We start from the raw sequence: 115343 nt of genomic DNA, 5'->3' as shown, positions 1-115343 counted from the left end.
TTGATCTGGTCACGCTCGACGCCGGATCGGCAATGAGCGCGGTGAGTACGGGTGTCGAGAATGCCGTCGATGCGACAGCCACAGACTGCAGGAAGGTCCGGCGTTCCATATCTCCACTCCATAGCTCGACCGCAGAGTCGGCGCACTGTTCCCACGTGCTGCCGACCTCTAGACCGAGAGTGTCGTCGCCGCCAAATCCGAGTTGGTGGGCGGGCTTGCCGTACACGCGTTCAAGTAGCTCCTGATAGAACGCGTCAGGCGTGTGGTGCCCGTTTTCCCACCGCGACAACTGAGTCTTGAGCGAGGATGGCTCGGCTATTGAGCGCTGCATACGACGGGCCTCGGCCTCCATCGCAGCGATCAGCCGTGACTGAGACCAGCCGCGCTCGGCGCGTGCTCTCTTCAAGTCGTTCATGGCCAACCTCCTACGACGACTGAAATAAGCATGCACCAGGTCGCTGACAAATGGCAGTGCGTGTTGCCTGGTCGTTAACCGGTGATAACAGGAGTCATCTGTCCGTGGGCGTTCTCGACTGTCAATCCTGATCACACCTGCCGTGCCAGAAGGGCCGGCAAGTGTTCAAGGAGTAGCGATCATGGCGATTGAGTTGCGAGTGACGTCGGTGACGGCGTTGGTGACGGGTGAGCCGCGGGAGCGGCAGGTCTACCAGGGGCAGGGTGATGCTCGGCGGGTGGTGGGCCGGTTCACCGATGCGGATGGTCGGCCGTTGTCGGCGGTGTCGGCTGTGGTGGTCGCGGAACCGCTGGGCATGTTGGGTGATGCGACGGTGCTGTTGCCGGACATGCAGGCGGCCGGTCTGCAGGTGGGCTCGGTAGTCCGGGTCGAGGGCAACACGACGGCCCGGTTGGCTGGTGGGGACTTCGCGGCGATCCGTACGTCGATCACGGGTGAGCGGGTGACTCCGGTCGGGGTGTTTCAGGCGTGGGTGGCGCAGGGTGGTCCGGCGAAGGCCGGCGACGGCAAGGCGGCATGAGCCGTGAACGCCGTCGCATCGGTTGAACCGGCCGTGTCCACGCAGGCCGTGGACTTGTTGGTGACGCGGGCGGGGTCGCAGGCGAACCGGTACAGCATCGAACTCGGCGAGGCGGTGCGGGCGCTGGTCCGGGCCACAGCTTCGGAGCCAGCGATCCCCGCGTCGGAGCTGATGGTGGTGCTAGGGCATCTGTCCACGGCCGGCTACGGGCTGGCCCAGGGCCTGCAGCAACTCGCCGCCTGTCTGGGCCGGTCGACCGAGCAGGGCCTGTACTGGGCTGCTGGTGAGGACGCCGACTGGTCGGAGGTCGCCGTGTCGCATCTGTCGGTCGGCGCGGCGGTCAAGTCACTGACGGCAGCCTCGCGGCGAGCGGAGCAGTGGGGTGAATTGGCCGGACACGCCAAGCGTCAGCTGGTGCGGGAAGCGTGCGCCGTCGAGGTCCGCCTGTCCGCACATCGCAACGAACCTTGCGCCAGTGTGGGTCTGCGTCCAGCCGCTGCGTCTCCTGAGGAGCCCGTAGACGAGTGGTTCGCGGACCGGGAGTGGCTGACGGTGCAGGAGGCCGCCGAGCTGGCGGGGGTCGCCTTCAACACGATGAACAACTCGAAGTGGCGACGCGACTACGGGGCACCGGCCGCCCACCGCGACGATCAGCGTCGGGTGCAGTTCCGCCGTGACGACGTGCTCGCGTTCCGGCATCAGCGACGCGGCGCAGCATGACCAGCCCACAGACGGTTGGTCGAGGCGTGCTTTCCGGACTCCGCTGGACCGGACGGGGCATCCGTCATGGCTTCGCTGAGATGTGGTGGTGGATCGCCGGGGCTTTCCGGTTCTTGATCCGCGCACCCGGTCGTGCGGTGATCTGGACGGCCGGCACCGTCTACAGCTACCTGTCGCAGACCTGGCTACTGCTGGTCGGGCTCACCATCGTCGCGTTGGTGCCTGCGGTGTGGGCTAGGGGCTGGCCTTACTCCTACCAACAGCGCGTGGTGCACCCGGCCTGGCGGCGTCGGATCCGTCGCTCCGTCCGGAAGTCCTGGGCTGGGCTGATGGAGGCCTGCGGCCTCGGACGGCGGGTGATCGCCCCCACCGGCACCGAACTCCGGGTGCCGGGCCTGCACCGGATCGGCTGGCAGGACCCCGACGTCCTCGTCGTTGTCCCGCAGCTGATGGTCGGGCAGACCGTCGAAGACGTCGTCACAGCCTCCGAACGGCTCCGGGTGGCGGTCGGCTCCCGACAGGTCCGGATCATCCCCAACCCGACGCACACCGGCTGCACGGTCAGGTTCCTGTTCGCTGACCCGCTGGCGGCGGTGGTGGACGCCAGGTTCCCCTCCCCGAACCTGGCACCCACCATCCATTCGGCCGAGATGGGTGTCACCGAGGACGGGCAGCCGTGGCGCATCCCGATCCCCGTGTCGACGTTGACGGCCGGGTGCACCGGGTCGGGCAAGGCGTCAGCGATGTGGATGCTGCTGCTGAACCTCGCCCCCGCCATCCGGTCAGGCTTGGTGCAGGTCCACGGGGTCGATCTGAAAGGCGGCATGGAGCTCGGGCTCGGCACCCGCCTGTGCACCCGCTACGCCACCACCCCCGACCAAGCGGTGATCCTGCTCGAGGACGCCGTCCAGGCCATGACCGCGAGAGCCGCGACCCTCGCCGGCCACGCGAGAAGCCACACCCCGTCAACGGCGGCACCGCTCGTCGTGATCTTGATCGACGAACTGGCGATGCTGACCTCGTACCTGTCGAACCAGCGGGACCTCTTCCAACGCGCCGACAAAGCGCTGCGTGCCCTGCTCGGGCTGGGGCGGGCGCCCGGGTTCGTGGTCTGGGGGTTCCTGCAGGACCCCCGCAAGGACACGGTGCCGCAACGGCACATGTTCACCCAGACCATTGCCCTCCGCCTCCGCGAACGCGAGGAAGTCGCGATGGTCCTCAGTGATGGTGCCGTCGCGGCCGGCGCGGCCTGTCACAAGATCCCCCGCACGACACCGGGTGTCGGGTACGCGCTGACCGAGGACGGCGACGTCACCAGGGTCCGGTGCGCTTTCGTGGCCGACGACATGATCCGGGCTCTCGCTGTGCACTTCCGTGCACCCGTCCAGATCCCGATCTGTCTGCCCGAACCCGCACCCGATGCCGCGCCAATGTCGCGGACCCGTACCGCCAGGAGCCGATCATGATCACCACCAATCACACCGCGACAACTGCTGCGGAGACCCCTGACCTCGTCACTCTGTCGGGTCGTGCCGTGGCCGGGCTGGTCGAGCTGCTGGACCACTGCCACGCCTTCCTTGACACCCATCAGGGAGTCACGGTGGAGCTGGACGACTACTGCACTAGCCAGCCAGCAGCGGTGACCTCGTACTGGGTCATTGACCAGCTGTCCTGGCACGCGCTGCTGCTGCGTCTGCAGCTCGCCGAGGCGGGCGACGTTGCCGACCACGGTAGGTCTGGCGAGTAAGCGACAGTCATGTTGACCTTGCAGGACCTGTCACCTACGGCGAGGGTGCAGGCGACCGAACGGCTGACGTCGCCGGACCTCGGCCGCTGGTTGGCGCAGGTGGAGCAGGTCGGCCGGTGCGCGCATCCGATCCGGGTTGCGGGGTCCAGCGAAACCATCGACCCGACCACCGGCGTGGTGCTGCGCAGCTACTCGTCGGCGTCGGAGCCGGACGGCATCACCTATCTCCGGTGTGGGAATCGGCGTCGCGCGGTGTGTGAGTCGTGCTCGCATCAGTACCAGGGCGACGTCTACCACGTGATCATGGCCGGCGCGGCTGGCGGCATGAAGAACATTCCCGCCGAGGTTGGGGAGCATCCGCTGGTGTTCGCCACGCTCACGGCTCCGTCGTTCGGGACGGTGCATGCGGCGAAGAAGCCCGGTCAGCGTGGGACCCAGCGGTGCCGACCCCGCAGCGGCGATGGACGCAAACTGTGCCCGCACGGACGACCGACCTGGTGCATGGCCGTCCACGATCACGACCAGGTTCTCGTCGGTCAGCCGCTGTGCCGGGACTGTTACGACTACCTCGGGCATCTGGTGTGGCAGTGGTACGCACCGGAGCTGTGGCGGCGGTTCACGATTGCTCTAGGCCGGACGCTCGCCCGCCAACTCAGCCTGTCGGAGGCAGCGTGTCGGCGGCTGGTCCGGGTCCAGTTTGCGAAGGTGGCCGAGTTCCAACGTCGCGGGGTCGTGCACTTCCACGCCCTGATCCGGCTCGACGGCCACCCCACCGAGGCGGACCCGTTTCCTGCGCCCGGTCGGTCGGTGACGGCATCCGTCCTGGTGGACCTGGTGTTGCAGGCAGCCGGTGAAGTGTCGTGCGAGGCGTCGCCTGTGGACAGCCACGATGTGGGGCGGGTGCTGAGCTTTGGCCGCCAGGTCGACGCCCGGGTCGTCCATGGTGGCGCTGACCGGGAAGCCGCCACCGGGGTCGAGCTGCACCCCGAAACGGTCGCGGCGTATGTGGCGAAGTACGCGACCAAGGCCGCTGCTGACCTGGCCGACGCCCAGGCCGGTCCGAACCCGCATCTGGCGCGGCTCAAGCAGCTGGTGAGACGGACGGCGTTGCGGGCTGGGTGTGCCGGGCTGACCGGGCCGGATGGACCGTACAAGGGCTGGTCACGGTGGGCCGACATGCTCGGCTTCCGCGGACACTTCGCCTCCAAGTCACGTCGCTACTCGACCACTCTCGGCCGGCTGCGGCAGGCCCGCCGTGACCACGTCCGAGCACGGCTCAACAACCTCCACGCCCGGGAGTCGGTGCGTGTTGGTGACGACGCTGACCAGGCCGAGCTGGAAGCGGAGTCCACGTTGGTGGTCGGGTCGTGGCGGTTCGCTGGGATCGGCTGGCTGAGCGCCGGTGATGCGGCGTTGGCGGCTGCGTCGGCTGCCCGGGCTCGGGATGACTGAGGAGGTGGAGGCGATTTGAGGGGCACCATTCTGTGCCGGCCCTCCCGATGGGCGCCGACTCTGGCGGTCGGGCAGGGCGGGTCAAGGGTCGGCGTGCCCGATCACGTAGTGACGCCGTAGGCGCCCTTGAGGCGGTCTGGTCGACCGTCTGATGATCCTGAGGTGAGGGAGGGCCGGCCCTGTTGGGCAGGGACTCGGCTGGTCGGAAGGAAGTGGTGGCGATGGGCAAGGTGCGAGTGGTGACGCCGATGCTGCACAGCGTGCCGGAGGCGATGGAGATGTTGGGCATGAGTCGGACGGTGATCTATGAGCTGATCCGGTCGGATCGGTTGGTGACGGTGACGCAGGGTCGGCGTCGGCTGGTGCCGGCATCGGCGATTGCTGACTATGTGGCGCTGCTGCTGGTGGAGGCTCGGAGTGATGGTCAAGATCATGCGGCGTAGGAGCGGCGAAGGGACGCTGTTCTGGAATGAGCGTCGGCAGCGGTGGATGGCTGTGGTCGACGTCGGGTTCTCGCCGATGGGCAAGCGGCGTCGGGTGCAGGTGAGCGCTCGGACGAAGACGGAGGCGAAGGCGAAGCTGCTGGCGTTGCGTCGCGATCAGATGGACGGTCTGCCTCCTGAGCAGCGCGGCTACACGGTGGGGGAGGCGGTGGAGTCATGGCTGCGGTACGGGCTGGTGGGTCGTGATCCGTCGACGGTGACGAACCGGCGCATCATGGCTGAGAAGCACATCATTCCGGCGTTGGGGTCGCGGCGGCTGATGGAGTTGACGGCGGAAGAGGTCGACGCCTGGTTGGCGGCGAAGGCGCGGGTGTTGGCGACCGACAGTGTGTCCCGGCTCCTGTCGATCCTGCGGCAGTCAATCCGTCGGGCGCAGGCGCGGGATCTGGTCCGGCGGAATGTCGCGCTGCTGTGTGATGCGCCGCGCGGGAAGGAGGGCCGGCCGTCGAAGGCATTGACGCTCGATCAAGCCCGGACGGTGTTGGAAGCGGCCAATGGCACGTCGATGAACGCCTATGTGGTGGTGTCGCTTTTCACCGGGGCACGGACGGAGGAACTGCGGGCGCTGACCTGGAAGCACCTGGACTTGGACGGTGATCCGCCGTCGATGCAGGTGTGGCGGTCGGTGCGTCGGGGTGGTGACACGAAGACGGCCAGGTCTCGGCGGACGTTGGAGCTGCCGGACCGGTGCGTGAACGCGTTGCGGCAGCATCGCAGGGAGCAGGTCGAAACGCGGGTGAAGGCCGGCTCGTCGTGGGTGGACCAGGATCTGGTGTTCTGCACCGGCCTCGGCACTGAACTTGATGCTGCGAATGTGCGACGGTCGTTCCGGATGGTGGTGAAGCAGGCTGGTCTGGAAGGTCCGGGCTGGACGCCGCGCGAACTGCGGCACAGCTTCGTGTCGCTGCTGTCGAGTTCGGGAATGGCGATTGAGGACATCTCGCACCTGGTCGGTCACGCGAGCACGAACGTGACGGAAAAGGTCTACCGCAAAGAGCTGCGGCCGGTGCTGACCAAGGGTGCGCGAGCCATGGATGCGCTCTTCGATGATGCCGGGGAGGGCTGAATCGTGGCTGTCAGTGTGGCTGGCTGGTCAGGATTTCGGGCCGCGCAGAGGAAGAGTCACACTGATGAAAGTGGGTCGGGCTAGGGTTTTTGCTGGTGGGCGATACTGGGTTCGAACCAGTGACCTCTTCCGTGTCAGGGAAGCGCGCTACCGCTGCGCCAATCGCCCGAGGTGGAGACGGGATTTGAACCCGTGTACACGGATTTGCAGTCCGTTGCCTCGCCTCTCGGCCACTCCACCCTGAGAAGCCTCGGCCCCTCCGAATGGACTGGAGAACACTGCTCCCCACAGGGATGGGCGAGACTCGCTCCGAGCGGACGACGGGATTCGAACCCGCGACCCTCACCTTGGCAAGGTGATGCTCTACCAACTGAGCCACGTCCGCATCGTGCTTGATCCGACCGGAGTCAGGCACGGGTAGGAACCTTAGCCGAGGTCGGCGGTGGAGTCCAAACCGTCTCGATCCGCCTGTCGGTGCTCGGGTCTAGGCTCGCCGACATGACCACTGCCGCTCCCTCCGCCCCCGCGTCGACGCCGGCCGCCCCGTCCCGGACGATCTGGTTCGACGGCCGCCTCTACGGGTCGGAGGAGACCCCGTCGGTCCCCGTCACCGACCACGGCTTCGTGGTGGGGGACGGCGTGTTCGAGGCGCTGAAGATCACCGCCGCCGGGCCGTTCGCCGTCCAGCGGCATCTGGACCGGATGAGTCGGTCGGCGGCCTCCCTGGAGCTGCCGGCGCCCGACCACGCCGTCGTCCGGGCCGCCATCGAGGCCGTCTGCGCCGACCAGGCGTGGGACTTCGGCAAGATCCGGATCACCTACACCGGTGGGGTCGGCCCGCTGGGTTCGGCGGCAGCCTTCGGGCCACCGACCCTGGTCGTCATCGCCGAGCCGACCGACCCGCCACCGCCGACCGTCACGGTCGTCACCGCCCCGTGGCGGCGCAACGAGCACGGTGCGCTGACCGGGGTGAAGTCGACGTCGTACGGGGAGAACGTCCGCGGGCTCTCGTTCGCGCACGCGAAGGAGGCCTCGGAGACGATCTTCCTGAACACCGCCGGCGACGTGTGCGAGGGCACCGGGACCAACATCTTCTGCGTGTTCGGCGACCGCATCGTCACGCCGCCGCTGCTGTCCGGTCCGCTGGCCGGCATCACCCGCGAGGTGCTGCTGGAGTGGTGCGACATCGTCGAGGAGGACTTCACGCTGGCCACGGCCGCCGAGGCCGACGAGGTCTTCATCACCTCCTCGCTGCGCGACGTCCAGGGCGTGACGCGGTGGGACGCCGTGGAGTATCCGGGGGTAGGTCCGCGGACCGCCGAGATCGCCGCCCGGTTCCGGGCCAGAAGCACCGAGCTCGTCGATCCGTGACCGGGATCGTCCGGCGCCGCCTGGTCGCCGACCCGACCTCAGGATGTGAAACGGGCGCCCGCCATGGGATAAGGTGGGCGTCGCCCTCCGGGGCTGGGGCGATTGGCGCAGTGGTAGCGCGCTTCGTTCACACCGAAGAGGTCACTGGTTCGAACCCAGTATCGCCCACCCCTCAGGACCCGCCCATGGGAGCAGACAGCCCAGTGAGCCGACCCGCCGGAACCCCGGTAGGCGACGTTGCTTCGACACCTCGCCACCCGCTTGCGGGTCGGGTGTCCAGCGGAAAGAAGTGATCAACCGTGACCAGCGATCCCGACGCCCTGTTCCGTGGCCACATCTACCGGGTGACCGGCGAGCAGGTCGTCGCGAACACCGAGACCGCCTCCGGCGCGCAGCGTGAGCTGCACCTGTCGACCTGTCGCCGGATCAAGAAGTACGCCGACACCGACGCGCTGACGCCGCTGACCGACGACGAGGTCGAGGCCGCCTGGATCCAGGCGATCGAGGACGACACCACCACCGACGCGTTGGCCACCGACTGGCCGCTGGGCCCCACCACAGCGTGGTGCCCGACCTGCATCGTCAAGGTCGTGCCTCGCGACGACAAGGGCAACTACAAGCACCCGCGGGCCCGCTCGACCAGATGGCGCCCGGGCGTCCCGCTGTCCTGCCGCTTCCCCAACGTGCACGACGAGCGCGGCCTCTGCGGTTGCAAGGTCGACGCGACGGCGTGACCACGGGTCGCTAGGCTGACCCGGACAGCCTCCCCTCGGTGGGCGGCTGAGCAACGCAAGGAGGGTCGGATGGCTGTCGTCACCCGTGGGTTCCCGTCTCGGCGCCGCGATCCCGATGAGCGCGTGCCCCCCGGTCAGTACGTGACCGAGGACTTCCCGGTCCTGTCGGCCGGCCCGACGCCCCGGATCGACACCGACCGCTGGTCCTTCGAGCTCGTCTCCGAGCACGGGGAGCGGGCCACCTGGACCTGGTCGGAGCTGCTCGCCCTGCCGATCGACAAGATCGAGACCGACATCCACTGCGTGACCCGCTGGTCCAAGCTGGCCACCCGCTGGCGTGGCGTGTCCCTGGATCACCTGCTGGCGGGCGTCGAGACGAGCGCGCTCTACGCGACGGTGGACTGCTACGGCGGTTACACGACCAACCTGCCGCTGGCCGACCTGCGTGGGGGCAAGGCCTGGATCGCGTACGAGTTCAACGACCGACCGCTGCGCGCCGAGCACGGGGGACCCGCCCGGCTGCTGGTCCCGCACCTCTACTTCTGGAAGTCCGCCAAGTGGGTGCGGGGACTGCACCTGCAGGTGCGCGACGAGCCCGGTTTCTGGGAGCGCAACGGCTACAGCATGTACGGCGACCCGTGGACCGAGGACCGGTACTCCTGATGGCACCCGGCGCGCGCGCCCCGGTCTCCGGCTGGTTGGTCGCGACGGTGGCGTCGGTCGTGGCCGCCAACGATCATGCTCGCGTGATCGGCCTCCAGGTCCCCGGCTGGCCGGGCAACCGGGCCGGTCAGCATCTCGATCTGCGGCTGACCGCCGAGGACGGCTACCAGGCGGTCCGGTCCTACTCCATCGCGTCCTACGGTCCCGGCGAGCAGGTGGAGCTGGGCGTCGACGAGTACGCCGAGGGCGAGGTCTCGCCGTACCTGGTCCGCGAGACCCTGCCCGGCGACCAGGTCGAAGTGCGCGGACCGATCGGCCGCTACTTCGTCTGGCCGCCCGCCCAGGTGCACCCCGGCCAGAGCGACGCGGTCCAGCTCATCGCGGGCGGCTCCGGCATCGTGCCGTTGATGTCGATCGTGCGGGCCCACCGTGCGGCCGGCCGCGGCGAGCCGTTCCGACTGCTCTACTCGGTGCGGACCCACGCCGACGCCCTGTACGCCGATGAGCTCGCCGGCTCGGTCGCGGACGACTTCGCTCTTGACTGGGTCTACACCCGGACGGCGCCGGCGGGGGCGACCCGGGCGCCGGGTCGCGTCGACGCCGGCACGATCGCCGACCTGACGCTGCCCCCGGACCGTGAACCCCTGATCTACGTCTGCGGCCCGACCGGCTTCGTGGAGTCGGTCGCCAGCATCCTGGTGCGCCGCGGGCACCGGGCCGACCGCATCCGCACCGAGCGCTTCGGAGGTCTGTGACCATGACGCCGACCCACCCGCCGAGCGACGGTCCGCAGTTCACCCGTCTGGACGGCAACGCCGCCGGCGGCCCGCTGAGCGAGATCTTCGGCGCCGACCTCACCGACGCGGTGGTCGAGTGCGGTGCCTGCCAGCAGTCCGGACCGCTGGCCGAGACGGTGGTCGAGCTCGACGCCCACGGTCTGGTCGTGCTCTGCCGGGCGTGCGAGCACCAGCTGCTCAGCTACGTGTGGTTCGGCGGCGTGCGGTCGGTGCGGTTCCACCACCTGGCCGGGTTGATCCTGGACGGCTCGCGGGGCTCCGGCTAGGTCCGGCGGACCTCGTCCACCCGGACCGGTCGGTGCTCGCCCAGCGAGCGCGCACAGGCTTCGGCGATCCAGCTGGACTCCAGCCCGTCGGCCAGGGTGCACGGCGACGGCACCCGACCGGCGGCCGTCTCCAGGAAGGTGGCGACCTCGATCCGGAAGGCAGCGGCGAGGCGGTCCATGAAGAACGTGTGCGCCGGCCCGGCCGGGAAGGTCACCGACGGGTCGGCCGAGACCATCGGCAGACCTTCGTCGAGACCGGCGGCGATCGACCCGGCCGAGCCGTGCAGCTCGAGCCGGACGTCGTACCCCGCCCCGTTGTAGCGGGTGTTGCTGATCACGCCGATGGTGCCGTCGTCGAAGGTGAGCAGGGCCGAGGCGGTGTCGACGTCACCCAGGGCGGCGAACTCCGGGTCGCCCCTGTTGGCGCCGGTCGCGTACACCTCGACGACCTCCCTACCGGTCACCCAGCGGACCGCGTCGAGGTCGTGGATCGCGCAGTCGCGGAAGATCCCGCCGGAACCGCCGACGTAGGCCATCGGTGGCGGCGCGGGGTCCATCGTGGTGGACCGGACGGTGGTGAGGAACCCGAGGTCACCGGACGCCAGGGCCGCCTTGGCGGCGACGAAGGCCGGGTCGAACCGGCGGGGGAAGCCGATCTGGACCGGCACGCCGGAGTCCTCCACCCAGGAGACCAGGTCCCTGGCCGCGTACGGGTCCTCGGCCACCGGCTTCTCGCAGAACGTCGGCAACCCCGTGGCCACCGCCTGCTGGATCAGACACAGGTGCAACGAGGTCGGGGCCGTGATCATGACCGCGTCGACCGCGCCGAGCAGGGCCTCCACCGAGTCGGCCGGGGTGGCCCCGAACCGCTCGACGGCTGAGGTGACGGCGGCCGGCACCGCGTCGGTGACCACCAGCTGCTCGACCTCGTCCAGAGTTACCAGGTTGGCGGCGTGGTAGGTGCCGATCCGGCCGAGGCCGATCAGTCCGATCTTCATCGATCTCCTTCGGTGATCCTCAGTCGTGGGCGCCGGGCACATTCTGGTCCCAGTCGATGATCGAGCCGGTGACCACGCCGCTGGCGTCGGACAGCAGCAGCACCGCGAGCCGAGCCACGTCGTCCACCTGACCGAGCCTGCCCATCGGCAGCGACGCCCCGGCCTGCTCCAGCCAGTCGTCCCCGGCGCCGTGGAACCGGCGCTGGATCTCGTCCTCGCCGGCGGTCTCGGTCCAGCCGATGTTGATCCCGTTGATCCTGATCCTGTCCCAGCGGTGGGCGTGGGCGGCGTTCCTGGTCAACCCGACCAGTCCGGCCTTGGAGGCCACGTACGGAGCCAAGTAGGGCTGTCCGCCGTGGGCGGACATGGTGATCACGTTGACGATCGAGCCGGTCGCAGCACGCGTGATCATGTCGGACACCGCCGCCTGCATGAGGAAGAACGGAGCCTTGAGGTTGATCGCGACGTGCTGGTCGAACAGCTCGGGGGTGGTGTCCACCAGGGTGCCGCGGGTGGTCAGACCGGCGGCGTTGACCAGTCCGTCGATCCGGCCGTGCCGCTCGATCACCGCGGCCACACTGGCCCGGGCGGACTCCACGTCGGCCACGTCGGCCCGTACGAAGGACGCCTCGGCACCGGAGTCGGTCAGGCCGGCCACGAAGTCGGCACCGACGTCCGGCCGCCGGCCGGTGACCACCACGGTGGCCCCCTCGCGGGCGGCCGCCCGGGCGATGCCCGCGCCGACCCCCTGGGTGCCGCCGCTGATCAGGATGATCTGTCGCTGAGAAGGCCCATCAGATCTCGTCCGTGCGGTGCCGGACGTCGTACGCGGTCAGCTCCTGGGCGAGGCGCTCGCCGGTCCAGTCCTCGTCCAGGCCCTGCTGGACGACCTGGGCCTGGGACAACGGCGTGAGCCCGTCGACGTTGGCGTCGAGGTCCAGGTTGCTGGGGAACGGGTAGCCCTCCGCCGCGCAGGCCAGGGCGTTCGCCAGCACCGCCGGGTCGACGCCGGCGTCCCGACGGTCCTGCAGCACCGGGTAGATCGCCCGGGACACCTTGGCCCGGTCCACCGTCTCCATCGCCCGGCCGAAAGCCGAGGACACCTGCAGCAGGTTGGCCATCCGCTGCAGGTCGGCGGAGACGTTGGTGCCGGCGCCGTGGAACAGGGCGGGGTTGAAGAACACGGCGTCGCCCTTGGTCAGCGGCAGCTGGACGTGCCGGTCGGCGAAGAACTCCCGGAACTCCGGCAGCCGCCAGGCCAGGTAGCCGGGCTCGTACCCGTGCGAGTACGGGAGGTACATGGTCGGCCCCGACGCGACCGGCATGTCCGAGTGCGCCACCGCGCCCTGCAGGGTCAGCACCGGGGACAGCAGGTGCACGTGGGCGGGATAGCGGGCCGCTGTCGCGTTGGACAGGAAGCCCAGGTGGTAGTCGCGGTGCGGGTCCTGCGCCTGGCCGCCGGGGCGGACCACGTTGACCTGCGACGTCATCTGGTAGCTCGGTCCGAGCCAGGCAGTGCTGATCAGGGCGAGGATGTCGTTGCCGTAGTAGTCCACGAACGTGCCCGGGTCGCGGACCGCGAGCTTCTCCAGCGCGTTCCAGATCCGGTCGTTGGCGCCGGCCTTGGCGAAGTGGTCGTTGTGACCGCCGCCGGCCGCCCGCTCCGCGGCGATGATCCCGTCGAAGGCCGCGGTGGCCCGGTCGACCACGGCGTGGTCGGCGTACGCGCCGGTGAAGGCCACCACGCCCGGACCGGCGGTCAGCGCCCGGACCAGCTCGGCCTCGACCTCCAGCCGGCCGGCGTCGGAGGCGACCACCCGGCGCAGGTCGGCCGCGTCGTAGACCAGCACGTTCTGCTCCACCGCGGTGGCGTGCGGGAAGTGGGCCAGCTCGGTCGTCCTGTCGACCAGCGTGGCGAAGTCGGCCAGCGAGCAGTCGGCCTCGGTGAAGCGACCCGGCGTACCGGTGCTGGGGCGGGCGGTCACGGTCATCGAGGTCTCCTGGAGCTGCGGTTCGTGGGGAGGGGCGAAGCTGACGCTAGCCGCCAGCGGCCGGCTCGAACCGTGCGAAAAACCCTCAATAAGCCCTCAGGGCGGGACGGGGTGGGAGCGAGGGACGAGGATGGTCCCGGCGCCACCGGTCACCCGGCTGCTCGCGGCGCCCCTGATGTCAGAGACGGAGACCCATGCACCTCCCCGACGAGCTCCTCGCGCTCCTGCGGGCCACGGCGACCTGCTACCTCGCCACCGTGATGCCCGACGGCTCACCGCAGCTCACCCAGACGTGGGCCGACACCGACGGGAGCCACATCCTCATCAACACCGTCGAGACGCACCAGAAGATGCGCAACGTGACCCGCGACCCACGAGTGGCCGTGACCCTGTTCGACTCCCGCCATCCGTCGCGCTACTTCGCGGTGCGCGGCCGGGTGCTCGAGGCGACCACCGACGGAGCGGCTGACCACATCGAGGAGCTGGCCCAGCGGTACACCGGTGGCCCGTACCCCTGGTTCGGCGGGCGTGACCAGCAACGGGTGGTGCTCACCATCGGTGCCGACCGTCTCCACGTCCAGGGCTGAGCGACACCCGCGGACCGGAGCCGCACCGCGGCAGACCGGTTCCCCCCGGGTGACCTCGCCACTACGATCACTGAATCGATTCAAGTCCGGCAGGCGCCCACCGTACGGAGGAAGCACGATGACCATGGACGACGTCGTCCGACTACTCGCGAACCCGCCGATCGAGTACCGGCCCGAGCTGCGCTGGTGGCTGGCCGAGGGGTTGCACACCGACGAGACGCTGCGCTTCGAGATCGACACCGCCCACCGGCTCGGCTTCGGCGGCATGGAGTTCCTGGCCATGGACGAGCGCGCCGTCGACCACGCCCGCTACGGCTGGGGGGCGGAGGAGTGGGTCCACGACTCCCAGATCGTGGTGGAGGAGACGACGCGACGGAACATGTCGGTCAGCTTCACCTCGGGCACCAACTGGTCGAACGCGAACCTGCCGACCATCGACCCCGACCATCCGGCGGCGGCCAAGGAGCTCGACCTGGTCAGCGAGGACCTGCCGCCCGGGACGTCGCGCAGCGGCGCGCTGCCGCGCATCGACCTGACGGCCGAACCGGCGGCTCGGCACCTGCCGGGTCAGCGGGGTGTGATCCGGGACCAGACCCTGGTCGCCGTCGTCGCCGCCCGTGTCCTGACCGAGACCGAGACCGGCGCCGTCCTCGACGCCGACTCCGTGACGGTGCTGACCGACCGGGTGCGGGACGAGGCCCTGGACTGGACGGCGCCGGACGGGGGCACCTGGCGGCTGTACGTCTACTGGGTGCACGGCACGGGCCAGACGGCCTCGCCGTCGGCCTCCACCAACTACACCGTCAGCTACGTCGACCCCGACGGGGCCCGAGCGGTCATCGACTACTGGGACACCGTCGTGCTCACGCCGGAGCTGCGGGAGCAGATCGCGGCCAACCCGCGGGCGCAGATGTACATGGACTCCCTCGAGCTGTCGACGTTCGGGGCCGGCGGACTCTTCTGGGGGCACACAGTGGCGGCGGAGTTCGCCGCCCGTCGCGGGTACGACATCGTGCCCTGGCTGCCGTTCCTGACCCGGGACGTGCCGTTCATGGCCGTCGACACCGTCCACCACAACGAGCCGCCGGAGGAGCACCGGATCACGGTGGACAAGGTCCGGTTCGACTACGTGCGCACCCTCACCGACCTCTACATCGAGAACATGCTGCGCCCGTTCGCCGCCTTCCTGCACGCGAACGGCCTGACCCTGCGGGCCGAGATCAGCTACGGGCTGCCGTTCGAGCTGACCCGCCCCGGGCCGGAGGTCGACGGGATCGAGACCGAGTCCCTGGAGTTCGCCGCCCAGATCGACGCCTACCGGCTGCTCGCCGGGCCGGCCCACCTGTTCGGCAAGCAGTACTCCTCGGAGACCGGGGCGACCACCCGCAACCACATGCTCGACCACCGCTTCTACGACCAGATCATCGCGACCCAGCTGGCCGCCGGGATCACCAAGACCGTGCTGCACGGCTGGGCCAGCACCGCCGGTGCCGAGGGGGTCACCGACTGGCCGGGCCACGAGGGCATGTGGCCGATGTTCTCCGAGCGCTTCGACACCCGGCAGCCGGGCGCGGAGTTCTACCCGCTGTGGACGGCGGCGGTGGCCCGCCACCAGCTCGTGCTCCGCCGGGGCCGTCCGCGCATCGACGTCGGCATCCTGCGCACCGACCACTTCACCGACAACATGTCCGGACTCGCGTTCGTCGGCGAGGACGGGCGACGCATCCCCGACGAGGAGGCGTACGGCCGGCTCTGGATGCGTGACCGCCAGAACCACTGGTGGCAGGACCTCGGGATGCAGGACGCGGGCTGGACCTACGAGTTCTTCGACGGTTCGCTGCTGCTGCACCAGGACGTGGCGTTCTCCGAAGGCGTCGTGCAACCCGACGGGCCGGGCTACCAGGCCCTGATCGTCTACCAGAGCGAGCTCGACGCCGACACCGCCGCCCGTCTGCTCGACTGGGCTCGCCGAGGCCTGACGGTCCTCGTCGTGCACGGCGCCCGCGAGCTGAAGCTGCTCGCTCGGGGCCTGTACACCGACCACCCGCGGGCAGCCGTGCGCACCCCGGGGCTCGACGGCCGCGACGCCGAGCTCGCCGACACGATGGCGCAGCTGCTCGCCCTGCCGACCGTCGGCGTGGTCGACGACCCCTCCGGCACCGTCGAGGCCCTTCGCGGGCTCGGCGTGGTGGGGCGGGCGGAGTTCGTCGCCGACAACCGCACGGTGCTCAGCCACCTGCGGGAGGACGGCGACCTGCTGCACCTCTACCTGTACAACTTCCTGTACGAGACCGGGGAGCCGACCGAGGTCGAGGTCGCGCTGCCCGGCGCCGGAGCCGTGCACCGGATCGACGCCTGGACGGGCGCGGTCCGCCCGCACACCGGCGTGCGTCAGGACGGGGACCGCACCGTCGTGACCGTGCCTCTGGCCCCGGGTGAGACGGCGCTGCTCACCCTCGACCGATCCGGCGCGGCGGCCGCCGGCAGCAGCGTGAGCGCGCCGGAACCCGTCGCCGCTCTGACCGAGTGGGACATCGCCGTCGAGAGCTGGGACGCCGGCGAGCTGCAGGTGATCACCGAGGACCGTGGTCTGGGCTACCGGACCCGCGAGGTCCGGCCGCTGACGGCGATCACCCGGATCGACGTCGGCACCACCGAGCTCGGCCCCTGGCGGGACCTGGCGGGGGTCGGCGCCGCGGTCTCCGGGGTGGGTGAGTACCGCTCGGTCCTGAACCGCGAGCACGGCGGCGAGCCCGGGCATCGTTACCTGCTCGACCTCGGCTCGACCGCCGGTGGTCTCGGCTCCGTGCAGGTCAACGACGGCGCGCCCACGGGCTTCGACACCTCCCGGCCGGTGGTCGACGTCACCGACGACCTCCGGGTCGGGGACAACCTGGTCACCGTCCGGGTCTCCAGCTCGCTGAACAACCGCCTGCTGGCCCGTGGCTACTACGACACGGTGCCCGACATCCTGGCCGACCTGGCCGGTCGGGGTGAGGCGATGCAGACCACCCCGGTGCGTGACCACGGGCTGCTCGGTCCGGTGCGGCTCCTGCGGATCGCAGGCTAGGGCCTCCGAGGAAGGCGCGCGGCGTGACGCGAAGGAACCAGCGGCACCCGTACCGGGTCCGGGAGATCGCCCAGCAGTCCGGGTTGAGCGAGGCGACCGTGGACCGGGTGCTGCACGACCGGGCCGGCGTCCGGGAGAGCACCCGCAGCGAGGTCCGGCAGGCGGTCGCCGACCTGGACCGGCAGGCCGACCAGGTACGGCTGGCCGGGCAGACGTTCCTGGTCGACCTGGTGATGCTGGCGCCACGGCGCTTCAGCGACGCCGTCCGGGCGGCGGCGGAGGCCGCGCTGCCGCAGCTCCGGCCGGCCGTGCTGCGGGCCCGGTTCCACCTCAAGGAGGAGGGTGACGCGGCTGACGTGGCGGCCACGCTGCAGCGGATCCGGCGGCGCGGCAGCCAGGGGATCCTGCTCAAGGCCCCCGACCACCAGCTCGTCGCCGCGGCGGTCGACGAGCTGGCCGGGGCCGGGATCCCCACCGTCACCCTGGTCACCGACGTGCCCGCCAGCCGCCGCGTCGCGTACGTGGGCATCGACAACCGCGCGGCCGGTGCCACCGCGGCGTACCTGATCACCCGGACGTCCCGTCCGGAGCCGGGTGGGGTGCTGATGTCGTTGTCCAGCAGCACGTTCCACGGTGAGGGGGAGCGGGAGGCGGGTTTCCGGGTCGCGATGGCCGAGCTCGCCCCCGACCGCCGGCTGGTCGAGGTCACCGAGACCGACGGACTGCACCGCAGCACCCTGGTCGCCGTCGGCGAGGCCCTGGCGCGGGATCCCAGCCTGGACGCCGTCTACTCGATCGGTGGCGGCAACGCCGCCATCCTGGAAGCCTTCCGGGCCAGGGGACGCACGCCGACCAGCTTCGTCGCCCACGACCTGGACGGTGACAACGTGACGCTGCTGCGGCGGCGGCAGCTGACCGCGGTGCTGCACCACGACCTGCCCGGTGGCCTGGAGGAGGCCGCCCGGCTGATCCTGCGCGCCCGCGGCGCCCTGCCGGGGCGGCCGTGGTCGCGGACGTCGCAGATCCAGGTGATCACCCCGTTCAACGAGCCCGGCTGAGCCGATCGCCGCGGATCCGCCGGCCGACCCACGGCGAAACCGTTTGCCAGAAGAAGGTTGACTGGGGCCATGACATCCCACGACTACTCCTCACCCGCCGTCGACCTGACCGGGGGCGGCCGGATGCCGCTGCTCGGCTTCGGCACCTGGGAGATCAGCGAAGCCGACGCCACCGGGGCCGTCTCGACAGCACTGGAGCTCGGCTACCGCCACATCGACACCGCCACGGGCTACCGCAACGAGACCGGCGTGGGACGGGCCATCGCCGCCTCCGGTCTGGACCGGGACGCGCTCTTCGTGACCACCAAGCTGCCGCCCGACCACGCCGGCCGGGAGCGGGAGACCATCGAGACCAGCCTGGAGCAGCTCGGCCTGGATCACGTCGACCTGTGGCTGATCCACTGGCCGCCGAACAAGGAGGCCTCGCCGCAGGTGTGGGCCGAGGTCGTGCGGGCGCGCGAGGACGGTCTGGCCACCGCCGTCGGGGTCAGCAACTACTCCCTGGACCAGATTGACGAGCTGACCAGCGCGACCGGGGTGACGCCCGCGGTCAACCAGATCCGCTGGAGCCCGGCGATCTTCGACGCGACCGTCGCGCAGGGACTGGCCGAGCGGCAGGTGGTGCTGGAGGGCTACAGCCCGTTCAAGGCCAGCAACCTCGCCGATCCGGTGCTGACCGAGATCGCGGAGGCGCACGACGCGACGGCGGCGCAGGTGATCGTGGCCTGGCACGTCGCCCACTCCTACGTGGTCATCCCCAAGTCGGTCCGCCGGGAGCGGATCGAGAGCAACGCCGCCGGGGCGAGGATCACCCTGACCGACGACGAGGTGCGCCGAATCGACGGGCTGGGCTGAGCCCAAGGCACTAGGCTGAGCGCCGGTCGACGTGTCGTCGACCGGCCCGCCGGCCGCTCTGGTCGGCCGGGGCCCACACCGGGAGGGGAGCGCAGAAGCGTGTCCAGCATGTCGATCACCGTCGCCGGCGAGAAGTCCGAGGGCCAGCAGGTGACCGGCACCACCACCGGGCTGGACCTGTACGGCGACGACAAGACGATCGTGGCCGTCCGCGTCAACGGCGAGCTCCGCGACCTGAGCCGACCCCTGCTCGACGGGGTCGAGGGCGCCGAGATCCAGATCGAGCCGGTGGGCAACGCGTCGCCCGACGGCCTGGCCATCCTCCGGCACTCCGCTGCGCACGTCGCCGCCCAGGCGGTGCAGGCGGCCCATCCCGACGCGAAGCTCGGCATCGGCCCGCCCATCACCGACGGCTTCTACTACGACTTCGACCTGGCGACCCCGTTCACCCCCGAGGACCTCAAGGACCTCGAGAAGCGGATGACGCGGATCGTCAAGGAGCGGCAGCGGTTCGTCCGCCGCGAGGTGTCCGACGACGAGGCCCGCGCCGAGCTGGCCCAGGAGCCGTACAAGCTGGAGCTGATCGCCGACAAGGGCGGCGCGACGGCCGACGACGGGGCCAGCGCCGAGGTCGGGGCCGGTCAGCTGACGATCTACGACAACCTGCGCCGCGACGACTCGGTGGCCTGGAAGGACCTGTGCCGCGGCCCGCACGTGCCGCACACCGGCTACCTGCCGGCGTACGCGCTGATGCGCAGCTCGGCCGCCTACTGGCGTGGCGACCAGGCCAACCCGCAGCTGCAGCGGCTCTACGGCACGGCCTGGCCGAGCCGGGACGAGCTCAAGGCGTACCAGACCCGGCTGGAGGAGGCGGCTAAGCGGGACCACCGCCGACTCGGGCGCGAGCTGGACCTGTTCTCCTTCCCCGACGAGATCGGCTCGGGACTGGCCGTCTTCCACCCCAAGGGGGGTGTCCTGCGCAAGGCGATGGAGGACTACTCCCGCCAGCGCCACGTCGACGCCGACTACGAGTTCGTCTACTCCCCGCACATCACCAAGGGCGAGCTGTTCGAGATCTCGGGTCACCTCGGCTTCTACAAGGACGGCATGTTCCCGCCCATGCACCTCGACGAGGAGCGTGACGAGGACGGCACCGTCCGCAAGCCCGGCCAGGACTACTACCTGAAGCCGATGAACTGCCCGATGCACTGCCTGATCTTCCGGTCCCGCGGCCGCTCCTACCGCGAGCTGCCGCTGCGCCTGTTCGAGTTCGGGTCGGTCTACCGCTACGAGATGTCCGGCGTGGTGCACGGGCTGACCCGGGTGCGCGGGATGACGCAGGACGACGCGCACATCTTCTGCACCGTCGACCAGATGGCCGACGAGCTGACGTCGCTGCTGCAGTTCGTCCTGGACCTGTTGAAGGACTACGGCCTGGACGACTTCTACCTGGAGCTGTCGACCCGGGACCCGGAGAAGTCGATCGGCACCGACGAGGAGTGGGAGCGGGCGACGGCCGCCCTGGAGCAGGCGGCCGCGGCGTCCGGGCTCGACCTGGTCCTCGACCCCGGCGGGGCGGCGTTCTACGCGCCCAAGATCTCCGTCCAGGCCCGCGATGCCATCGGCCGCACCTGGCAGCTGTCGACCATCCAGGTCGATCTGATGCTGCCGGAGCGCTTCGGGCTGGAGTTCACCGGCTCCGACGGCGCCCGGCAGCGCCCGGTGATGATCCACCGTGCCCTGTTCGGCTCGATCGAGCGGTTCGTCGGCGTGCTCACCGAGCACTACGCCGGTGTCTTTCCGCCCTGGCTGTCGCCGGTCCAGGTGATCGGCATCCCGGTGGCCGCTGACTACAACGACTACCTCGGCGAGGTGGCGGCGAAGCTGCGCGCGGCCGGCGTCCGGGTCGAGGTGGACACCTCCGACGACCGGATGCAGAAGAAGATCCGCACGGCCCAGCAGTCGAAGGTGCCGTTCATGCTGATCGCCGGCGGCGAGGACGCCGAGGCCGGCGCGGTCTCCTTCCGCTTCCGGGACGGGCGACAGCAGAACAAGGTCCCCGTCGACGAGGCCGTCGCGATCATCACCGACGCCATCCGCGACCGCGTCCAGGTCTGAGAGCACGCGGCAGATGGTGGAGATCGAGGACCCGGGGGACCGCCCCGGGGTGCCGGATCCGTTCCAGCGGCTGTGGACCCCGCACCGGATGGTCTACATCGGCGGCCAGGACAAGCCGGCCACGTCGGGGGCCCGGGACTGCCCTTTCTGCACCATCCCGGCCCGCAGCGACCGGGACGCGTTGATCGTCCACCGAGGCACCCTGGCGTACGCGGTCTTGAACCTCTACCCGTACTCACCGGGGCACCTGCTGGTCTGCCCGTACCGGCACGTGGCCGACCTGACCGACCTGACCACCGACGAGCTGGCCGAGATCGGTGCGCTCACCCAGCAGGCGATGCGGGTGACCCGGTCGGTCAGCGGCCCGGACGGCTTCAACCTCGGCGTCAACCAGGGCGCGGTGGCCGGCGCCGGGATCGCCGCCCACCTGCACCAGCACGTGGTGCCGCGCTGGAGCGGTGACGCCAACTTCCTGCCCGTGGTGGCCCAGACCAAGGCGGTGCCGCAGCTGCTCGAGCAGGCCTGGGAGCTGCTGCACGCCGCCTGGCCCGACTCCCGGACCGCCTGATGCTGGAGCGCTTCCGGGCCGCGGCGTCGCGGCTGATCACCCCCCTCGCCGTCTTCCTCAACCGCCGCGGTCTGTCCCCGGACGCGGTCACCGCGATCGGCACTCTCGGCGTGATGCTGGGCGCACTGGTGTGCTACCCGAACGGCTGGTTGTGGCAGGGCACGGTGGTGGTCACCTTCTTCGTGCTCGCCGACATGCTCGACGGTCTGATGGCCAAGCTGAGCGGATCGGCGTCGTCCTGGGGCGCGTTCCTCGACTCCAGCCTCGACCGGCTCGGTGACGGCGCCGTCTTCGGCGGCCTGCTGCTCTACTTCGCCTACCAGCAGCAGGAACCGGTGTGGGCGGGCTTCACCCTGGCTGCGCTGATCCTCGGTCAGCTGACCTCCTACGTCCGCGCCCGGGCCGAGAGCCTGGGGTTCCGGGCCGACGGGGGGATCGCCGCCCGGGCCGACCGGTTGCTGATCATCCTGGCCGGGGCGCTGCTGGCCGGGTTCGGGGTGCCCTACGTGCTGGAGATCGCCGTGGTCTTCCTCGCCGCCGCCGGTCTGGTCACCGTCGGACAACGCAGTCGCTCGGTCTACCGGCAGGCCAAGGCGCCGGCGTGACCTGGCGGGACCGGGCCGTCCGTGGGATCTACCGGGCCGGCTGGACCACGCTGGGTGCGGTGCCCCCGGGGCTGCTGCGCGGGCCGATCGCGGTCGGCGCGGCGGCGGTCGCCCGCACCCACGGTCCGCACCTGACCACGTTGCGGCACAACCTGAGTCTCGCCTCCGGACGCCCCGCTGACGACCGGCTGGTGGCCGCGGCACTCCGCTCCTACCTGCGGACGCTGACCGAGGTCCTGGCCCTGCCGCGCTGGCGGCCGGACGCGATCGTCTCCCGGGTGCACGTCGCCGAGGCGCCCCGGCTGCGCCGGCGGCAGGCGGAGTCCGGGGCGATCGTGGTGCTGCCCCACAGCGGGAACTGGGATCTCGCCGGGGCCTGGGCCTGCCTGAGCGGGTTCCCCGTGACGACGGTGGTCGAGGTGCTCGATCCGGACGCGTACGCCGACTTCCTCGCCTTCCGCCGGGGGCTGGGGATGGAACCGATCGGCCACACCGAGCCGGACGTGATGCGCCGACTGGCCGATGCGCTGCACCGGGGCCGGACGGTCTGCCTGATCGGCGACCGCGACCTCACCCGCAGTGGCGTGACGGTCGACTGGCTCGGGCACCCGGTCCGGATGCCCGCCGGTCCGGCGCTGCTGGCCCGCCGGACCGGCGCGGCCCTGATCCCTGGGGTCTGCCAGTTCGTGGACAGCACCCGGATGATCATCGACCTCGGGCCGGAGATCCGACCCGCCGACGGCTCCGACGGGCTGCAGTCGATGGTTCAGCAGACCGCCGACCACTTCGCCGCCGCGATCGCCCGACAGCCCCAGGACTGGCCGATGCTGCAGCGGTTCTTCGCCCGTCCGGAGATCGCCCGGTGAGCGGGCTGCGGATCGGGCTGGTCTGTCCCTACTCCTTCGACCGTCCGGGCGGGGTCCAGAACCACGTGCTCGGTCTGGCCGAGGCTCTCCAGGGTCTCGGCCACCGCCCCGCGGTGCTGGCCCCGGGCGACCTGCCCGCCCTGGATCCCGAGCTGGACTTCACCTCCGCCGGTCCGGCGCTGCCGGTGCCCTACAACGGCTCGGTGGCCCGGGTCAGCTTCGGACCGGTGACGGCAGGCCGGGTCCGGCGGTGGCTGCGGGACGGTGACTTCGACCTGGTCCACCTGCACGAGCCGATCACCCCGTCGATCTCGTTGCAGGCGCTGCGCCTGACCGAGGTCCCGGTGGTCGCCACCCACCACACCGCCACGCCCCGCTCCCGCACCATGCAGGTCGCCGGCGACGCTCTCCGCCGGCTGATCGAGAAGATCGACGCAGGGATCGCCGTCTCCGAACCGGCCCGGGACGTGGTCGTCCGGCACCTCGGCCGCGACCCGCTGGTCATCCCCAACGGCTTCGACCACGTGTCCTTCCGGTCGACGCTGCCCTCGGTGGTTCGACCCGGCCCGTGGCGGGGCGGTGACCGGCCGCGGATCACCTTCCTCGGTCGGCTGGACGAGCCGCGCAAAGGGCTGTCGGTGCTGTTGGCCGCGCTGCCCGCGATCCGGGCCGCCGTCGGCGACCTGGAGGTGTGCCTGGCCGGGCACGGGGCACCTCCCGCGCGGTCGGCCCTGGGGTCGGACTGCCGGGTGCTCGGCGGCGTCGACGAGACCACCAAACGAGCGCTGCTGGCCGGCACCGACGTGTTCGTGGCCCCGCAGGTGGCCCGCGAGAGCTTCGGCATCGTGGTGCTGGAGGCGCTGGCGGCCGGCGCCGAGGTGGTCGCCTCCGACCTGCCCGCCTTCGTCGACCTGCTCGGCGTCGCCGACGGTGCGCCGCTCGGGGGGATCTTCCGGCGCGGCGATCCCGGCGCGCTCGCCCACGCGGTCGTCGCCGTGCTGCGCGACGGCGAACGCCGACAGCCCGGGGCCGGACGCCGGTCGCTGCGCTACGACTGGTCCCGGGTGGCACCGGAGATCGAGCAGGTCTACCTGGCAGTCGCCGGACGACCCGGCGACGGGGGCCCCGCCCGCGACCGGCCCGCCCGCGACCGGCCCGCCCGCGACCGGCCTGACCGCGACCGGCCCGCCCGCGACCGGCCCGACCGGGTCCGGCGCACCTGGACCGCGCTGGACGACGCCCTGATCCGTCGCGCCCGGCGGGCGATCGAGGTGTCCGGCCCGGATCCACGCGATCCGTCCGCCGACGGGGTGCACCGGGCGGCCCGGGCGGCTCTGGCCGCGGCCGCCGACGACGTACCCCAACCCCACCGGGAGTGGGCCGAGAGCGATCTGAGCCGGCGGTTGGCGCGGGCCGACCTGGCCGAGCTCAGGGTCGACCGGGACCGGGCCGCGCTGGCCCGACGACTGCACAACGACGCGGTGGCGGCCTCGGTGCGGACCCGACGCCCGGGGGTCGCCGGGATGCGCGCTTTCGAGATGGCCGAGTCCTGACGACCGCTGCGGGCGGCGAGAACTACCCTGACCCGGTGGGGACGTCCGAGGTGGTGAGCTACGACGTGGACCGGGTCTGGACGATCCCGAACGCGTTGAGCTTCCTGCGGCTGCTCGGGGTGCCCCTGGTCGTGTGGCTGATCCTCGGTCCGCGAGCTGACGGCTGGGCCGTCGCCGTGCTGGTGGTCGCCGGGTTCACCGACTGGCTGGACGGCTATCTGGCCCGGGCCTGGAACCAGCGTTCGCGGGTCGGGCAGCTGCTCGACCCGGTCGCCGACCGGCTCTACATCCTGGCCATCATCGGCAGCCTGGCGGTGCGCGGCATCATCCCCTGGTGGCTGGTGATCGTGCTCGCCGCCCGTGACGTGATGATCACGCTGCTCGTGCCGCTGCTGCGCACCCGCGGCTACGCCGCGCTGCCGGTGCACTTCCTGGGCAAGGCCGCCACGTTCTGTCTCCTCTACGCCTTCCCGCTGGTGCTGCTCGGGGCCGCCGACGGCACGGCCTCGCTGATGGCCCGGGTCGTCGGTTGGGCTTTCGCGCTGTGGGGCACCGGACTCTACTGGTGGGCCGGGATCCTCTACGTCCGGCAGACCGTCGACCTGCTCCGCACCGAACGGGTTGCCGCATGACGGCGGGGTGGGCTTGAGCGCGCCGACGCAGGGCCGGCGGCTCGACGCCAGCATGGACCTGCTCCGGCAGATCACCGAGCAGCCGATCGACCCCGACTACGCCGTGGTGGCGGCCCGGGGGGAGCCGGCCGACCCAGGACGCCGGCGGCGCCCGCTGCGGTGGGCCCTGACCCTGGCCACGGTGCTGGCCGGCGCGCTCTTCGCCATCGGCGCGGTGCAGAACACCCAACGGGCACCGGTGCTCGCGACCGAGCGGCAGGAGCTCATCGCCCGCATCGGGGCGGCCGAGACCACCCTGGATGCGCAACGGGAGCAGGTGGCGGCACTGGACGCCGAGATCGGCCGGCTGCGGACGACCGCGGCCGCCGGCGACACCGCGGCCGAGGCCCGGCTGGCCGAGATCGACCGGCTGGGCGTGGGTGTCGGCACGGTGGCCGTGGCCGGTCCCGGCATCGTGATCACCGTCGACGACGCCCCTGGCTCCGACGCCGACCCCAGCGACCGGGTCCTCGACCTGGACCTGCAGATCCTGGTCAACGGGCTCTGGGAGTCCGGCGCCGAGGCCGTCGCGGTGAACGGGCACCGGCTGTCCCCGTTGACCGCGATCCGCGGGGCGGGTCAGGCGATCACCGTGGACTACCGCTCGCTGACCCGGCCCTACCGGATCGAGGCCGTCGGCGACGCCCGTACGCTGCCCGCCTCCTTCACCCAGACCAGTGCCGGCGCGTGGTGGAACGACCTGTCCCGCAACCGCGGCATGTCCTTCACCCTCACCGGCGTGGATGAGTTGACCCTCGACGCCGATCCCGGCATCGTGCTCCGATACGCCCGGCCGGCCCGATGACCGGGCTCGACCGGACCAGGATGGAGGACCGATGCTGCCGTTGATCGGTCTGCTGATCGGGATCGCTGTCGGGCTGCTGCTCGAGCCGTCGCTGCCGCTGGTCCTGCAGCCGTACCTGCCGATCGCGATCGTGGCGGCCATGGACGCCCTGTTCGGCGCCTTCCGCGCGTACCTGGAGGGGATCTTCTCCGACCGCGTGTTCGTCACCTCGTTCATCTCCAACGTGCTGATCGCCGCCCTGATCGTCTGGATCGGCGACCAGATCGGGGTCGGTTCGCAGCTCTCCACCGCCGTCGTCGTGGTCCTCGGCATCCGCATCTTCACCAACGCCGCCGCGATCCGACGGGCCCTGTTCCATGCCTGAACCGTCGCCGAGGCCCCGCCGCGCCGCCGCGGCCGACGCCACCACGGCCGACGCCGGCCCGAAGCCGGCCACCGGGCCCGGCCGACTCTGGCAGGCGCTGGCCCACCCCGGTCGGGGTCAGGTGATCGCGGCCGTCATCTTGTTCGTGGTCGGTGTGGGCGGGGCGACCCAGATCCGGTTGAGCTCCGCCGACGACGCCTACACCAACGCCCGCCGCGAGGACCTGATCCAGATCCTCGACGGGTTGGGCTCGGAGTCCCGGCGGCTGGAGAACGAGATCGCCGAGCTGCAGCAGACCCGCACCACCCTGCAGAGCGGGGCCGACTCGCGGCGGGTGGCCCAGGAGGAGTCGGAGCAGCGACTGGCCGAGCTGTCGATCCTGGCCGGCACGGGGCCGGCGAAGGGGCAGGGGATCGTGATGCGGATCTCCGACCCCGGGCAGAAGGTGACCGCCCAGGTGCTGCTCGACGCGGTGCAGGAGATGCGGGACGCCGGTGCCGAGGTGATCGAGTTCAACGACCAGGTCCGCGTGGTCGCCTCGACCTGGTTCGCCTCCGACGGCACAACCTTGATCTTGGACGGCCAGCGGCTGCAGCGGCCGATCACCCTGGAGGCGATCGGGGACTCCCACAGCCTCGAGGAGGGGGCCCGGTTCCGTGGCGGCCTGGTCAGCGAGATCACCGGCCCGCGGATCGGCGGCTCGGTGACCATCGAGCGTCGCGACGAGGTCGAGATCACGTCCTTGCACAGCCCGGAGGAGAATCAGTACGCTCGGCCAGCGTCTGCCGCACCCACCCCACGGTGACCGGCGAGCGGCTGGACGCCACCACCCCGATCTCCAGGAGCGCGTTGTGCCTGACTACCCCGAAGACCTGAAGTACACCAGCGAGCACGAGTGGGTGCGCAGCGGCAACGGCGCGACGGTGCGGGTCGGGATCACCGAGTACGCCGCCGAGCAGCTCGGCGACATCGTGTTCGTGACGCCCCCGTCGGTCGGTGAGGACGTGGCCGCCGGCGACGCCTGCGGCGAGCTGGAGTCCACCAAGAGCGTGTCCGACATCTTCTGCCCGGTGACCGGCGTGGTGTCAGCGGTCAACCCGCTGCTGGAGGCCAATCCCGAGACGATCAACGCTGACCCGTACGGCGACGGGTGGCTGTTCGAGCTGGAGATCGCCTCCGAGGCGGATCTCGACGACCTGCTCGACGCCGATGCGTACGCCGAGGAAGTCGAAGCCTGACCGTGAGTGAGAGAGTTTCACCCTAGACTCTCCACCACACGTTGAGATCAACCGCGGCGCGAGGTGCGCCGCGTCGGCACCGGTGAGGAGGACGAGGGTCATGCCGTTCTGCAGGAACTGCGGTCACGACAACCCGGAGGGCAGCAACTTCTGCGGCCAGTGCGGGTCCGCGCTGCGGCCGGACTCCGCCGCGTCACCCCTCAGCCAGACCTCCCCCGCGAGCCCGAGCTCGGCCCCACGCTCCTCGACCGGCGACACCACCCGGACCATCCCGCCGGTGACCGTCTCGGCGGTGGTGCCGGACGCCGACGTCGAGGGTCTGTCCGCCGAGGACGAGGCAGCGGTCAACGCCCTGCCGCGGGGGTCGGCGCTGCTGATCGTGCAGCGCGGGCCCAACGCCGGCAGCCGCTTCCTGCTGAACACCGACCAGGTCTCGGCGGGGCGGCACCAGGACTCCGACATCTTCCTGGACGACATCTCGGTGTCGCGTCGGCACGCGACCTTCACCCGCACCCCGGACGGGACGGTGCTGACCGACCGGGGCAGTCTGAACGGGACGTACGTCAACAAGGACCTGGTGGACTCCACCTTGCTGCGGCACGGCGACGAGGTGCAGGTCGGCAAGTTCCGACTCATCTACTTCGCCAGTCCCCAGGGCGGCGGATAGGGGACTCGATGACCGTCAGCCCCGACGACCACGGCCGCCCGGTGGGCGAGCTCGACGGCCGCCCGGCGCCGAGGGCGCAGGTGCCGCGGAACCAGGTGCGCAGCATCGGCCAGGTGCTGGCGGCGTTGAAGGGCGACTTCCCCGACGTGTCCATCTCCAAGATCCGGTTCCTGGAGACGGAGGGGCTGGTCACCCCGGAGCGGGCGCCGTCGGGCTACCGCCGGTACGTGGAGTCCGACATCGAGCGGCTGCGGTACGTGCTGACCGTGCAGCGCGACCACTACCTGCCGCTGAAGGTGATCCGCGAGCACCTGTCGCTGATCGACCGCGGCGAGGCGCCTCCCGGTCGGGCCGGTCTGCTCCCCGCCGGTGCGACCCCCGTCGATCCCGGCGCCTCGACGGCGTCCGCGTCCACGGAGACCTCCACCGGCGACGCCGGGGCGACGACGCCGGCACCCAGCTCGCCGACCCCGCCCTCCCGTCAGCCGCTGCGCCTGTCCCGCAAGGACCTGCTCGAGGCCAGTGGGCTGTCGGAGTCCGCGCTGATGGAGCTGGAGCGCAACAACATCGTCACCCCCCGGCGGGGGACCGCCTACTACGGTCGCGACGCCCTGACCCTGGCCACGGCGGCCAAGCGGCTGTCGGACTACGGCATGGACGGCCGGCACCTGCGCGCGTTCAAGATGGCCGCCGACCGCGAGATCGGGATGGTCGAGCAGGCCATCGCGCCCTATCTGCGACGCTCCGAGGGACGCGGCGACGTGGTCGCCGAGGTGCTCTCGCTGGTGATCAACTTCCACGCTGCGCTGGTGCGCAGCGGGCTGGAGAAGTGACGGTTCGGCCCGCTCTTGTGACCGCGCACCCGGCAAGTAGTGTGGGCGCATGCGGGAACTCGACGTGGTCGGCGTCCGTGTGGAGATGCCGTCCAACAACCCGATGGTGCTGCTGCGCGAGGTGGGTGGCGTGCGCTATCTGCCGATCTGGATCGGCGCCGGTGAGGCCTCGGCCATCGCCAACGCCCAGGAGGGCGTGGTGCCGCCGCGTCCGTTGACCCACGACCTGATGGTCGACGCCCTGAGCACCTTGGGCCACCGGTTGACGGAGGTGCACATCACCGAGCTCACCGGCGGCACGTTCTACGCCGTGCTGCTGGTCGACGGGGTGGAGATCAGCGCCCGGCCGTCCGACGCGATAGCCCTGGCGCTGCGGATCGGGTCGGACATCTACTGCGCCGAGGACGTCCTGGACGAGGCCGGCATCGAGATGCCCGAGCAGGAAGAGGACGAGGTCGAGAAGTTCCGCGAGTTCCTGGACCAGGTCAACCCCGACGACTTCGTCACCGGGGACGGGCCCAAGACCTGACCAGGAGGGCCCCTGGACTCTCACTTGAGAGTTGGTCGGCGGGGTCCGTGTGGTGCGGCGTGTCGTTGACCGTCCGTCGGAGGCGGTCGTAGCGTTCCAGGTGCGAGATCTCCCGGACGACATTTCATCGATCGGGTTCGGGGCGAATGGAGGCGTTTGTGGGCACCAGCGACATGCCGAAGACTCGATCGGGCGAGGCTGCCGAGGTCGACGGCTCCGATGCGATGGCTGATGCCCAGGGTCTGCTGTTCGACGGCGACTTCTCCCCGATGCCGGCCAACATCGGCTTCCGCGGTCCGGTGGCGTGCAACGCGGCCGGCATCACCTACCGCCAGCTCGACTACTGGGCTCGGACCGGGTTGGTCGTGCCCGAGGTGCGCGGTGCCTCCGGCTCCGGCTCGCAGCGGCTTTACAGCTTCCGCGACGTGCTGCTGCTCAAGGTCATCAAGCGGCTGCTGGATGCGGGCATCTCGCTGAACCAGATCCGCACCGCGATCGAGCACCTGCGGGCCCGCGGGGTCCAGGACCTCACCGAGGTCACCTTGATGAGCGACGGGGTGTCGGTCTTCGAGTGCACCTCCGACGACGAGGTCATCGATCTCCTCCGTGGCGGTCAGGGCGTGTTCGGGATCGCTCTCGGCGGCGTCTGGCGCGACATCGAGGGCACCCTGCTGGACCTGCCGGCCGAGCGGGCCGAGGCGCCCGACGCCGAGGCGCCCGCCGCCGGCTCCGTGGCCGAGGACGACCTCACCCGGCGTCGCCGGGCCCGCGTCGCCGGCTGACCCGCACCGGTCGGGGCCCCCGGCTCCGTTGGGTAAGGTGAACGCTGCTGGTGAAGCAGCGTGGGAGAGACCATCCGGCTCGACGACGCGCAGGTGGCGCCGAAGGGGCAACTCCCCGGAACCTCTCAGGCACCCGGACCTCGCTGCGATGGCAACTCTGGAACCGTCCGGTGACAGAGGGGGTCCCTGACAGGAGCTTGCCATGGACACGGAACCGTCCGCCAACGACCTGGAGACCTTCGCCTCCCGCCACATCGGACCCCAGAGCCACCAGCGCGACGCGATGCTCGCCGCGATCGGGGCCACCGATCTCGACGACCTGGTCGCCCAGTCCCTGCCGGCGGCCATCACCGAGACCGCCCCGCTGGAGCTGCCGCCACCGCTGTCGGAGTCGGAGGCGATGAGCCGGCTCCGCGACCTCGCGGCCCAGAACCGACCAGGTCGGGCGATGATCGGGCTCGGCTACCACGGCACGGTCACGCCGGCCGTGATCCGGCGCAACGTGCTCGAGGATCCCGCCTGGTACACGGCGTACACGCCGTACCAGCCGGAGATCAGCCAGGGCCGGTTGGAGGCGCTGCTCAACTTCCAGACCCTGGTCGCGGACCTGACCGGGCTGCCGATCGCCGGGGCCAGCCTGCTGGACGAGGCGACGGCGGTGGCCGAGGCGATGACCCTGGCCCGCCGGACCACGAAGACGGGCTCGGTCCTGCTGCTGGACGCCGACACGTTGCCCCAGACGATCGCGGTCGTCTCGACCCGGGCCGAGGCCCTGGGTCTGGCGGTCGAGGTGGCCGAGGGAGACCTGCTGTCCGCCGTACGGGCGAGCGACCCGTTCGCCGTCGTGGTCCAGACGCCCGGGGCCAGCGGCCGGTTGGCCGGCACCGACGAGCTGCGGGCGGTCGCCGAGGCCGCTCACGCCAAGGGCGCCGAGGTGATCGCGGCCTGTGACCTGCTCGCCCTGACCGCGGTGACGCCGCCGGGGGAGTGGGGCGCCGACATCGCCGTGGGGTCCAGCCAGCGCCTCGGGGTGCCGCTGTTCTACGGCGGTCCGCACGCGGGCTTCATCTCCGTCCGGACCAAGCTCGAGCGGTCCCTGCCCGGCCGGTTGGTCGGTGTCTCCCGCGACGTGGACGGGACGCAGGCGTACCGGTTGGCCCTGCAGACCCGCGAGCAGCACATCCGGCGGGAGAAGGCGACCTCCAACATCTGCACCGCCCAGGTGCTGCTGGCGGTCACCGCCAGCATGTACGCCGTCTACCACGGCCCTCGTGGGCTCGCGGCGATCGCGACCGCCGTGCACGGGGCGGCGTCGGCGCTGGCCGACGACCTGAGCGCCGGTGGCATCGAGGTGGTGCACGAGGCGTTCTTCGACACCGTGCTGGCCTCGGTGCCGGGTCGGGCCGCCGAGGTCGTCCGGGCGGCCCGGGAGTCCGGGGTGCACCTGCGGCTGGTCGACGCCGACCACGTCGGCATCTCGGTCGGTCAGGACGCGACCGTGGCGGACCTCACCGCGGTCCGCGCCGCGTTCCCCGTCGGTGGTGACCCGACCTCCTCCGGGAGGTCACGGCTGGGGGAGGTCCGGACGTCGGCGTACCTCACGCACCCGGTGTTCAACACCCACCACAGCGAGACCTCGATGCTGCGCTACCTGCGGGCGCTCTCCGACCGTGACTTCGCGCTCGACCGCGGCATGATCCCGCTGGGCTCGTGCACCATGAAGCTGAACGCCACCGCGGAGATGGAGCCGATCTCGTACCCGGGGTTCGCCGACCTGCACCCGTTCGTGCCGGCTGAGGCCGCCACCGGTTACGCCACCCTGATCGCCGAGCTCGAGTCCTGGCTGGCCGAGCTCACCGGCTACGCGCGCGTGTCCATCCAGCCGAACGCCGGCAGCCAGGGCGAGCTGGCCGGGCTGCTGGCCATCCGCGGCTACCACCGGGACCGCGGCGACGAGCAGCGGACAGTGTGCCTGATCCCGTCCTCGGCCCACGGCACCAACGCCGCGTCGGCGGTGATGGCCGGCATGTCGGTGGTCGTGGTCAAGGCCACCCACGACGGGTCGGTCGATCTCGACGACCTGAAGGTCAAGGTCGAGACCCATCACGACCGGCTGGCCGGGATCATGGTCACCTACCCCTCCACCCACGGCGTGTTCGAGGAGGGGATCACCGATCTCTGCGCGTTGGTGCACGACGCCGGTGGTCAGGTGTACGTGGACGGAGCCAACCTCAACGCCCTCGTCGGCCTGGCCCGGCCCGGTCGCTTCGGCGCCGACGTCAGCCACCTCAACCTCCACAAGACCTTCTGCATCCCGCACGGCGGTGGCGGTCCGGGCGTCGGCCCGGTGGCGGTCGGCGCGCACCTGGCGCCGTACCTGCCGGGTCACCCTCTGGTCGAGGTCCAGGGTGCGCAGGGTCAGGGCTCCGGTCCGGTGTCGGCGGCGCCGTACGGGTCGGCCGGCATCCTGCCCATCAGCTGGGCCTACATCGCGATGATGGGGGGTGAGGGTCTGCGCAGCGCCACCCAGCACGCGCTGCTGGCGGCCAACTACGTGGCCACCCGCCTCGCCGAGCACTACCCGGTCCTCTACACCGGTCGCAACGGTCGGGTCGCCCACGAGTGCATCCTCGATCTGCGACCGCTGACCCGGTCCAGCGGCATCACCGTGGACGACGTGGCCAAGCGGTTGATCGACTACGGCTTCCACGCCCCGACGATGAGCTTCCCGGTGGCCGGCACGCTGATGGTGGAGCCCACCGAGTCGGAGAACCTGGAGGAGCTGGACCGGTTCTGCGAGGCCATGATCGGCATCCGGGGGGAGATCGCCCGGGTGAAGGAGGGTCACTGGCCCGCCGACGACAACCCGCTGGTCAACTCACCGCACACCCAGAGCCGCCTGGTCGCTGATGAGTGGACCCACGCCTACTCGCGCCGGCTGGCCGCGTACCCGGCCGGGCTGCACGCCGGCCCCATCTCCGCTCGGGGTTCCGACAAGTACTGGCCGCCGGTGGGCCGGATCGACGGGGCGTTCGGAGACCGCAACCTGGTCTGCACCTGCCCCCCGCCGGAGGCGTTCGAGGACTGAGCTGGAGGCGTTCGAGGACTGAGCCGGAGGCGTTCGAGGACTGAGCCTGGCTAGCTGCCGTCGAGCCCGGCGATGTCGTTGATCCGTCGGGCCAGGTCGAAGTCGGCGGCGGTCAGCCCGCCCTCGGAGTGGGTGGACAGCGTCAGCGTCACCGTGTTCCAGCGGATGTCGATGTCGGGATGGTGCTGACGCTGCTCCGCCTCGCGCCCGACCACGTTCACCAGGTCGAGGGCGGCGACGAAGTCCACCAGCTCGATCGAGGTGAGGATCGAGGTCTTGTCGGCGCTGAGGCTCCAACCGGCCAGGTGCTGGATCCTGCTGGTGATCTCGTCATCGCTCAGTACGGTCATGCCTCCAGACAACGGTGCTGTCCGTACGGTGTCAATCCCACCGGGGGTCCCGCCGCGGCCGTTAGCCTCGCTCCGTGAGCTCCGCCGTCCCCAGCCGTCGCCTCGGCGTGCTGCTCTGCGGGCTCTCGGCGATCGCGTTCGCCCTGCTCGGTCCGTTCGGCATCCCGGCGTTCGCGACCGGGGCGAGTGTCAACACCGTCATCGGGTGGCGGTTCCTGCTGGCCGCCGCCGTCGTCTGGGTGGTCGTCGCCGTGTCCCGGCGTCCCCTCGGTCGTGGTCGGGCCCTGTGGCAACCCCTTCTGATGGGCGCGGTGCTCTACGCCACCCAGAGCGGGCTCTACTTCCTCGCCCTGCAGCGGCTCACGGTCGGTCTCACCTCGTTGCTGCTCTACACGATGCCGGTCATGGTGGTGCTGGTCAGCCTGGCCACCGGACGGGAACGCGCCAACGTCCGGGTGCTGGCCGCTCTGACGCTCGCTGTCGGTGGGGTGGGGCTCACCCTGCTCGGTCCCGGGGTGGGGGCGGTCTCCGGGCTCGGCGTGCTGTTCGGTCTCGGCTCCGCGGTGGTCTACACGGTCTACTTCTTCGGCATGGACACCCTGCCGGACCGTACGGACCGGGTCAGCGCGACGGCGTTGATCTGCACCGGCGCGGCGGCCGCGCACATCGTCGTCGGCAACCTGCGCGGGGTGTTCGACTGGCGCCCACCAGGTGACCTGATGATCTGGGTGGTGGCGATGGCCGGGGTCAGCACCGTGCTGGCGATGATGCTGCTGCTGACCGGGATCCGGGGCGCCGGAGCCTCGCGCGCGTCAGTGGTGTCCTGCCTGGAGCCGATCACCGCCGTCACCCTGGGGGCGTCGTTGTTCGCCGACCCGTTCGGGCCCGTCCAGTGGCTCGGCACTGCGGGGGTGGTGGCGGCCGTCGTGCTGCTGGCGCTGCGGTCCGGGCCGTCGGCGGCCGTCGTGGCCGAGCCCGAGTCGATGGTCGTTCGGTAGCCTCGAGCCCGATGACGCTGCGGGACGAGGTGGGCCAGCGGGTCCGGGTGCGGGCAGGGGCGGTCCGCGATCGAGCCGAGCACGCCCAGACCCGGGTCGACAGACTCCTGCGGATCGGCTGGATCGCGCACATCCGACGCGCCGTCCAGCGCTACAACGGCCGGTTCGGCTTCCAGTTCGGGGCGGGGGTCGCCTACTTCTCGGTGCTGGCGGTCGTGCCCGTGATCATGGTGGCGTTCTCGATCCTCGGGTTCTTCCTCGTCGAGCTCCGACCCGATCTGATCACGACGGTGTCGAAGCTGATCGTGGGTCAGTTCAGGAACGTGGACCCCGAGACCCTCGCCGGCATCCAGAACTTCATCGTCTCCACCCTGCAGAACTACACCTCGATCGGTGTCGTCGGTCTGGTCGCCGGTCTCTACAGCGGTGCTTCCTGGATGGGGCACCTGCGCAACTCCATCGACGCGCAGTGGCGGACCGACTTCGATGCCGAGCGGGTCACCCAGTTCTACCCGGTCAAGGTGGCCGTCAACCTGCTGCGGATGGGTGGGCTGCTGATGGCCATCGCGGTGACCTCCGGGCTGGCCACGCTGTCCACCACCTTCGCCCAGAGCGTGGCGACGTGGCTGGGCTTCGGCGAGACGTGGATGACCTCGGCCCTGCTCCGGGTGCTGGCTCCCGTGCTGTCGCTGGTCGGCGGGTGGCTCACGTTCTGCTACATCTACGTGGTCGTGCCCCGGCAGCGGGAGAGCGGTCGGATCATCATGATCGCCTCGCTGATCGGGTCCCTGGGACTGGCGGTGCTGCAGTACGGCGGCTCACTGCTCATCAGTGCCTTCGCCGGCAACCGGGCCGCCGCCATCTTCGGACCGGTGATCGTGGTGATGCTCTTCTTCAACCTGTTCGCGCAGCTCATCCTGCTCCTGGCCGCCTGGATCTCGACCTGGGACGAGCCAGCCTTCCGCGACCTCGACGAGGGCGTCGTGCGCTTTGCGATCCGCCCCGCCGGACCGGCGCCGGTGGACCGGGCGATGGTGACCGAGGACGTGGCCGTACGGTCGGTCCGCCTCGGTCTCGGCGCCGGTTGGCTGACCGGCGCCGCGACCGGGCTCGGAGTCGGGGCGGTCCTCGCGTGGATCGCCCAGGCGGTCAGTGGGCGGCGACCCTCTCGGTGACCGGCTGACCGATGCCGGCGAGCAGCTCGGTGAACCACTGCTGGTCGATGTCGAAGGGCTTGCCGCCCTTGATCCGGGAGAACTCGATCGCGCGGAGCTCGTCGCCGGCCTCTTCGTCGTGGCCGATGACCCCGGGCTCGCCGCGCAGGGCGGAGTCGACGGCGAGATCGGTCATCGACTTGATCAGGTCCAGGTCGCGCTGGTTGGCGGCGGCGGCCCGGGAGTAGTACCCGGACTTCTGCACCATCACCTTCTCCGCGCCGAGCTGCTCGGCGAACTTGCTGGCGAACCAGGCGCCCGGGTTGATCTTGTCGATCTTGACGTGACCGAACGGGTCGCGGGCCACCTCCTCACCGGACGCCTCGATCTCGGCCACGATCGTGTCCAGACCGGCGCCCTCGGAGACGAACAGGTTGACCGAGCCGACCTCGTCCATGACCTTCTTCAGCCGGTCGGCCTCGGCGGCCAGATCGAAGTGGGCCTCGGGCACGTACACGCCGTGCACGTCCCAGCCGGCCCGCCCCAGACCGATCTCGGGCACCCACTCCTGGGTGTCCAGCCAGTCCCGGTACGCCTGCGCGGTGGCCGCGGTCAGCCACCCGCAGTGCCGACCCATCACCTCGTGCACGATCAGCATCCGCGAGCCCGAGTTGTGCTCGCCGAGGACGTTCTGGGCGAACCGGGCACCCTGCTCTGCCGCGGTCCAGGCCCCCAGCGACTGCTTGATCGGGATCACGTCGTTGTCGATGGTCTTGGGCAGGCCCACCACGGTGAGCTCGTAGCCGTTGTCGTGCAGGTAGGCCGCCAGATCCGCGGCGGTGGTGTTGGTGTCGTCGCCGCCGATGGTGTGGAGGACGTCGACCCCGTCGGCGGTCAGTCGGTCGGCGGCCGCCTTGAGCGGGTCGACGCCCTCGGCGACCAGGCCCCGCTTGACCAGGTCGGCGGCGTTGGTGAGCTTCACCCGGGAGTTGCCGATCGGGGAGCCGCCGAACCGGTGCAGGATCGCGGCGTTGGCCCGGACCTCCGGGGTGACGGTGAGGTAGTCACCCGACAGCAGGCCCTGGTAGCCGTACTTGTAGGCGATGATCTCGACCTCGGGGGCGAGCGCGGTGTAGCGCTCGATCAGCCCGCCGACGGCGGAGGAGAGGCACGGGGCGAAGCCTCCGGCGGTGAGCAGTGCGACCTTGGAAACCATGCCCGTAACCTAGCGGGGTGGCGCGCTACTTCGACGTTCACCCCGACAACCCCCAGCCCCGCACGATCGGCAAGGTCGTCGACCTGCTGCGCGACGACGCGCTGATCGCGTACCCGACCGACTCCTGCTTCGCGCTGGGCACCCAGCTGGGCAATGCGGACGGGATCGAGCGGATCCGGGGTGTGCGCGACCTCGACAAGCACCACCACTTCACCCTGGTGTGCGGCGACTTCGCCCAGCTCGGACAGTTCGTCCACCTGGACACGGCGATCTTCCGGGCCGTCCGGGCCGCGACGCCGGGGGCCTACACCTTCATCCTGCCGGCCACGAAGGAAGTGCCGCGCCGGATGCTGCACCCGAAGAAGCGGACCGTCGGCGTGCGGATCCCCGATCACCGGACGACCCGCGCGCTGGTCGAGGCGATGGGAGAGCCGCTGCTGTCCAGCACGCTGCTGCTGCCGGGGGACGAGGAGCCGCTGACCCAGGGCTGGGAGATCAAGGAGCGACTGGACCACGCGCTGGACGCTGTGCTGGACTCCGGTGACTGCGGCGAGGTGCCGACGACGGTGGTCGACTTCTCCTCCGGCACAGCCGAGATCGTTCGCGTCGGTGCCGGGGACCCCGGCCGCTTCGAGTGACCGCTCAGACCTGGTCGAGCGAGGACTCCTTGTGTGCCGCCCGGGCGCCGGTCTTGTCGGACTCCACGAGCCAGTACGGCTCGTCGTCGGAGGCCTTGAACTTCTGGTCCGCGAAGGTGAACTCCTTCACCCGCTTCTCCACCGCCGTGCCGTGCGTCGTGCCCTGAGGGGTGTTCCAGGACACCTTGTCACCCTTGCTGATCGCCATGCCTGACAGCGTAAACGGCCGACTCAGCGGACGGTCTTGGTCGTCCCGCTCTTGGTGATGATCACCTGGTCGAGCACCTGGCCGACCTTCTTCGCTGTCGTCGAGCCCGGGCCCTTGTAACCCACCACGGCCTGGTACGTCAGCGTGTTCTGGCTGACGGTGACCCGCTGGTAGGTGGAGGTGTGGGCCGCGGTGACCACCCGGGTCGCCCCGGCGCGCTGCCAGTCCTTCGACGAGGCCTCGTAGAACTTCGGCCCGGAGTCCGAGACCGCGTAGACGGTGGAGTTCTTGTTGCCGTCGTAGCCGCGGTTGTAGGAGTGGTCGTGCCCGGACAGCACCAGGTCGACCTTGTACGTGTCGTACAGGGGCTGGAAGGCCGTGCGGATGGCGGTGTTGTTGCGGTCGGACCGCGACGCGAACGGGCCGGCGTGCTGGAGGACCACGGTCCAGGTTGCCGGTTCGTCTTCAGCGCCGTGTCCAGGAAGGCCGACTGCCGTGCCAGGTCTCCCCCGAAGGTGTCCAGCACGATGAAGCGGACGCCTTGGTAGTCGGTGTAGTACCAGGTCTGGCCCTGGCTCGGGTAGCCGTTGCGCGGCCAGGAGTAGTAGGACCGGAAGGCCTGGGCGTCCCCTGACCGGCAGCTCGTCAGCAGCACGCACTGCTCGTGGTTGCCCACCGAGATCAGCCAGTTGCGGGTGGTCCGGGTGGGGTAGGTGGCCGTCATGAACTGGCGCCACTCGGTGATGCTGCTGGGGGAGTTGACCACGTCGCCGGCGTGCAGCAGCAGGGGCGCGGTCGGGTTCCGCGCCACCGCGGTGTCGATCAGGCTCTCCGGCACCCCGGTGTTGGCGATCTGGGTGTCGCCGAAGGCCAGGAACGTCCAGGGCCGGTCCAGCCCGGCCCGGGCGGTGGTGAAGGTCGTCCAGCCCGTCGAGCCGCCGGACGTGACGATCCGGTACGCGTACCCGGTGCCGGGGGAGAGCCGGGTGGCCGTCGCGGTGAAGGCGTACGCGTTGATGCCCGAGTACGTCTTCTGCACCCGCATCTTGGAGCGCGCGGCAGCCGTGCTGATCCGACCGTTCGGGGCCTTGAGCTGGACCACCTGACCCGGCCGGTTCCTGGTCATCCGCCAGGTGAAGCTCTGCGAGTGGGCCGGATCGGCTGTGGGGGTCAGGGTGACCGAGGTCGGCCGCGTGGTGGCGGCGTCTGCGGGCGTCGCGCCCCCGGCGAGCAGACCGGTCGTCAGCAGACCGACGGCGAACCAGGCAGTGACACGGCGCGGGAAGGTGGGAGCCACCGACTCAGGGTGAACCCGAAAGCGCCGGATGTCACGTCGATCCGGCCCGTTTCGGCGGGGGGAGCGAGGGTGGCCGGCTCCCGTACGCGTCGATGACCCGGACCGGCGCCGTGAGCCGCCAGGCCTCGAAGACGAGCTCGCCGAGCTCGGCCGGCTCGATCCGCTCGAGGCGGACGACGACCCAGCCGAACTGTCCGGCGACGAACTGGGTCTCGAACACGTCGGGGCGTTCGCTGACCAACGCGATCTGCTCCCCGCGCTCCTGCTTCAGCCCTGCGGTGGCCGTGGCCGGCCAGTGGTAGCCGAAGCCCTTGCCGCGGACCTTCAGCGCCGTGTAGGTCGAGCCCTCCACGGGTGTCACCTCCGGCAGCTGGTCCACGAGATCCCAGAAGTCGTCGTTCGAGCAGGGCATGGACCGAGTCAAGCAGCGACCACCGACACCAGGGGCCGGTGCCTCACTCGCGGCTGAGGTCCTCCATGACCCGGTCGAGCGCGTCCAGACCCTGCACCAGAGCACCGAGGTCGACGTCGGCCAGCCGCTGCAGCACCTGGGGCGGCATGGTGTTGCCGCTGCTGATCAGGGCCCGCAGGGTGGCGGTGCCCAGGGGGGTGACGCTGAGCCGGCGGATCCGGCGGTCGCTGGGGTCGTCGCGACGCTGCACCATCTCCTGCTCGACCAGGCGGTCGACCAGGCCGGACATGGTGGCCACCGAGACGTGCAGCGTCTCGGCCAGGTCGTGACCGGTGGCCCGGTCACCATCGGCGGCGACCAGCGTCAGCACCTTCAGCTGCTGCATGGTCAGTGACGTCGACAGCAGCGGCTCGGCCCAGGTGGTCAGCGCCCGCCGGTCGAAGGAGGCGTGGAGGTCGTCGAGCCGGCGGAGCAGAGCCGCGCGGTCGAGATCCTGGCTGATCGTCATCTGTTCCTTCGGTCCGTCGGGTCGGGGATGACCCTTGGTTCCCCTGACTATATGGCTGATGCTAACGATTTGCTGTATCCGACGTATCGTGATCCTGTGACGTCTCTGACCCGGCTGAGTCTGGCCAACCGCCTCATCGTCGCCCTGGTCTCGATCGCGATCGTCGTGTTCGGGGTCCTGGCAGCACGCTCGCTCAAGCAGGAGCTGCTGCCCTCGACCCAGGTGCCCACCGCCGTGGTCACCGCGATCTACCCGGGGGCGACCCCGCAGATCGTGGCCGACAACGTGTCCACCCCGATCGAGCGCGCCGTGAGCGGCGTCTCGGGTGTCACCGACGTCACCTCGACGTCCTCGAACGGCCAGGCGACGATCAGCGTCAACTGGGAGTACGGGCTGGACAGCGACAAGGTCGTCAGCAACATCCGCAACGCGGTCGACTCGGCGTCCCAGGCGCTGCCGGCCGACGTGGAGACCGACGTCATCACCGGCAGCACCGACGACATCCCGGTGCTGCTGCTCTCCGCCTCGACCGACCTCCCGCTGGCCGCCTCCGGCGAGCTGGTGCAGAACGTCGCCGTCCCGGCGCTGACCGCCATCGAGGGCGTGCGCCAGGTGCAGGTCACCGGCGAGGACACCACCCAGCTGACCGTCACGCTGCGCCCCGCCGAGCTGACCGACCGCGACCTCACCGCTGCGGCCGTCACCCAGACCATCCAGTCCCAGCTGACGGTGGTCCCGGCCGGCACGGCGTACGACAAGACCCTCGAGCTGGCCGTGCAGGTGGGTGACTCCACCAACTCGGTCAAGCAGGTGAATGCCCTCTCCATCCCGACCAGTGACGGGCCGGTCGCCCTGTCCAAGATCGCCGACGTGAAGGTCGAGTCGATCTCGTCGTCCTCGCTGGCCCGGGCCAACGGCCGACCGGCCCTCAGCGTGTCGGTGCTCAAGGAAGCGGACGGCGACTCGGTGGCCATCTCGCACGCCGTGGCCGACGCGCTTCCGGGTCTCCAGAAGACGATGGGAAACAACGCCGCCTTCACCATCGTCTTCGATCAGGCTCCGCTGATCGAGCAGTCCATCCACGACCTCACCGTCGAAGGCGCCCTCGGACTCGGGTTCGCCGTCCTGGTGATCCTGCTCTTCCTGCTCTCGGTGCGTTCGACCCTGATCACCGCGATCTCCATCCCGCTGTCGCTGCTGGTCGCCATGATCGGGCTGCAGGTCGGCGGGTTCTCGCTCAACATCTTCACGCTGGCTGCGCTCACCGTGGCCGTGGGTCGCGTCGTGGACGACTCGATCGTGGTGCTGGAGAACATCAAGCGCCGCGACACCGGACTCGCACCGCTGACGGCCGGCGACATCGTCGCCTCGGTGAAAGAGGTGGCCGGGGCGGTCACCGCCTCCACCGCCACGACCGTGGCCGTGTTCCTCCCGGTGGCCGTGGTCTCCGGAGTGACCGGTGAGCTGTTCCGTCCGTTCGCGGTGACGGTGGCCATCGCCCTGGTCGCCTCGTTGATCGTCTCGATGACGGTCGTGCCGGTGCTGGCGTTCTGGTTCCTGCGTGGCGGCAAGCGCAAGAAGGCTGCCGTCGCCGCGGTGACCGGGGCCACCGTGGCCGGCGCCACCGCCGCGGGTGCCGCGCCCGCGGTCGCAGCGACGCCGGACACGGCCGCCGAGGACGAGACCAAGGTCACCCGGCTGCAGAAGGGCTACCTGCCGGTGTTGAACTTCGGCCTGGCGCACCCCGTGATCACCCTCGCGCTGGCCATGGTGATCTTCGTCGGCACGCTGGGTGGCGCGACGCTGCTGAAGACCGACTTCCTCGGCTCGGTCAGCGACGACAGCTCGCTGACCATCAAGCAGGAGCTGCCGGCCGGGACCCGGCTGGACACGATGAGCGCGGCCGCCGAGAAGGTGGAGACCGTGCTCGCCGCCGATCCGGACGTCAAGGACTACCTGACCACCATCGGGGGCAGCATCTACGCCGTCGCCGGCACCGGCGCCAACACCGCCGAGATCACCGTCAACCTGGCCGAGGGGGCCACCGCCGACGCCGTGAAGCCGAAGCTGGAGTCGCAGTTCGCCGAGCTCGGGGACACGGCCGGCGAGATCACGATCACCCAGGCCGCCAACGGCTCCACCAGCACCGACATCAGCGTGACGGTCAAGGGTGAGAACAGCGAGTCGCTGCGGAAGGGCTCCGAGCAGGTGCAGGCCGCGCTCGAGGGCATCCCGGGACTCACCAACGTGACCAGCAACCTGGCCGAGCAGCGCAAGGTGCTCGAGGTCCAGGTCGACCACAAGAAGGCCGCCGACCTGGGCTTCACCCAGGCCGAGGTCGGGCAGGCGGTGGCGAACGCCCTGCGGGGCACCAAGGTCGGCGACGTGACCCTGTCCGGCGAGCAGCGGGAGGTCTGGGTCCGTACGCAGGATGCCAGCGACCCCAGTCCCGCCGACATCGGCAACCTGCTGCTGCCGGTCAGCCAGATCCAGCAGGCCAAGGCGCAGGAGAAGGCGTCGGACAAGCTGGAGAAGCGCGGCGACAAGCTGTCCGATCGCCAGGACGCCCTCGGCGACCGCCAGGAGGAGATCGGCGACGAGCAGCAGGCCAAGCAGGACGACGCGACGGCCGACTCGCTGGACAAGCTCAAGGAGTCGCGGGCGGATGCCGTGAAGTCGCGCAGTGACCTGCGCGGCGACCTCAGCAAGGCGCGCAAGTCTCTGACGAAGGCGAAGAAGGCCCTGGACAAGGTTCAGGACAGTCAGCCGAAGCCTCCGACTCCGACGCCTGGATCGCAGATCCCCGTGACGCAGCTCCAGTTCCAGTACACACAGGAGTTGCAGACCTGGCAGAGCAGGTTGTCCGGAGCAGCGGCCGGGGTCGGTCAAGCCGAGGCAGGTATCAAGCAGCTCGAGTCCGGGATCGAGCAGTCCGACAAGGGCATCGACCAGCTCGATGAGCAGATCGACGGGATCCGGGACCAGCAGGCCGACACCGCCGAGTCGCGGCAGACCCAGCAGGAGCTGACCGACGAGCAGAAGGCGATCGCCGACGGTCAGAAGGAGCTCGCGGAGGACCAGCAGGATCTGGCTGACCTGCGCGCCGGGGCGATCCGGGTGAAGAGCATCGCCGACGTGACGTTGGTGCTGGCGCCGACCACGGTGACCCAGATCGACGGAGACCCGTCGGTCACCATCACCGCGACACCGGACACCAGCGACCTGGGTGCGCTGAGCGCCACGGTGACGACGACGCTGGCCGGGATCCCCGACCTGCCGGCCGGCGTGAGTGCCGAGCTCGGTGGCGCGGCGACCGATCAGCAGGAGGCCTTCGCCCAGCTCGGCCTGGCCATGCTGGTGGCCATCGCGCTGGTGTTCCTGATCATGGTCGGCACGTTCCGCAGCCTGATCCAGCCGCTGATCTTGATGGTGGCCATCCCGTTCGCAGCCACCGGTGCGATCGCCGGTCTGCTGATCACCGACACCCCGCTCGGGGTGCCGTCCATGGTCGGGCTGCTGATGCTGATCGGCATCGTGGTGACGAACGCGATCGTGCTGATCGACCTGATCAACCAGTACCGGGCCAAGGGCGAGGACCTGAAGACCGCCATCGTCGATGGTGCCCGGCTGCGGCTGCGACCGATCATCATGACCGCGACGGCGACGATCTTCGCGCTGATCCCGATGGGTCTGGGGCTGACCGGCGGCGGGGCCTTCATCTCGCAGCCGCTCGCCATCGTGGTCATCGGTGGTCTGGTGTCCTCGACGGTCCTGACCCTGCTGCTGGTGCCGGTGCTCTACTCCCTGGTCGAGCGGCGCAGCGAGAAGAAGCGACTGCGGTCCCAGACCCCGGTCGACCCGGACGCCACCCAGCCGCAGCCCGCCGTCTGATCCCACGCAGAGGTCCCGCCACCACGGCACAATCCGGTGGCGGGATCTCTCGTTCCGAGGGTCTACTGGTGCGATGATCCCGAGCACCTGGCGCCCGTACTTCCGGGAGCGTGACGGTGAGCTGGTCGGCTACCTGGACGGCACAGACCCGATCGTCATCCCGCGCACCCTCTTCGGCTACCCGCTGGCACCCGCCGGACTGGCTGGCGACGCGACGCGGCTGCTCGACGAGCGCGGTCTTGCCTGCCTGGGTGACCGTTGGGTGCTCAGCCGCGGCGACGGCGAGCGGGTAGACGTGCTGATCATGTCGGCGTACGCGGACCGGGTCGAGGTGGTCGAGACCGAGTACGGGTACTACGGACCGGACAGCCCGAGGCACACGCTGACCGCACCGACGGGGGACCGGCTCCAGCCGGCTTGAAGGTCCTGACCGGCCCGGCCGGCCGCCGCCGTCCGCGGCGCCACCGCTGACGGGCCGAGGGACTGGGCCCCCTGGTTGGTGCAGAGAACCAGTGGCTTGGGGTGAGCGTCAGATCCGCGCATCGCGGGCGACGATCCCCCCCGTTCAGTCGTCGAAGGCCACGTCAGGACCTCTCAGCGCCATCCGGATGCTGACAGCACCAAGGCGGCGACAGCGTCGGGCGGCTCACCATCGATGGTCACGGTGACGTCGTCGACCTGGGCGGCGTCGAGGATCGCGTGCAGCTCACCGGTGCGGGCGAGGTGCCAGTCCCGCTCGGCTCCGGGCGGGTGCCGCGCGATGATCCGGGAGCGGAGGGTGGAGAGCGGGAGGATGAGCCGGCAGACCGTGAGGGGCATCGCCAGCGCTTCCTCGTAACGGCGGCGATCCGCCGCGGACTCGATCACCCCGGCCAGGATGAGTCGCTCCGCCCCCGCGCGGACGAAGTTGCGTGTCACGGCCGCCAGGTTTGCCAGCTCGAGCTCGGTGTGGAACGGGTCGTCCGCGGGTGACGGCCAGGCGTTGCGCAGCCAGTCGAGATCGATGATCGCGTGGGACCGGTCGTGTCGGCGGAGGATCGCGCCGATCCCGTCCGCCGTCGTGGTCTTGCCCGCGCCCACCGTGCCGTTGAGGAACAGGGCCCTGGTCGAACCGGCAGCCTGCGGAGTCATCGGAACAACCTAGTGGCGGCCCCGCCTTCGGGGTCCCGATAGGTTCTTCGATCATGACGAGCATCCGCTGGGGGAACACGCAGATCGGCGTCGTGATCGGGATCGGCAACGACCGACCGGTGACGATGGACAGCCTCGATGTCGCCGGGCACGAGCGGACGTCGCCGTCCCGGCAGCCCCTGGTCGAGCTCCTCGTGCTGGGCGAGGGACGCATGCTCAACAACACCCGCTTCACCAGCACGGGGGTCGGTGACCGGCTCCGCTACGTCGACCACCGCACCGTCTCCGACGACGGGATCAGCCGGTTGATCATCGAGCAGCACGACGACGTCACCGGTCTGGCCACGACGACGACTCTCACGGCGTACGCCGAGGTCGCTGCGCTGCAGGCCCACAGCACGGTCCGCAACACCTCCGGTGACGAGCAGATCCTGCAGATGGTCAGCTCGTTGGCGCTGGGCTGCGTGCTCGACGACGACGAGAGCCTGGACGACCTGGTGCTGCACTCGGCGCAGAACAGCTGGTGTGCCGAGAGCCGCTGGAGCTCCGTCCGCCTGCGGACCGACGAGGGCCTCGGCCGGATCGCGCCGCCGGACTGGGACATCGAGTCGCGGTCCTATCGTGCCGCGGTCAGCACGTCCACCTGGTCGACCGGCACGGTCCTGCCGACGGCCATGATCGACAACCCCGCCACCGGGCGTGCCCTGGCCTGGCAGATCGAGCACAACGGCGCCTGGCGCTGGGAGGTCGACGGTCGCTGGATGGGTCCGGACGAGGTAGCGGTGGTCGTCGGCGGTCCGAACGACGTCGATCACCACTGGACCGTCCGGCTCGGCCCGGGGGAGGAGTTCACGACCGTGCCGGCCTCGGTCGCCGTGTCCCGGGACGGCTGGCAGGGTGCCGTCGCCGCCCTCACGGCGCACCGGCGGGCTCTTCGGCGGCCGCTCGTCCGGCCCGATCTGCCGGTGATCGTGAACGACTACATGAACGCCCTGATGGGTGACCCGACCACCGAGAAGCTGCTGCCGCTGATCGACGCGGCGGCCGAGACCGGTGCCGAGTACTTCTGCATCGACGCCGGCTGGTACGACGACGGCGGGCACTGGTGGCCGAGCGTGGGGGACTGGCAGCCCTCGACGACCCGGTTCCCCGACGGGGGGCTGCAGCGGGTCCTGGACCACATCCGGGATCGCGGTCTGCTGCCGGGACTCTGGGTCGAGCCCGAGGTGATCGGGGTCAAGTCCCCGGCGGCCCAGCGACTGCCGGATGCCGCGTTCCTGCAGCGCTACGGACGGCGGATCGTCGAGCAGGAGCGCTCCTTCCTCGATCTGCGGCACCCGGCCGCGCGGGCCCACCTCGATGAGGTCGTCGACCGCCTCGTCGACGGCTACGGCGTCCGCTTCTTCAAGTTCGACTACAACGTCACCCCGGGCCCCGGCACGGACCGGGACGCGTTCAGCGTCGGGGACGGCCTGCTGCAGCAGAACCGGGCCCAGCTGGACTGGCTGACCGGTGTCCGGGATCGCCATCCGGAGCTGCTGATCGAGAACTGCTCCTCCGGGGCGATGCGGATGGACTACGCGCTGATGTCGCTGCTGGAGCTGCAGTCGACCTCGGACCAGATGGATCCCGCGCTGTACGCGCCGATCGCCGCCGCCGCCCCGGCGTCGCTCACCCCCGAGCAGGCCGGCAACTGGGCGTACCCGCAGCCGGGCATGCCACCGGAGCAGATCGCGTTCTGCCTGGTCACCGGGCTGGCCGGGCGGCTCTACCTGTCCGGGCACCTCAACCGGATGAGTGTCGAGGAGCTGGCACTCGTGCGCGAGGGGGTGGCGGCGTACGAGGGACTGCGGGCCGACCTGGCCCAGGCCGTGCCCTTCTGGCCGCTGGGGCTGCCGACCAGTCTCGACGCCGTGGTGGTGCTGGGTCTGCGGTCGCCCGCCGCGACCTACCTCTACGTCTGGTTCCCGCAGCCGGGCGAGCACGCCGCGGTCAGCCTGCCGCTCCCGGTCGGGGTCGAGGGCGGCGCGGTGGAGACGGTGTATCCGCGGTCGCTGCCGGCGTACGAGCAGGAGTGGGAGGCGGCCGATCGGGTCCTGCGGGTCACACCGAAGGTGACCGGGCCGACCGCGCGGGTGCTGCGCCTCGGGTGAGCGGGGTCCGTGGGACCACCTTCAGCCCGCGTGCACGCGCTCCTGGGCCGGGTCGTCAGCGGAGGTGACGGCGTAGTCGACGTCCTTGGTTTCCTTGCTCAGCAGCAACGCGATCAGGGTCAGCACACCGGCTCCGGCCAGGTAGACCCCCACCGGCCAGACGTCGCCACCGGCCCGCGCCCACAGCGCCACCGCGATGATCGGCGCCACGGCGGCACCGAGGATGCTGGCCACGTTGTAGGCGATGGCGGACCCGGTGTAGCGCACGTTGGTCGGGAACAGCTCGGGCAGCAGCGCACCCATCGGTCCGAAGGTGGTGCCCATCAGCAGGAAGCCGAAGATCAGGAACGCCTGGGTCAGCGCACCGGTGAAGGCCAGATCCTCCCGCGGCTGCAGGAACACCTGGAAGCTCAGGCCGAACGCGATGATCACCACGGTCGTCCAGATCAGCAGCCGGCGGCGACCGATCTGGTCGGCCACCGGACCGGAGATCAGGGTGAACAGGCCGAAGAAGACCACGCCGATGATCTGCATCAGCACGAAGTCGGTGTAGCTGAACCCGAGGCCCCCCGGGGTGGCGTCGATCTTCGCGGTCCCGTAGGTCAGCGTGAAGCTCGACATCAGGTAGAACAGCACGTAGGTGGCCAGCATGATGAAGGTGCCCAGGATCACCTCGCGCCAGTGGTAGCGGAAGGTGGTCGAGAGCGGCACCTTGCGGATGGCGCCGCGCTGCTCGGCCGCGCGGAACGTCTCGGACTCCACGAGCTTCAACCGGACCCAGAGTCCGATGATGACCATCACGGCGGAGAACAGGAACGGCACCCGCCACCCCCAGGTCAAGAAGGCCTCCGACCGCTGGGTGGGGCCGTCGGGGTGGGGCAGCGCGAAGTTGATGATCAAGAAGATGCCGTTGGCGATGATGAAGCCGAGGGGAGCTCCGAGCTGGGGGAACGTGCCGTACCAGGCCCGTTTGCCGGCGGGGGCGTTCTCGGTGGCCACCAGCGCCGCCCCCGACCACTCGCCGCCGAGCGCGAACCCCTGGGTGAGACGCAGCACCAGCAGCAGGAACGGGGCCAGGACACCGACCGAGGAGTACGTCGGCAGGCAGCCGATCAGGAACGTCGCGATGCCCATCACCAGCAGGCTGATCACCAACGTCGTCTTCCGCCCCCGCCGGTCGCCCAGGTGGCCGAAGAAGACGGCCCCGATCGGGCGGGCCACCATGGCCGCCCCGAAGACGGCGAAGGAGGCCAGCAGCGCCGTCGTCGGGTTGCCGGTCTTGAAGAAGAGCTGCGGGAAGACGAGCACCGCCGCGGTGGCGTACACGTAGAAGTCGTAGAACTCGATCGTGGTGCCGATCATGCTCGCGGTGATGACCCGACCGGGGGAGTTCAGTGGTGCTGCTGTCGTCGCCTTGGCCATGGGGAGACTCTTGCATCCCCGCCCTGGCGATTCCAGGAGCCGTGCCGGTAGTTTCTCGACCATGGTCGTCGCCGCTTTCGTCGCACCGTACCTGCTCGAAGCCACCTCCAGGTTCGTCCTGTCGGCGGCCCGGGTGCCGGGCGTGCGGCTGGCCGTGATCACCACCTCCGCCGCCGAGGACCTGTCCCCGGAGCTGAGGGAGGCGCTCGCCGGTCACTGGCAGGTGGCCGATGCCCTGGACCCGCAGCAGATCGTCGACGCGGTGCGCGGACTCTCCGGGCAGATCGGCCACGTCGAGCGGCTGATCGGCGCCCTCGAGCAGCTCCAGGTGCCGCTCGCCCAGGCCCGGGACGCGCTGGGCATCGAGGGGATGTCCGCCGACGTCGCGACCAACGTCCGGGACAAGTCGCAGATGAAGACGGTGCTGGCCGGCGCCGGTGTGCCGTGCGCCCGCCATCAGCTGGTCCGCCGGACCGAGGAGGCGTGGGCCTTCCGGGACCTGGTCGGTTACCCGATGGTGGCGAAACCACCGGACGGTGCCGGGGCCAAGGCGACCTTCCGGCTCGACGCGGACGGGGACTTCGACTCCTGGCTGACCGCCGCCCAGCAGGATGCCGGCGAGGTGTGGCTGCTGGAGGAGTTCCTGACCGGGCGCGAGCACACGTTCGACTCGGTCACCCTGGGCGGGGAGACGATCTGGGCGTCGATCTCGGACTACCGTCCGCCGCCGCTGGAGGTGCTGCGGACCCCCTGGGTGCAGTGGACGGTGCTGCTGCCCCGCGATGTCTCCGGACCTGAGTACGCCGCGATCCGCACCATCGGGCCGGCTGCGCTGCGCGCCCTCGGGGTGCGCGACGCGTTCTCCCACCTGGAGTGGTTCGAGCGTCCCGACGGCTCGGTGGCCATCTCGGAGGTGGGGGCCCGGCCACCCGGGGCCCAGCTGGCCTCCATGATCGGCTTCAGCCACGAGATCGACTTCTACGCCGCCTCGGCCGAGCTGGTCCTCCACGGCACCTTCGCCGCGCCGGAGCGCCGCTACGCCTCGGGCACCGCTTACCTGCGCGGGATGGGCCACGGCCAGGTCCGCACGGTGCACGGCATCGACCGGCTGCAGACCGAGATCGGGCACCTGGTGGTCGACTCGCGGCTGCCTCCGCCCGGGACACCGGCGAACAGCTCGTACGAGGGCGAGGGCTTCATCACCGTACGACACCCCGACACCGCCGTCGTCGAGGACGCCCTGGCCCGGATCGTCGCCACGGCGCGGGTCGAGCTGGTCGAGGGCCAGTGACCGGAGAGGTGGGTTGACCGTGCCCAACGTCGTGATGCTGTCGCCGGGCTTCCCGCTGGAGATGGCCTACTTCACCCGGGCCCTGGCCGAGGTGGGCGCCACCGTGATCGGTGTCGGTGACCAGCCGGTCGGCGTGCTGCCGCCCGAGGCGCGGGCCGCGCTGGCGCACTACGAGCACGTCTCGCTGGCCGACGAGGACGCGGTGATCGCTGCCCTGCGGGGACTGTCCCGGCACGCCCGGATCGACCAGGTGGAGTGCCTGTGGGAGCCCTACATGGTGCTCGCGGCCCGGATCCGGGAGGAGCTGGGACTGCCCGGGATGACGGTGGCGCAGACGTGGCCGTTCCGGGACAAGGAGCTGATGAAGCAGGTCCTGGACGCCGCCGGGATCCGCACCCCCCGGCACGCGAGCACCGGCACCAACGCCGGGATCTACGCTGCGGCCGAGCAGATCGGCTACCCGCTGATCATCAAGCCGATCGCCGGTGCCGGCTCGGCGGACACGTACCGGGTGGACTCCCTGGCCGAGCTGGAGACGGTGCTGCCGATGATCGGCCACGTGGAGACGGTCAGCGTGGAGGAGTTCATCGAGGCCGAGGAGTTCACCTACGACACGATCTGCGGGGCCGGGGACATCCTCTACGACAACGTGTCCTGGTATCGGCCCCGCCCGCTGCAGGCCCGGTCCCACGAGTGGATCAGCCCCCAGACCGTCGCGCTGCGCGATCTCGACCGAGCCGAGCTGGTCGCTGGTATCGAGATGGGTCACCAGGTGATCACCGCGCTCGGCTTCACCGCCGGCTTCACCCACATGGAGTGGTACCGCAAGGCCGACGGTGAGGTCGTCTTCGGCGAGATCGGCGCCCGACCGCCCGGGGCACGCACGGTCGACGTGATGAACTACGCCTGCGACGCCGACCTGTTCCGGACCTGGGCCGCCGCGGTGCTCACCGGCCGCGCCGAGCCGGTTGCGCGGCCGTACAACGCGGCGAGCATCTTCAAGCGGGCCAGGGGATCGGGGCACATCGACCGGGTGGAGGGCCTGGACCGGCTGCTGGCCGAGCACGGCGACAGCGTCTGCGTGCTGGACCTGCTGCCGGTGGGCGCCCACCGGCGGGACTGGCGGGCCACCCTGATCTCCGACGGCATGATCATCCTGCGGGACCCCGATCTCGACCGGCTGGTGACGATCGCGGACCGGTTCGGCAGCGAGCTGCAGCTGTACGCCCGGTGACGGGCAGCGGAGGTCGGGTCACGCTGAACGACGTGGCGGAACGGGCCGGGGTGTCCCGCGCCCTGGTCTCGATCGTGATGCGCGAGGCGCCCGGAGCGAGTGACGCCACCCGAGCGCGGGTGCTGGCGGCCGCCCAGGAGCTGGGCTACCGTCCCGATGCGCGCGCTCGGTCGCTTGCCGGCCGGGCCTCCCACCTGATCGGCGTCATGTTCGGGGTCGGCGTGGGTGCCTTCCACTTCGACCTGCTGGAGGGTCTCTACGCGGCGGCCGAGGAGCGCGGCTACAACCTGATCCTGAGCCCGGTCACCCGGGGTCGGGACGAGGCGAAGGCGGCGGAGTCCCTGCAGGACTTCCGCTTCGACGGGTTGATCATGCTCGGCCCACCGACAGCAGAACCGCTGCTGGCCGGCCGCCTTCCGGTGGTCGTCGTCGGCTGGCACGTCGATCACCCGCGGGTCGACGTGGTCCGCACCTCCGACGAGACCGGCATGGCGGCCGCGGTGGATCACCTGGTGAGCTTGGGACATCGGTGGATCACCCACCTCGACGGCGGCGAGACGCTGATCGGGGCATCCCGGCGTGAGGCGTTCCTCGCCGCCATGCGTCGCCACGGCCTGGGGGAGTCGATGCGGGTGGTGCCCGGTGGGCAGGCTCAGGTGGACGGGCAGCGCGCGGCTCGCCAGCTGGTCGAGCAGGGTGATCTGCCGACGGCCGTGATCGCGTACAACGACGACACGGCGACGGCGGTGATGGGGGTGCTCGCTCAACAGGGGATCGCCGTCCCCGCCGACGTCTCGATGATCGGCTGGGACGACAGCGAGGCGGCCGCACTGTCGCTGGTGGGCCTGACCAGTCTGGTCCAGCAGCCGGCCGAGCTGGCCCGCCTGGCCGTTCAGCGGATCGTGGACCGGATCAACGGTCGTCGGGTGCTGCAGCGGGAGATCGTCCTCCAGCCGCAGCTGCACCTCCGCCAGAGCACTACCCGTCCGCGGCCCTCGTCGTGAGCGGACTCCACTTCCGCGGCCGGACGAGGGACCTCCATTGTCTTGACAAAGAAGAGGAGATGGCCCTAGCGTCGTGGCAACTACTAGAGCGGTCTAGTGACTGAGGTCACAGACCGGGAAGAAAGGCCGTCGATGACTCTCGGTGTCGCTGTCATCGGGGCCGGCATGGCGGGTCGGGCTCACGCCGCCGCCTACCGGACCGCCCCGACGTTGTACGCCTCCACCCTGCCGGAGCTGCGCTACGTGTCGATCGTCGACGCGAACCCCGAGCTGGGGGATCTGGCGGCCCGACGCTTCGGGTACGAGCGGAACGACACGTCCTGGCAGGCGCTGGCGGAGGACCCGAGCATCGACGTGGTCAGTGTCGTGGTGGCCAACCGACTGCACCGGGAGATGGTCGAGGGGCTGCTGGCGGCCGGCAAGCACGTGCTCTGCGAGAAGCCGCTCAGCGACACCCTGGACGACGCGCGCGCGATGGTCGCGGCGGCCGATGCGGCCAGCACCGTGGCGCGGATCGGCTTCACCTACCGCCGGGCGCCCGGGGTCGCCGCCCTCCGCGAGCTGGTGCAGAACGGGACCCTCGGCACGATCCTGCACCTCGACGCCCGCTACTGGTGCGACTACGCCGCCGACCCTCAGGGTCCGATGGCCTGGCGCTACAAGGGTGCTCCGGGTTCGGGCGCGCTGGCCGACATCGGCAGCCACACCGCGTACCTGGCGGAGTTCCTGGCCGGGGACATCACCGAGGTGAGCGGCGGTCGGTTCGTCACCGCGATCACGGAGCGTCCGGTGGCCGTGGGGGCCGTCGTCGGCCACGGCAGGGCCGAGGTCTCCGACCGCTACGAGCCGGTGGAGAACGACGACTACGCGGCGTTCGGTGCCTCCTTCGCCGGCGGCAGCGCGGGGGTGGTCCAGGTGTCCCGGGTGGCCGCCGGCCACCCCAACGGGCTGGAGCTGGAGGTGTTCGGCGACAAGGGTGCCGCCACCTGGGCGCAGGAGCGGCCGGCCGAGTTCCAGCTGATGCTCAACGAGGGCAGTGCCGCCGGCACCAACGGCTACCGCCGCGTGATCATCGGACCCGATCACCCGTACGTGGCCGGCGGTCTGCCGATGGACGCCCCCGGTGTCGGTCTCGGTCAGAACGACGGTTTCGTGTACCAGGCCCGCGCGTTCCTTGAGGAGGTCGCCGGTCTCGACGAGGCGGACTCCCTGCCCCGTTGCGCCTCGTTCTCCGAGGGCGTCCACAACATGGAGGTCCTGGCCGCCGTGGCCGAGTCCGCGGCCCACCGCGGCGCCGCCGTCACCGTCCCCACCTCGCGCCACGCGTCTCCGACGACGCAGCCCGCCACCCAGCTCGAGGAGATCCCCGCATGAAGTTCGGTCTCTACAACGCGATCCTGCACGACCGTTCGCTGCCCGAGGCCCTGGAGGTCATCGCCGGCGTCGGTCTGAGCGGCATCGAGCTCAACTCCGGCGGCTTCCTTCCGGCCGTCCACATCCCCACCTTCGACGACATCCTCACCTCCGACACCGCCCGGGACGACTTCCTGGGGCTGTTCGAGGGGACCGGGGTGGAGATCGCCGGGCTCAACTGCAACGGCAACCCGCTGCACCCCGACCGGGTCATCGGTGAGAAGCACGCCGTCGACATCCGGCGCAGCATCCGGCTGGCGAACCGGCTCGGCCAGACCCGGGTGGTGACCATGTCGGGGCTGCCCGGCGGCGAGCCCGGCGCGACCCGGCCCAACTGGATCGTCAACGCCTGGAACTCCGCCGCCCTGGACGTGCTCGAGCACCAGTGGCAGGTCGCCGAGGACTTCTGGCGCGAAGTCGACCGGGAGGCCGCCGATCTGGGGGTGAAGGTGGCCCTCGAGCTGCACCCCCAGAACCTGGTGTTCAACCCGGCCGGGATCCGCGAGCTGGTGGAGCGGACCGGTGCCACCCACGTCGGCGTCGAGCTGGACGCCTCGCACCTGTTCTGGCAGTGGATGGATCCGGTGGCCGTCGTCCAGGACCTCGGGCCGCTGACGTTCCACGCCGCCGCCAAGGACGTGAAGATCAACCCGGCCGCGGCCGTGTACGGCGTGCTGGACAACCGCTTCCGGAAGCTGTCACCCGACGAGCCGCGCACCAACCTCGGCGGCGACGAGTGGGCCAACGAGTGGCCGAAGGACGCCGCCTGGGACTTCGTGGCCCTCGGTCGCGGTCACGACGCGGTCTACTGGTCGACGTGGCTGTCGGCGCTGCACGCCGTCGATGCGGACATGTGGGTCAACATCGAGCACGAGGACGTCTCGCTGGGCCGGATCGAGGGCATCGAGGTCGCGGCCGGCGTCCTGCTGGACGCCGCTCGTCGAGCGGGCATCGCCGCCTGAGTCTCGTTTCGGACCGCTCGACCCGGGTACCCATCGGTGTCCGTCGTCGCCCGGCCGAGGAGGAAGCGTGGCACTCGACCCCCGCACCATCGAAGGCTTCCGCTCCGGCGACGAAGCCGCCTTCGAGGCGATCTTCCGGGAGTACGCCGGTCTGGTCTACTCGGTGGCCCGCCGCACGATCGGCGACGCCACCGAGGCCGAGGACGTGCTGCAGCAGGTCTTCGCGGCCGCCTGGCAGGGTCGCGGTCGCTTCCAGCCCGATCGCGCCACCCTCTCGTCCTGGCTGATGGGGATCGCCCGCCACAAGATCGTCGACGCGCTCGAGCGTCGGACGCGTCGACGCCTGGTCGACGTCCAGCTCCGGCAGGAGCTGGTCGGCGCGGGAGAGCTCTCGGTGGACGGGGAGCCCGAGAGGGTCATCGGCCGGCTCAGCATCGACCAGAGGCTCGGGCAGCTTCCGGAAGCGCCGCGGGAGGTCCTCCAGTTGGCGATCGTCGACGACCTCACCCACACCCAGATCGCCGAACGACTGCAGATGCCGCTCGGCACGGTCAAGAGCCACATCCGCCGGAGTCTGCGGAAGCTGCAGCCGGCCGCCTGACTGCCGGTCAGTGCCCGCTGGCGGACCAGCCCTCACCGCACGGTCCACCCTCCGGGGACGCCTGGATGGTGATCTCCCGGCCGTCCGGAGCGATCAGCGGTTGGAAGAAGGTGGACACCTCGACGCTGGTCTCGGGGATGTAGTGGAAGATCAGCGACCGACGGAACCGGTCGGTGGTGCTGTTCGGCCGGGACCCGTGCACCACGCTGCCGTGGAAGAAGAGCACGTCACCGGCCTTCATCTCGGTCTGCACCACCTCGACGCCCTCGGGCACGTGGACGGTGATGGTGGTGAACGAGACCTCCGGATCGGCCTCCTCCGGGCACATCACGTGGATGGTGTGCGACCCCGGCACCACGGCCAGGCCGCCGTTGTCGGCGTCGCAGTCGTCCACCGCGATCCAGGCGGCGATGCAGGTCTCCGGGTGCGACTGCAGGTAGAGGTTGTCCTGGTGGAGGGCCTGCCCGCGTGCGGTCGGGGGCTTGAAGTAGAACATCGACTGGGCGGCCAGCGCCGGGCCGATGAGCTCGGTGACCACGCCCAGGATCCGGTCGTCGAGCATCAGCTCGAGGGCGATCTCGCCGACCTCGGAGTCGGGGCGACGGTGGGGGTGCACGATCCGAGGATAGCGGGACAGGATGTCGTCGGCCGGCAGCCCGTCGTCGAAACCCAGCGAGCGGTCCGTCTCGATCTGTCGCGTGTAGACGTCGCGGACCCGCGCCACCTCCGCCGGGGTCAGCAGCTGGCGCATCAGCACGACCCCGGTCTCGGCATAGCGCTGGGCGATGTCGGGGCGTTCGGTCACGAGTTGGCTCATGCAGGAGATTCTTCGCCGCCAGTCACCGCCGGGCCATGGCGCAGGCGGTTGAGAACATGGAAGATCCTGCTGTGGCACGTGAGCAGCAACCACCCCCCGCGGTCGACCAGGTGCTCGCCGGAGCGTTCACCGCCGACGACCGCTACGACGTCTGGCGTCCGGCCGGGACCGAGGACTGGCTGCTGCTGAACACCGTGGCCGGGGCGGGGAGGATCGGCGTGGCCGGTCACCCCGACCTGGTCACCGTCCCCGGCGACGTGCTGGTCATCCGGCCCGGTGTGCCGCACGACTACGGCACCGGACCGGCGGTGGCGGGTGCCGACCGGCTCTGGTCGCTCCAGTTCGCCCACGTCCACCCGCGACCGGAGTGGTTGACCTGGCTGGACTGGCCGCAGCCGGTGCCCGGGCTGCTGCGGGTGCGCACCGCCGGTGACGCCCGGCGTCGGATCCGGGAGGCGCTGTCGGCCGCCGACTCCTACGGGCGCAGCGACCTGCGGCAGGCGACGATGTTCGCGGTGAACGCCGTGGAGGCGGCTCTGCTGTGGTGCACCACGTCCGACCCCGGGGCCGGGGGGCTCGACCCCCGGGTGCTCGACGCGATGGAGGTGATGGCGGCCTCGTTGGCCGAGCCGATCACCGTGGCTGGGCTGGCCCGCCGTGCCGGGCTGTCACCCTCGCGCTTCGGGCACCTGTTCGCCGAGCAGGTCGGCTTCTCCCCGATGCGCTACCGGGAACGGCAGCGGATGCGGTTGGCCGAGCAGCTGCTCGACCTGACTCCCCGTACGGTCGCCGAGATCGCTCGGACAGTCGGTTTCGCAGACCCGCTCTACTTCTCGTCCCGCTTCCGCGCGTACGCGGGGATGCCGCCCACGGCCTATCGGCAGCGGCGCGCCTGAGCTCGCGTCACAGGCGCGGCGGGACTCCGGCGCGGGTGGTGGCGGCGAGGACGATCTCGTCCCGCCTGGTCGCCGCCGAGGCCGCGGCGAGAGCGCGCCGGGTCCGGTGGCGGGGGGAGTGGGACGAGCGGAGCTTCGAGAAGAAGGACATGAGGTGCTTCCTTGCGGGCGGTGCGGAGCTCCTTCCACGGCGAAGGCTCTGTTCGGTCGAACACGGCAACCTCCTCGTCGGTCCACCTATTCCGCGGGAAGCCCTCGACCGTGGCCGGCGTGCTGCTCAGCCCGCTCCCGGTCGGTGGTCCCGGCTGGTGAAGGGTGAGCCGGCGCGGACCTGCCGGCGACCGTCGACGGTGATGTCGAGCAGCTCGTTGTAGAAGGCGACCCGGCCGGCGATCGCGGCCACCGCGGGGTACGGCTCGGTGTAGGACCAGGCGATGTCGGGTAGGTCCGGCCGGTCGCGCACGCTCCAGTAGCGGTCGGCCCGGCCCTTGTACGGGCAGTGGCTCCGGGCGGCGCTGGGCACCAGCCGGTCGAGATCGAGATCGGACTCGGGTAGGTAGAAGCGGGTGGGCAGCGTCGTCTCGAACAACAGCACCGGTGAGCGGCTGTCGGCCAGGGTGGTGCCGTCGGCGGAGACGACGACGTGCCGGCTGCTGGCCAGGGTCTCGACCCGTTTGTAGGGGTCTCGCGGATGGCTCGCGACCGGTTCGTCCTCCTCCCACCAGTCGATCGTCCCGGGACGCCAGGTGAGCACGATCCGGTCGCGCAGCGCTCGGTCGTCGCGGCGCCACGCGGCCCGCGGCAGACGACTGTCGCCGAGCACCAGGTCGTAGGTCTCGCTGACCGGCCCGTGCGGCTCGTGGAAGTCGAAGCCGGTGGGCGGCGGCGAGGTGGTCGGCACCAGCAGGTCCATCCGCACGTCGGTGGTGGGGAGGCCATAGCCGGGCACCGGGAAGTCGGACTCCCAGAACAGCAACGGGCTGCGGGTGTCGGCGACGACGGTGTCCGCCACGAGCCCGCGGACCCACTTGTCGATCGGGTCGGTGCGCATCGTCCGAGAGTCTCACCACCCTCCGCCGGTGTCCACGGACAGCGGACGGTGGACGGCGGACAGCGGACAGCGGACGGCGGACAGCGCGCGGCGGCGCGGTCAGCCGTGCGGGTCGACCAGGACCTTCGGTCCCGGACCCGTACCGCCGAGACCGGCCAGCCGGTGCGGCACCTCGTCCAGCCCGACGGTCTCGGCCACGATCGGGGTCGGGTCGAGCCCACCGGCGTACGCGCGGAGCGTGTCGGCGAGGGCGGGGGAGGCCGACAGGATGCCGACGGCGGTGACGTCGGCGAGCACGAGGTCGCGGGTGTCCAGCAGGCTCGGCGTGCCGGCCAGCCCGATCAGGACCAACCGACCGCCGGGGCGGACCAGGGTCAGCGCGGACCCGGGGGCGGTCGGGTCGGACGTGGCGTCCAGGACGGCGTCGTAGGACGCCGGTGCGGTGGTGTCGGTCGGCCGGTCGGCTCGCGCGGTGGCGGCGGCACCGAGGCGCGCGGCCAGGGCGAGGCGCTCGGGCCGCAGTCCGCTCACCGTGACCTCGGCCCCCGCGTCGACGGCGAACAGCGCGGCCAGCAGACCGATGGTGCCGTCGCCCATGATCAACAGCCGGGAGCCGTGGTCGGCTCCGGCGGCCCGGACCGCCCGCAGCGCGTTGGCACCCGGTTCCACCAACGCCGCCGCGTCGGTGCTCACCGCGTCGGGCACGTAGTGCGCGAACCTGGTCGGGACCAGTGCGTACTCGGCGAGCATCCCCGGCCAGCCGTCGGTGATGCCGACCTCCCGGCGGTCGGGGCACAGGTGGTGACGCCCGCCTCGGCACGCGGCACACCGACCGCAGCCCAGCATCGTGTCGCCGATCACCCGGCGGCCGACCCAGAGCCCCTCCGACTCGGAGCCGACCTCGACCACCGTGCCGGTCCACTCGTGCCCGGGTCGCAGCGGGTGGTGGGTCCGGCCCCGGGCGTAGTAGGCCATCTCACCGGTGAACAGCTCGACGTCGGTGCCGCAGATGCCGGCCCGGTCGACCCGCACCAGCAGCTCCCCCGCTCCCGGGGTGGGCACCGGGACGTCGTCGACGCGGGCGTCGCGGGGTCCGTGGACGACGAGGGCGCGCATGGTCACTCCCGCATGATCTCGCGCCGGGCTCGACGATCGGTCAGACGGTTGTCGGTCCCGGTCCCTAAAGTGACCGGATGACGATCAGCGCGTCACCCCATCCGGCCGACAGCCACGCCGCCATCCGGGTCCGCGGTGCCCGGGAGAACAACCTGCGCTCGGTGGACGTCGACATCCCCAAGCGCCGGCTGACCGTGTTCACCGGCGTGTCGGGCTCGGGCAAGAGCTCGCTGGTCTTCGGCACGATCGCCGCCGAGTCGCAGCGGTTGATCAACGAGACCTACAGCGCCTTCGTCCAGGGCTTCATGCCCAGCCTGGGCCGCCCCGACGTCGACGTGCTGGAGGGGGTCAGCGCAGCGATCATCGTCGACCAGGAGCGGATGGGCGCCAACTCCCGCTCGACAGTGGGCACGGCCACCGACGCGCACGCGCTGCTGCGGATCGTGTTCAGCCGGTTGGGCGAGCCGTCGGGGGGACCCGCGTTCCACTACAGCTTCAACACCGCGGCCGGAGCCTGCGCGACCTGCGAGGGCCGCGGCTCGGTCACCGACATCGACCTGGACGAGCTGGTCGACCCGGACAAGTCGCTGAACGGCGGGGCCATCACCGTCCCCGGCTACACCCCGGACGGCTGGCTGGTCCGGGTGTTCAGCGAGTCCGGTCTGCTCGACGGTGACAAGCTCATCCGCGACTACAGCGAGCAGGAACGCGAGAGCTTCCTCTACTCCGAGCCGATCAAGGTCAAGATCGCCACCATCAACATGACGTACGAGGGTCTGGTGCCGCGGGTGCGGAAGTCCTTCCTGGCCAAGGACAAGGAGAGCCTGCAGCCCCACCTCCGCGCCTTCGTGGACCGCGCCGTGACCTTCACCGACTGCCCCGACTGCGACGGTGCCCGGCTGAACCGGGCGGCGTTGGCGTCCCGGATCGCCGGACTGAACATCGCCGACGCGGCCCGGATGCAGATCAGCGACCTGGCCGGCTGGGTCCGGACCACGCTCGACCAGCCGTCCGTGGCCCCGCTGGTCCAGACCCTCCAGCAGACGCTGGACTCGTTCGTCGAGATCGGTCTCGGCTACCTGAGCCTGGACCGTCCCTCGGGCACCCTGTCCGGCGGCGAAGCCCAGCGGACCAAGATGATCAGGCACCTCGGCTCTAGCCTGACCGACGTCAGCTACGTGTTCGACGAGCCCACGATCGGTCTGCACCCGCACGACATCCAGCGGATGAACGGGCTGCTGGTGCGGCTGCGGGACAAGGGGAACACGGTGCTCGTGGTCGAGCACAAGCCCGAGACCATCGCGATCGCGGACCACGTGGTCGACCTGGGCCCCCGGGCCGGGGTCGACGGTGGGCAGATCTGCTACACCGGCACCGTCGAGGGTCTACGGGCCAGCGGGACGTTGACCGGTCGACACCTCGACGACCGGGCCCGGCTCAAGTCCGCGGTCCGCACCCCGACCGGCAGCCTGCCCATCCGCGGCGCACGACGGCACAACCTACGAGACGTCGACGTCGACGTCCCCCTCGGGGTGTTGACGGTGGTCACCGGCGTGGCCGGCTCGGGCAAGAGCTCCTTGATCCACTCCTCGATGCCGCGGGACGCCGGGGTGGTCTCGGTCGACCAGTCCGCGATCAGGGGGTCCCGGCGCAGCAACCCCGCCACCTACACGGGGCTGCTGGACAGCGTCCGCTCCTCGTTCGCCAAGGCCAACAAGGTGAAGCCGGGACTGTTCAGCGCCAACTCCGAGGGTGCCTGCCCGCACTGCAACGGTCTCGGCGTGGTCTACACCGACCTGGCCATGATGGCCGGCGTGGCCACCACCTGCGAGGAGTGCAACGGTCGCCGCTTCACCGACGCGGTGCTGCAGTACACGCTGGACGGACGGACCATCGCCGACGTGTTCGCGATGTCGGTCGACGACGCGCACGCGTTCTTCACCAAGGGCCCGGCCCACGCCATCCTGACCCGGATGCGGGAGGTGGGACTCGGCTACCTGGGCATCGGCCAGCCGCTGACCACGTTGTCCGGCGGCGAGCGGCAGCGGTTGAAGCTGGCCATCCACATGGCCGACAAGGGCGGTGTCTACGTGCTCGACGAACCGACCACGGGGCTGCACCTGGCCGATGTGCAGCAGCTGCTCGGTCTGCTCGACGGCCTGGTGGACTCCGGCAAGACGGTGATCGTGATCGAGCACCACCAGGCGGTGATGGCGCACGCGGACTGGATCATCGACCTCGGGCCGGGCGCCGGACACGACGGCGGCCGGATCGTCTTCGAGGGCACTCCCACCGACCTGGTGGCGGACGGCTCGACCCTCACCGGGCAGCACCTGGCGGCGTACGTGGGCTAGCGGTCCGGCGGACGGATCGGCCGTCAGCGCTCGGCGCGCTCGATCAGGTGGTCCAGGGGCAGCCAGAACAGGAACTGGCGACCGTACTCGGTCACGGTGACGTACCGGCGGCGCCGGTGGTCGACGTACACCGACTCTAGGTTCTCCTTCGGCATCGAGAACCGAGCCAGGGATCGGCCCCGCTTGGTGACGACCAGGTTGTCGCCGTGGCGCCGGCCGTCGATCTTCAGCGACGAGGAGTTGACCAGACCGTACGGTCCGAAGGAGCCGATGCCCTGGAAGTTGCTGCCCGTCACGATCCGGGAGCGGCTGCTGCGGATCCCGGCCGGGCTGGGCCCGTACCGGCCGACGAGGCTCAGGGGCCGATCGGCGGCTGCGGCCCCGGTCCGGAGTCGACCCGCGCGGTCCAGCTGGAAGGTCTGCGCCCACGAGGTCTGCGTCTGGGTGAAGTTGATCGCGGTGAGCGTCCTCGGACTGGTGGTCGGATCCACGCTGATGCTGGAGAACCCGCCGGTTCCCCGGGCCCTCCAGTGGGCGACCGCCGGCAGCACGAAGTGACCATCGATCTCCATCAGGTCGTCGGCGTTGTACATCCACAGGTGCCGGAGGCTCGAGGAGTAGAGGTACTGACCGACCCAGACGACACCGCTGCCGTGGGAGTCGAGCGCCGAGAACCCGTCGGTGCCGGCCAGCCGCACCAGCTCCACCTGGTTGTAGACCCGTCGGTCGAGGTCGATGACGGTCAGCCTGGTGGCGTCGGTGAAGCCAGGCCGGTGCGGGTAGAGCAGACCGTTCTCCTGCTTCCGGGAGTACGAGCTGATCGCGATGATGTTGCGGTCGGCGGCGGGACGCCCACCGATCCGGTAGTCCTGGGTCGTGGACGTGCCCCCGAGCCCTTGCGGGTGGAAACCGTTGCCCGTGAGCTGGTCCAGGCAGAAGAAGGTGGACTTCCCCCAGTCGAGCGCCCGGTCGCGGCTGGTGGCCTTCCAGTCGGCCCGACATCTGGCCGTCACGGCAGGCAGCGGCCGGCCACGGGTCAGCAGCTCATCCCAGCCGACGTAGCGGCCGGCATACCGCGCCCGGTAGCGGTCGTCGACGTGGACGGTCCCGGCGGGCGGACCCGACCGCGGTCCCGTGGTGGGCGGGGCAGCCGTCGGGGTCGGGGTCGGGGGCGGCGTGCCGGGCTGCGAGGTCCTCGGAGCCTCGGCGCCCCGGACCGCCGGGGACCGGTCGACGACCACCAGGCCGACGACGAGGCTCACGGCCACGACCGCGGCCACGGCGACCGCGACGAGCCAGCGTCTGGTCACGCGATCCACCCCTCGTGGCTGTCGGACACCGACGGCGGCCGGGAAGCCAGTATGACCGGGCCGCGGGGCACGGGCCGGTCATCGGGGCGCTGCCGGCGGCCAAGTCGCGCCGGCCGGGACGGCGGCAGGGGGCACCTCGCCGTCCTCGGCGTCCCCACCGCAACAGCCGGGTCGGCAGCCCGACCAGCGATCAGCGACGGGTCCAGGCCGGTCCGCCGTCCACTTCGGGGTGATGCACGACGAGCTTCTGGTCGGTGCCGTCGGCGTTCATCACGAACATGTCCGGTTCGCCGAGGCGGGCACTGCGGAAGACGATGCGGCGTCCGTCGGGTGACCAGCTCGGATCCTGGTCCGGGCCTCTCGCGCTGGTCAACCGACGGAGCCCCGTGCCGTCCGAGCGCACCACCCAGACGTTGAACCCGTCTCGGTCCTGGCGACGGAAGGCCAACGTCGTCCCGTCGGGGGACCAGGCCGGATCAGCGTCCTGCCCGGGCTCTCCGGGGAGGATCTCCACCGGCGGGGCTCCGCCGTCGACCGGCACCGACATCAGGGTCCCGCCGTCCACGCCCGTGCGCTCGCTGGCCCAGTAGGTGACGCGCCTGCCATCGGGCGTGAAGCCGGGGTCACTCAGGATCGGCGCCTCCGCGATCGTCCGGTGGCTGGTCCCGTCGATCGACAGCACGACCAGCTGGTCGGGTTTCCCCTGGGTGCGCGAGCGGCTGGCGAGCTTCGTGCCGTCGCGGCTCCAGCCCGGCCGCCCGAGGTCGAGCTTGGCCGCCGTGCCCTCGGTGAACAACCGCCGGTCGCCGGTTCCGTCGACCGCCATGACCCGGAGTCCGTCCACGTCGGGCGTCGGTCCGGCTCCGGGGATCTCGCTCTCACTCTCGGCGGCAGCCTCGTGCAGGTAGATGAACGTGCGGCGGTCGGTGGAGAGCACAGACCTCGTGTCCGATCCTGCGCCGAGAGTGAGGCGCTTGGTGTCCACGCCCCCGATGGTCATCCGCCAGATGTCCCAGTCCACCTTTCCCTTGCGGGTCAGCAGCAGCTCGTCGGCCGGCAGGGCCACCGCCGCCCGCGGCAGGTCCGCGGCCCGCGACTCGGGTCGGGTGGACGTCACCGTCGGCGTGGGGGTGGGCTTCGGCGTGGCTGTCGGGGTCGGTCGGTTCGGGTTCGCCGAGACGGCGCTCCCGTCCCGAGTCGGTGACGCGCCGACGGAGTCGTCGAGCGTCCCGCGTGCCTGGATGACGAGGGTCGCGATCACCACGGCGGCGAGGGCGGACGCCACCCCGGCGGCGAGGGGCCAGCGCGCTCTCGAGCCGGGTGCACGCACGGATGCCGCAGCCGGGGTGGACGGTGCGACGACCGACTCGTGGAGCTCGGCGCGCGGCGCGGCGAGACGCACGGCTCCGAGCGCGACGTCGTGCTTCGGGTGCGTGTCGAGGGCGGGCTGGAGACCGAACGCACGCTGCAGCATCTCGCCGACAAGGGGGATGCGGGAGCTACCACCGATGAGCACGATGGCGGTCAGATCGGCCGGGCCCAGAGAGGCCGAGCGCAGCGCACGTCGCATCGCGGCGACCGTCACCTCCAGCGGCGGTCGGATCAGCGTCTCGAACTCACTGCGCGTCACCCGAACTGTCGTGGTCAGCCCGGGGAGGGACACCGGCACGATCGCCGCCATGTCGGTGGACAGTGCCTCCTTGGCCTCGACGCACTCCCGTCGCAGCCGGGTCAGACCGATGGTCACAGCGGGGTCGTCCGGGTTCAGATCGCCGGTGCGATCGGCCAGAGCGGCCATCACCTCACCGAAGAGCGCGTGGTCCAGGTCGGTGCCACCGAGGCGCTCAGCACCTTCCGGCTGACCGAGGACAGCGAAGCCGTCCTCGGTCTTCTCCACGACGCAGACGTCGAACGTCCCACCGCCGAGGTCGTAGACGGCCAGCTTGTCGCCCACCTCGACCCGGGCGCGAGAGGCGTACTGGGCGGCGGCCGCGACGGGTTCGGGTACCAGCCGGGCCCGGACGTCGGCCAGGGTCATCACCTGGGCGAAGACCTCCATCTTGAACGGTCCCCAGTTGGCCGGGTGCGTGACCACGACCTCGGCCGGCGCCTCGCCCATGCGCTCGGTGGCGCGCTCGACCACCCACTCCAGCAGGCGGGCGGTCAGGATCTCGGCGGAGAACGGCGAACCGCCCACCAGCAGGGGGACGTGATCACCGAGGCGCCGCTTGAACTCGCGGACCACGTGATCGGGCTCGACGGAGCCGCGTCTCTCCGCCGGCTCGCCCACCACGAGCTCCCCGTCATCGAGGAAGAGGACCGACGGGATCTGCAGCGCTCGATTGCCCAGCCCCACCATCGTCGGCCCGGAGCCGTCGTCGACCGCCGCGGCCGTGAAGGTCGTACCCAGGTCGACACCCAGCGAGTACGGCACGCCTGCACCTCTCCCGTCGACGTCTGCTCCATCCTAGGGAGCGAGGGCGCCGACCAGTCGGTCGGGAGGTCGGTCGGGCAGGGACGCCAGATGGACCGCCCGGTGGGCCCGCGGCGGGATCTTGACCGTCGGTGTGACGCAGGTTACTGTGAGGTAACGACGCGTTGGGAGCGCTCCCACAGATCGGCGGAGCGACGGTCCCGAGGCTCGAAGGTTGACAATCCGCGGCGGTTCTCGCGCGGTACATCGAGCGGCCAGCTTGCCGCCATCTCCATCTCTGTGCAGCCGTCGGCCCGTTCCGACAGGCTCCAGGTCGCACCGTAGCCCCGCGGGGGGACGGCCGCGTGTGATCACTCAGTGTCTCCGTCACCGGGGACGACCTGTCCGGCCACGACGACGTGTGCTGCGCCGGGGTGGTTGCTGCACCTCGTAACCCGACGGAAGGCGTAGAGCCATGTTGCATCCCCGCACGCCCTCGCACGCGCTGGATCCACTGACGACACGGTCACCGTGGTCGACCCACCCGCCCCGCGGGGTCCGCCGGCTCGGCGCCGCCGTGCCGGCCCTGCTGGCCGCGCTGGTCATGATCATCGCCGCCGCCCTGTCCACCGCGACCCCGGCTCGTGCGGCGGTCCCGGACAAGCTGCCCCTCACGATCACCAACGACACCGGACGCTCCGGTTTGTACCTCTACGTGCTCGGCGTCGACCTGAGGACCGACGAGCTCGGCTGGGTGAACGCCGAGGGCGTCTTCACGCCGTGGTCGCTCCCGGGCGGACCGGTGAGGGTGGACGCGCCGGATGCGTCGATCCCGGGTCCGGCCGACGGCGCCTCGATGACCGTGGACGTGCCGCGCAACATCTCCGGTCGGGTCTACTTCTCGTTCGCGTCCAAGCTGGACTTCGGTCTGGTCGACGCGGGCCTGGTCCAGCCCGCCCCGTGGAACCCCACGGACGACAATGCCGCCATCCTCTTCGACTGGTCGGAGTTCACCTTCAACGACTACGGGCTGTGGCTCAACTCGACCCAGGTCGACCAGTTCGCCGTGCCGCACACCGTGAGCGTCACCGGCGACGACGGCAGCAGCTCCACCGCCGGCGCGCTGAAGGACGGCGGCCGGCAGAAGATCATCGACACCGTCGAGCAGACCAGGGGCTTCGAGAAGACGGTGGTGCGTGGTGCCGACGGCCAGGTCCTGCGGGTCCTCTCGCCGGGCAAGGCGAGCGGTGTGGACGCGATGAGCGCGACCTACCTGGATGACTACATCGACGAGGCGTGGGCGGCGTACACCGACAAGAAGCTGACCGTGGTGCCCTTCGCGCACGAGCCGGAGACGACGTTCTTCGGCACCACGACCGGCAACGAGCTGGTCTTCACCAACACCGCCGGCGAGCAGGTGGCCCGCTTCGCCAAGCCGACCACGGCCAACGTGTGGGACTGCGACGGAGCCCTGGCGGCTCCGAACGACCACGTCGTCGGTCCGATCTCGAGGACCCTGTGCGCGGGTCTGCACCGCGGCACCCTGGGGGAGTCGACCCAGGAGCCCGTCGACGACGCGAGCCGGTTCTACCAGCGTGACCTGACCAACCACTACTCGGCGATCGTGCACGCGAACATGGTGGACGGCAGGGCGTACGGGTTCGCGTTCGACGACGTCACCGGCCAGGAGTCCCTGGTGCACAGCGGTGGTCCGGTCAAGGCCTCGATCGCCCTGGGTTCGCTGGACTGACACCCCCACCCAGGGGTCGGCAGCCAGACGTGTGAGGAGACTCACGCAGGGGTGGCGGGAACGGTCCGGGGGCGCAGGGAGTTCAACGTTCGATGCCCTCCTTCAGCCCCGACCGTCCCGCCACCACGTCCTCGGCCCTCCGGCGCCTTCGCGCCGGTGGGTTGTTCCTGGCCGTCAGCGCCCTGTGCGGCCTGCTGATCGCCGTCGTCGCGCTCCCCGCGGTGGGTGCCGCGATCTTCACCGGGAAGGCTGCTGAGGGGACGCTGGACGACCTGCCGGCCGCCTTCGACCAGCCCGCCCAGAGCCAGCGCTCCGAGGTGCTGGACGTGAACGGCGACGTGCTGGCCTACTTCTACGACGAGAACCGCGTCTACGTCCCGCTCACCGAGATCGCCCCGGCGATGAAGCAGGCGATCATCTCCATCGAGGACCACCGCTTCTACGAGCACGGTCCACTCGACGTGGTCGGCACGATGCGGGCCCTGGTGACCAACGTGGTCGCGGGCGGGGTGACCCAGGGCGGGTCCACCCTCACCCAGCAGTACGTGAAGATGGTGCAGATCGAGGAAGCCAAGAAGGCCGGTGACGAGGCGGGCGTCAAGGCGGCGCAGGACGACAGCTACGGGCGCAAGATCCGCGAGCTGCGCTACGCCATCTCCGTCGAGAAGACGCTGAGCAAGGACGAGATCCTCGAGCGCTACCTGAACATCGCCTACTTCGGCGACGGCGTGTACGGCGTCGAAGTGGCGGCCGAGCACTACTTCGGCACGACCGCGGCGAAGCTCACGCTGCCGCAGGCGGCCATGCTTGCCGGCCTGGTCCAGAACCCGACGGCGAACAACCCGGTCCAGAACCCCACCGCGTCTCTGCAGCGGCGCAACGTCGTGATCAACCGGATGGCGTCGCTGGACGTGATCACCGACGCCGAGGCGGCCAAGGCGGTCAAGACCAAGTTCCGCAAGAACAAGGTCACGACCACGATCAACGGCTGCCAGGGCACCGACTACCCGTTCCTGTGCGACTACGTCTACCGCTCCCTGGAGCAGACGCCGAGTCTCGGCGACACGGTGGAGACCCGCCAGCAGACGATCAAGCGCGGTGGCTTGGTGATCAAGACCAAGATCGACCCCGACACCCAGGACCAGACCCAGAAGGCCGTCAGCAGGGTCGTCGGACCGACCGACCCGGTGATCTCGGCGATGGACATGATCGAGCCGGGCACCGGGCTGATCGTGGCCATGGCGCAGAGCCGGCCGGTGATGGGGGACAGCACCAAGAAGGGCGAGACGTACTGGAACTACTCGGTCGGCCCCGAGATGGGCGGCGCGCAGGGGTTCCAGGCCGGTTCGACGTTCAAGGCCTTCACCGCCGCAGCGGCGTTGGAGAAGGGCATCCCCCTGTCCCAGCGGTACGACGCGGCGCGGTCGATGGACTTCTCGGGGCGGACCTTCGAGACCTGCGACGGTCCCGGCCAGGTCGCCGGCAGCTGGCGGGTCAGCAACTCCACCGGGGTCAACGGCACGATGGACATGTATCGAGCGGCCGAGTTCTCGGTCAACACCTACTTCGTCCAGCTCGCCCTCGACGTCGGCATGTGCGACGTGGTGAAGATGGCCGAGAAGCTCGGGATCGAGTCCAGCACCAAGGACGCCCCGGTCAGCTCCTACGACGACAAGCCGTCGTTCACCCTGGGCACGCTCGAGGTCAGCCCGCTGTCGGTCGCCGAGGCCTACGCGACCTTCGCCTCCGGGGGCATCCACTGCGATCCGATCATCCTGGAGTCGGTCACCGACAGCTCCGGGGCGGCCCGCGAGGTGCCGAGCGCGAACTGCGAGCGGGTGATCAGCGAGGACGTCGCGAACGCGATGAACTCCCTGCTCTCCTCGGTGATGACCGACGGCACCGGCCGGCGGGTGCTGACCGGTGACGGTCGCCCGCAGGCCGGCAAGACGGGCACCATCGACAGCAACGCGGCCGTCTGGTTCGCCGGCTACACCCCGCAGGTGTCGGGCGCCGCGATGATCAGCATCGACAACACCCGGGCGCCGTTCCTCCAGGGCCGGTCCGGCTACCGGGCGAACGGTCTCAAGGGCTACACGGTCCCGTCGACCGGCCTGCTGCTCGAGGGCTCCGGCAGCGGTGACGCCGGTCAGGACATCTGGAAGCCGGCCATGCAGGCGTACCTGGAGGGCAAGGCGATGCAGAGCTTCGACGCCCCGCCCCCCGACCTGGTCAGCAGCCGCGGTTACACCGACTTCCGCAACGGGCTGCCCGGCCGCGGCGGCGGTCCCGGGGAGCCGGCGCCCCAGGGTCCCCGCTGATCGCCTGAACACGACGAAGCCGGCCGGACCCGATCGGGTCCGGCCGGCTTCTCTCGTGCCGGAGGTGCTGCCCAGCGGGTCAGAGGAGCGCGAGGCCCGTGCGACCCACCGCCCACGGCACCTTCTTCATCCGCTTGGTGGCCTTGCCGCGGATGTAGGCGAAGTTCTTCTCGTACGCCGCCGTCACCTTGGGATCGACGATCCGCAGGACCAGGTCGGTGTTGGTCAAGGTGCCCGGCCCGGTGAAGTTCTGCGAGCCGGTCCAGGTGATCTTGACGTCCCTGCCGGCCATCCGGCCGTTGATCGTCATCATCTTGTGGTGCACGTAGCGGCTGGCGAAGCCGTCGTTGTTGCTGTCCCGCCAGGCGTCGTAGACCGGGATCTGGCCCCGCTTGGTCCTGGTCAGCAGGGTCTTGAGCACCGGCTTGGTGATCCGGCCCCGGTTCACCATCACCTGGACGTTGCAGCCCTGGGCCTGCAGCTGGACCAGCCGCTTGGCCACGTCGATCCGGGGGCTCGACCAGCCCCAGTTGGCCACCCGGATGAGCGTCCGGCCGTCAGCGGTGCCGTAGCCCTTGCCGGTCTTGCAGGTCACCTGGTTCAGGGCGTTCATCCAGACGACGTCGTTCGTCTTCTTCGGCGTCTGCGGGTAGAGGAAGATCTTGTACTTCCCGCTGGTGGTGGTGCGGAAGTACTTCCGGTTCGACTTGTCCTTGATCATGTCGAGGAAGTAGCGGTTCAGCGAGTCGTAGATCACCCTGTCGGCGACGATGACGTGGTTGTTGTTCCAGCTCAGCGACGTGTTCCCGGTGTAGGGGTTCGCCGAGCTGATCATCGAGACGTACTTGCGCTGGCCGGCCACCGAGAACAGGTAGTACTTGGCGTGGATGACCGAGGCGGCCTTGGACATGCAGCTGTGGTCGCAGGTGGCGACGAACGAGCGTGACCTCTTGTTCTTGCCGAGCGCCCGCTTCACCTTGCGGATCTGCTTGTTGGTCTCCTCACCGTCGATGACGATCTGCACGCTGACCCCCCGCTTGTCGGCGGCGATCAGGTTGTCGGCGACGCTACGTACGTCGAACAGGTACATCGCCATCCGGATCTGACCGCCGGCGGGCACCGACTTGATGGCCTTGTTGAAGTCGCTGATGATCCGGTAGCGGTCGGCCTTGGACCCCTTCAGGTTGTTGAAGGTCATGTAGTCGCTGGGGGCCCACGTGGCGTTCGGACCGGCGGCCTTCTTCAACGAGGCGGCCGACTTCGTGGCCCGGGCGGCGGCGGTCTTGGCCGACTTGGCCGCAGCCGACGTGCGGGCCGCGGTGCTCCGGGCCGCGGCGGTGGTGCGCGCCGAGACCTGGTAGCGGCTGGTCGCCGCGGTGGCCGCGGCGATGGGCGCACGGCCGGACGCCACGGCGGCGGCGTACGCGGTACCGGTGGCCGCCGCCCGGGTGGCGGCGGTCCTGGCCGCCGCAGCGGTGGCGGTGGCCCGGGCGGTCGCAGCGGCCGCGCGGGCAGCCGCCGCGGCCCGCACCTTCGCTGACTTCTTCCTGGCCTTCTTGACCGCCTTCTGCGCGTCCTTCAGCTCCTTGGCGGCTGCCTTCGCCGCGGCCGTGGCTGCGGTGGACTGCGTTCGCGCCTGCGTCGCGATCGCACCGGTGGCGGCGATCTTCTTCCGGTAGGGCGCCGCCTTCTTGTTCGCCGCGGTCGCCTTCGTCTTCGCCTTGCTGGTCGTCTTGGCGGAGGACTTGTAGCGCGCGCCGGCCGCCTTGGCGGACTTGCTGGCCCTGGCGGACGCGCCGCTGGCGGTCCTGGCCGCCTTGGCCGCCAGGTCGGCGCGCTGCTTGGCGTAGCCGATGTAGGCGAGCCGGGCCGCTGTGGCCGCGTTCGCCTTGGCCACGGCGTTGGCCTGCGCCAGCGCGGCGGCGCGGCCGGCGACGGCGCTGGCCTTCGCGGCTGCCGCGTTCGCCTTGCCGGCGGCCGCGGCGGCCTTGGCCGCTGTCTTGGCGGCCGCCTTGGCGGCGGTGTTCTGCTTCTTGGGCGCCTTGCTCTTGGCGACGGCGGCCGACCGTGCCTTGGCGGCGGCCGCGGCCTTGGCCGCCGCGACCGCGCGGGCCTTGACCACCGCGGCGTTGCGGGCGGCGGCTGCGGCGCGCGCCCGGGCCGGGGCCACGGCGCGCTGAGCAGCTGTAGCCGCCCGAGCTGCGGCGGCGGCCTTCGGACCGGACTCCAGGATGGCCCGGGTCCGGGCCGCTGCCGCTGCCTTGGCCTTCGCCGCCGCCGCTGCCCTGGCTCTGGCGGCGGCGGTCGCCTTGCGCTGAGCGGCCGCTCGGGCGGCCTTCTCCCGCGCGGCCTTCGTCTTCGCGGCCTGGATCTTGGTGGCGTCGCCCTTGGCGGTGTCGGTCTTGGTGGGGGGATCGGGGGCCGCCCAGGCCGGGCCGGCCGCGGCGACACCGGCGGTCAGGGCGAGGGTGAGGCTCACTAACAGGCCGATCAGCCGTTTCCGCATCGTCTCTTTCGCTCCACTCGTAGATCCTTGGGGCGAAACAGGCGTCACACTGATAACACGAGCCCCATCAGTTGCCTAGCCTGCCAGGGGGTTCCCGAGATGTCGGGCACGAAACACCGGCGAGCCGCACGTTTCCCGCGGCCTCGACCCTGTCCACAGGTCTTGTTCCCCCGGCTCGTGTGACGCAGCAGACGCCGCGGTCCGGAATCCTCTCCGGCGCGGCCCGGTTGTGGCCTGCGTGACCACACTCTTCGAGCCGCTGACCCTGCGCGACCTGACCGTCCCGAACCGCATCTGGCTGGCTCCGATGTGTCAGTACGCGGTGGATCGGGAGGACGGCGTGCCGACCGACTGGCACCTCGTGCACCTCGGCGCCCGGGCCCAGGGCGGCTTCGGCCTGCTTCTCACCGAGGCCACCGCCGTCGCCCCCGAGGGTCGGATCAGCCCGCAGGACACGGGTCTGTGGAACGACACCCAGCGCGACGCCTGGGGGAGGATCGTCGACTTCGTGCACAGCCAGGACGCCGCGATCGGTGTCCAGCTGGCCCACGCCGGTCGCAAGGCGTCCACCTACCGGGGCTTCGACGGTGAGCCGCAGGGGAGCGTGCCCCCGGCCGCAGGTGGCTGGAGCACGGTCGGACCCTCACCGGAGTCCTTTCCCAGCTATGCGCCGCCGGCCGAGCTCACGGTGGACGAGATCGCGGAGCTGGTGACGGCCTTCGTGACGGCCACCCGGCGCGCCGACGAGGCCGGCTTCGACGTCGTCGAGATCCACGCCGCGCACGGCTACCTGCTGCACCAGTTCCTCAGCCCGCTGTCGAACCACCGCACCGACGGCTACGGCGGCGACTTCGCCGGTCGCACCCGGTTGCTGCTCGAGGTGGTGGACGCGGTGCGTGCCGCGTGGCCGGTGACGAAGCCTCTGTTCGTCCGGATCTCGGCCACCGACTGGGTCGAGGGCGGCTGGGACGGCGCCCAGTCCGTCCGGCTGTCCGGCCTGCTGGCCGAGCGCGGCGTCGACCTGGTGGACACCTCCACCGGCGGCAACGTGCTGGCCGACATCCCCGTCGGCCCCGGCTACCAGGTCCCGTTCGCCCGGGAGATCCGGGATGCAGCCGGGATCCGTACGGGAGCTGTCGGCCTGATCCTCGAGCCCCAGCAGGCCGAGAAGATCCTGGCCGACGGCGACGCCGACGTGGTGCTCCTCGCCCGGGCGGCGTTGCGCGAGCCGGCGTGGCCCCTGCGAGCCGCCGCCGAGCTCGGGTTGTCCTGGCGCGAAGCGCCCTACCCGCCCGCGTACAGCCGCGGGCGCTGGGACGACGTGCCGGCGCTCTGAGCGGCGCCCGGCGGCGGACGGGACGGGCCTGGCGATCGTCCGGATCGGCTGCTAGCGTGCGCTGAAACGATTCACCGCCCGTTCGAAGGAGAACCGGATAGTGCCGTCCGCACCCCTCGCCACCGTGTCCACCCCGCCCGCTGAAGCCACCCCGCCCGCTGAAGACACCGTCGACTGGACTGCGCGGCTGATCAGTCCCGATGACGACTTCGCCGGTGCTCCGCTGCTGCGGACCGAGTTCACCCTCGAGCCGGGTCACGGGCCGGTGACAGCGGCCGTCCTGCACGCCACCGCGCACGGGGTGTTCGAGGCCCACCTGAACGGTGCACGGGTCGGTGACGACGTCCTCAGCCCCGGCTGGAGCAGCTACGAGTGGCGGCTCCGCTACCGCAGCTACGACGTGACCGACCTGCTGGCCGTGGGCGAGGACCCGGCCCCGATCGTGCTCGGGCTGGCGCTGGGCAACGGCTGGTACCGGGGTCGACTCGGCTGGAGCGGTGGCCGCGACTACTACGGCGACGAGCTCGGCGCGCTGGCCCAGCTCGAGATCACGTACGCCGACGGGCACGGGCAACGCGTCGTGACCGACACCGACTGGAGGGCGGGACCGTCGGCCGTGACCGCCAACGACCTCTACGACGGCCAGGACGTCGACGCCCGGCTGGCGTCGGACGACTGGCTGCGGCCCGGTTTCGCCGCCGACGGCTGGGTCGGGGTGCACGTCGGCGAGCGGGACCTCACGACGCTGGAGCCCTACTCCTCACCGCCGGTGCGGCGGGTCGGCGAGCGCGTCCCCGAGCGGATCTGGACCTCCCCGAGCGGACGGACCCTGGTCGACTTCGGTCAGAACCTGGTCGGCTGGGTGCGGTTCACCGTTCAGGGACCGGCCGGGTCGGTCATCACCCTGCGTCACGCCGAGGTGCTCGAGCACGAGGAGCTGGGCACCCGTCCGCTGCGGTCGGCCAAGGCCACCGACCGGCTCACCCTGAGTGGGGACGAGGACTTCTTCGAGCCGACGCTGACCTTCCACGGCTTCCGCTACCTGGAGGTCGACGGCTGGCCCGGAGGGCTGACCGCTGACGACCTGACCGCCGTGGTGGTCTCCACCGACCTGGAGCGGATCGGCACCTTCGAGTGCTCCGACGAGCTGCTCAACCGCCTGCACCGCAACGTGGTCTGGGGCGCGCGCGGCAACTTCGTCGACGTGCCGACCGACTGCCCGCAGCGGGACGAGCGCCTCGGCTGGACCGGCGACCTGGCGGCGTTCGCGCCGACCGCGGTCTACCTGTTCGATTCCTCCGACTTCCTGCGGGACTGGCTGCGCGATCTCGACGCCGAGCAGCGGCACGCCGACGGCATGGTGCCGTTCGTCGTCCCGGACGTGCTGAAGTACCTCGAGCACCCGCCGGAGTTCCCCGCCCCGGACAGCACGGCGGTCTGGAGCGATGCGGCGGTGTGGGTGACCTGGGCGGTCTACCAGGCCTACGGCGACGTCTCCGTGCTGTCCGACGCGTACGGGGCCATGGCCGCTCACGTCCGCCGGGTGGCCTCGAAGGTGTCACCGACCGGTCTGTGGGACACCGGCTTCCAGTTCGGCGACTGGCTCGATCCGACGGCTCCGCCGGAGGATGCGGCCCGGGCCAAGGCCGACCCGGGGGTGGTGGCCACCGCCTGCCTGGTCCGCAGCGCCGACCTGGTGGCCGAGTCCGCCCGGTTGCTGGGCCGTGACGAGGACGCGACGTTCTTCGCCGACCTGGCGGCCCGCACCCGCGCCGCGTTCGTCGAGCACTATGTGCTCGACGACGGAACGCTGCGCTCCGACGCCGTCACCGTCTACGCGCTGGCGATCGTCTTCGGCGTGCTGGACGAGGCGCAGACGGCCCGAGCCGGCGACCGGTTGGCGGCGTTGGTCGCCGAGGGCGGTCACCACATCCAGACCGGCTTCGCCGGCACCCCGTTCGTGACCGACGCCCTCACGCTCACCGGCCACCTCGACGACGCCTACCGGTTGCTGCTGCAGACGGAGTGCCCGTCGTGGCTCTACCCGGTGACCATGGACGCGACGACCATCTGGGAGCGCTGGGACTCGATGCTGCCCGACGGCACCATCAACCCCGGCGAGATGACCAGCTTCAACCACTACGCCCTGGGTGCGGTGGCCGACTGGATGCACCGCACGATCGGCGGCATCGCCCCCGCCGAGCCCGGCTACCGCCGGGTCCGGGTCGCACCTCGGCCCGGCGGCGGCATCGTCTGGGCCCGCTCGTCGCTGCAGACACCGTACGGCGAGGTGGCGGTGTCCTGGACCGACGGCCCGGACGGGCTCACGCTCGACATCGAGGTGCCGGACGGGGTGACCGCGGACGTCGAGCTGCCGGGCGGACCCGTGGCGGAGCTGTCGGCTGGGGCGCATCATCTCGAGCCCGTCCCGGCTGGGTAGGTTGCGACCATGAGTGTTGACCAGGTCCCCGACCAGATGCGCGCCAGCGTGCTCACCGGTGTGAAGGAGCTGGCCGTCGAGCTGGTGCCGACGCCACCGGTGGCCGACGACGAGGTGCTGGTCGAGGTGGCGGCGGTCGGGGTCTGCGGCTCCGACACCCACTACTTCCGCCACGGCCGGATCGGTGACTTCGTGGTCACCGGCCCGCTCATCCTCGGCCACGAGCTGTCCGGCCGGATCGTCGCGGTGGGTGCTGACGTGCCCGACGCCCGGATCGGCGAGCGGGTGGCCGTCGAGCCGCAGAAGAACTGCCGGCGGTGTCGGGAGTGCCGGGCCGGGCACTACAACCTGTGCCCGAACATGGAGTTCTTCGCGACCCCGCCGATCGACGGCGCGTTCGCGCAGTACTGCGTGATCCGCACCGAGTTCGCCCACGCCCTGCCGGACTCGATCTCCGACGAGGCGGCCGCCCTGCTGGAGCCCCTGTCGGTGGCCATCACCACGATGCGCAAGGCCGGGGTGACGCCGGGATCGTCGATCCTGATCGCCGGTGCCGGCCCGATCGGCATCATCTGCGCCCAGACGGCGCGGGCGTTCGGGGCGGCGGAGATCATCGTCACCGACCTGGTGCCGGAGCGTCGTGAGCGGGCGTTGTCGTTCGGGGCCACGAAGGTCATCGACCCGGCGGCGGTCGACATCGCCGCCGCGGGGCTGGACGTGCACGCGTTCGTCGACGCCAGCGGCTCGGCCCGGGCCGTCTTCGACGGCATCCGGGCGGTGCGGCCCGCCGGGACCGCCGTGCTGGTGGGACTGGGCAACCCGGAGATGACCCTGCCGATCGAGCACATCCAGAACCTGGAGATCACCGTCACCGGGATCTTCCGCTACACCGACACCTGGCCGGCGGCGATCCACCTGGTGGCCAGTGGTCAGGTCGATCTGGACGCGCTGGTCACCGGCCGGTTCGACCTGGAGCACGCCGCCGAGGCGCTGGAGGCCGACCTGGACCCGGCCAGTCTCAAGGCGGTCGTCTACCCGCGCTGACCCTGCTCGCGGCCGGGCCCCGTTCCCCCCGAGCGAGAAGGTGGGTCAGAGCGCGATGCCGAACCACATCAGGGCGAACTCGCGGTAGAACCGCAGGGCGATCGCGGTGATGACGACCAGGTACCAGATCGCGATGACGGCGATCTTCCAGTCCCCGATCAGACGTCCGACCCGCCGGGCACCGTCGCCGAAGGCGCCCGCGCTCAGGGTCCGGGCAGTGGTGACCACCACGATCGGGATCGTCACGGCCCAGACGCACATGCACCAGATGCAGAGGGCGCCGATCACGTACAGGCTCTGGGTCTGCAACCAGGTGAGGAACACCGCGGCGGCCAGGCAGCCGAGCTCGAAGCAGACCAGGTACCAGCGGGCCAGGCGCGCCCCGGCCAGCAGCACCATCCCGGTGGTGCCCGCGATCGCGAACCCGGCGATTCCCAGCAGGGGATTGGGGAAGCCGAACAGCGCTCCGGCCGCCGACGACATCACGGGTCCGCAGGTGACGAACGGGCTGATGTCGCACACCAGGGCGACCTGCGGGTCGGTGAGCAGCTTGAACCGGTCGATGGTCAAGATCATCGCGGCCACGAACCCGACGATCGAGCCCACCACCAGCAGCAGACCCCAGCCGCGGTGGCCGTCGATGCCGCCGTCGATCGGCTCCGCTGCGGCGACGTCAGCGTCCGGGGCGGCGACGTCAGCGTCTGGGGCGGCGACGTCAGCTTCTGGGGCGACCTCAGCTGGCACTGGCGAGCTCGTCGATCTTGGCGCCAAGGGCGGCGCCGCTGACCGTCTCCGCCTGCTGACCGTTGAAGAACAGCGTCGGGGTGCCGGTGACGCCTGCCTCGCTGGCCGCCGAGGTGTTGTCGGAGATCCAGGACGTGTAGCGCTGGTCGGAGATGCACGACTGCGCGTCGCTGTTCATGATGCCCTGCTGGGTGGCGAAGTCGGCCAGCTGGGGACCCTTCCAGCCGTCGTTCTCGGCGCTGTGGTTCGCGTAGAGCGCGGCGTTGAAGGCCCACCACGACTCGGGTGCGTAGGTCGCGACGCAGGCGGCCGCACTCCCGGCCTGGGTCCCGTACGCGGTGACGATCTGGATGTTGTGGTAGTTGACCTTGAGCGCCCCGGAGGCCACCTTCTGGGTGATCACGTCAAAGCTGTCGGCCTCGAACTCCTGGCAGTGCGGGCAGGAGTAGTCGACCCACAGGTCCATCGTCACCTTGGCGTCGGCCTTGCCGACCTGCACCGCGGAACCGTCGACGGCGAACGGGACGGAGGTGCCGCCCACGGTGACGTCGGCGGAGGCGGTGGGAACGCGCTCACTGCGGCCGGCGCGCCCGAGGAGCACCGCTGAGGCGACGATGCCGATGGCCAGCAGCGCGACCACGCCGACCACGATCGCCTGGGTGGTCCGGCGTCGGCGCTGCAGCCTGGCCGCCTCCAGCCGGGCGCGTTCCCGCGCCTGCCGGCGGTTGTCGCCCTTGTCGTTCCCGGAGTTGTTCGCTGGGTGCTTGGGCACCGTCGGGACCCTCTCTGTTCGCCTACGTCTCGGCCGCGAGTCTACGGACGAAGGACAACCGCGCCGACTCGATCGGACCCGCGCGGGAGAACTCACAGGCAAGGCACAGGGCCATCCGGGTCAGGGCCATCCGGGTCAGGGGCGTTCGGGACAGGGGCATTCGGATCAGGGGCGGCGGTACTCGGTGATCATGTGCCCGGAGTCGAAGGACCTCGCAGCGACGCGCTCCAGCGCCCGGGGCGCGAAACCGGCGCCGGCGACGACGTGCACCCCGGAACCGGCGAGAACCGGGTAGAGCTTGATCACCAGCTCGTCGATCTCGTCCACCAACGCTCCGGCCAGAGCTGCCCCGCCGGCCAGGTAGAGGTCCAGTCCCGGCTCGGCCTTCAGCTCCCGGACCCGGGCGACCGGGTCGGCGGCGACCACCTCCACCGCCGGGTCGTCGGTGCCGAGGGTGGTGGAGACCACGAGCTGGCGCAGGTGCGCGTACGGGCTGGTGATGCCGAGCGCCAGCGCCGGCTCGTACGTCCCCCGGCCCATGATCACGGTGTCCCAGCGGCGGTTCGGGGCGTCGGCGATCCCGAGGGCGCCGCGCACGTGGGTGGGCATGGTCTCCGGGTACTCCGTCGCCAGGTGCTCCAGGTAGGGCGCCGGGGTCGGGAAGAAGTCGATCTGGTCACCGGGTCCGGCGATGAAGCCGTCGACGGTGACGCCGATCAGGTAGGTCAGTCGGCGCATCCGGTTCTCCTCGACGTGGGGTGGGAGTCGCTGTCAGAAGTCGATCCGCAGGACGACGCGACGCAGGCTCGGGCGGTTGACCTGCACGAGACCGGCCTCGGCGAAGACGTCGACCGTACCGACGTGCAGCTCCTCGCTGATGACCTGGGTGGTGGTGATCGGGTAGGCCTCCAGGGCCGTGGCGCCGCGCTCCCGGGCGAAGTCGACTGCGGCGCGCGCGAGGGCCCTGCTCACGCCGCGCCGGCGGAAGCCGGCTCGCGTGAGCAGACAGGTCACCGCCCAGACGCCAGGGTCGGCGCGGTCCTCGTCGCGTCCCTCCCACGGGACCCGGAACACCCGCACCAGGCCGGCGTAGTGCGGTCGCGGCTCAACAGCACACCAGCCGACGGGCTCGGCGTCGAGGTAGGCCACCAGCCCGCTGGTGCGGGACGAGTCGGGTCGGCCACAGTCGGTCTGCTCCCGCAGGCGCTGGGCCCGGTCCTCCGCCGCCACCGACCCGAACGACTCCTTCGGAGCCAGCTTGTAGCGCTGACACCAGCAGCGGGGAGCAGGCCCCCGGGTGCCGAAGACCTGCCGCAGGTCCGACCAGCTCGCGCGGTTCGCCGGCCGTACGACGACCGGTGTCGGGTTTTCGTCCACGTCCTGATTCTCTCCCGGTCGGCGCCGCCGGGCCAGCGTCAAGATGACGTCAAGACCTGTCAGGAACGCGCCAAGACCGCCGGACGGCTGTCGCCGAACGGCTTGCCTTGGTCAGGTGATGTCCTCCCTCCCTGTTCCTCGCTGCCGGCCGGTGCGTCGGTGACCGCCGTCTCCGTCGTCCTGCTGCTGCTGACCGCGGCCCTGGTCGGCTACCTGCTCTGGACGCTCGTCTTCCCGGAGCGGTTCTGATGCCCCCGCTCGGTGACACCGCCGCCGGCCTGCTGACCGTCGCCGCCCTGCTCGCCGTCCTGGCCCTGGCCTACGTGCCGCTGGGCGACCACCTGACCGCCGTCCTCACCCCGACCCGTCACCTCCGCGTCGAGCGGCGCCTCTACCGCCTGCTCGGCGTGGATCCCGACGGCCAGCAGAACGCCCGGAGCTACGCCCTGGCGGTGCTGGCCTTCTCGCTCGTCTCGATCCTCGTGCTGGTGGCGATCCTGATGGGGCAGGCGTACCTGCCGTACAGCCGTGGGCTGGCCGGGATGAGCCCGACGATGGCGCTCAACACCGCCGTGAGCTTCGTCACCAACACCAACTGGCAGTCGTACGCCGGCGAGTCGACTCTGGGCTACACCGCGCAGGCGGCGGGCTTGACGGTGCAGAACTTCGCCTCCGCCGCGGTCGGGACCGCCGTCGCCGCGGCCCTGCTGCGCGGCTTCGCGGCCCGGCAGAGCAGCGAGCTGGGCAACTTCTGGGTCGACCTGATCCGGATCGTGATCCGGGTGCTGCTCCCGCTGAGCGTCGTGGTCGCCGTGCTGCTGCTCGCCTGCGGGGTGATCCAGAACCTCGCCCCGGACCGGCTGATCAGCACCGTCGCGGGCGGCGCCCAGACGCTGCCCGGCGGCCCGGTGGCCAGCCAGGAAGCCATCAAGCTGCTCGGCACCAACGGCGGCGGTTTCTTCAACGCCAACTCCGCCCACCCGTACGAGAACCCGAATCCGCTGGCCAACCTGATCGAGATCGCCGCGCTGCTGGTGATCCCGGTCTCGCTCACCCGGACCGCCGGCACGATGCTCGGCAGCCGTCGCCAGGGCAACGCCTTGCTGGCCGCCATGGCCGTGCTGTGGGCGGCGGCCCTGGCCGCGACCACCTGGGCGGAGGTCGCCGCCCGGGGAGCGGTCCCGGCTGCCGCCGGGGCCGCGATGGAGGGCAAGGAGACCCAGCTCGGTGTGTGGGCCAGCGCCTTGTTCGCCACCGCCACCACCGGCACCTCCACCGGTGCGGTGAACGCCATGCACGACTCGATGACGGCCGCGGGTGGCGGCGTCGTGCTGGTCAACATGCTGCTCGGGGAGGTGTCGCCCGGCGGCGTCGGCTCGGGTCTCTACGGCATCCTGGTCGCCGCGATCGTGGCGGTGTTCGTCGCCGGTCTGATGGTCGGGCGGACACCGGAGCTGCTGGGCAAGAAGATCGGTGCGGCGGAGATGTCGCTGGTGGCCGGCTACGTGCTGATCTCGCCGGCGCTGGTGCTGATCGGGGTCGGGGTGGCGATGGCCTCGTCCAGCACCCCGGACGCCATGGCCAACGTGGGCGGGCACGGTTTCTCCGAGGTCCTGTACGCCTACGCCTCCGCGGCCAACAACAACGGCAGCGCCTTCGCCGGGCTCACCGTGACGTCACCGTTCTTCCAGCTGAGCCTGGCCGCGGCGATGCTGCTCGGCCGCTTCGTGCCGATGGTGCTGGTGATCGCCCTCGCCGGGCGGCTCGCGCGCGGCACCACGGTGCCCGCTTCCAGCGGCACCCTGCCCACCCACACCCCCCTGTTCATCTCCCTGCTCATCGGAGTCATCGTGCTCGTCAGTGGTCTCACCTTCTTCCCGGCGCTGGCGCTGGGACCGATCGCGGAGGCGCTCTCGTGACCGCCGACCGATCATCGCGGCGGGCCTCCGCAGCCCTGAGTCCGGCCCAGGTCCGGTCGGCCCTCCCCGGCGCTCTCCGGAAGCTGGATCCGCGGCACCTGTGGCACACGCCGGTGATGTTCGTGGTCTGGGTCGGCTCCGTGGTGACCACCGTCAGCGCGATCGTCCAACCGACCACCCTCGGGGTCTCGGTGGCCGTCTGGCTGTGGTTGACGGTGGTCTTCGGCAACCTGGCCGAGGCCGTCGCGGAGGGACGGGGCAAGGCGCAGGCCGCCACCCTGCGCAGGGCGCGGACCGAGACGCAGGCCTGGTTGCTGACCGACGACGGCTCCGTCGCGGTGGTGCCGAGCAGTCACCTGAGGCCCGGAGACCGGGTGCTGGTCAGCGCCGGCGAGATCATCCCCGGCGACGGGGACGTGGTGGCCGGGGTGGCCAGCGTCGACGAGTCGGCCATCACCGGCGAGTCCGCCCCCGTCATCCGCGAGGCCGGCGGCGACCGCTCCGCGGTGACCGGCGGCACGACCGTGCTCTCCGACGAGATCACCGTCACGATCACCGCCGCCCCCGGGGAGTCCTTCCTGGACAAGATGATCGCCCTGGTGGAGGGGTCCTCGCGGCGCAAGACGCCGAACGAGGTCGCCCTGTCGATCCTGCTCTCCTCCTTGACCGTCATCTTCCTGCTGGCGGTGGCCACCCTCGCCCCGATGGCGGCCTACGCCGGGGCCCGGCCGTCGCCGATCATCCTCGTCGCCCTGCTGGTCTGTCTCATCCCGACCACCATCGGCGCCCTGTTGAGCGCGATCGGCATCGCCGGCATGGACCGGTTGGTCCGGGCGAACGTGATCGCCCTGTCCGGGCGGTCGGTGGAGGCGGCGGGCGACATCGCCACGCTGCTGCTGGACAAGACGGGCACCATCACGCTGGGCAACCGCCGCGCCTCGGCGTTCCTCCCCGCACCCGGCGTGAGCCGCGACGACCTGCGGGACGCCGCCCGCCTGTCCAGCCTGGCCGATCTCACCCCGGAGGGTCGCTCGATCGTCGAGCTCGCGGTGGCCGAGGGGTCGCCGGACGGACCCGCCCCCGGCGGAAGTGAGATCGTCGAGTTCACCGCCCAGACCCGGATGTCGGGTGTCGACCTCGGCGGCACGGACCGGCAGATCCGCAAGGGCGCCTCCGGGGCCGTGGCCGGCTGGCTGGCGGCCGACCTCGGCCCGGTCGCCGCCACGGTGGAGGACATCGCCGCCTCCGGCGGCACCCCGCTCGTGGTCGCCGAGCGCTCGGCCGACGCCGGCCGGGTGCTCGGGGTGATCCACCTCAAGGACGTGGTCAAGCCGGGGATCGCCGAGCGCTTCGCCCAGCTGCGGGCGATGGGCATCCGTACCGTCATGATCACCGGCGACAACGCCTCCACCGCCAAGGCGATCGCCGCCGAGGCCGGGGTGGACGACTTCCTCGCCGAGGCCACGCCGGAGGACAAGATGCGGCTGATCAAGGCCGAGCAGTCCGGCGGCCGGATGGTGGCGATGACCGGGGACGGCACCAACGACGCGCCGGCCCTGGCGGCGGCTGACGTCGGGGTGGCCATGAACACCGGCACCTCAGCGGCCAAGGAGGCGGGCAACATGATCGACCTCGACTCCGACCCGACCAAGCTGATCGACGTGGTGGAGATCGGCAAGCAGCTGCTGATCACCCGCGGGGCGCTGACCACCTTCTCCGTCGCCAACGACATCGCCAAGTACTTCGCGATCATCCCGGCCCTGTTCCTGGCCGCCTACCCCGGGCTCGCGACCCTGAACGTGATGCGGCTGCACTCGCCGGAGTCCGCGATCCTGGCCGCGGTGATCTTCAACGCGCTGATCATCGTCGCCCTGATCCCGCTGGCCATGCGGGGCGTGCGCTACCGACCGGTCAGCGCCTCGCGGCTGCTGCGCCGCAACCTGGCCGTCTACGGGGTGGGCGGCATCGTCGCCCCCTTCATCGGCATCAAGATCATCGATCTCGTTCTCGTCGGCGTCGGCACCGTGGTGCCCGCGCTGGCGCTCTAGGAAGGCGTCATGCCCGAATCCGTACGGCAGCTCCTCACGGCGCTCAAGACCGTGCTCGTCCTCACCGTCGTGCTCGGCGTGGCCTACCCGCTGCTCGTGCTCGGGCTCGGCCGGCTGGGGTTGTCGCACCAGGCCGACGGGTCGCTGATCACCGTCGACGGCCGGGTGGTGGCGTCCCGGCTGGTCGGTCAGGCCTTCGGGGGTGACCAGTGGTTCCAGCCCCGGCCGTCGGCCGGGGACTACGACGCCCAGGCCAGCGGCGGCAGCAACGCTGGTCCGAACGACCCCGAGCTGGTGGCCACCATCGAGAAGCGGCGGGCCGCCATCGCCCGGCGCGACGGGGTGCCTCCCGCCGACGTCCCCGCCGAGGCGGTCACCGCCTCCGGGTCGGGACTCGACCCGTCCATCTCCCCGGCGTACGCGTTGCTCCAGGTCGACCGGGTCGCCCGGGTCCGGGGTCTGCCGGCCGACCGCGTACGCCAGCTGGTGCAGCAGCACACCACGGGACGCACCCTGGGGTTCCTGGGTGAGCCACGGGTGAACGTGGTCGAGCTGAACCTCGACCTGCGGGACCTGCGGTGATCGATGCACACTGAAGCCATGGAGCGGGGCGCGTTGCGGGTCTACCTCGGGGCGGCGCCGGGCGTGGGCAAGACGTACGCCATGCTCGCCGAGGGTCTGCGCCGGGCCGAGCGGGGCACCGACGTCGTGATCGCGTTCGTGGAGACGCACGGCCGGGCCAGGACCGAGGCCGCCATCGGCGGACTGGAGGTGGTCCCCCGGCGGCAGATCGACCACGCAGGGCTCGCGGTGGGCGAGCTGGACCTGCCCGCGGTGCTGGCGCGGCGGCCGGACGTGGCCCTGGTCGACGAGCTGGCCCACACCAACGCCGGCGACCGGCCCGACGGTCACGCCAAGCGCTGGCAGGACGTCGAGGCCCTGCTGGCGGCCGGGATCGACGTGATCACCACCGTGAACATCCAGCACCTCGAGTCGCTCAACGACGTGGTCGCCTCGATCACCGGCATCCGGCAGCGCGAGACGGTGCCCGACGAGGTGGTCCGAGCGGCCGCCACGATCGAGCTGGTCGACATGAGCCCGCAGGCGCTGCGCCGCCGGATGGCGCACGGCAACGTGTACGCCCCGGACAAGGTCGACGCAGCCCTGGCCAACTACTTCCGGGAGGGCAATCTCGGCGCGCTGCGTGAGCTCGCCCTGCTGTGGTTGGCCGATCGGGTGGACGCCGGGCTGGAGCGCTACCGCGGTCAGCACCGGATCGCCGGCAGCTGGCCGACCCGCGAGCGGGTGGTCGTCGGGGTGTCCGGCGGGCCGGAGTCGCTGGCCCTGATGCGTCGGGCCGCCCGGATCGCCTCCCGGACGGCGGGCGGGGAGTGGCTGGCCGTCTACGTCTCCCGCCGGGACGGGCTGACCGGGGTCCCGCCCGACGCGCTGGAGCGGTGGCGCGTGGCGGCGGTCGAGATGGGGGGCGGCTTCCAGGCGGTGGTGGCCCACGACTCCGCGGACGGCCTGCTGGACGTGGCCCGCGGCGTCAACGCCAGCCAGGTGCTGATCGGCGCGAGCCGGCGCGGTCGGCTGTCCACCGTGCTGCGGCCCGGGGTGGGCGAGGAGGTCATCGCGCGCTCCGGCGAGATCGACGTCCACGTGGTCACCCACGACTACGCCCGCCGGTCCGGGCAGGAGCGGGCCCGACGGCGGACCCTGAGCCGGGCACGGTTGGTCGCCGGCTACCTCGTGGCGGTGCTGGGGACGGCGCTGCTGGCCCTCGGTCTCTACCTGACTCCGGATCTGCACGGTCTGCCGACCGAGTCGCTGCTGATGCTCACCATGGTCGTCGGCGCCGCCCTGGTCGGTGGTCTGTGGCCCGCGGTCCTCGCGGCCCTGCTGGCCAGCGTGGCCCTGAACTTCCTGTTCGTGCCCCCCACCCGCACCCTCACCATCGCCGACCCCGAGAACGCCTTCGCCATCGCGGTGTTCGTGCTGGTCGGGGTGGCGGTGGCCAGCGTCGTCGACCGGTCCGCCCGGCGGACCGCCGAGGCCGTCCGGGCCCGGGCCGAGGCCAACGCCCTGGCCGTCCTGGCGCACAGCCTGCTGCACTCCGGGGACGACCGGGTCGAGCTGCTGCGGCAGGCAGGTGAGGTGCTGGGAATGACCGGGGCGGCCCTGGTCGACGGGGGCACCGGTGAGGCCGTCGCGGTCTGGGGCGATGCGCCGTCGGGCCCGGCCGACGCCGAGACCCCCCGGCTCCGGGCGGGCGCGGCGCCCCAGGCCGCGCCCGAGGCGCGGATCGAGGTCGGCTCCGGGTTGCTGCTGATGCTGCGAGGTCGCTCCCTGGAGGCGTCGGACCAGAGCCTGCTGACCGCGTACGCCGCGCACTTCGCCGTGCTGGAGGAGCGGCGGCGGGCGCGGGCGGACGCCGAGGCGACCCAGGAGCTGGCCGAGGGGAACCGGACCAAGACCGCGCTGCTGGCCGCGGTGTCGCACGACCTCCGGACCCCGCTGTCGGCCATCAAGGCGGCGTCCTCCAGCCTGCGCAACACCGCCATCGCCTGGTCGCCGGAGGACCGTGAGGAGCTGCTGGCCACCGTCGAGGAGTCCGCCGACCGGTTGGACGCCCTGGTCGCCAACCTGCTGGACATGAGTCGGCTGCAGACCGGCAGCATCACCTCGCTCAGCGCGGAGATCGACCTGGCCTCGGTCGCCGAGTGGACGCTGCGGAGCCTCCCCGGTGCGGAGCAGATCGAGGTGGCCGCGCCGGACGACCTGCCACCCGTGACGGCCGACCCGGGCCTGCTGGAGCGGGTGATCGCCAACGTGGTCGAGAACGCGCTCAAGCACACCGACGCCGCGTCGGTGGCGGTGTCGGCCTCCGGGTGGACGAGCGCCGACGCCGGCCCCCGGGTCAGCCTGCGGGTCGTGGACCGGGGACCGGGCGTGCCGGCGGAGTCGCTGGAGCGGATCTTCGAGCCCTTCCAGCGGGTCGGTGACGTGCCGGCGGGCGACGGTGTCGGGCTCGGCCTGGCGGTGGCGCGTGGTCTGATGGAGGCGATGGGCGGCGCGCTCACGGCGGAGGAGACCCCCGGCGGCGGTCTCACGCTGGTGATCGACCTGCCAGCTGTGACGGGAGACAGCCGGTGACCACGATCCTGGTGGTCGACGACGACCCGGCGATCGTCCGGACGCTCGCGATCAACCTGCGGGCGCGGGACCACCGGGTGCAGGTGGCGCACGACGGCCGCACGGCGTTGCAGGTGCTGACCGAGGAGACCCCCGACCTGGTTCTGCTGGATCTGGGTCTGCCCGATCTCGACGGGGTGAGTGTCCTGCGCCGGTTGCGCGGCTTCAGCACCGTGCCGGTGATCGTGCTGTCGGCGCGGCACTCCTCCGACGACAAGGTCGAGGCCCTGGACCTGGGCGCGAACGACTACGTCACCAAGCCGTTCGGGGTGGAGGAGCTGATGGCCCGGATCCGTGCCGCCCTGAGACAGTCGCCGGCAGGCACCCTCACGGAGGGTCGGGTGGTGACCACGGCCACCCTCCGGCTCGATCTCGGTGAGCACGCCGCCGAGCTCAACGGGGCACCGGTCCACCTCACCCCTACCGAGTGGCGGATGGTGGACACCCTGACCCGACGGCCGGGAGCCCTGGTCCGGCAGGGCGACCTGCTGCGGGAGGTGTGGGGTCCGAGCTACGACAAGGAGAGCAACTACCTCCGCGTCTTCATGGCGCAGCTGCGGCGCAAGCTCGAGGTCGAGCCCAGCCGCCCGCGACACTTCCTGACCGAACCCGGGGTGGGGCACCGGTTCGTGCCCTGACCGCGGGTCGTCGGCAGGGACGGCGTCCGCGGCCGGTGCCTCTTCTCAGTCGAGGGCGACGAAGTCGAGCTCGGAGAAGTCGGCCACCTCGGCCTGCCAGCGATCGCGGACGAAGGCCACGTGGACGGGATGCTCGTTGTAGGCCCGGTAGGAGTCGTCGTCGTCGAACCGCATCGAGAACGAGAAGGTGAAGTCGCTCTTCGGGCTGACCTGACGCAGCTGCCGGAACTCCTGCACGCCCGGGATGCCTGCCAGGGCGAGGGCCGCGGTGAGGAAGTCGCGCTCGGCGTCGGAACCCGCCGGGTGCTGCAGACGGAACGCCACGGTGTGCTGGATCGAGGAGCTCATGGTCGGACCCTAGACCCGGGCCGGCACTCACCGAACGGGCGTTCACCAGGTGGGTCGGGGGGCCACGTAGGGTCGGCGGATGCGAGGGCGGACCGTCGGGGTGCTGGCCACCGTGGTCCTCCTGGTCGCCGCTTGCGGTCAGATCCCGCCCGGATCCGGCGCGCCGGAGTCCGTGACACCGACGACCTCAGCACCGAAGCGGGGTGAGACGGCCACCCCGTCGGCACCCCCGGCCACCTCGCCCCCGGCCACCTCGCCCCCGGCCGCCCCGCCCGCGACCTCCCCGCCCGCGACCTCCCCGCCGCCCCGGTCCAGACCGTCGTCGACAGCGGGGTCCTCATCGTCGACCTGCGGGATGGTGCCGGAGCGGCTGTCCCTGACCGGGGTCACCGGTCGGGCTCTCGCGTTCGCCCCGCTGGACGATCCCGACGAGGTCGTGGTCGAGGGGCGGGTGTCCGGATCGCAGGCCTGGTCGACGTCCAAGGTGCTGGTGGTGGCCGCGTTCGTGGCCACCACGGCCGGCGGAGATCCCGAGGAGCTGAGCGCAGCGGACCGCCGACTGGTCACGGCGGCCCTCGAGCGCTCTGACGGCGACGCCGTGCGGTCGCTCCGCCAGCGGATCCCGGGCTCGCCGGGTCGCGCGATGACCGCCGTGCTGCGTGCGGTGGGGGACCGGACGACGGTCGCGCCGGACTCCTACGAGGGCACGATGGCCTGGTCGCTCCGCGAGCAGGTGCGCTTCATGGTGGCGTTGGAGGCGGGGGAGGTCGTCTCCGCCGAGACCAGTGCCTACCTGCTGGAGTCGATGCGACCGATCCGGGCCCATCGCTGGGGACTCGGCACCGTCGGTGCCACCACCTTCAAGGGCGGCTGGTTGCGTGAGGGCCGGGTCACCCGGCAGATGGGGCTGCTGGACTCCTACGCGGTCGCGATCATCACCGACCGGGGTCCGGTCGTCCGGCAGACCGACGGCGACGCGGCACACGTCCGGGCGATGGACGATCTGGCGGAGCTGCTGGCGGACCGGTTGGCCTGGGATCGGCGGTGCGGTCCGAGCTGAGCCGCTCGGTCCTCAGAACGGTGCCCCGTGACTCGGGCGCAGCATCGGGCGCAGCCGCGGGTGCCGGGTGATCACCAGCCCGCAGATGCCCGAGGCGGTGACGCAGGCCGTCAGGAACCACAACAAGCCGGCGGCGTCCCGGGCCACCAGCGTCGGGGTGACGACGGCGAACGCCGCCGCGGCGCCGCGGGCGACGCCGTAGGTGACCCCCAGAGCGGTCGCCCGCGCGGCCGCGGGGAACAGGAGCTGACTCCACACCTTGTAGGCCGCCTCACCGGCGAAGACGTTCGACAGGCTGTAGAGCACCGTGAGCGCGACCATCCCGCCGACCATCGCCGCTCCCGTCAGCGCCCCCGCGGCGAACGCGCTGATCTGCAGGGTCAGGGCGACCACGAACAGCCGGTCCCGCCACACCGTGTCGGCCAGGCGGACGAAGAGCACCGACATCGCCAGCGCCGGCGGGAAGGTGACGAGCACGAGCCCGGTGGCCTGGCTCTGGGTCAACCCGGTCACGGTGACCAGGAGGTAGGTGCCGTAGGCGCCGAGCGTGCTGGCGGCGACGTTCCAGAACAGCAGGAACAGCCCGGTCGTCGCCAGCGGGAGCGCCATCCCGCCGCCCAGCAGGATCCGGGGCGTCACCGTCAGCCGCGCGCTGGGTGGGTCCTGGTCGGTGGACCGGGATCGGGCGGTCAGCACGAGTCGCAGGACCAGGGTCGCTCCGGCCAGCACGACGAGGTGGGCGACGAGCACCTGGGTGCCGAGGAAGCCGAGACCGGAGACGCCGAAGCCGAGAGCGAAGGTGGCGAGGATGGCCGTGATCCACAGCACCTGGGTCAGCCCGATCAACCGGCCCCGGGCCCAGCTCGGAGCGCGGTCGGAGATGACGGCCAACGCGGTCGGCATGTCGGCGCCGGCCGCGAGACCGACCACCACGACACCGGTGATCAACGTGGTCGACCCGGCCGCGGTCAGGATCACCACGGTCCCGAGCGCGAAGACGACCAGGTCGGCGGTCAGCATCCGGGCCCGGCCGAGGCGGTCGCCCAGCCAGCCGCCGACCAGGGCTCCGACGGCGATGGCTCCGGCCAGGCCGGCGCTGAGCAGACCGACCTGCCAGAGGCTCAGGGCGAAGTGGGTCGTCCAGATCGGCAGGGCGATGAGACCGAGATCACCGTGGCCGCGTCGAGGTAGAAGGCCAGCCCGGCCGCTGTGGCCATCCGCCACAGGGCCGCCGGCACCCGCGGTGGTCGGGGGCGGGGCGTCCGGGACACAGCCCGGATCCTAGTGTCCGGGGCGGGTGCCGCTCGCGGCCTGCTCACGGCAGCCCGGGCGGCACCGGGTCCTCATGCCTCCGGCTGGTCGTCGAACTCGAGGTCGTCCACGTCGCCGAACGGGGCCGGGTACTCCAGGTGGTCGAGATGGGCGACGTCGAAGACGGCCATGGCCTGCACCACGCGCGCGTACGCGTCATCGGTGGTCGCGTCGTCGTCGGGACGGCGCACGGCGGCCGCCACCACCAGGTAGTCCTGCCAGGCCTCGACCAGGGCGGCGCCGACCCGCAGGAGCTGGGCCGCGCTCTCCGCGCTGTGGGCCGGTGGAGGCTGGTCGTCGTCGAGTGAGGTCACGTCGCGAGCGTAACCGTGCACGGCACGCGCACCGGCACATAGAGGAATCTTGTACATAGTGAAGTATGCTCACGATATGTCGTCCGCCGTCAGCATCTTCGACCGGTTGCTCGAGATCACGCTGCTGCTCCAGCACGACCTGGCGCAGTCGTTCGCCGGCACCGCGCTCACTCCAGCCCGGACGCATCTGCTCTGGGCGGTGCACCATCGAGGCCCGAGCACCCAGCAGTCCCTGGCCCGCGCCCTCGATGTCAGCCCCCGCAACATCACCGGTCTGGTCGACGCCCTGGTCGACGCCGGCTACGTCGAGCGTCGACCGCATCCGAGCGACCGGCGCGCCACGCTGGTCACGCTGACCGACCTCGGCGCCGCCACGATGGCGCAGATGGAGCGGGAGCGGAACCAGGCGGCCGAGGCTCTCGTCGCCGGGTGGTCCCAGAGCGAGGTGAGGGCGGTCGACCGTCAGCTGGCCCGGCTCACCGAGCGGTTGCACACCATGATCGACACGGGGGCGTCCGGGCCTCCCGGGTCGTCGGGGGCGACGTGACCGCGACCGCAGCGGGTCCGGCGACCGATGACCGGGGTCGGACGAGACCGCGCCGGCGGTGGTGGCAGGTGGTGCTCGCCCTTGCACGCCGCGCGTTCTGGCTGGAGATCCGCAGCTACCAGAGCATCTACCGCTGGCTCTTCCGTCGGCCGCGGGTGCCGACGGGGGCCGTGCCGTTCAGCTATCACCAGCCCGTCCTGGCCATCCTGATCGTCCTGCTCGTCGTCTCCGTCGTCGAGCTCGTCGTGGTCGACCTGATCGTCCACCGCTGGGCCTCGGTCCGGATTCCCCTGCTGGTGGTGGGTCTCTGGGGTGTGGTCTGGATGGTCGGTCTGCTCTGCGGCATGATCTGCCGACCGCACGCGGTGGGACCCGAGGGCATCCGCGTCCGCTCCGGGTCCGAGATCGACCTCTCGGTGCCCTGGGACGACGTCCACGCCGTGACACGGCGGAAGCGGGTCCGCAAGGACAAGGAACCCAAGATCACCGACGACGGCGGCATGCGCACCCTCCATCTGCGGATCGGGGAGGAGACCACGATCGAGATCACCCTGGAGCGGCCGATCGAGTTCAGACTGCCGCACGGACGCGAGACGGTCGAGCGGATCGCCTTGTATGTCGAGGATCCGGGCGGGTTCATGGACGAGGTGCGGCGCCACATCGGTTGATCGGCCGGCCGCCCTGCGTCGTCAGCCGATGTGGGGGCGCAGCGCCGCGACCTTGGCCGCGTTGAAGACGATCATGGTCGGGCTGTCGGAGGTCCCGGGCAACCCGTCGGTGCCGTGGTACATGCCGGGCACGACCACCAGCTCGCACTCCACCCCGGCCGCCCGGAGACGTTCGGCGTACGCCACGTCCTCGGCGTGGAACAGATCGAGATCGCCGACGCCGACCCAGGCCGGCGGTAGCCCGGTCAGATCGGCGCGGCGAGCGCCGGCGGCGTACGCCGGAGCATCGTCGGCCACCGGCGGCCGGCCGAGGTAGGAGGTCCAGCCGAACTCGTTGGACGCCGGTCTCCAGATGAACTCACCGGTGCCGCGGTGGTCGGAACGCAGCACCGTCCGGTCGTCGAGCATCGGGTAGACGAGCAGCTGGAAGCACAGGTCGACCTCGGCGCGGTCGTGGGTGAGCTGGGCCAGACAGGCCGCCAGGCCACCGCCGGCGCTGTCACCGCCCACCGCGATGCGGGTCGGGTCGATGCCCAGCTCGGCGGCGCGGTCCTGGACCCAGAGCAGCCCGGAGTAGCAGTCCTCGAGCCCCTCGGGGAAGACGTTCTCCGGGGCGAGCCGGTAGTCGACCGACACCACCAGGACGTTCAGCTCGTCAGCGAACATCGTGCAGTAGCCGTGACTCAGCTCGGGGTTGCCGATGACGAACCCGCCACCGTGGATCCAGTAGAGGACACCGGTGGGTCGGGCCCGGTCGGCGCGCTCGTAGAGGTGCACGCGGACCGGTGGTCGGCCGTCCCGACCCGGCACCGTCCGCACGTCGTGGCGGATCCGGGGCGGGAACGAGAACGGGGGGCTGCCGAGCCGGCGGACGAACCGGGCCGTCGCCGCTGACGTGACCTGCAGGGGGACGAACATCGCCGGCGACCGCAGATCGACGGCCACCGCGGACGCCGCGGCGGTCTTGCGGCGGAGGTGGGGGGCGAGGCGGACGGCACCTGCCACAGCGGCGAGGGCCAGGGCTCCGGTGACGTGGCGGTTCACCTCCCGAACCGTACCCGCGGTCCTCGGCAGCTGGTCGTGAGCTGCCGCCGGTGACGAGGACCTACCCTGACCCGGTGTCCAGCCGCGAGCGCCCAGCCACCCTGATCACCGGCGGCAGTCGGGGGATCGGGGCCGCCATCGCCAGACGGCTGGCTCGAGAGGGCCATGATCTTGCGCTCACCTACCGCGAGCGACGGGCGGACGCCGAGGCGGTGGCGGTGGAGTGCCGTGGGCTGGGCGCGCAGGTCGTCCTGCTGGAAGCCGACCTCGCCGATCTCGACCGGGCGGCGCAGATCGTGGCGGAGGCGGTCGTCGGGCTCGGCCGGTTGACCGGGCTGGTCAACAACGCCGGCATCACCGGTCGCATCGGACCGTTCCTGGAGACGACCACGGCCGAGTACGAGCTGGTCTTCCGGGTCAACGTCCTGGCTCCGCTGGTGATCACCCGCACTGCCGTCGCCGAGCTGCGGACCCGCGGCGGCGGGTCGATCGTGAACATCTCCTCCGGCGCGGCCAGCACCGGGGCGCCGCACACCTACATCCCGTACGCGATGAGCAAGGCCGCGTTGAACCTGCTCACCGTCGGTGCCGCCAAGGAGTTCGCGAGCCAGGGCGTCCGCATCAACACGGTCTCGCCCGGCACCACCTACACCGAGATCCATGCCGCCGCCGGTCGCCCGAACGCTCCGGCGGAACGCGCACCCGGTCTGCCGATGGGCCGGGCGGCCCAGCCGGAGGAGATCGTCGGAGCTGTGGCCTACCTGCTGTCCGACGACGCCTCCTACACCAGCGGGGCCGAGATCAAGATCACCGGAGGCTGAGCCCCGCCACGTCCGGTGCGCCCGGTGATCGCGCCCGACCTCGATCCCGGGAAGAGTCGCGGCGGCGGGCCCGCTGCACCCGGTCAGCCGCCGCCACTACCACCCGGGTAGCGTCCAGGTGTGTCCATCCTCACCGAGACCTTCACCCTCTCCTCCGGCCACCGGATCCCGAAGATCGGGTTCGGGACCTGGCAGATCCCGGAGGGAACGGAGGCGTACGACGCGGTGACCGAGGCCCTCAGGGTCGGCTACCGCCACATCGACTCGGCCCTGGCCTACGGCAACGAGAAGAGCGTGGGTCGGGCCATCCGTGACTCCGGGGTGCCCCGCGACGAGGTCTACATCACGACCAAGCTCCCGGCCGAGATCAAGGACGCCGCGGGCGCGCGAGAGGCCTTCGAGACGTCGTCGAGCAACCTCGATCTGGGGCCCGTCGACCTCTGGCTGATCCATGCCCCGTGGCCGTGGCAGGACATGGGTTCAGACCACCGGGCGGGCAACATCGAGGTCTGGAAGGTCTTCGAGGAGATGCACGCCGCGGGGCGGGTGCGCTCGGTCGGTGTGTCCAACTTCGACGTCGACGATCTCGAGTCGTTGGCTTCGGGCACCGAGCTCACGCCGCACGCGAACCAGATCCGTTGGTTCATCGGCAACACCCAGCCGGAGACGACCGCCTACTGCCACGCACACGACATCCTCGTCGAGGGCTACTCACCCCTCGCCACCGGCAAGCTGCTCGACGACGACCGGCTGGCCGACATCGCCGAGAAGTACGGCAAGAGCGTGGCTCAGCTGTCGATCCGCTACCTGCTGGAGAAGGACGTGCTGCCGTTGCCCAAATCGGTCACCCCGCAGCGGATCGCGGCCAACGCGCAGCTCGACTTCGCCCTCCACGCCGACGACGTGGCCGCCCTCGACGAGCTGTCGAACTCCGTCGACTGACCGGACCCTCCAGCTCGACCGAGGCGCTCGGACCGACAGCACCCGGTCCGGCTGGGGCTCAGGTGGCCGGGACCAGGCTCAACGCCAGGGCGCAGAACATGGAGTCGGCCCAGCTGAACCACGGCCGGGTGAAGGCGTTGTCGTCGTCCACGTCGAAGCCCTCGTGGACGTGTCCCGTGCCCGCGGTGGTGGTGGCGATCAGCTGGAGCAGCTCCAGGGCGCGCTCCGGTGACTCCGACGTGAGTCCCTCGACGGCGAGCGCGATCGGCCACACGTACCGTTCCGGGGTGTGTGGGCTGCCGACGCCGGCGGCCACCCGACCGCTGTAGAAGTACTGGTTGTCCTCGGACAGGACGAACGCGCGGGTGCGGCGGTAGCGCGGATCGTCGACCGCGATCCCTGCCACCAGGGGCAGGGACAGCAGCCCCGGCATGTTGGCGTCGTCCATCAGGAGCTGGTGGCCGAGCCCGTCGACCTCGTACGCCCAGATCTCTCCGTGCCGGCCGTGCTGGACGAGGCCGTACGCGGCGATCCCGGCCGCGAGCCGATCCGCGAGTGAGGCGGCGTCGGTCACCAGCCCCGGATCGTCGCCGGCCGCGGGCACCAGCTCGGCCAGCAGCCGCAGGCAGTGGACGGCCATCAGGTTGCCGGGCACGTGGTAGCCGTAGGTGCAGGCGTCGTCGCTGGGGCGGAAGCCGGCCCAGGTCATCCCGGTGGGTCCGACCGGCGTGCCCCGGCCGTCGCGGGTCAACGTGTCGATGGCCACCGTGTCGGGCCGGACGAACCGGTAGTCCGACCGCTCCTCGTGCGCCGTCTCCCGGTCCAGCGTCGCCACCGCCGCGCGGGCGGCCGCCAGGAACGTGGCGTCCAGGTGGTCGCTCCGCCCGGTCGCCGCCCAGACCTGGTGGGCCAGCAGGAAGGGGAAGCAGAGGGAGTCGATCTCGTACTTGCGCTCCCACAGCCACGGGTCGTCGGACAGGTCCCTCGGCTCGTGACACCGGCCGTTGGCCTCGATGTTGAAGGCGTTGGCGTACGGGTCGTGACGTAGGTAGGCCAGCTGGCGACGGACGATGCCGACCAGCACGTCGGCCAGCGGGCCGTCGGGGGAGTCGCCGGCGATCCGCAGGTACGGCAGCATCTGGGTGGCCGAGTCGCGCAGCCACATCGCCGGGATGTCGCCGGTGATCACGAAGACGGTGTCGTCGTCGAGCACGTGCAGGGTGCGCGCCAGCGTCCTGGTCATGGCGTCGGCGAACAGCCGGGCGGGGCCGTCCCCGGTCACGGCGGCCACCCGTGCACGCCACAGCTCGAGAACCTCGGGTGGCAGCAGGACGGCGGCGTCGGGGCGCGTGGTGGTCACCCGCCGATCGTGCCAGACGCGTCAGCCGGCGGCGATCGCCTCGATCTCCACCAGCTGCTCGGGTGAGGACAGGAACGGCACGACCAGGGCGGTGATGGCCGACTGCGGTTGCGGCATCAGCTCGGCGGCCACCGGCATGAAGCCCTCGAAGTCGGCCGGGTCGGTGAGGTAGATGGTGAGCTTGACGATGGCGTCCAGACCGAGCTCTGACTCCGCCAGGATCGCGGTGATCCGGGCGATGACCTCCCGCGCCTGGGCCTCGATGCCGGCCAGCCAGTGACCGTCGGCGTCGGTGCCGACCTGGCCGGAGACGAAGACGAGCCGCTGGGCGCCGGTCACCTCCAGCCCTTGGGCGTAAGGGACCGGCGGGACACCCGCTGGCTGGAGGACGCGCTTGCTCAGGGTGCTGGTCATAGCGGGCCTTTCGTCGTGGATCGTCGGAGGGCCACAGCCTGACAGGCGCCTCCGACAGTCCACCGGAACCGGGTCAGTGGGTGATCGGGACCCGTTCCGGCTGCACCCGTGCCGGCTGCGTCGGGGTCGGGCCGGAGCTCGCCCGCGACGGGACCGCCAGGGGGCGGGCCGCCGGGGCGATCAGGCCGGCGAGGACCACCAACGCCAGCACGGCGACGAACGAGTGCAGCAGACCGACCTGCTCGCCGAGCATGGCCAGCGCCGGCGGACCGAAGAGGAACGCGGCGTAGCCGACGGTGGCCGCCGCGCTGACCCGGGCCGACGCGGTGCGGGCGTCGTCCGCCGCGGCGGACATGCCGACCGGCAGCCCGAGCGAGGTGCCGAGCCCCCACAACGCGATGCCGACGGCCGCGGTGACCGCGCTGGGACCGAAGATCGTGATGATCAGACCGACGGCGGCGACCAGGGCCGAGGCGCGCAGCGTGGTGACCCGGCCGAAGCGGTCGATCAGCAGCACGCCGAACAGGCGGCCGACGGTCATGGTGACCACGAAGATCCCGAACAGCGCCGCACCGACGGTCTCGCTGACGCCGTACCCATCCACGGTGGCCAAGGGCAACCAGTCCTCGGCAGCACCCTCGGCGAAGCCCATGCCGAGCACCATCAGACCGATCAGCAGGGTCCGCGGGTCCTTCCAGACGGCCAGCCGCTCGGCGGTGGTGAGCTTCGGCTGGGTGGCGCTGGACCGGCCGACACCCTCGGGGATCAACCGGACCGCCGGGACGACGGCCAGCACCAGGATCACCGCGGCGACGCCCAGGTGGACGCTCACCGGGATCCCCAGGAACGTGGCCAGCACACCGAGGGCGGCGCCGGTGAGGGTGCCGATGCTGTACATGGCGTGGAAGATCGGCATCACGGTCCGGCCGAGTCCCCGCTCGTTGGCCGCGCCGGCGACGTTCATCGAGACGTCGCAGGTGCCGAAGCCCAGACCGAACACGATCAGGCCCGCGAACACGACCGGAGAGGAGGCGACCGCGGCCCCGGCGGCGACCACGACCAGACCGACCGCCGCGGTCAGCAACGCGATCCTGATCACCGGACGGGCGCCGAAGCGACCGATCAGGGCGCCGGCCGAGACGAGGCCGAAGATGGCGCCGCCGGCGATGGCGAAGATGAGCCAGCCCATGTGCCCGGTGGAGGCGCCGAGCCCGTCCCGCACGGCCGGCGTGCGGGACACCCAGGCGGCCAGCGCAAAACCGCAGGCGGCGAAGACGACGAACATGGCGTTCCGCCAGGAGCGGGCGGAGACGTCGACGGACTCGGTGCGCGTGATGCGCAGCGTGGACATGATGGAGACCTCAGACCTCGTGGGGAGCAGTCACGGCGACTGCATCTGTACGATCGTACAAGTGTGTGTACGTATGTACAACTCCGCCTCGACGGCGGTCATTCCGCAGCCGATATCCCACTCAGCAGCTCCAGCGCCCGGCGGATCTCCGGGCCGTCGGCGGCGTCGTGCGCGAGCCCGCGGTAGGTGAACAGACCCTCGACGTGGGTGTCGATCATGCGCGCCGTGACCGCGTCGAAGAAGGGTGCGAGCGCCTGCTGGCTGCGCGCGAACCAGGCCTCGACGAGAGCGGCCACCGCCGGCTGTCGGATCGCCAGCGCGTAGAACTCGTAGCTGAGCGCCAGCTCACGGGGGTCGTCGTCGCCGAGCAGGAAGTCGGTGATGGCCGTGATCGCCTCCGCCGGCGTCCGGGCCGGAGCGAGCCGCGCCTCGAACCGCTCCGAGATGAGGTCAGCGAACCGGCCGAAGGCGGCCTGGAGCAGGTCGGCCAGGTCGGCGAAGTAGTAGGTCGTCGACCCGAGCGGCACACCCGCTGCGGCGGCCACCCGGCGGTGGGTGGTGCCGGCGACGCCGTGCTCGGCGATCACGTCGAGCGTGGTGTCGATCAGCAGATCGCGACGGGAGCGGGCCCCGCGGGGCGCGGCGGCGGACATGGCCCAACGGTAGGGCACCGAGGCCGCCGCGTGACCCCGGTCGTATTCCTGCGGAAAGCGACAAGATCTTCGCCGGTCGGGCGCGCCGACCGCATCATTGACGGCAGGTCCCGTGACTCCTAGGTTCCGCCGTATGACAACTGACACCGCGACGGGGGCGGGTGGCAAGGGGCTCGCAGTCGGGACCCTCGGTCTCGCCGGTTCCGTCGTCATCGGGCTCGCGTCCACCGCGCCGGTCTACTCGCTCGTGGCGACCCTCGGGTTCGTCGTGATGGCGGTGGGGGCACAGGCACCGATCGCGTTCATCGTCGCGTTCCTTCCGATGCTGTTCATCGCCGCCGCCTACCAGGAGCTGAACCGCCAGATCCCCGACTGCGGCACCACCTTCACCTGGGCGACCAAGGCCTTCGGGCCGCGGGTGGGCTGGATGGGTGGCTGGGGGGTCGCCGTGGCCGGCATCGTGGTGCTCGCCAACCTGGCGCAGATCGGCGGCATCTACCTGTGGCTGATGCTCGGTCAGGACGCCCTGGCCGAGAACACCGCAGTGGTCACCGCCACCGGGGTGGTGTTCATCGCCTTGATGTGCTGGGTCAGCTACCGCGGGCTGGAGATCGGCGAGCGACTGCAGAACATCCTGCTGGGCGTGCAGTACCTGGCCCTCGCCCTGTTCGTCATCTTCGTCATCTACCGGATCGCGACCGGCGAGGCGCCGGCCACCGAGCACTTCTCCTGGCAGTGGTTCAACCCGTTCGCCTTCGCCGACTACTCCGGCTTCATCGAGGCGGTCCTGCTGGCCCTGTTCATCTACTGGGGCTGGGACACCTGCCTCGCGCTGAACGAGGAGACCAAGGACCCCCAGCGCATCCCCGGACGGGCCGCGATCATCTCGACCGCCATCTTGTTGATCACCTACGTCGGCGTCACCGTCGCGGCGATGGCGTACGCCGGAGTCGGCACCGACGGGCTCGGACTCGGCAACGAAGCCAACGCCGACGACGTGTTCCTGGCTCTCAAGGACGACGTGATGGGACCACTGGCCATCGTGCTGGTGATCGCGGTGCTGGTGTCGGCGGTCTCCTCGACCCAGACCACCATCCTGCCGACGGCTCGCGGCACGCTGGCGATGGCCACGTACAAGGCCCTGCCGCGACGCTTCCAGACCGTCCACCCACGCTTCCGGACCCCGTCCTTCTCGACCCTGATGATGGGCGTCGTGGCCTGCGTCTACTACGTGGGCATGACCGTGATCAGCGACAACATCCTGCAGGACTCGATCCTCTCGCTCGGCCTGGCGATCGCCTTCTACTACGGCATCACCGGCTTCGCCTGCGTCTGGTACTTCCGCAAGGAGCTGACGACCTCGCCCAGGAACCTGTTCCTGAAGGGCATCCTGCCGTTGCTCGGGGCCCTGATGCTGACGTACGCGTTCGTGCAGTCGGCGATCGACATGTGGCAGCCGGACTACGGCTACACCGAGCTGCTCGGCATCGGCGGCACCTTCGTGATGGGCATCGGCTCGCTGGTGGTCGGAGCGGTGCTGATGGTCGTGTGGTCGTTCTTCGCCGACGCCAGGCCGTTCTTCGCCGGGGAGAGCCTCAACCGCGAGACACCGGTGCTGGTCCCGGAGGAGCCGGAGACCTACCAGCGCAGCATCGACGGCGGTCTGATGTGACGATCATGGTCACTCTGACCGCCCGACAGCCTGATCGCCGGGAGGTCCGACGCTGACGTCCACACCCGCGTACGCCGACGGCACCTCGGCCGTGCCGTTGATCGGTCAGACCCTCGGCGCGCACCTCGCGGCCACGGCTGCCCGGGTCGGGCCCGACCACGAAGCCGTGGTGGAGTGCGTGACCGGACGCCGTCTCACCTACGCGGCGCTGCTGGCGGAGGTCGACGCCTGCGCGCTCGGACTCCACGCCCGCGGCGTCGGACCGGGCGACCGGGTGGGGCTGTGGGCCCCCAACCGCGCCGAGTGGGTGATCCTGCTCTACGCCGCCGCGCGGCTGGGAGCGATCATGGTCAACCTCAACCCCGCCCTCGACGCCGACGACCTGGCCGTGGCGCTGCGGCGGAGCGGGGTGGTGCTGCTGGTCGCCGCCCCGGGTCCCCGGACCGGTGATCATGGTGAGCTGATCGCCGGGATCTGCGCCCGCTGCCCGGCCCTGCGGGACGTGGTCCTGCTCGACGTCACCGGCCTCGACCACCCCGGCTGGGACGAGCTGCTGGCCGCCGGGAGGCTCGGCGACCCCGGTCTGCTGGCCGAGCGGGAGCGCCGGTCGTCGGCGGACGACCCGGTCAACCTGCAGCACACCTCGGCCAGCAGCACCAGGTCGTCCCGGGCGGCCACGCTGTCCCACCACAACCTGGTGAACAACGGCTTCTTCGTGGGCGTGGGGTGCGGCTACACGGAGCGGGACCGGGTCTGCGTACCGGTGCCCTTCTTCCACTGCTTCGGCCTGGGCATGGGGGTCCTGGCCACGCTGGCCCACGGTGCCACCGTGATCATCCCGGCGCCGGACTTCGACCCGGCGCGGACGCTGCAGGCGGTCCAGGACGAAGGGTGCACGAGTCTCTACGGGGTGCCGGCCATGTTCGCCGCCGAGCTGGCCCTGCCGAGCTCCGCCTACGACCTCGGCAGCCTGCGGACCGGCATCATGGCCGGTTCCTCCTGCCCGGTCGAGCTGATGGAGCGGGTGGTGGCCGAGCTCGGGATGTCCGAGGTGACCGTCTGCCACGGCATGACCGAGACCTCCCCGGTGATCACCCAGACCCGCCGGGACGACGACCTCCGACGTCGGACGTCCACCGTGGGCCGGGTCCAGCCGCACCTGGAGATCAAGATCATCGAACCGGCGACGGGGGCCACCGTGGGTCGCGACGAGCCGGGGGAGCTCTGCGTCCGCGGCTATGCCGTGATGCTCGGCTACTGGGACGCGCCGGGCGACACCGCCGCGGTCATCGACGGCGCCCGTTGGCTGCACACCGGCGATCTGGCGGTGATGGACGCCGACGACTTGGTGACCGTGGTCGGGCGGACCGACGCCTGGATCGTCCGGGGCGGCGAGCCCGTCGACCCGCGACGGGTCGAGGAGCTGCTGGCCGGTCACCCGGATGTGGTCGACGTCCGGGTGATCGGCGTCCCGGACGAGCGCTTCGGCGAGGAGCTGATGGCCTGGCTCCGGCTGCGTCCCGGTGCACCGGGTCTGACCGCTGAGAGCCTGCGGGCGTACGGCGACGGCACGATCCCGCCCCGGCTGATCCCGCGCTACGTCAAGGTCGTCGACGAGTTCCCCCAACCGGTCAGCGGGCACCTGCTGGGCGTGGAGCTGCGCACCCTGGCCATCGCCGAGCTGGGGCTGCAGCGGGCCGCCGGCCTCGAGCACCACTGAGCTGTCGTACGGTGACGCGCTGGGTCGACCTCCGGTCGGGCCGGTCGCTCGGGCCGCCACGGGGCTTCACACCCGGGTCGGGGTCCACAGGCCGTCCTCGGTGGCATGCCATTCCATGTGCGCGGTGCTGGCGGCGGGGGACACCACGCGAAACGCCCCGCCGTCGTCGTCGACGACCACGAGCTTCTCTCGTCCGGCGTCCCGCACCACGACCGCCAGCTTGAACGTGCAGCTCGACACCCTGGTCTTCGCCCTGACGGTGAAGTGCTCCAGCTCGGACTGAGACACCTGCAAGGGAAAGCGGAACGGCTCTCCGGCGGGATCCGGCTCGGCCGTGAAGCTGCCCGAGTCGAGGTCGATGATCGTTCGGCGCTCGGGGACGGCGCCACCCACCGATGCCGTGATCTCGGTCCAGGCGGGAGCCGCCACGCAGTCGACCTCGATAGCACGAAGGCCCTCGATCAGCACGGGACGATCCCGGTTGCCCCAGATCGTCAGCTCGACCTGGACCTCGCTGGCGGGGCCGCCGCCCTTGTTGATCGCCCACCTGGTCAACGCCTCGGCTTGCACCGAGGAACCCGTGAGGGCGTCGGGGTGCTGGGGCACGACGACGTTCCACGGCTCGGCGAGCGGCCCGGAGGAGTCGACGCTGATGACCGGAGTCGCCGCCGTCGCCAGGCCGTCGGCGAGCCGCCCGAACAGCCAGCCCCCTGCCTGCGTGGCCAGGAACGTGAGCACGACGCTCACGCCGGCCGTCGTGAGGATCAGCCGCCGGCGCGGAGACCCGCCCCCGAGCGGCGCAGGCCGGGTGCTTCCTGTCCCACGCCGCTCAGCCATGCCTCAGTGTGGCGCACTCCGCCACGTCGGGACGGCCGTACGCCAGTCTGCGTCTCTCAGGCCTGGGTCGACGGCTGGAGAGGGCTGGTCATCCGGATCGGGTCGAGCATCTGGTCGAGCTGTTCCTTGGTGAGCCAGCCCTTGTCGACGACGAGGTCGTAGACGCTTCCCCCGGTGGCGAGTGCTTCCTTGGCCACCTGGGAGGAGCGCTCGTAGCCGAGAGTCGGGTTGAGGGCCGTGACCAGACCGATGGACCGTTGGACGTAACCGAGGCAGACCTCCCGGTTGGCGGTGATGCCCTTGACGCACCTGTTCGTCAGCACGAGGGTCGCGTTGGTGAGGATGGTCAGACCCTGCAGCAGGTCGTAGGCGATGATCGGCTCGGCCATGTTGAGCTCGAGCTCGCTCGCCTCGGCGGCCATGCCGACCGTGGTGTCGAAGCCGATGATCTGGTAGCAGCTCTGGTTGACCATCTCCGGCACGACCGGATTGACCTTGCCCGGCATGATCGAGGATCCGGGTTGCATGGGCGGCAGGTTGATCTCTCCGAGACCCGCCCGTGGGCCGCTGGAGAGCCAGCGGAGGTCGTTGCAGATCTTCGAGATCTGGATCGCGGCGCGCTTCATGGCCCCGGACAGGTAGGCGAAGGCGCCGGAGTCCTGGGTCGACTCGACGAGGTCGCCGGCCAGGGACAGCGGCAGGCCGGAGATGGAGGCCAGACGCTCGGTGACGAGGGTTGCGTAGCCGGCCGGGCTGTTCAGGCCGGTGCCGATCGCGGTCGCGCCCATGTTGATCTCGTGCATCTCGAGCGTGGCGTGGGCGAGGGCACGTCGAGCACCGTTGACCATGCTGGCGTAGGCCCCGAACTCCTGACCGAGGGTCATGGGAACGGCGTCCTGGTTCTCGGTGCGGCCCATCTTCAGGACGTTCCCGAACTCGGCCGACTTGACCCTGAGGGCAGCTGACAGCTCGTCGAGTGCTTGCAGCGACTCGCTGACGGTGAGCAGGACGGCGATCTTGACTGCCGTCGGGTAGGCGTCGTTCGTCGACTGCGAGAGGTTCACGTGGTCGAGCGGGTGGAGGTGGACGTACTCGCCACGACGATGACCGAGCAGCTCGAGGCCGCGGTTGGCGATCACCTCGTTGGCGTTCATGTTGGTCGACGTGCCGGCGCCACCCTGGATCATGTCCACGACGAAGTGCCGGCGCAGCTTGCCGTCCAGGATCTCGTCGCAGGCTGTCGAGATGGCTGCCGCCTTGTCGGCGTCGAGCACCCCGAGCTCGCTGTTCGCCTGGGCCGCCGCCTTCTTCACCATCGCCAGTGCGGCGCACATGTTGCCGAAGTCGTGCAGGCGCTGCCCCGAGATCGGGAAGTTCTCCACCGCCCGCAGCGTCTGCACGCCGTAGTAGGCACTGGCCGGGAGCTCTCGGGCACCCAGGGAGTCGCTCTCCCGCCGGGTGGTTCCGATCGGCTCCATCGACTCGCCGTGCTCGGCGAGGTGGGCGGTCGCCACCCGGAGCCGGTCACGGAGTCGCTGCGCCACACGCTGCATCAGGTCCGACCACACCTCCGGTCGTTCGTGCCGGAGGTGAGCGGTGGCGGCGGCGTCGACGATCAGCAGCTCCACCGGGCCGATCGCCCGGGTGGACAGGCGATGCGGCGTGGCATCGTCCAGCAGCGCACCCTCGAAGAGCATCGCGCCCTCCTCCAGCAGTCCCACCCGGCGCGGGTCGCCGTGGCGGCCGTGCACGAGCTCGAGCTCACCGGTGATCAGCACGGCGAACCACTCACGTGGCGTGCCCTGCTCGGCCACCCAGGATCCGGCGGGGAAGGTCTGGACGCGACCGACCTCGTGCAGGACGTCGAGCAGCGCCTGGTCGGCGTCGTTGACCTCGGGAGCGAGCTCGTTGATGGCCTGGATCTCGCGGACACCGATGACCTCTCGCGTGTCGTTCTCGCCTCGGCGTACGACGTAGGTGGTGTCGTTCATGGTGGTCCCTTCGGAGATGGTCGTGCTGGTGGTCGGTGATGGTCAGGGGTCGCTGGCAGGCTGTCGGGCCGCCAGGCGGTGAGCCTCAGTGGACGAGCTGTGAGCGTCAGAAGAAGAGCTGTGCCATGAGCAGCCCGACGGCGACGGAGCAGGTGGTGGCCACCAGCCCGGGAATCATGAACGAGTGGTTCACCACGAACTTCCCGATCCGCGTCGTGCCGCTCCGGTCGAAGCTGATGGCGGCGATCAGGGTTCCGTAGGTGGGGAGGAAGAAGTAGCCGTTGACCGCAGGCCACATGGCGACCAGCTGGGGTCCGCCGATGCCGAGAGCCAGTCCCAGCGGCAGCAGGGCCCGGGTGGTGGCAGCCTGGCTGAAGAGCAGCACCGAGGCGAGGAAGAGGCCGATGGCAAAGGTCCAGGGCGCCGCGGTCACCATGGTGGTCAGGCCGCCCACCACTGTCTCCTCGTTGGCGTCGATCAGGGTCTGACCGAGCCAGGCCAACCCGAAGATGCCGACCAGGGCCACGAACCCCGAGCGCGCTGTAGCTGCTTTGGGGACGGCTTCGACGTTGACCCGGCAGACCAGCATGATGATCGCCGCCACCGCGAGCATGGTGATCTGGATGGTCAGCGCCATCGACAACGGTGCGTCCACCCCCTTCTCGTCGGCGAACACCGGGCGCAGGGCGTCGAACGCTCCCAGCACCACGATCGACCCGACGCCGACCAGGAAGATGACGGCGCTGACCCGGCCCGACCACGGGCGACCGCCGGCGGTTGCGCTCGCTCCCCGACCGTTCGCGGACGAGGAGTGGGCGGCCGGGACGGCCGCGGCCGGGGACGAGGGGAAGACGACTGCGGGGCCGGTCGTCACCGTCGCCCGCGATACGGTGCTGGAAGCGACCAGACGGTCGGTGGTGACCGCGTCGGTGGCGCCCGTCCGTGTCCGGTGCGACCCCCCCGCCTGAGCGACGGGGATCGGGTCGACGAGTCCGTCGCGGACGCGCTGCTGGAAGACCGGGTCGTCGGCGAGGTCGGTGCCGCGGCGGTAGGACAGCAGGGCGGCGACGACCACGCCCACCAGGGTGGCGGGAACGGCGATGGCCATGATCGTCAGCAGGGTCATCCCCTCCGGCTCGAGGATGACGATGATGGCCGCGGTCGCCGCCGAGACCGGGCTCGCCGTGATGGCCTGCTGCGAGGCGATCGTCGCGACGGCGATCGGCCGCTCGGGCCGGATGCCGTTGTCGTGGGCGACATCGTGGATGACGGGCAGCAGGGGGTAGAAGATGTGTCCGGTGCCGGCCCCGAACGTGAACAGGTAGGCCACCAACGGGGCGACGATCGTGATGTGCTGCGGGAACCGGCGGATCACCCGCTCGGCCACTCCCACCAACCAGTCGATGCCGCCCGCGGCCTCCATCGCCGCGGCGGCGCTGATCACCGCCAGGATGATCAGCATCACGTCGATGGGCGGCTCCGAGGGCTGCTCACGAAAGACCACCGTGAGGACGAGGACGCCGACGCCGCCCCACAGTCCGAGCGCGATGCCACCCTTGCGGGCCCCCAGGGCTATGACGCCCAGGACCACCGCGAGCTCGAGCAGGAACTTCCAGTCCATGAGGTGACTCCTGTGTCAGGATGCTGGGTCGACGCCATGGAGGGGGAAAGAGGCAGCAAGCAGAGCCTCGGATGATGTGGCACCGGTTCTCACGGTAGGAGGCCGAACGCACCCGTCCTAGAGGCAAAGGTCCCGCCTCAGAGCTCGGCGATCCGATCGAGCTCGGCCAGCTTGTCGTTCCAGCGCCGCCGGCACATCGCCGTGAGCGCGGCACGGGAGTCCGGTTCCAGCCGCCTCGGGCGGATCGGTGCCGCCGGTCGAGCTCCCGCCTTGATCTCCACCAAATCAGCCAGGGAGCCGATGAGGTCGAGGCCGGACATCATGGCCACGTCCAGCACGTCCCCGAAGGCGTTGGCTTCGATGACGACGGGGCCCCGTTCACCGGCCATCAGGTCGATGGTGGTGAAGTCGAGACCGAGGGCAGCCGCAGCCCCTTCCGCGACGGCGATCTCCTCCGTGGTCGCCGTCGCGGCGTACGGGGCGGCACCCTGGCTCAGGTTGGATCGCCATTCCCCCCGCCGTGCCACGCGATCCATCGCGGCCTGCACGTGACCGCCGACGACGAAGAGCCGGCGGTCCCGGCCGAGCGCTCGCCCCAGCTGCTCCTGCAGCAGCAGGGGAGTCCGGTCGGACAGGCTCTGGCCCATGCTCGCGCGGAGGTTCTCGAACACCCCCGGCAGCTCGTCGGCGGTGCGCACCAGGCGGGCTTGGTTCCCTTCAGCGCCGTCGGCCGCCTTGAGCACGACGGGATACCCGAGCAGAGCCGCCCGTTCTGTCGCCGCGGCCAGGCTGGCGACACTCACGGTCCGTGGCACCGGGAGCCCGGCCCGGGCCAGGGTCACCGTCGTGGCGATCTTGTCCGCCGCGAGCAGCGTGGCCGCTGGGGAGTTGAAGACAGGGATCCCGGCGCGCTGCAGCTGCGCCGCGCTCTGCAGGGCGGTGAGGTGATCCGTCGATGTGGTCAGCATGACGGCGTCGGGCCGGCCGACCTCGGGCAGGACGGTGACCGTGCCGTCGGAGACGACGGTGGCGAGGCGATCGGGATCCACCAGCCGAGACCGGTGACCTCGCTCCGTCAGCGCGTCGTGGAGGCGGCTCGTCATGGCGTGTGACGGGTAGCCGATGATCATGATCCGGTGGGGGCGCACCCGCCCTTCCTACCCGACGCAGTGCGGACGAACCGGTCGTCGGCGCGGAGCCGCCCCCCTCGCGTCCTGAACCGGCCCGCGGCCGGCTGGTGTGGACCGGCCCAGCGGGGGTAAGGAGCCCGACGGGCTGGCGGCACACCGGTGGTCGCGGGGGACTCTGCTGGGTCGGCTGCGTCACCATGGACCGGGCGGCCCACGACCCGGGCGGCGCCTCCGACCGGCCCGCAGGACCCTCGCCGGTACGGCGTGGCCCAGGATCGGGGCAGCGATGACCGGCGCGAGACGAAGGACGTACGGATGAAGCTGGCGGACGACACGCCGCACGAGGAACGCATCGGCGATCGCGACCTGACCCGCTGGCCGTCGTGGGCCGGGCGGGGGTTGGTGCGGCTGGTCAGCCGGGTGGCGCGCAACGTGTCGGCCCACGGGGTGCTGTACCTCACGGCGGCCGTCGGCCTGGTGCTGATCGCCGGTCTCACCGCCGTGAGTGCCGGTCTGTACGACGCCGTGGTCGAGCAGGACGGGGTGTCCCAGCTCGATCAACCGGTGCTGAACCAGGCGATCGCGGACCGGACCCCGACCAACACCTGGGTGCTGACGCAGTTCACGCACCTGGGCGGGCCGGTCGGGATGACGATCATCGCGTCGCTGATCACCGTGATCATGGTGTGGCGGTGGCGCTCGCGCACGCCGCTGTTCCTGATGCTGATCGCCGTGGCCGGTTCGCTGACCCTGACCACCGTCGGCAAGGCGGTGGTGGGGCGCTCCCGGCCGCCGTTGAGCGAGGCGGTGCCGCCGTACGAGTACGCCTTCTCCTTCCCGTCGGGACACGCCCTGAACAGCACGGTCATCGCCGGCATGGTCGCCTATCTGCTGGTCCGCCGGCTGCGGACCCGCTGGGCTCGCACCCTGGCCGTGGTGGTGGCGGTGCTGTGGGCGGTCGCGATGGGTGTGAGCCGGGTGTTCCTCGGACACCACTGGCTGACCGACGTCATCGTCGGCTGGTCGCTCGGCGCGGCGTGGTTGGCGGTGGTGATCACCGCGCACCGCCTGTTCCTCACCCTGCGGGCGGCCCGCGCCGCCAGCACCAGCCCGGTCACCTGAGGCGGGTGGTCGCCCGAAGTCGCCGGCCGAGAGGCGGGGCCGACTGTCACCGGGATGCGGCATAGTGCAGCGGGTGGACATCGCCGTGCTCGACGACTACGCCGACGCCGCCCTCCAGCTCGCGGACTGGTCCGCGCTGCAGGCGCAGGGCCGGGTGGACGTCGACACCGACCACGTCGACGACGTCGACCAGCTCGTCGAGCGCCTGCAGCCGTACGGGGCAGTGGTCCTGATGCGCGAGCGGACGCCGTTTCCCGCCGCGGTCATCGACCGGTTGGACCGGCTGCGGCTGATCGTCACCACCGGCCGACGGAACCCGGTGATCGACCTGGCGGCGGCAGCCCGGCGGGGGATCGTGGTCAGCCACACCGACGCCAGCTCCAGCTCCACCGTCGAGCTGACCTGGGCGCTGATCCTGGCGCACTCCCGCCACCTGGTCGACGAGGTCGCCGCCCTGCGCTCCGGCGGCTGGCAGTCCACGATCGGCCGTGACGTGGCCGGAGCCACGCTCGGTGTGCTCGGTCTGGGCCGGATCGGCAGCCGGGTCGCCGAGGTCGGTCGCGCCTTCGGGATGGACGTGATCGCGTGGAGCCGGACCCTCACCCCGGAGCGCGCCGCGTCGTCGGGCGCGGCGGCGGTCACCTTCTCGGAGCTGCTCAGCCGCAGTGACGTGCTCACCGTCCACGTGCCCTTGAACGACGGCACCCGCGCTCTGCTGGGTGCGGAGGAGCTGGCGGCGATGAAGCCCGACGCGTTGCTGGTCAACACCTCCCGTGGTCCGATCGTGGACGGTGCGGCCCTCCGTGACGCCCTGGCCGCCGGCCGGCCCGGCGGGGCCGCTGTCGACGTCTTCGACGTCGAGCCGCCCGCCGCCGACGACCCGTTGGTCGGGATCCCTCGTGTGCTGGCCACCCCGCACCTGGGCTACGTCACCCGGGGCGGGATGGCACTGTTCTACCGCGGGGCCGTCGAGGACGTCGAGGCGTTCCTGGCCGGTGCCCCGGTCCGGGTGCTGGCGGCCCCCGACGGCCCCGGGTCCCGCCCGTGACCCGACGCGGCTGGCTGCTCTTCGTGACGTTGAGCCTCTGTTGGGGCATCCCCTACCTGTTCATCCGGATCGCGGTCACCGAGCTCGACCCGGTGGTGGTGGCGTTCGGTCGGACGGCACTCGGGGCGCTGCTCCTGCTGCCCTTCGCGCTGCGCTCCAAGGCGCTGGTGCCGCTCCGGGCCCACTGGCGATGGCTGCTGATCTACACCGTGCTCGAGATCGTCGGGCCCTGGGTGCTGCTGGGTCATGCCGAGACGCGGCTGTCCAGCTCCACCACCGGGTTGCTCATCGCGATGGTGCCGATCGTGGCCGCAGTGATCGTGACCGTGACCGGTCAGGACCGGCTCGGGCCCCGCCGGGTCGCCGGCCTGCTGATCGGTCTGGGCGGGGTGGCCCTGCTCGTCGGGCTCGACGTGCACGCCGACGACCTCGTGGCCATCCTGCAGATCCTCGGGGTGGTGATCGGGTACGCGATCGGGCCGATCATCATCAGCCGGCAGCTCGCCGACCTGCCGCCCCTCGGGGTGATCACCGCGTCGCTGCTCATCGCCGCCGTGGTCTACGCCCCGTTCGCCGTCGTGCTGCGGCCGGCGACGGTGAGTCCGGCGGCGATCGGCTCGGTGGTGGTCCTCGCGGTGATCTGCACGGCGGTGGCGTTCCTGGTCATGTTCGCCCTGATCGCCGAGGCCGGTCCGGCCCGGATGACCCTCATCACGTACGTGAACCCGGCCGTCGCCATCGGACTCGGCGCGCTGGTGCTGGACGAGCCGATCACCACCGGGCTGCTGCTGGGCTTCCCGCTCATCATCGTCGGCTCGATCCTCGGCACCTGGCGGAGTGCCCCGCCCGAGGCCACCGGCCTGGATCCGCAGGTGGTGGGAACCCCGCGCAGGGATCCGCTCTAGGTGTGACCGGGTGGCACCATTGCCCCCGTGCACATCGCCCTGAGCATCCTCGCCATCGCCGCCGCGGTGGTCGCCGTGACGGCACTGGCCGAGCGGATCCGCTTCTCGGCGCCGCTGCTGCTGATGCTGGTCGGCATCGGAGCCTCGTTCGTGCCGTTCATCCACGAGCCCGTGCTGAGCCCCGACATCGTGCTGCTGGGCTTCCTGCCGCCGCTGCTCTACGCCGCCGCCATCCGCAGCTCGGTGATGGACTTCCGAGCCAACTGGCGGCCGATCGGCTACCTGTCGGTGTCGCTGGTGCTGGTCACCGCGCTGGCCATCGGGTTGATCACCTGGTTGATCCTGCCGGTGCCGTTCGCGCTGGCCTTCGCCTTCGGGGCCGTCGTCGCCCCGCCGGACGCGGTCGCGGCCACCACCATCGCCCGCCGGGTCGGCATGCCGCGGCAGCTGGTCACGATCCTCGAGGGCGAGTCGCTGCTCAACGACGCGACCGCCATCACCTGCGTCCGGGTGGGTCTGGTGGCCATCGCCAGCAGCGTCACGGCCGTCGAGGTCGCGGCCGGCTTCGCCGTGGCCGCGTTCGGGGGAGCGCTGGTCGGTCTCGTCGTGGCGGCGCTGGCCACCGCCGTGCGCAAGCGGATCACCCAGCCCGTCTTCGACACCGCCATCTCCTTCATGGTGCCGTGGGCGGCCTACCTGCCGGCCGAGGAGATCATCTTCTCCGACTTCCACGGCTCCGGGGTGATCGCGACCGTGGTGGCCGGTCTGATCCTGGGGCACAAGTCGCCGGTGGTGCAGAGCGGCCTGTCCCGGCTCAGCGAGCGCGTCAACTGGAGCACGGTCCAGTTCCTGCTGGAGAACGCGGTCTTCCTGCTGATCGGGCTGCAGGCCCGCCAGATCATCCGCAACATGGGCACCAGCGACCTGCCGGCCGGCCGGATCGCCGTGTTCTGCCTGGCCGTCCTGTTCGGGGTGATGCTGCTCCGGATGGTCTGGGTGCTGCTCGGCCGAGCGGCCCTGCTGGGCCGGGGTCGCGAGCCCTCGCCGTGGTCGTACTCGATCGTGCTCGGGTGGTCGGGTCTGCGCGGGGTGGTCACCCTGGCCACGGCGCTGTTGATCCCGGTCGATGTCGCCGACCGCGACGTCCTGGTCTTCGGGGCCATGGTGGTGGTGGCGGGCACCCTGCTGCTGCAGGGGCTGACGCTGCCGATCCTGGTCCGACGCCTGGGCCTGCGGGGCCCGGACCCGCGGTCCGACGCTCTGCAGGCGGCCACGGTGCTGCAGACGGCCAGCAACGCCGCCCTGACCCAGCTCGACACGATCACCGGGCCGGACGACGACCCGGACGTGATCCAGCGGGTTCGGGAGCGGGTCTCCGCCCGCCCCGAGGCGCTGTGGGAACGACTCGGCACCACCGACTCCCAGACGCCGGCGGAGGAGTACCGCCGACTGCGGCTGGCGACCATCGCCACCGAGCGCTCCGAGGTGCTCCGCGTCCGGTCGACCGGCACCATCGACCACGCCGTGATCGAAGAGGTCCTCGGTACCCTCGACGTGGAGGAGTCGATGCTCACGCTGGTCAGCGAGCGGGCCGAGTTCCCCGACGAGGGAGGTCCGGTGGAGGTGCCCAGAGTGGAAGAAGGCCCGTGTCGTGACCTGGAGGACGCCCCGGCCGACGCCGCACCGACCTCGGACCGCTGTGAGGACTGCGCCCGCGAGGGCACCCGACCGGTCCACCTGCGGATGTGCCTGACCTGCGGCAACGTGGGGTGCTGCGACTCCTCGGTCGGTCGGCACGCCACCCGGCACTTCCAGCAGACCGGCCACCCGGTGATGCGCAGCTTCGAGGCCGGCGAGACCTGGCGCTGGTGCTACGTGCACGAGCGACTGGGCTGAGCCCCCGACCTCCCACCTGCCCTGACTCCCGGGCCCTGGCCGTCGACGGTGTCGACCGGCCTGTCGGGGCGGCCAGGGGCGGTGGCGCCGCTATACAGGAGTCCGTGACCCGCTGACGCGGTGATCACCCCCGGCGCGGAGAGAGACGGTCATGGCGATCAAGGACGTGTTCACCTGGAAGCTGCACGGCGACGGCCGCAGCATCAGCCCCGGCACGGTGGTGGCCCCGGACGAGAGACTGGCCTGGCCGGTCACGGTCGGCATCGGCCTGCAGCATGTCGTGGCCATGTTCGGCGCGACGTTCATCGTGCCGGTGATCATGGGCTTTCCCACCTCGACCGCGCTGCTGTTCTCCGGCATCGGCACCATGGTCTTCCTGCTGGTCACCGGCAACCGGGTGCCGAGCTACCTGGGCAGCAGCTTCGCCCTGCTCGCCCCGGTGGCGGCGATCGCGCCGCTCGCCCAGGGCCAGACCGCCCTGGACGGACCCGCGATCTCCCTCGCCCTGGGTGGGATCGTGATCACCGGCGTCGCGCTGGCCGTCGTCGGTGCCGTGGTGCACGTGGCCGGGGCGGGGTGGATCCCGCTGGTCATGCCTCCGGTGGTGACGGGCACCATCGTCGCCCTGATCGGCTTCAACCTCGCCACCGCGGCCCGGTCCAACGTGGAGTCCGGACCGACCGAGGCCGTCATCACGATCGTCGCGATCCTGCTGATCACGGTGCTGTTCCGCGGCCTGGTCGGCCGGCTCGGCATCGTGCTGGGGGTGGCGGTCGGCTACGTGGTCGCCGCGATCAACGGGTCGGTCGACCTGTCCGGGGTCGGCTCGGCTCCGTGGATCGGGCTGCCGACCTTCCACGGGCCCCAGGTCACCTCGGCGGCCTGGGGACTCTTCCTGCCGGTGGTGCTGGTCCTGGTGGCCGAGAACGTCGGCCACGTCAAGACCGTCGCCGCCATGACCGGCACGAACCTCGACCGCTACCTCGGGCGGGCTCTGTTCGCCGACGGAGTGGCCACCACCCTGGCGGGCTCGGGTGGTGGGACGGCGACGACGACGTACGCGGAGAACATCGGGGTGATGGCGGCGAGCCGGGTGTACAGCACGCTGGCCTACTGGGTGGCGGCCGCGTTCGCCGTGCTGCTCGGACTGTGCCCGAAGTTCGGCGCCCTGGCGGCGTCCATCCCGCCCGGCGTGCTGGGCGGTGCCGGGGTGGTGCTCTACGGGATGATCGGGGTGCTGGGTGCCCGCATCTGGGTGCAGAACCGGGTGAACTTCTCCTCTCCCACCAACCTGCTGACCGCGGGCCTCGGGCTGATCCTCGGCATCGGCGGGTTCACGCTCGTGCTCGGCGACTTCACCCTCGGGGCCATCGGGGTGGGCTCCTTCGGCGCCCTGGCCGTCTACCACGGCATGCGGGCGGTGGCCCGTCGGCGGGGCACCGATCCCGACCTGGACGTCAAGGCGGATCTGGTGGGGGACGACGCGTCGCTGGGGCGCTGACCGGGACCACGCGCGCGGTGTCGTCGTCCCGCTGCTCACCGGTGGGGGAGGATCACCTCATGACGACTGTGGTGGTGACCGGGGGAGCGGGCAAGCTGGGCCGCGCGTGCGTGACCGATCTGCTGGAGCACGGCTACGAGGTGGTGGTCTTCGACCGGGCCCCCGCGGCCGCCGGAGCCACCTACGTCCCGGTGGACCTGACCGACTACGGCCAGGTGCTGGACGCGCTGCTGGGGGTGGAGGAGCGCTATCAGCGGGTGGACGCGGTGGTGCACCTCGCCGCCGTCCCCGCTCCGGGCATCGTGGGTGACCACGCCACCTTCGCGAACAACATGAACGCGACCTGGAACGTCGTCAGCGCGGCGCGCCGGGCCGGGCTGAAGAAGATCGTCTGGGCCTCCAGCGAGACCGTGCTCGGGCTGCCGTTCGACACCCCGCCGCCCTACGTCCCGGTCGACGAGGACTACCCGCCGCGGCCGGAGTCGACGTACTCCCTGGTCAAGACGATGGAGGAGACGATGGCCGCCCAGCTGTGCCGGCGCGACCCCTCGTTGAGCATGATCGGGCTCCGGTTCTCCAACGTCATGGACCCGCAGGACTACGCCCGGTTCCCCGACTTCCAGGCCGATGCCGCCCTGCGCAAGTGGAACCTCTGGGGCTACATCGACGCGCGGGACGGGGCCCAGGCCGTGCGGCTGGCACTGGAGTCGGCGGTGGCCGGCTGCGAGATCTTCGTGATCGCCAACGCCGACACCGTCATGGAGCGTCCCAACGCCGAGCTGCTGGCCGAGTGCTTCCCGGACGTGGAGCTGCGAGGGGAGGTCGGGCCGCACGACACCCTGCTGTCGATCGCCAAGGCACGGCGGCTGCTGGGCTACGAGCCGCAGCACAGCTGGCGCGACCACGTCCAGGTCGTCTCGGGCACCTAGGTCCGATCCTCCTCGCCGAGGACCTCGGTGAGGGCGTGGTGCCCGACCGCGGCCAGCACCGGTTCGTCGTCGCTGTTGGCGATCAGGGCCACGGCCAACGCCAGCGCCCAGCCGCGGGCCCGGGTCCAGGTGTCGTCGTCCAGGACGTGCTCGCCGGCGTACGCGGTCCGGAGCTCGCGGCGGGCCTCGGCGTCGAAGGCCATCCAGCCCAGCGCGAGGTCGGTGGCAGGGTCGCCGGCCGTCAGGTCGCCGAAGTCGATCACCGCGGTGAGCCGTCCCGCCTCCACCAGCACGTTGCCCGGATGAGGGTCCCCGTGCAGCCACAGCGGCGGTCCCGAGAAGACCGAGGTCGCCACCAGACGCCGCCACAGGCGCTCCACCGGCGGGCGCCGCTCGACCGGGACGGCGCTCAGGTGACGGAAGAACGCCTCGGTGCGCAGGCCCAGGGGGATGCCGCGGACCGGGTTCCGTGGTGCCTCCGCCGGGGCGGGGGTGTGCAGCCGCGCCAGGAAGATCCCGAGCGGTCGGGCGTACGGGCGGCGATCACCGGGCGACACCAGGGGCAGCGGGCGACCGGCGTACCAGGGTGTGATCGACCACGGCCACGGGAAGAGCTCGCTCGGCACCCCGTGGCGGACGGGGACCGGG

General features: G+C 71.0%; 106 protein-coding genes, 4 tRNA genes, 1 pseudogene and 1 riboswitch (2 of these 112 cut by a window edge). Of the genes and pseudogenes, 70 read left to right on the top strand and 41 right to left on the bottom strand.

What is annotated here, in order from left to right:
* On the bottom strand, positions 1-415 hold the 5' end (the start) of the coding sequence (locus tag ABD714_RS06745; protein ID WP_344811532.1) for a helix-turn-helix domain-containing protein. Its footprint begins 911 nt before the window's first position; the window shows 415 of its 1326 coding nt (coding positions 1-415); its start codon is at positions 413-415; its stop codon lies off the left edge, out of view.
* Positions 416-596: 181 nt separating this feature from the next.
* Between ABD714_RS06745 and ABD714_RS06740 the strand changes: the two genes are divergently transcribed.
* The 7 genes from ABD714_RS06740 (at position 597) to ABD714_RS06710 (ending at position 6483) form a co-directional block, all read left to right on the top strand.
* Positions 597-995, top strand: a complete 399-nt coding sequence (locus ABD714_RS06740) for a hypothetical protein (RefSeq protein WP_344811531.1) — start codon at positions 597-599, stop codon at positions 993-995.
* A gap of 3 nt (positions 996-998) precedes the next feature.
* A complete protein-coding gene (locus ABD714_RS06735; RefSeq protein WP_344811530.1) occupies positions 999-1715 on the top strand; it encodes a helix-turn-helix domain-containing protein in 717 nt (238 codons plus the stop codon).
* Between the two features lie 26 nt (positions 1716-1741).
* Positions 1742-3181 carry an FtsK/SpoIIIE domain-containing protein gene (locus ABD714_RS06730; protein ID WP_344811529.1) on the top strand — a complete coding sequence of 480 codons (1440 nt, stop codon included), beginning with the start codon at positions 1742-1744 and terminating at the stop codon, positions 3179-3181.
* Positions 3178-3462, top strand: a complete 285-nt coding sequence (locus tag ABD714_RS06725; RefSeq protein WP_344811528.1) for a hypothetical protein — start codon at positions 3178-3180, stop codon at positions 3460-3462. The genes ABD714_RS06730 and ABD714_RS06725 overlap by 4 nt, the downstream gene beginning before the upstream one ends.
* A gap of 9 nt (positions 3463-3471) precedes the next feature.
* Positions 3472-4914, top strand: a complete 1443-nt coding sequence (locus ABD714_RS06720) for a replication initiator (protein WP_344811527.1) — start codon at positions 3472-3474, stop codon at positions 4912-4914.
* A 221-nt stretch (positions 4915-5135) separates the two neighbouring features.
* Positions 5136-5357 carry a helix-turn-helix domain-containing protein gene (locus tag ABD714_RS06715; RefSeq protein ID WP_344811526.1) on the top strand — a complete coding sequence of 74 codons (222 nt, stop codon included), beginning with the start codon at positions 5136-5138 and terminating at the stop codon, positions 5355-5357.
* Positions 5335-6483: a tyrosine-type recombinase/integrase gene (locus ABD714_RS06710; RefSeq protein ID WP_344811525.1), complete on the top strand. Its 1149-nt coding sequence runs from the start codon at positions 5335-5337 to the stop codon at positions 6481-6483. The genes ABD714_RS06715 and ABD714_RS06710 overlap by 23 nt, the downstream gene beginning before the upstream one ends.
* A gap of 93 nt (positions 6484-6576) precedes the next feature.
* Here ABD714_RS06710 and ABD714_RS06705 read toward each other — a convergent pair.
* From ABD714_RS06705 to ABD714_RS06695, 3 genes are all read right to left on the bottom strand, one after another.
* Positions 6577-6651, bottom strand: a tRNA-Val gene (locus ABD714_RS06705).
* A gap of 1 nt (position 6652) precedes the next feature.
* Positions 6653-6723: transfer RNA gene (locus tag ABD714_RS06700), tRNA-Cys, on the bottom strand.
* 72 nt (positions 6724-6795) lie between these two features.
* A tRNA-Gly gene (locus ABD714_RS06695) sits at positions 6796-6868 on the bottom strand.
* A gap of 113 nt (positions 6869-6981) precedes the next feature.
* Between ABD714_RS06695 and ABD714_RS06690 the strand changes: the two genes are divergently transcribed.
* The 6 genes from ABD714_RS06690 to ABD714_RS06665 all read left to right on the top strand — a co-directional run bounded on the left by ABD714_RS06690 (position 6982) and on the right by ABD714_RS06665 (position 10314).
* Entirely contained in the window at positions 6982-7854 is an 873-nt protein-coding gene (locus ABD714_RS06690; protein WP_344811524.1) for an aminotransferase class IV, read from the top strand.
* A 96-nt stretch (positions 7855-7950) separates the two neighbouring features.
* Positions 7951-8022: transfer RNA gene (locus ABD714_RS06685), tRNA-Val, on the top strand.
* 131 nt (positions 8023-8153) lie between these two features.
* A complete protein-coding gene (locus ABD714_RS06680) occupies positions 8154-8588 on the top strand; it encodes a hypothetical protein (protein ID WP_344811523.1) in 435 nt (144 codons plus the stop codon).
* A gap of 69 nt (positions 8589-8657) precedes the next feature.
* Complete coding sequence (locus ABD714_RS06675) at positions 8658-9251, top strand: molybdopterin-dependent oxidoreductase (RefSeq protein WP_344811522.1); 594 nt, start codon at positions 8658-8660, stop codon at positions 9249-9251.
* Entirely contained in the window at positions 9251-10006 is a 756-nt protein-coding gene (locus tag ABD714_RS06670) for an FAD-binding oxidoreductase (RefSeq protein WP_344811521.1), read from the top strand. Before ABD714_RS06675 ends, ABD714_RS06670 begins: the two co-directional genes overlap by 1 nt.
* A gap of 2 nt (positions 10007-10008) precedes the next feature.
* Positions 10009-10314 carry a DUF6510 family protein gene (locus tag ABD714_RS06665; RefSeq protein ID WP_344811520.1) on the top strand — a complete coding sequence of 102 codons (306 nt, stop codon included), beginning with the start codon at positions 10009-10011 and terminating at the stop codon, positions 10312-10314.
* Here the strand turns inward: ABD714_RS06665 and ABD714_RS06660 are convergent.
* From ABD714_RS06660 to ABD714_RS06650, 3 genes are read right to left on the bottom strand one after another with little or no spacing between them, the layout of a single operon-like run.
* The gene (locus ABD714_RS06660; RefSeq protein WP_344811519.1) at positions 10311-11312 is read right to left on the bottom strand and encodes a Gfo/Idh/MocA family protein; all 1002 of its coding nucleotides are present in this window, start codon (positions 11310-11312) and stop codon (positions 10311-10313) included. The genes ABD714_RS06665 and ABD714_RS06660 overlap by 4 nt on opposite strands.
* 19 nt (positions 11313-11331) lie before the next feature.
* Positions 11332-12084 carry an SDR family oxidoreductase gene (locus ABD714_RS06655; RefSeq protein WP_344811758.1) on the bottom strand — a complete coding sequence of 251 codons (753 nt, stop codon included), beginning with the start codon at positions 12082-12084 and terminating at the stop codon, positions 11332-11334.
* A gap of 22 nt (positions 12085-12106) precedes the next feature.
* On the bottom strand, positions 12107-13303 hold the full coding sequence (locus ABD714_RS06650) for a phytanoyl-CoA dioxygenase family protein (RefSeq protein WP_344811518.1): 1197 nt from the start codon (positions 13301-13303) through the stop codon (positions 12107-12109).
* A gap of 194 nt (positions 13304-13497) precedes the next feature.
* On the opposite strand from ABD714_RS06650, the gene ABD714_RS06645 reads away from it, so the two are divergent.
* The 19 genes from ABD714_RS06645 to gcvP all read left to right on the top strand — a co-directional run bounded on the left by ABD714_RS06645 (position 13498) and on the right by gcvP (position 33560).
* Positions 13498-13890, top strand: a complete 393-nt coding sequence (locus ABD714_RS06645; protein ID WP_344811517.1) for a PPOX class F420-dependent oxidoreductase — start codon at positions 13498-13500, stop codon at positions 13888-13890.
* Between the two features lie 118 nt (positions 13891-14008).
* Positions 14009-16960, top strand: a complete 2952-nt coding sequence (locus tag ABD714_RS06640; protein WP_344811516.1) for a glycosyl hydrolase — start codon at positions 14009-14011, stop codon at positions 16958-16960.
* Positions 16961-16983: 23 nt separating this feature from the next.
* Positions 16984-18018 carry a LacI family DNA-binding transcriptional regulator gene (locus ABD714_RS06635; protein WP_344811515.1) on the top strand — a complete coding sequence of 345 codons (1035 nt, stop codon included), beginning with the start codon at positions 16984-16986 and terminating at the stop codon, positions 18016-18018.
* A gap of 69 nt (positions 18019-18087) precedes the next feature.
* Positions 18088-18873 (top strand): aldo/keto reductase, encoded by a 786-nt coding sequence (locus ABD714_RS06630; protein WP_344811514.1) that lies wholly within the window; start codon positions 18088-18090, stop codon positions 18871-18873.
* Between the two features lie 108 nt (positions 18874-18981).
* A complete protein-coding gene (gene thrS / locus ABD714_RS06625; RefSeq protein ID WP_344811513.1) occupies positions 18982-20991 on the top strand; it encodes a threonine--tRNA ligase in 2010 nt (669 codons plus the stop codon).
* A gap of 13 nt (positions 20992-21004) precedes the next feature.
* Positions 21005-21559: an HIT family protein gene (locus ABD714_RS06620; RefSeq protein ID WP_344811512.1), complete on the top strand. Its 555-nt coding sequence runs from the start codon at positions 21005-21007 to the stop codon at positions 21557-21559.
* Positions 21559-22164 (top strand): phosphatidylinositol phosphate synthase, encoded by a 606-nt coding sequence (gene pgsA, locus ABD714_RS06615; RefSeq protein ID WP_344811511.1) that lies wholly within the window; start codon positions 21559-21561, stop codon positions 22162-22164. The genes ABD714_RS06620 and pgsA overlap by 1 nt, the downstream gene beginning before the upstream one ends.
* Positions 22161-23030, top strand: coding sequence for a phosphatidylinositol mannoside acyltransferase (locus ABD714_RS06610; protein ID WP_344811510.1), 870 nt, complete (start codon positions 22161-22163; stop codon positions 23028-23030). The genes pgsA and ABD714_RS06610 overlap by 4 nt, the downstream gene beginning before the upstream one ends.
* The gene (locus ABD714_RS06605) at positions 23027-24583 is read left to right on the top strand and encodes a glycosyltransferase (RefSeq protein ID WP_344811509.1); all 1557 of its coding nucleotides are present in this window, start codon (positions 23027-23029) and stop codon (positions 24581-24583) included. Before ABD714_RS06610 ends, ABD714_RS06605 begins: the two co-directional genes overlap by 4 nt.
* Positions 24580-25215, top strand: a complete 636-nt coding sequence (gene clsA / locus ABD714_RS06600; protein ID WP_425562356.1) for a cardiolipin synthase ClsA — start codon at positions 24580-24582, stop codon at positions 25213-25215. Before ABD714_RS06605 ends, clsA begins: the two co-directional genes overlap by 4 nt.
* A 13-nt stretch (positions 25216-25228) precedes the next feature.
* Complete coding sequence (locus ABD714_RS06595) at positions 25229-26059, top strand: DUF881 domain-containing protein (RefSeq protein ID WP_344811507.1); 831 nt, start codon at positions 25229-25231, stop codon at positions 26057-26059.
* A 31-nt stretch (positions 26060-26090) separates the two neighbouring features.
* A complete protein-coding gene (locus ABD714_RS06590) occupies positions 26091-26423 on the top strand; it encodes a small basic family protein (protein ID WP_344811506.1) in 333 nt (110 codons plus the stop codon).
* Complete coding sequence (locus ABD714_RS06585; protein WP_344811505.1) at positions 26416-27228, top strand: DUF881 domain-containing protein; 813 nt, start codon at positions 26416-26418, stop codon at positions 27226-27228. Before ABD714_RS06590 ends, ABD714_RS06585 begins: the two co-directional genes overlap by 8 nt.
* Positions 27229-27274: 46 nt before the next feature.
* Positions 27275-27661: a glycine cleavage system protein GcvH gene (gcvH, locus tag ABD714_RS06580; protein ID WP_344811504.1), complete on the top strand. Its 387-nt coding sequence runs from the start codon at positions 27275-27277 to the stop codon at positions 27659-27661.
* A gap of 100 nt (positions 27662-27761) precedes the next feature.
* The gene (locus tag ABD714_RS06575) at positions 27762-28328 is read left to right on the top strand and encodes a double zinc ribbon and FHA domain-containing protein (RefSeq protein ID WP_344811503.1); all 567 of its coding nucleotides are present in this window, start codon (positions 27762-27764) and stop codon (positions 28326-28328) included.
* 80 nt (positions 28329-28408) lie between these two features.
* Positions 28409-29161 carry a transcriptional regulator FtsR gene (gene ftsR / locus ABD714_RS06570; protein ID WP_344811757.1) on the top strand — a complete coding sequence of 251 codons (753 nt, stop codon included), beginning with the start codon at positions 28409-28411 and terminating at the stop codon, positions 29159-29161.
* A gap of 49 nt (positions 29162-29210) precedes the next feature.
* Positions 29211-29690, top strand: a complete 480-nt coding sequence (locus ABD714_RS06565) for a bifunctional nuclease family protein (protein ID WP_344811502.1) — start codon at positions 29211-29213, stop codon at positions 29688-29690.
* A gap of 173 nt (positions 29691-29863) precedes the next feature.
* Positions 29864-30472, top strand: coding sequence for a MerR family transcriptional regulator (locus tag ABD714_RS06560; RefSeq protein WP_425562355.1), 609 nt, complete (start codon positions 29864-29866; stop codon positions 30470-30472).
* Positions 30473-30523: 51 nt separating this feature from the next.
* Positions 30524-30623: riboswitch (glycine riboswitch) on the top strand.
* A 51-nt stretch (positions 30624-30674) separates the two neighbouring features.
* Complete coding sequence (gcvP, locus tag ABD714_RS06555; protein WP_344811501.1) at positions 30675-33560, top strand: aminomethyl-transferring glycine dehydrogenase; 2886 nt, start codon at positions 30675-30677, stop codon at positions 33558-33560.
* Positions 33561-33610: 50 nt separating this feature from the next.
* Here the strand turns inward: gcvP and ABD714_RS06550 are convergent, their stop codons facing one another.
* Positions 33611-33910, bottom strand: a complete 300-nt coding sequence (locus tag ABD714_RS06550; protein ID WP_344811500.1) for a 4a-hydroxytetrahydrobiopterin dehydratase — start codon at positions 33908-33910, stop codon at positions 33611-33613.
* A 74-nt stretch (positions 33911-33984) separates the two neighbouring features.
* On the opposite strand from ABD714_RS06550, the gene ABD714_RS06545 reads away from it, so the two are divergent.
* Positions 33985-34908: a DMT family transporter gene (locus tag ABD714_RS06545; RefSeq protein WP_344811499.1), complete on the top strand. Its 924-nt coding sequence runs from the start codon at positions 33985-33987 to the stop codon at positions 34906-34908.
* An 11-nt stretch (positions 34909-34919) separates the two neighbouring features.
* Positions 34920-36083: a YhjD/YihY/BrkB family envelope integrity protein gene (locus tag ABD714_RS06540; protein WP_344811498.1), complete on the top strand. Its 1164-nt coding sequence runs from the start codon at positions 34920-34922 to the stop codon at positions 36081-36083.
* Here ABD714_RS06540 and ABD714_RS06535 read toward each other — a convergent pair.
* Positions 36058-37278, bottom strand: coding sequence for a pyrophosphate--fructose-6-phosphate 1-phosphotransferase (locus ABD714_RS06535; protein ID WP_344811497.1), 1221 nt, complete (start codon positions 37276-37278; stop codon positions 36058-36060). The two genes, ABD714_RS06540 and ABD714_RS06535, sit on opposite strands and share 26 nt — an antisense overlap.
* Before the next feature lie 17 nt (positions 37279-37295).
* Between ABD714_RS06535 and ABD714_RS06530 the strand changes: the two genes are divergently transcribed.
* Complete coding sequence (locus ABD714_RS06530; RefSeq protein ID WP_344811496.1) at positions 37296-37916, top strand: L-threonylcarbamoyladenylate synthase; 621 nt, start codon at positions 37296-37298, stop codon at positions 37914-37916.
* 4 nt (positions 37917-37920) lie between these two features.
* On the opposite strand, the gene ABD714_RS06525 is transcribed toward ABD714_RS06530, so the two are convergent.
* The 5 genes and pseudogenes from ABD714_RS06525 to ABD714_RS06505 all read right to left on the bottom strand — a co-directional run bounded on the left by ABD714_RS06525 (position 37921) and on the right by ABD714_RS06505 (position 40341).
* Entirely contained in the window at positions 37921-38124 is a 204-nt protein-coding gene (locus tag ABD714_RS06525) for a hypervirulence associated TUDOR domain-containing protein (RefSeq protein ID WP_344811495.1), read from the bottom strand.
* Between the two features lie 23 nt (positions 38125-38147).
* Positions 38148-38567, bottom strand: a complete 420-nt coding sequence (locus ABD714_RS06520; protein WP_344811494.1) for a hypothetical protein — start codon at positions 38565-38567, stop codon at positions 38148-38150.
* A gap of 164 nt (positions 38568-38731) precedes the next feature.
* Positions 38732-39421 (bottom strand): annotated as a pseudogene (locus tag ABD714_RS23040) (fibronectin type III domain-containing protein); the annotation flags it as partial.
* Between the two features lie 31 nt (positions 39422-39452).
* Positions 39453-39833 (bottom strand): MmcQ/YjbR family DNA-binding protein, encoded by a 381-nt coding sequence (locus ABD714_RS06510; protein WP_344811492.1) that lies wholly within the window; start codon positions 39831-39833, stop codon positions 39453-39455.
* 43 nt (positions 39834-39876) lie between these two features.
* Positions 39877-40341 carry a MarR family winged helix-turn-helix transcriptional regulator gene (locus ABD714_RS06505; protein WP_344811491.1) on the bottom strand — a complete coding sequence of 155 codons (465 nt, stop codon included), beginning with the start codon at positions 40339-40341 and terminating at the stop codon, positions 39877-39879.
* 96 nt (positions 40342-40437) lie between these two features.
* Between ABD714_RS06505 and ABD714_RS06500 the strand changes: the two genes are divergently transcribed.
* Entirely contained in the window at positions 40438-44232 is a 3795-nt protein-coding gene (locus ABD714_RS06500) for an efflux RND transporter permease subunit (protein WP_344811490.1), read from the top strand.
* A gap of 73 nt (positions 44233-44305) precedes the next feature.
* The gene (locus tag ABD714_RS06495) at positions 44306-44653 is read left to right on the top strand and encodes a hypothetical protein (protein WP_344811489.1); all 348 of its coding nucleotides are present in this window, start codon (positions 44306-44308) and stop codon (positions 44651-44653) included.
* A 173-nt stretch (positions 44654-44826) separates the two neighbouring features.
* Here the strand turns inward: ABD714_RS06495 and ABD714_RS06490 are convergent, their stop codons facing one another.
* Positions 44827-45363 (bottom strand): hypothetical protein, encoded by a 537-nt coding sequence (locus tag ABD714_RS06490; protein ID WP_344811488.1) that lies wholly within the window; start codon positions 45361-45363, stop codon positions 44827-44829.
* 53 nt (positions 45364-45416) lie between these two features.
* Here ABD714_RS06490 and ABD714_RS06485 point away from each other — a divergent pair, with 53 nt between their 5' ends.
* A complete protein-coding gene (locus ABD714_RS06485; protein ID WP_344811487.1) occupies positions 45417-47516 on the top strand; it encodes a glycoside hydrolase family 36 protein in 2100 nt (699 codons plus the stop codon).
* A 21-nt stretch (positions 47517-47537) separates the two neighbouring features.
* Here ABD714_RS06485 and ABD714_RS06480 read toward each other — a convergent pair whose 3' ends face one another.
* Positions 47538-48938, bottom strand: a complete 1401-nt coding sequence (locus ABD714_RS06480) for an MFS transporter (RefSeq protein ID WP_344811486.1) — start codon at positions 48936-48938, stop codon at positions 47538-47540.
* A gap of 61 nt (positions 48939-48999) precedes the next feature.
* Between ABD714_RS06480 and ABD714_RS06475 the strand changes: the two genes are divergently transcribed.
* The 6 genes from ABD714_RS06475 to ABD714_RS06450 all read left to right on the top strand — a co-directional run bounded on the left by ABD714_RS06475 (position 49000) and on the right by ABD714_RS06450 (position 55443).
* Positions 49000-50229 (top strand): ATP-grasp domain-containing protein, encoded by a 1230-nt coding sequence (locus ABD714_RS06475; protein ID WP_344811485.1) that lies wholly within the window; start codon positions 49000-49002, stop codon positions 50227-50229.
* A gap of 19 nt (positions 50230-50248) precedes the next feature.
* Positions 50249-51463 (top strand): ATP-grasp domain-containing protein, encoded by a 1215-nt coding sequence (locus tag ABD714_RS06470; protein WP_344811484.1) that lies wholly within the window; start codon positions 50249-50251, stop codon positions 51461-51463.
* Between the two features lie 32 nt (positions 51464-51495).
* Positions 51496-52467, top strand: coding sequence for a LacI family DNA-binding transcriptional regulator (locus tag ABD714_RS06465; protein WP_344811483.1), 972 nt, complete (start codon positions 51496-51498; stop codon positions 52465-52467).
* A 132-nt stretch (positions 52468-52599) separates the two neighbouring features.
* Positions 52600-53841 carry a Gfo/Idh/MocA family protein gene (locus tag ABD714_RS06460; protein ID WP_344811482.1) on the top strand — a complete coding sequence of 414 codons (1242 nt, stop codon included), beginning with the start codon at positions 52600-52602 and terminating at the stop codon, positions 53839-53841.
* On the top strand, positions 53838-54842 hold the full coding sequence (locus ABD714_RS06455; protein ID WP_344811481.1) for a sugar phosphate isomerase/epimerase family protein: 1005 nt from the start codon (positions 53838-53840) through the stop codon (positions 54840-54842). The genes ABD714_RS06460 and ABD714_RS06455 overlap by 4 nt, the downstream gene beginning before the upstream one ends.
* Before the next feature lie 67 nt (positions 54843-54909).
* On the top strand, positions 54910-55443 hold the full coding sequence (locus ABD714_RS06450; RefSeq protein WP_344811480.1) for an RNA polymerase sigma factor: 534 nt from the start codon (positions 54910-54912) through the stop codon (positions 55441-55443).
* A 7-nt stretch (positions 55444-55450) separates the two neighbouring features.
* Here ABD714_RS06450 and ABD714_RS06445 read toward each other — a convergent pair whose 3' ends face one another.
* Positions 55451-56260 carry a phytanoyl-CoA dioxygenase family protein gene (locus ABD714_RS06445; protein WP_344811479.1) on the bottom strand — a complete coding sequence of 270 codons (810 nt, stop codon included), beginning with the start codon at positions 56258-56260 and terminating at the stop codon, positions 55451-55453.
* 71 nt (positions 56261-56331) lie between these two features.
* Between ABD714_RS06445 and ABD714_RS06440 the strand changes: the two genes are divergently transcribed.
* Positions 56332-57156, top strand: coding sequence for a helix-turn-helix domain-containing protein (locus tag ABD714_RS06440; protein ID WP_344811478.1), 825 nt, complete (start codon positions 56332-56334; stop codon positions 57154-57156).
* Between the two features lie 7 nt (positions 57157-57163).
* Here ABD714_RS06440 and ABD714_RS06435 read toward each other — a convergent pair whose 3' ends face one another.
* The 3 genes from ABD714_RS06435 to ABD714_RS06425 all read right to left on the bottom strand — a co-directional run bounded on the left by ABD714_RS06435 (position 57164) and on the right by ABD714_RS06425 (position 59323).
* Positions 57164-57307: a hypothetical protein gene (locus tag ABD714_RS06435; RefSeq protein ID WP_344811477.1), complete on the bottom strand. Its 144-nt coding sequence runs from the start codon at positions 57305-57307 to the stop codon at positions 57164-57166.
* Between the two features lie 126 nt (positions 57308-57433).
* Positions 57434-58207, bottom strand: a complete 774-nt coding sequence (locus ABD714_RS06430; protein ID WP_344811476.1) for a DUF427 domain-containing protein — start codon at positions 58205-58207, stop codon at positions 57434-57436.
* Between the two features lie 99 nt (positions 58208-58306).
* Complete coding sequence (locus tag ABD714_RS06425; protein ID WP_344811755.1) at positions 58307-59323, bottom strand: zinc-dependent alcohol dehydrogenase; 1017 nt, start codon at positions 59321-59323, stop codon at positions 58307-58309.
* Positions 59324-59400: 77 nt separating this feature from the next.
* Between ABD714_RS06425 and ABD714_RS06420 the strand changes: the two genes are divergently transcribed.
* Complete coding sequence (locus ABD714_RS06420; RefSeq protein WP_344811475.1) at positions 59401-61677, top strand: ATP-binding cassette domain-containing protein; 2277 nt, start codon at positions 59401-59403, stop codon at positions 61675-61677.
* 23 nt (positions 61678-61700) lie between these two features.
* Here ABD714_RS06420 and ABD714_RS06415 read toward each other — a convergent pair whose 3' ends face one another.
* Both ABD714_RS06415 and ABD714_RS06410 read right to left on the bottom strand, forming a co-directional pair.
* Positions 61701-62987, bottom strand: coding sequence for a hypothetical protein (locus ABD714_RS06415; RefSeq protein ID WP_344811474.1), 1287 nt, complete (start codon positions 62985-62987; stop codon positions 61701-61703).
* A 190-nt stretch (positions 62988-63177) separates the two neighbouring features.
* A complete protein-coding gene (locus tag ABD714_RS06410) occupies positions 63178-65421 on the bottom strand; it encodes an Hsp70 family protein (RefSeq protein WP_344811473.1) in 2244 nt (747 codons plus the stop codon).
* 454 nt (positions 65422-65875) lie between these two features.
* Between ABD714_RS06410 and ABD714_RS06405 the strand changes: the two genes are divergently transcribed.
* Positions 65876-67150 carry a beta-1,3-glucanase family protein gene (locus ABD714_RS06405; RefSeq protein WP_344811472.1) on the top strand — a complete coding sequence of 425 codons (1275 nt, stop codon included), beginning with the start codon at positions 65876-65878 and terminating at the stop codon, positions 67148-67150.
* A gap of 92 nt (positions 67151-67242) precedes the next feature.
* Positions 67243-69471, top strand: a complete 2229-nt coding sequence (locus ABD714_RS06400; RefSeq protein WP_344811471.1) for a transglycosylase domain-containing protein — start codon at positions 67243-67245, stop codon at positions 69469-69471.
* Positions 69472-69550: 79 nt separating this feature from the next.
* Here ABD714_RS06400 and ABD714_RS06395 read toward each other — a convergent pair whose 3' ends face one another.
* On the bottom strand, positions 69551-71950 hold the full coding sequence (locus ABD714_RS06395) for a phospholipase D-like domain-containing protein (protein WP_344811470.1): 2400 nt from the start codon (positions 71948-71950) through the stop codon (positions 69551-69553).
* A 265-nt stretch (positions 71951-72215) separates the two neighbouring features.
* On the opposite strand from ABD714_RS06395, the gene ABD714_RS06390 reads away from it, so the two are divergent.
* The 3 genes from ABD714_RS06390 (at position 72216) to ABD714_RS06380 (ending at position 76797) form a co-directional block, all read left to right on the top strand.
* Positions 72216-73313: an NADH:flavin oxidoreductase/NADH oxidase gene (locus tag ABD714_RS06390; protein ID WP_344811469.1), complete on the top strand. Its 1098-nt coding sequence runs from the start codon at positions 72216-72218 to the stop codon at positions 73311-73313.
* Between the two features lie 100 nt (positions 73314-73413).
* Entirely contained in the window at positions 73414-75753 is a 2340-nt protein-coding gene (locus ABD714_RS06385; protein WP_344811468.1) for an alpha-L-rhamnosidase, read from the top strand.
* A gap of 9 nt (positions 75754-75762) precedes the next feature.
* Complete coding sequence (locus tag ABD714_RS06380) at positions 75763-76797, top strand: NAD(P)-dependent alcohol dehydrogenase (protein ID WP_344811467.1); 1035 nt, start codon at positions 75763-75765, stop codon at positions 76795-76797.
* Between the two features lie 45 nt (positions 76798-76842).
* Here ABD714_RS06380 and ABD714_RS06375 read toward each other — a convergent pair whose 3' ends face one another.
* The 4 genes from ABD714_RS06375 to ABD714_RS06360 all read right to left on the bottom strand — a co-directional run bounded on the left by ABD714_RS06375 (position 76843) and on the right by ABD714_RS06360 (position 79690).
* The gene (locus ABD714_RS06375; RefSeq protein ID WP_344811466.1) at positions 76843-77541 is read right to left on the bottom strand and encodes a vitamin K epoxide reductase family protein; all 699 of its coding nucleotides are present in this window, start codon (positions 77539-77541) and stop codon (positions 76843-76845) included.
* On the bottom strand, positions 77531-78313 hold the full coding sequence (locus ABD714_RS06370; protein WP_344811465.1) for a DsbA family protein: 783 nt from the start codon (positions 78311-78313) through the stop codon (positions 77531-77533). The genes ABD714_RS06375 and ABD714_RS06370 overlap by 11 nt, the downstream gene beginning before the upstream one ends.
* Positions 78314-78478: 165 nt before the next feature.
* Entirely contained in the window at positions 78479-79051 is a 573-nt protein-coding gene (locus tag ABD714_RS06365) for a dihydrofolate reductase family protein (RefSeq protein ID WP_344811464.1), read from the bottom strand.
* 33 nt (positions 79052-79084) lie between these two features.
* Positions 79085-79690, bottom strand: coding sequence for a GNAT family N-acetyltransferase (locus ABD714_RS06360; RefSeq protein WP_344811463.1), 606 nt, complete (start codon positions 79688-79690; stop codon positions 79085-79087).
* A gap of 159 nt (positions 79691-79849) precedes the next feature.
* Between ABD714_RS06360 and ABD714_RS06355 the strand changes: the two genes are divergently transcribed.
* The 6 genes from ABD714_RS06355 to ABD714_RS06330 are packed head-to-tail and all read left to right on the top strand — an operon-like array spanning position 79850 to position 87490.
* Positions 79850-79939: a potassium-transporting ATPase subunit F gene (locus ABD714_RS06355; RefSeq protein ID WP_344811462.1), complete on the top strand. Its 90-nt coding sequence runs from the start codon at positions 79850-79852 to the stop codon at positions 79937-79939.
* Positions 79939-81609 carry a potassium-transporting ATPase subunit KdpA gene (kdpA, locus tag ABD714_RS06350; protein WP_344811461.1) on the top strand — a complete coding sequence of 557 codons (1671 nt, stop codon included), beginning with the start codon at positions 79939-79941 and terminating at the stop codon, positions 81607-81609. The genes ABD714_RS06355 and kdpA overlap by 1 nt, the downstream gene beginning before the upstream one ends.
* Entirely contained in the window at positions 81606-83657 is a 2052-nt protein-coding gene (gene kdpB, locus ABD714_RS06345) for a potassium-transporting ATPase subunit KdpB (RefSeq protein WP_344811460.1), read from the top strand. The genes kdpA and kdpB overlap by 4 nt, the downstream gene beginning before the upstream one ends.
* 9 nt (positions 83658-83666) lie before the next feature.
* Entirely contained in the window at positions 83667-84239 is a 573-nt protein-coding gene (gene kdpC, locus ABD714_RS06340) for a potassium-transporting ATPase subunit KdpC (protein WP_344811459.1), read from the top strand.
* A gap of 18 nt (positions 84240-84257) precedes the next feature.
* Entirely contained in the window at positions 84258-86813 is a 2556-nt protein-coding gene (locus ABD714_RS06335; RefSeq protein ID WP_344811458.1) for a DUF4118 domain-containing protein, read from the top strand.
* The gene (locus tag ABD714_RS06330; RefSeq protein WP_344811457.1) at positions 86810-87490 is read left to right on the top strand and encodes a response regulator; all 681 of its coding nucleotides are present in this window, start codon (positions 86810-86812) and stop codon (positions 87488-87490) included. Before ABD714_RS06335 ends, ABD714_RS06330 begins: the two co-directional genes overlap by 4 nt.
* Positions 87491-87535: 45 nt before the next feature.
* On the opposite strand, the gene ABD714_RS06325 is transcribed toward ABD714_RS06330, so the two are convergent.
* Together ABD714_RS06325 and ABD714_RS06320 are read right to left on the bottom strand one after the other, a co-directional pair.
* On the bottom strand, positions 87536-87838 hold the full coding sequence (locus tag ABD714_RS06325; protein ID WP_344811456.1) for a Dabb family protein: 303 nt from the start codon (positions 87836-87838) through the stop codon (positions 87536-87538).
* 138 nt (positions 87839-87976) lie between these two features.
* Positions 87977-88228 carry a hypothetical protein gene (locus ABD714_RS06320; protein ID WP_344811455.1) on the bottom strand — a complete coding sequence of 84 codons (252 nt, stop codon included), beginning with the start codon at positions 88226-88228 and terminating at the stop codon, positions 87977-87979.
* Between ABD714_RS06320 and ABD714_RS06315 the strand changes: the two genes are divergently transcribed.
* Positions 88194-88898, top strand: coding sequence for a serine hydrolase (locus tag ABD714_RS06315; RefSeq protein WP_344811454.1), 705 nt, complete (start codon positions 88194-88196; stop codon positions 88896-88898). The two genes, ABD714_RS06320 and ABD714_RS06315, sit on opposite strands and share 35 nt — an antisense overlap.
* Before the next feature lie 12 nt (positions 88899-88910).
* Here ABD714_RS06315 and ABD714_RS06310 read toward each other — a convergent pair whose 3' ends face one another.
* Both ABD714_RS06310 and ABD714_RS06305 read right to left on the bottom strand, forming a co-directional pair.
* The gene (locus ABD714_RS06310; protein ID WP_344811453.1) at positions 88911-90122 is read right to left on the bottom strand and encodes an MFS transporter; all 1212 of its coding nucleotides are present in this window, start codon (positions 90120-90122) and stop codon (positions 88911-88913) included.
* 119 nt (positions 90123-90241) lie between these two features.
* Positions 90242-90523, bottom strand: a complete 282-nt coding sequence (locus ABD714_RS06305; protein ID WP_344811452.1) for a hypothetical protein — start codon at positions 90521-90523, stop codon at positions 90242-90244.
* Between the two features lie 76 nt (positions 90524-90599).
* Here ABD714_RS06305 and ABD714_RS06300 point away from each other — a divergent pair, with 76 nt between their 5' ends.
* Both ABD714_RS06300 and ABD714_RS06295 read left to right on the top strand, forming a co-directional pair.
* Positions 90600-91070 (top strand): MarR family winged helix-turn-helix transcriptional regulator, encoded by a 471-nt coding sequence (locus ABD714_RS06300; RefSeq protein ID WP_344811451.1) that lies wholly within the window; start codon positions 90600-90602, stop codon positions 91068-91070.
* Positions 91067-91738 carry a hypothetical protein gene (locus ABD714_RS06295; RefSeq protein WP_344811450.1) on the top strand — a complete coding sequence of 224 codons (672 nt, stop codon included), beginning with the start codon at positions 91067-91069 and terminating at the stop codon, positions 91736-91738. The genes ABD714_RS06300 and ABD714_RS06295 overlap by 4 nt, the downstream gene beginning before the upstream one ends.
* Before the next feature lie 21 nt (positions 91739-91759).
* Here ABD714_RS06295 and ABD714_RS06290 read toward each other — a convergent pair whose 3' ends face one another.
* Positions 91760-92782 carry an alpha/beta hydrolase gene (locus ABD714_RS06290; protein WP_344811449.1) on the bottom strand — a complete coding sequence of 341 codons (1023 nt, stop codon included), beginning with the start codon at positions 92780-92782 and terminating at the stop codon, positions 91760-91762.
* A 74-nt stretch (positions 92783-92856) separates the two neighbouring features.
* Between ABD714_RS06290 and ABD714_RS06285 the strand changes: the two genes are divergently transcribed.
* Together ABD714_RS06285 and ABD714_RS06280 are read left to right on the top strand one after the other, a co-directional pair.
* Complete coding sequence (locus ABD714_RS06285) at positions 92857-93603, top strand: SDR family NAD(P)-dependent oxidoreductase (RefSeq protein ID WP_344811448.1); 747 nt, start codon at positions 92857-92859, stop codon at positions 93601-93603.
* Between the two features lie 120 nt (positions 93604-93723).
* Complete coding sequence (locus ABD714_RS06280) at positions 93724-94545, top strand: aldo/keto reductase (protein WP_344811447.1); 822 nt, start codon at positions 93724-93726, stop codon at positions 94543-94545.
* A 58-nt stretch (positions 94546-94603) separates the two neighbouring features.
* Here ABD714_RS06280 and ABD714_RS06275 read toward each other — a convergent pair whose 3' ends face one another.
* The 4 genes from ABD714_RS06275 to ABD714_RS06260 all read right to left on the bottom strand — a co-directional run bounded on the left by ABD714_RS06275 (position 94604) and on the right by ABD714_RS06260 (position 98323).
* On the bottom strand, positions 94604-95905 hold the full coding sequence (locus ABD714_RS06275; protein ID WP_344811446.1) for a glycoside hydrolase family 125 protein: 1302 nt from the start codon (positions 95903-95905) through the stop codon (positions 94604-94606).
* A 21-nt stretch (positions 95906-95926) separates the two neighbouring features.
* Entirely contained in the window at positions 95927-96319 is a 393-nt protein-coding gene (locus tag ABD714_RS06270; RefSeq protein WP_344811445.1) for a RidA family protein, read from the bottom strand.
* Between the two features lie 73 nt (positions 96320-96392).
* Positions 96393-97670: an MFS transporter gene (locus ABD714_RS06265; RefSeq protein WP_344811444.1), complete on the bottom strand. Its 1278-nt coding sequence runs from the start codon at positions 97668-97670 to the stop codon at positions 96393-96395.
* Between the two features lie 98 nt (positions 97671-97768).
* A complete protein-coding gene (locus ABD714_RS06260; RefSeq protein WP_344811443.1) occupies positions 97769-98323 on the bottom strand; it encodes a TetR/AcrR family transcriptional regulator in 555 nt (184 codons plus the stop codon).
* A gap of 133 nt (positions 98324-98456) precedes the next feature.
* Here ABD714_RS06260 and ABD714_RS06255 point away from each other — a divergent pair, with 133 nt between their 5' ends.
* Together ABD714_RS06255 and ABD714_RS06250 are read left to right on the top strand one after the other, a co-directional pair.
* On the top strand, positions 98457-99995 hold the full coding sequence (locus tag ABD714_RS06255; RefSeq protein ID WP_344811442.1) for an APC family permease: 1539 nt from the start codon (positions 98457-98459) through the stop codon (positions 99993-99995).
* Between the two features lie 91 nt (positions 99996-100086).
* Complete coding sequence (locus ABD714_RS06250; RefSeq protein ID WP_344811441.1) at positions 100087-101715, top strand: AMP-binding protein; 1629 nt, start codon at positions 100087-100089, stop codon at positions 101713-101715.
* Positions 101716-101781: 66 nt separating this feature from the next.
* Here ABD714_RS06250 and ABD714_RS06245 read toward each other — a convergent pair whose 3' ends face one another.
* The 4 genes from ABD714_RS06245 to ABD714_RS06230 all read right to left on the bottom strand — a co-directional run bounded on the left by ABD714_RS06245 (position 101782) and on the right by ABD714_RS06230 (position 107312).
* A complete protein-coding gene (locus tag ABD714_RS06245; RefSeq protein ID WP_344811440.1) occupies positions 101782-102462 on the bottom strand; it encodes a hypothetical protein in 681 nt (226 codons plus the stop codon).
* Positions 102463-102608: 146 nt separating this feature from the next.
* Entirely contained in the window at positions 102609-104543 is a 1935-nt protein-coding gene (locus ABD714_RS06240; RefSeq protein ID WP_344811439.1) for an aspartate ammonia-lyase, read from the bottom strand.
* 106 nt (positions 104544-104649) lie between these two features.
* Positions 104650-106164 carry an anaerobic C4-dicarboxylate transporter family protein gene (locus ABD714_RS06235; protein ID WP_344811438.1) on the bottom strand — a complete coding sequence of 505 codons (1515 nt, stop codon included), beginning with the start codon at positions 106162-106164 and terminating at the stop codon, positions 104650-104652.
* A 137-nt stretch (positions 106165-106301) separates the two neighbouring features.
* Complete coding sequence (locus tag ABD714_RS06230; protein ID WP_344811437.1) at positions 106302-107312, bottom strand: ATP-grasp domain-containing protein; 1011 nt, start codon at positions 107310-107312, stop codon at positions 106302-106304.
* Between the two features lie 297 nt (positions 107313-107609).
* Here ABD714_RS06230 and ABD714_RS06225 point away from each other — a divergent pair, with 297 nt between their 5' ends.
* The 6 genes from ABD714_RS06225 to ABD714_RS06200 all read left to right on the top strand — a co-directional run bounded on the left by ABD714_RS06225 (position 107610) and on the right by ABD714_RS06200 (position 114695).
* Positions 107610-108416, top strand: a complete 807-nt coding sequence (locus ABD714_RS06225) for a phosphatase PAP2 family protein (protein ID WP_344811436.1) — start codon at positions 107610-107612, stop codon at positions 108414-108416.
* Between the two features lie 73 nt (positions 108417-108489).
* A complete protein-coding gene (locus ABD714_RS06220; RefSeq protein ID WP_344811435.1) occupies positions 108490-109464 on the top strand; it encodes a D-2-hydroxyacid dehydrogenase family protein in 975 nt (324 codons plus the stop codon).
* Positions 109461-110369, top strand: coding sequence for a DMT family transporter (locus tag ABD714_RS06215; RefSeq protein ID WP_344811434.1), 909 nt, complete (start codon positions 109461-109463; stop codon positions 110367-110369). The genes ABD714_RS06220 and ABD714_RS06215 overlap by 4 nt, the downstream gene beginning before the upstream one ends.
* A gap of 27 nt (positions 110370-110396) precedes the next feature.
* Positions 110397-112265 (top strand): Na+/H+ antiporter, encoded by a 1869-nt coding sequence (locus tag ABD714_RS06210; RefSeq protein WP_344811433.1) that lies wholly within the window; start codon positions 110397-110399, stop codon positions 112263-112265.
* Between the two features lie 151 nt (positions 112266-112416).
* Positions 112417-113766 (top strand): uracil-xanthine permease family protein, encoded by a 1350-nt coding sequence (locus ABD714_RS06205; RefSeq protein ID WP_344811432.1) that lies wholly within the window; start codon positions 112417-112419, stop codon positions 113764-113766.
* Positions 113767-113825: 59 nt separating this feature from the next.
* The gene (locus ABD714_RS06200) at positions 113826-114695 is read left to right on the top strand and encodes an NAD-dependent epimerase/dehydratase family protein (RefSeq protein WP_344811431.1); all 870 of its coding nucleotides are present in this window, start codon (positions 113826-113828) and stop codon (positions 114693-114695) included.
* Here the strand turns inward: ABD714_RS06200 and ABD714_RS06195 are convergent.
* Positions 114692-115343: the 3' portion of an aminoglycoside phosphotransferase family protein gene (locus ABD714_RS06195; protein WP_344811754.1), read on the bottom strand. It continues 236 nt past the right edge of the window; 652 of the gene's 888 nt are visible here — the last part of the coding sequence; its start codon lies beyond the right edge, outside the window; the stop codon is at positions 114692-114694. The genes ABD714_RS06200 and ABD714_RS06195 overlap by 4 nt on opposite strands.

This window comes from Microlunatus aurantiacus (assembly GCF_039536605.1).
Taxonomy (GTDB): Bacteria; Actinomycetota; Actinomycetes; order Propionibacteriales; family Propionibacteriaceae; genus Microlunatus; species Microlunatus aurantiacus.
Note: the sequence above shows the minus strand (reverse complement) of the source record. Positions and strands in the feature narration are given on the sequence as shown.

Excerpts from the sequence above, each read along its gene's own strand:
- ABD714_RS06725 (WP_344811528.1), top strand. The coding sequence starts at position 3,178 with ATGATCACCACCAATCACACCGCGACAACTGCTGCGGAGACCCCTGAC.
- ABD714_RS06260 (WP_344811443.1), bottom strand. The coding sequence starts at position 98,323 with ATGTCCGCCGCCGCGCCCCGCGGGGCCCGCTCCCGTCGCGATCTGCTG.
- ABD714_RS06675 (WP_344811522.1), top strand. The coding sequence starts at position 8,658 with ATGGCTGTCGTCACCCGTGGGTTCCCGTCTCGGCGCCGCGATCCCGAT.
- ABD714_RS06265 (WP_344811444.1), bottom strand. The coding sequence starts at position 97,670 with ATGTCCACGCTGCGCATCACGCGCACCGAGTCCGTCGACGTCTCCGCC.
- ABD714_RS06585 (WP_344811505.1), top strand. The coding sequence starts at position 26,416 with ATGCCTGAACCGTCGCCGAGGCCCCGCCGCGCCGCCGCGGCCGACGCC.
- ABD714_RS06425 (WP_344811755.1), bottom strand. The coding sequence starts at position 59,323 with ATGCGCGCCCTCGTCGTCCACGGACCCCGCGACGCCCGCGTCGACGAC.
- ABD714_RS06525 (WP_344811495.1), bottom strand. The coding sequence starts at position 38,124 with ATGGCGATCAGCAAGGGTGACAAGGTGTCCTGGAACACCCCTCAGGGC.
- ABD714_RS06485 (WP_344811487.1), top strand. The coding sequence starts at position 45,417 with ATGACGAGCATCCGCTGGGGGAACACGCAGATCGGCGTCGTGATCGGG.
- ABD714_RS06430 (WP_344811476.1), bottom strand. The coding sequence starts at position 58,207 with ATGCGCACCGACCCGATCGACAAGTGGGTCCGCGGGCTCGTGGCGGAC.
- ABD714_RS06550 (WP_344811500.1), bottom strand. The coding sequence starts at position 33,910 with ATGACCGTACTGAGCGATGACGAGATCACCAGCAGGATCCAGCACCTG.
- ABD714_RS06475 (WP_344811485.1), top strand. The coding sequence starts at position 49,000 with ATGGTCGTCGCCGCTTTCGTCGCACCGTACCTGCTCGAAGCCACCTCC.
- ABD714_RS06325 (WP_344811456.1), bottom strand. The coding sequence starts at position 87,838 with ATGAGCTCCTCGATCCAGCACACCGTGGCGTTCCGTCTGCAGCACCCG.
- kdpA (WP_344811461.1), top strand. The coding sequence starts at position 79,939 with ATGCCCCCGCTCGGTGACACCGCCGCCGGCCTGCTGACCGTCGCCGCC.
- ABD714_RS06740 (WP_344811531.1), top strand. The coding sequence starts at position 597 with ATGGCGATTGAGTTGCGAGTGACGTCGGTGACGGCGTTGGTGACGGGT.
- ABD714_RS06400 (WP_344811471.1), top strand. The coding sequence starts at position 67,243 with ATGCCCTCCTTCAGCCCCGACCGTCCCGCCACCACGTCCTCGGCCCTC.
- ABD714_RS06405 (WP_344811472.1), top strand. The coding sequence starts at position 65,876 with ATGTTGCATCCCCGCACGCCCTCGCACGCGCTGGATCCACTGACGACA.
- ABD714_RS06315 (WP_344811454.1), top strand. The coding sequence starts at position 88,194 with ATGGTGCCGGAGCGGCTGTCCCTGACCGGGGTCACCGGTCGGGCTCTC.
- ABD714_RS06660 (WP_344811519.1), bottom strand. The coding sequence starts at position 11,312 with ATGAAGATCGGACTGATCGGCCTCGGCCGGATCGGCACCTACCACGCC.
- ABD714_RS06535 (WP_344811497.1), bottom strand. The coding sequence starts at position 37,278 with ATGGTTTCCAAGGTCGCACTGCTCACCGCCGGAGGCTTCGCCCCGTGC.
- ABD714_RS06255 (WP_344811442.1), top strand. The coding sequence starts at position 98,457 with ATGACAACTGACACCGCGACGGGGGCGGGTGGCAAGGGGCTCGCAGTC.
- ABD714_RS06510 (WP_344811492.1), bottom strand. The coding sequence starts at position 39,833 with ATGCCCTGCTCGAACGACGACTTCTGGGATCTCGTGGACCAGCTGCCG.
- ABD714_RS06335 (WP_344811458.1), top strand. The coding sequence starts at position 84,258 with ATGGAGCGGGGCGCGTTGCGGGTCTACCTCGGGGCGGCGCCGGGCGTG.
- ABD714_RS06715 (WP_344811526.1), top strand. The coding sequence starts at position 5,136 with ATGGGCAAGGTGCGAGTGGTGACGCCGATGCTGCACAGCGTGCCGGAG.
- ABD714_RS06380 (WP_344811467.1), top strand. The coding sequence starts at position 75,763 with ATGAGTGTTGACCAGGTCCCCGACCAGATGCGCGCCAGCGTGCTCACC.
- ABD714_RS06460 (WP_344811482.1), top strand. The coding sequence starts at position 52,600 with ATGACTCTCGGTGTCGCTGTCATCGGGGCCGGCATGGCGGGTCGGGCT.
- ABD714_RS06565 (WP_344811502.1), top strand. The coding sequence starts at position 29,211 with ATGCGGGAACTCGACGTGGTCGGCGTCCGTGTGGAGATGCCGTCCAAC.
- gcvP (WP_344811501.1), top strand. The coding sequence starts at position 30,675 with ATGGACACGGAACCGTCCGCCAACGACCTGGAGACCTTCGCCTCCCGC.
- ABD714_RS06645 (WP_344811517.1), top strand. The coding sequence starts at position 13,498 with ATGCACCTCCCCGACGAGCTCCTCGCGCTCCTGCGGGCCACGGCGACC.
- kdpC (WP_344811459.1), top strand. The coding sequence starts at position 83,667 with ATGCCCGAATCCGTACGGCAGCTCCTCACGGCGCTCAAGACCGTGCTC.
- ABD714_RS06225 (WP_344811436.1), top strand. The coding sequence starts at position 107,610 with ATGAAGCTGGCGGACGACACGCCGCACGAGGAACGCATCGGCGATCGC.
- ABD714_RS06640 (WP_344811516.1), top strand. The coding sequence starts at position 14,009 with ATGACCATGGACGACGTCGTCCGACTACTCGCGAACCCGCCGATCGAG.
- pgsA (WP_344811511.1), top strand. The coding sequence starts at position 21,559 with ATGCTGGAGCGCTTCCGGGCCGCGGCGTCGCGGCTGATCACCCCCCTC.
- ABD714_RS06235 (WP_344811438.1), bottom strand. The coding sequence starts at position 106,164 with ATGGACTGGAAGTTCCTGCTCGAGCTCGCGGTGGTCCTGGGCGTCATA.
- ABD714_RS06670 (WP_344811521.1), top strand. The coding sequence starts at position 9,251 with ATGGCACCCGGCGCGCGCGCCCCGGTCTCCGGCTGGTTGGTCGCGACG.
- ABD714_RS06435 (WP_344811477.1), bottom strand. The coding sequence starts at position 57,307 with ATGTCCTTCTTCTCGAAGCTCCGCTCGTCCCACTCCCCCCGCCACCGG.
- ABD714_RS06300 (WP_344811451.1), top strand. The coding sequence starts at position 90,600 with ATGTCGTCCGCCGTCAGCATCTTCGACCGGTTGCTCGAGATCACGCTG.
- ABD714_RS06455 (WP_344811481.1), top strand. The coding sequence starts at position 53,838 with ATGAAGTTCGGTCTCTACAACGCGATCCTGCACGACCGTTCGCTGCCC.
- ABD714_RS06365 (WP_344811464.1), bottom strand. The coding sequence starts at position 79,051 with ATGCGCCGACTGACCTACCTGATCGGCGTCACCGTCGACGGCTTCATC.
- ABD714_RS06490 (WP_344811488.1), bottom strand. The coding sequence starts at position 45,363 with ATGACTCCGCAGGCTGCCGGTTCGACCAGGGCCCTGTTCCTCAACGGC.
- ABD714_RS06205 (WP_344811432.1), top strand. The coding sequence starts at position 112,417 with ATGGCGATCAAGGACGTGTTCACCTGGAAGCTGCACGGCGACGGCCGC.
- ABD714_RS06590 (WP_344811506.1), top strand. The coding sequence starts at position 26,091 with ATGCTGCCGTTGATCGGTCTGCTGATCGGGATCGCTGTCGGGCTGCTG.
- ABD714_RS06480 (WP_344811486.1), bottom strand. The coding sequence starts at position 48,938 with ATGGCCAAGGCGACGACAGCAGCACCACTGAACTCCCCCGGTCGGGTC.
- ABD714_RS06620 (WP_344811512.1), top strand. The coding sequence starts at position 21,005 with ATGGTGGAGATCGAGGACCCGGGGGACCGCCCCGGGGTGCCGGATCCG.
- ABD714_RS06630 (WP_344811514.1), top strand. The coding sequence starts at position 18,088 with ATGACATCCCACGACTACTCCTCACCCGCCGTCGACCTGACCGGGGGC.
- ABD714_RS06495 (WP_344811489.1), top strand. The coding sequence starts at position 44,306 with ATGATCCCGAGCACCTGGCGCCCGTACTTCCGGGAGCGTGACGGTGAG.
- ABD714_RS06445 (WP_344811479.1), bottom strand. The coding sequence starts at position 56,260 with ATGAGCCAACTCGTGACCGAACGCCCCGACATCGCCCAGCGCTATGCC.
- ABD714_RS06420 (WP_344811475.1), top strand. The coding sequence starts at position 59,401 with ATGACGATCAGCGCGTCACCCCATCCGGCCGACAGCCACGCCGCCATC.
- thrS (WP_344811513.1), top strand. The coding sequence starts at position 18,982 with ATGTCGATCACCGTCGCCGGCGAGAAGTCCGAGGGCCAGCAGGTGACC.
- ABD714_RS06540 (WP_344811498.1), top strand. The coding sequence starts at position 34,920 with ATGACGCTGCGGGACGAGGTGGGCCAGCGGGTCCGGGTGCGGGCAGGG.
- ABD714_RS06720 (WP_344811527.1), top strand. The coding sequence starts at position 3,472 with ATGTTGACCTTGCAGGACCTGTCACCTACGGCGAGGGTGCAGGCGACC.
- ABD714_RS06505 (WP_344811491.1), bottom strand. The coding sequence starts at position 40,341 with ATGACGATCAGCCAGGATCTCGACCGCGCGGCTCTGCTCCGCCGGCTC.
- ABD714_RS06650 (WP_344811518.1), bottom strand. The coding sequence starts at position 13,303 with ATGACCGTGACCGCCCGCCCCAGCACCGGTACGCCGGGTCGCTTCACC.
- ABD714_RS06200 (WP_344811431.1), top strand. The coding sequence starts at position 113,826 with ATGACGACTGTGGTGGTGACCGGGGGAGCGGGCAAGCTGGGCCGCGCG.
- ABD714_RS06270 (WP_344811445.1), bottom strand. The coding sequence starts at position 96,319 with ATGACCAGCACCCTGAGCAAGCGCGTCCTCCAGCCAGCGGGTGTCCCG.
- ABD714_RS06710 (WP_344811525.1), top strand. The coding sequence starts at position 5,335 with ATGGTCAAGATCATGCGGCGTAGGAGCGGCGAAGGGACGCTGTTCTGG.
- ABD714_RS06575 (WP_344811503.1), top strand. The coding sequence starts at position 27,762 with ATGCCGTTCTGCAGGAACTGCGGTCACGACAACCCGGAGGGCAGCAAC.
- ABD714_RS06240 (WP_344811439.1), bottom strand. The coding sequence starts at position 104,543 with ATGAACGACACCACCTACGTCGTACGCCGAGGCGAGAACGACACGCGA.
- ABD714_RS06560 (WP_425562355.1), top strand. The coding sequence starts at position 29,864 with ATGCCGAAGACTCGATCGGGCGAGGCTGCCGAGGTCGACGGCTCCGAT.
- ABD714_RS06665 (WP_344811520.1), top strand. The coding sequence starts at position 10,009 with ATGACGCCGACCCACCCGCCGAGCGACGGTCCGCAGTTCACCCGTCTG.
- ABD714_RS06690 (WP_344811524.1), top strand. The coding sequence starts at position 6,982 with ATGACCACTGCCGCTCCCTCCGCCCCCGCGTCGACGCCGGCCGCCCCG.